Source organism: Geomonas agri (genome assembly GCF_020179605.1).
Lineage (GTDB): Bacteria > Desulfobacterota > Desulfuromonadia > Geobacterales > Geobacteraceae > Geomonas > Geomonas agri.
On record NZ_JAINZO010000001.1, the window covers coordinates 1,306,067 to 1,400,788 of the forward strand.

71 protein-coding genes and 1 pseudogene (1 of these 72 running past the window's edge) are annotated in these 94,722 nt (G+C 61.3%); 28 read left to right on the forward strand and 44 right to left on the reverse strand.

The features are described 5' to 3' along the window. From K7R21_RS05660 to K7R21_RS05675, 4 genes are all read right to left on the reverse strand, one after another. Positions 1-1,052, reverse strand: partial view of an acyl-CoA dehydrogenase family protein gene (locus K7R21_RS05660; protein WP_224982304.1) — the 5' portion only. Its footprint begins 727 nt before the window's first position; 1,052 of the gene's 1,779 nt are visible here — the first part of the coding sequence; its start codon is at positions 1,050-1,052; its stop codon lies off the left edge, out of view. Between the two features lie 40 nt (positions 1,053-1,092). Further along, positions 1,093-2,265, reverse strand: a complete 1,173-nt coding sequence (locus K7R21_RS05665; RefSeq protein ID WP_224982305.1) for a thiolase family protein — start codon at positions 2,263-2,265, stop codon at positions 1,093-1,095. Positions 2,266-2,403: 138 nt separating this feature from the next. After that, positions 2,404-4,773, reverse strand: a complete 2,370-nt coding sequence (locus tag K7R21_RS05670) for a 3-hydroxyacyl-CoA dehydrogenase/enoyl-CoA hydratase family protein (protein WP_224982306.1) — start codon at positions 4,771-4,773, stop codon at positions 2,404-2,406. A gap of 26 nt (positions 4,774-4,799) precedes the next feature. Beyond that, complete coding sequence (locus tag K7R21_RS05675; RefSeq protein ID WP_224982307.1) at positions 4,800-6,608, reverse strand: AMP-dependent synthetase/ligase; 1,809 nt, start codon at positions 6,606-6,608, stop codon at positions 4,800-4,802. Positions 6,609-6,924: 316 nt separating this feature from the next. Between K7R21_RS05675 and K7R21_RS05680 the strand changes: the two genes are divergently transcribed. Next, positions 6,925-7,230 carry a hypothetical protein gene (locus K7R21_RS05680; RefSeq protein ID WP_224982308.1) on the forward strand — a complete coding sequence of 102 codons (306 nt, stop codon included), beginning with the start codon at positions 6,925-6,927 and terminating at the stop codon, positions 7,228-7,230. A 3-nt stretch (positions 7,231-7,233) separates the two neighbouring features. Here the strand turns inward: K7R21_RS05680 and K7R21_RS05685 are convergent, their stop codons facing one another. The 10 genes from K7R21_RS05685 to K7R21_RS05730 all read right to left on the reverse strand — a co-directional run bounded on the left by K7R21_RS05685 (position 7,234) and on the right by K7R21_RS05730 (position 22,365). Next, a complete protein-coding gene (locus K7R21_RS05685; RefSeq protein ID WP_224982309.1) occupies positions 7,234-9,348 on the reverse strand; it encodes an EAL domain-containing protein in 2,115 nt (704 codons plus the stop codon). 3 nt (positions 9,349-9,351) lie between these two features. Next, positions 9,352-12,855 (reverse strand): PAS domain-containing sensor histidine kinase, encoded by a 3,504-nt coding sequence (locus tag K7R21_RS05690; protein ID WP_224982310.1) that lies wholly within the window; start codon positions 12,853-12,855, stop codon positions 9,352-9,354. A gap of 15 nt (positions 12,856-12,870) precedes the next feature. Next, entirely contained in the window at positions 12,871-14,457 is a 1,587-nt protein-coding gene (locus K7R21_RS05695; RefSeq protein ID WP_224982311.1) for a sensor histidine kinase, read from the reverse strand. Further along, complete coding sequence (locus K7R21_RS05700) at positions 14,454-14,852, reverse strand: response regulator (RefSeq protein ID WP_224982312.1); 399 nt, start codon at positions 14,850-14,852, stop codon at positions 14,454-14,456. Before K7R21_RS05700 ends, K7R21_RS05695 begins: the two co-directional genes overlap by 4 nt. Before the next feature lie 167 nt (positions 14,853-15,019). After that, complete coding sequence (locus tag K7R21_RS05705) at positions 15,020-17,272, reverse strand: GAF domain-containing sensor histidine kinase (RefSeq protein ID WP_224982313.1); 2,253 nt, start codon at positions 17,270-17,272, stop codon at positions 15,020-15,022. A 17-nt stretch (positions 17,273-17,289) separates the two neighbouring features. Continuing rightward, the gene (locus K7R21_RS05710; protein WP_224982314.1) at positions 17,290-19,332 is read right to left on the reverse strand and encodes a pilus assembly protein PilZ; all 2,043 of its coding nucleotides are present in this window, start codon (positions 19,330-19,332) and stop codon (positions 17,290-17,292) included. A 63-nt stretch (positions 19,333-19,395) separates the two neighbouring features. Then, entirely contained in the window at positions 19,396-19,881 is a 486-nt protein-coding gene (locus K7R21_RS05715) for a response regulator (RefSeq protein ID WP_224982315.1), read from the reverse strand. Positions 19,882-19,895: 14 nt separating this feature from the next. Beyond that, positions 19,896-21,038: a sensor histidine kinase gene (locus K7R21_RS05720; protein WP_224982316.1), complete on the reverse strand. Its 1,143-nt coding sequence runs from the start codon at positions 21,036-21,038 to the stop codon at positions 19,896-19,898. A 127-nt stretch (positions 21,039-21,165) separates the two neighbouring features. After that, complete coding sequence (locus K7R21_RS05725; protein ID WP_224982317.1) at positions 21,166-21,726, reverse strand: DNA-3-methyladenine glycosylase; 561 nt, start codon at positions 21,724-21,726, stop codon at positions 21,166-21,168. Between the two features lie 9 nt (positions 21,727-21,735). Continuing rightward, a complete protein-coding gene (locus K7R21_RS05730; RefSeq protein WP_224982318.1) occupies positions 21,736-22,365 on the reverse strand; it encodes a DUF4136 domain-containing protein in 630 nt (209 codons plus the stop codon). A 253-nt stretch (positions 22,366-22,618) separates the two neighbouring features. Between K7R21_RS05730 and K7R21_RS05735 the strand changes: the two genes are divergently transcribed. The 13 genes from K7R21_RS05735 (at position 22,619) to K7R21_RS05795 (ending at position 49,823) form a co-directional block, all read left to right on the forward strand. Beyond that, complete coding sequence (locus tag K7R21_RS05735; protein ID WP_224982319.1) at positions 22,619-23,101, forward strand: universal stress protein; 483 nt, start codon at positions 22,619-22,621, stop codon at positions 23,099-23,101. Between the two features lie 26 nt (positions 23,102-23,127). After that, the gene (locus K7R21_RS05740; RefSeq protein WP_224982320.1) at positions 23,128-23,304 is read left to right on the forward strand and encodes a rubredoxin; all 177 of its coding nucleotides are present in this window, start codon (positions 23,128-23,130) and stop codon (positions 23,302-23,304) included. A gap of 436 nt (positions 23,305-23,740) precedes the next feature. Further along, complete coding sequence (locus tag K7R21_RS05745) at positions 23,741-24,421, forward strand: ABC transporter ATP-binding protein (RefSeq protein WP_224982321.1); 681 nt, start codon at positions 23,741-23,743, stop codon at positions 24,419-24,421. Then, on the forward strand, positions 24,414-26,912 hold the full coding sequence (locus K7R21_RS05750) for an ABC transporter permease (protein WP_224982322.1): 2,499 nt from the start codon (positions 24,414-24,416) through the stop codon (positions 26,910-26,912). The genes K7R21_RS05745 and K7R21_RS05750 overlap by 8 nt, the downstream gene beginning before the upstream one ends. A gap of 58 nt (positions 26,913-26,970) precedes the next feature. Then, positions 26,971-27,624 carry an arylesterase gene (locus K7R21_RS05755; protein ID WP_224982323.1) on the forward strand — a complete coding sequence of 218 codons (654 nt, stop codon included), beginning with the start codon at positions 26,971-26,973 and terminating at the stop codon, positions 27,622-27,624. Positions 27,625-27,875: 251 nt separating this feature from the next. After that, on the forward strand, positions 27,876-29,489 hold the full coding sequence (locus tag K7R21_RS05760) for a PfaD family polyunsaturated fatty acid/polyketide biosynthesis protein (RefSeq protein ID WP_404813627.1): 1,614 nt from the start codon (positions 27,876-27,878) through the stop codon (positions 29,487-29,489). Continuing rightward, positions 29,486-36,847 (forward strand): type I polyketide synthase, encoded by a 7,362-nt coding sequence (locus tag K7R21_RS05765; RefSeq protein WP_224982325.1) that lies wholly within the window; start codon positions 29,486-29,488, stop codon positions 36,845-36,847. Before K7R21_RS05760 ends, K7R21_RS05765 begins: the two co-directional genes overlap by 4 nt. Before the next feature lie 2 nt (positions 36,848-36,849). Next, positions 36,850-44,154 (forward strand): beta-ketoacyl synthase N-terminal-like domain-containing protein, encoded by a 7,305-nt coding sequence (locus K7R21_RS05770; protein ID WP_224982326.1) that lies wholly within the window; start codon positions 36,850-36,852, stop codon positions 44,152-44,154. 398 nt (positions 44,155-44,552) lie between these two features. Beyond that, positions 44,553-45,596: a 3-oxoacyl-ACP synthase III gene (locus K7R21_RS05775; RefSeq protein WP_224982327.1), complete on the forward strand. Its 1,044-nt coding sequence runs from the start codon at positions 44,553-44,555 to the stop codon at positions 45,594-45,596. Continuing rightward, a complete protein-coding gene (locus tag K7R21_RS05780; RefSeq protein WP_224982328.1) occupies positions 45,593-46,495 on the forward strand; it encodes an alpha/beta fold hydrolase in 903 nt (300 codons plus the stop codon). The genes K7R21_RS05775 and K7R21_RS05780 overlap by 4 nt, the downstream gene beginning before the upstream one ends. A gap of 3 nt (positions 46,496-46,498) precedes the next feature. Next, the gene (locus tag K7R21_RS05785; protein WP_224982329.1) at positions 46,499-48,148 is read left to right on the forward strand and encodes a fatty acid CoA ligase family protein; all 1,650 of its coding nucleotides are present in this window, start codon (positions 46,499-46,501) and stop codon (positions 48,146-48,148) included. Continuing rightward, positions 48,136-49,128 (forward strand): NAD-dependent epimerase/dehydratase family protein, encoded by a 993-nt coding sequence (locus K7R21_RS05790; RefSeq protein WP_224982330.1) that lies wholly within the window; start codon positions 48,136-48,138, stop codon positions 49,126-49,128. The genes K7R21_RS05785 and K7R21_RS05790 overlap by 13 nt, the downstream gene beginning before the upstream one ends. Then, the gene (locus K7R21_RS05795) at positions 49,125-49,823 is read left to right on the forward strand and encodes a 4'-phosphopantetheinyl transferase family protein (RefSeq protein ID WP_224982331.1); all 699 of its coding nucleotides are present in this window, start codon (positions 49,125-49,127) and stop codon (positions 49,821-49,823) included. Before K7R21_RS05790 ends, K7R21_RS05795 begins: the two co-directional genes overlap by 4 nt. Here the strand turns inward: K7R21_RS05795 and K7R21_RS05800 are convergent. From K7R21_RS05800 to K7R21_RS05815, 4 genes are read right to left on the reverse strand one after another with little or no spacing between them, the layout of a single operon-like run. Beyond that, positions 49,801-50,193 carry a type II toxin-antitoxin system YhaV family toxin gene (locus tag K7R21_RS05800; RefSeq protein ID WP_224982332.1) on the reverse strand — a complete coding sequence of 131 codons (393 nt, stop codon included), beginning with the start codon at positions 50,191-50,193 and terminating at the stop codon, positions 49,801-49,803. The two genes, K7R21_RS05795 and K7R21_RS05800, sit on opposite strands and share 23 nt — an antisense overlap. A 1-nt stretch (position 50,194) precedes the next feature. Then, positions 50,195-51,061 carry a hypothetical protein gene (locus K7R21_RS05805; protein WP_224982333.1) on the reverse strand — a complete coding sequence of 289 codons (867 nt, stop codon included), beginning with the start codon at positions 51,059-51,061 and terminating at the stop codon, positions 50,195-50,197. Between the two features lie 8 nt (positions 51,062-51,069). Beyond that, positions 51,070-51,336, reverse strand: a complete 267-nt coding sequence (locus tag K7R21_RS05810) for a hypothetical protein (protein ID WP_224982334.1) — start codon at positions 51,334-51,336, stop codon at positions 51,070-51,072. A gap of 32 nt (positions 51,337-51,368) precedes the next feature. Beyond that, on the reverse strand, positions 51,369-51,659 hold the full coding sequence (locus tag K7R21_RS05815; RefSeq protein WP_224982335.1) for a hypothetical protein: 291 nt from the start codon (positions 51,657-51,659) through the stop codon (positions 51,369-51,371). A 203-nt stretch (positions 51,660-51,862) separates the two neighbouring features. Here K7R21_RS05815 and K7R21_RS05820 point away from each other — a divergent pair, with 203 nt between their 5' ends. The 4 genes and pseudogenes from K7R21_RS05820 to K7R21_RS05835 all read left to right on the forward strand — a co-directional run bounded on the left by K7R21_RS05820 (position 51,863) and on the right by K7R21_RS05835 (position 56,273). Next, positions 51,863-52,507, forward strand: coding sequence for an OmpH family outer membrane protein (locus tag K7R21_RS05820; protein ID WP_224982336.1), 645 nt, complete (start codon positions 51,863-51,865; stop codon positions 52,505-52,507). Between the two features lie 206 nt (positions 52,508-52,713). Beyond that, positions 52,714-53,184 carry a DUF2844 domain-containing protein gene (locus K7R21_RS05825; RefSeq protein WP_224982337.1) on the forward strand — a complete coding sequence of 157 codons (471 nt, stop codon included), beginning with the start codon at positions 52,714-52,716 and terminating at the stop codon, positions 53,182-53,184. Positions 53,185-53,203: 19 nt separating this feature from the next. After that, a pseudogene (locus K7R21_RS05830) lies at positions 53,204-54,625 on the forward strand (DUF3443 family protein). Positions 54,626-54,740: 115 nt separating this feature from the next. Then, on the forward strand, positions 54,741-56,273 hold the full coding sequence (locus K7R21_RS05835; protein ID WP_224982338.1) for a S10 family peptidase: 1,533 nt from the start codon (positions 54,741-54,743) through the stop codon (positions 56,271-56,273). A 6-nt stretch (positions 56,274-56,279) separates the two neighbouring features. Here the strand turns inward: K7R21_RS05835 and K7R21_RS05840 are convergent, their stop codons facing one another. Next, positions 56,280-57,047 carry a DNA/RNA non-specific endonuclease gene (locus tag K7R21_RS05840; RefSeq protein ID WP_224982339.1) on the reverse strand — a complete coding sequence of 256 codons (768 nt, stop codon included), beginning with the start codon at positions 57,045-57,047 and terminating at the stop codon, positions 56,280-56,282. Positions 57,048-57,136: 89 nt separating this feature from the next. Next, the gene (locus K7R21_RS05845) at positions 57,137-57,331 is read right to left on the reverse strand and encodes a hypothetical protein (protein WP_224982340.1); all 195 of its coding nucleotides are present in this window, start codon (positions 57,329-57,331) and stop codon (positions 57,137-57,139) included. Positions 57,332-57,633: 302 nt separating this feature from the next. On the opposite strand from K7R21_RS05845, the gene K7R21_RS05850 reads away from it, so the two are divergent. Further along, the gene (locus K7R21_RS05850) at positions 57,634-58,470 is read left to right on the forward strand and encodes a hypothetical protein (RefSeq protein ID WP_224982341.1); all 837 of its coding nucleotides are present in this window, start codon (positions 57,634-57,636) and stop codon (positions 58,468-58,470) included. Here K7R21_RS05850 and K7R21_RS05855 read toward each other — a convergent pair. From K7R21_RS05855 to K7R21_RS05875, 5 genes are all read right to left on the reverse strand, one after another. Continuing rightward, on the reverse strand, positions 58,403-60,406 hold the full coding sequence (locus tag K7R21_RS05855) for a (Fe-S)-binding protein (RefSeq protein WP_224982342.1): 2,004 nt from the start codon (positions 60,404-60,406) through the stop codon (positions 58,403-58,405). The genes K7R21_RS05850 and K7R21_RS05855 overlap by 68 nt on opposite strands. 149 nt (positions 60,407-60,555) lie before the next feature. Then, the gene (locus K7R21_RS05860) at positions 60,556-61,869 is read right to left on the reverse strand and encodes an FAD-binding protein (protein WP_224982343.1); all 1,314 of its coding nucleotides are present in this window, start codon (positions 61,867-61,869) and stop codon (positions 60,556-60,558) included. A gap of 40 nt (positions 61,870-61,909) precedes the next feature. Next, a complete protein-coding gene (locus tag K7R21_RS05865; protein WP_224982344.1) occupies positions 61,910-62,722 on the reverse strand; it encodes an electron transfer flavoprotein subunit beta/FixA family protein in 813 nt (270 codons plus the stop codon). Between the two features lie 75 nt (positions 62,723-62,797). Further along, positions 62,798-63,601 carry a GNAT family N-acetyltransferase gene (locus K7R21_RS05870; RefSeq protein WP_224982345.1) on the reverse strand — a complete coding sequence of 268 codons (804 nt, stop codon included), beginning with the start codon at positions 63,599-63,601 and terminating at the stop codon, positions 62,798-62,800. A gap of 1 nt (position 63,602) precedes the next feature. Beyond that, a complete protein-coding gene (locus K7R21_RS05875) occupies positions 63,603-64,460 on the reverse strand; it encodes a radical SAM protein (protein ID WP_224982346.1) in 858 nt (285 codons plus the stop codon). A gap of 490 nt (positions 64,461-64,950) precedes the next feature. On the opposite strand from K7R21_RS05875, the gene draG reads away from it, so the two are divergent. After that, a complete protein-coding gene (gene draG / locus K7R21_RS05880; RefSeq protein WP_224982347.1) occupies positions 64,951-65,937 on the forward strand; it encodes an ADP-ribosyl-[dinitrogen reductase] hydrolase in 987 nt (328 codons plus the stop codon). A 57-nt stretch (positions 65,938-65,994) separates the two neighbouring features. On the opposite strand, the gene K7R21_RS05885 is transcribed toward draG, so the two are convergent. From K7R21_RS05885 to nifV, 9 genes are all read right to left on the reverse strand, one after another. Next, positions 65,995-66,786, reverse strand: a complete 792-nt coding sequence (locus K7R21_RS05885) for an NAD(+)--dinitrogen-reductase ADP-D-ribosyltransferase (RefSeq protein ID WP_224982348.1) — start codon at positions 66,784-66,786, stop codon at positions 65,995-65,997. Positions 66,787-66,859: 73 nt separating this feature from the next. Next, on the reverse strand, positions 66,860-67,189 hold the full coding sequence (locus tag K7R21_RS05890) for a NifB/NifX family molybdenum-iron cluster-binding protein (RefSeq protein WP_224982349.1): 330 nt from the start codon (positions 67,187-67,189) through the stop codon (positions 66,860-66,862). A gap of 88 nt (positions 67,190-67,277) precedes the next feature. Next, positions 67,278-67,541, reverse strand: coding sequence for a ferredoxin III, nif-specific (fdxB, locus tag K7R21_RS05895; RefSeq protein WP_224982350.1), 264 nt, complete (start codon positions 67,539-67,541; stop codon positions 67,278-67,280). Between the two features lie 97 nt (positions 67,542-67,638). Beyond that, on the reverse strand, positions 67,639-68,028 hold the full coding sequence (gene nifX / locus K7R21_RS05900; RefSeq protein WP_224982351.1) for a nitrogen fixation protein NifX: 390 nt from the start codon (positions 68,026-68,028) through the stop codon (positions 67,639-67,641). A 92-nt stretch (positions 68,029-68,120) separates the two neighbouring features. Next, on the reverse strand, positions 68,121-70,877 hold the full coding sequence (locus K7R21_RS05905; RefSeq protein ID WP_224982352.1) for a bifunctional nitrogenase iron-molybdenum cofactor biosynthesis protein NifEN: 2,757 nt from the start codon (positions 70,875-70,877) through the stop codon (positions 68,121-68,123). Between the two features lie 154 nt (positions 70,878-71,031). Then, entirely contained in the window at positions 71,032-72,501 is a 1,470-nt protein-coding gene (gene nifK / locus K7R21_RS05910; protein ID WP_224982353.1) for a nitrogenase molybdenum-iron protein subunit beta, read from the reverse strand. 163 nt (positions 72,502-72,664) lie between these two features. After that, positions 72,665-74,110, reverse strand: a complete 1,446-nt coding sequence (gene nifD / locus K7R21_RS05915) for a nitrogenase molybdenum-iron protein alpha chain (RefSeq protein WP_224982354.1) — start codon at positions 74,108-74,110, stop codon at positions 72,665-72,667. A 198-nt stretch (positions 74,111-74,308) separates the two neighbouring features. Further along, entirely contained in the window at positions 74,309-75,178 is an 870-nt protein-coding gene (gene nifH / locus K7R21_RS05920; RefSeq protein WP_224982355.1) for a nitrogenase iron protein, read from the reverse strand. Between the two features lie 414 nt (positions 75,179-75,592). Then, on the reverse strand, positions 75,593-76,735 hold the full coding sequence (gene nifV / locus K7R21_RS05925; protein ID WP_224982356.1) for a homocitrate synthase: 1,143 nt from the start codon (positions 76,733-76,735) through the stop codon (positions 75,593-75,595). Between the two features lie 338 nt (positions 76,736-77,073). Between nifV and K7R21_RS05930 the strand changes: the two genes are divergently transcribed. Both K7R21_RS05930 and K7R21_RS05935 read left to right on the forward strand, forming a co-directional pair. After that, positions 77,074-77,634: an antibiotic biosynthesis monooxygenase gene (locus K7R21_RS05930; RefSeq protein ID WP_224982357.1), complete on the forward strand. Its 561-nt coding sequence runs from the start codon at positions 77,074-77,076 to the stop codon at positions 77,632-77,634. A 527-nt stretch (positions 77,635-78,161) separates the two neighbouring features. After that, on the forward strand, positions 78,162-78,383 hold the full coding sequence (locus K7R21_RS05935; protein WP_224982358.1) for a hypothetical protein: 222 nt from the start codon (positions 78,162-78,164) through the stop codon (positions 78,381-78,383). A 73-nt stretch (positions 78,384-78,456) separates the two neighbouring features. Here the strand turns inward: K7R21_RS05935 and K7R21_RS05940 are convergent, their stop codons facing one another. The 10 genes from K7R21_RS05940 to K7R21_RS05985 all read right to left on the reverse strand — a co-directional run bounded on the left by K7R21_RS05940 (position 78,457) and on the right by K7R21_RS05985 (position 89,072). Further along, positions 78,457-79,215, reverse strand: a complete 759-nt coding sequence (locus K7R21_RS05940; protein WP_224982359.1) for a DUF1499 domain-containing protein — start codon at positions 79,213-79,215, stop codon at positions 78,457-78,459. Between the two features lie 120 nt (positions 79,216-79,335). Then, entirely contained in the window at positions 79,336-80,337 is a 1,002-nt protein-coding gene (locus tag K7R21_RS05945) for an acetylserotonin O-methyltransferase (RefSeq protein ID WP_224982360.1), read from the reverse strand. Positions 80,338-80,533: 196 nt separating this feature from the next. Beyond that, a complete protein-coding gene (locus K7R21_RS05950; RefSeq protein WP_224982361.1) occupies positions 80,534-82,012 on the reverse strand; it encodes an ammonia-forming cytochrome c nitrite reductase subunit c552 in 1,479 nt (492 codons plus the stop codon). A gap of 187 nt (positions 82,013-82,199) precedes the next feature. Further along, positions 82,200-83,102, reverse strand: coding sequence for a sensor domain-containing diguanylate cyclase (locus K7R21_RS05955; protein ID WP_224982362.1), 903 nt, complete (start codon positions 83,100-83,102; stop codon positions 82,200-82,202). Between the two features lie 147 nt (positions 83,103-83,249). Continuing rightward, complete coding sequence (locus tag K7R21_RS05960) at positions 83,250-84,152, reverse strand: Ppx/GppA phosphatase family protein (protein WP_224982363.1); 903 nt, start codon at positions 84,150-84,152, stop codon at positions 83,250-83,252. Continuing rightward, a complete protein-coding gene (locus tag K7R21_RS05965) occupies positions 84,149-85,819 on the reverse strand; it encodes a Na/Pi cotransporter family protein (protein WP_224982364.1) in 1,671 nt (556 codons plus the stop codon). The genes K7R21_RS05960 and K7R21_RS05965 overlap by 4 nt, the downstream gene beginning before the upstream one ends. Before the next feature lie 133 nt (positions 85,820-85,952). Then, a complete protein-coding gene (locus K7R21_RS05970) occupies positions 85,953-86,228 on the reverse strand; it encodes an HU family DNA-binding protein (RefSeq protein ID WP_183349941.1) in 276 nt (91 codons plus the stop codon). Positions 86,229-86,254: 26 nt separating this feature from the next. Beyond that, positions 86,255-87,346, reverse strand: a complete 1,092-nt coding sequence (locus tag K7R21_RS05975; RefSeq protein WP_224982365.1) for a tetratricopeptide repeat protein — start codon at positions 87,344-87,346, stop codon at positions 86,255-86,257. A gap of 27 nt (positions 87,347-87,373) precedes the next feature. Beyond that, the gene (rlmD, locus tag K7R21_RS05980) at positions 87,374-88,687 is read right to left on the reverse strand and encodes a 23S rRNA (uracil(1939)-C(5))-methyltransferase RlmD (protein WP_224982366.1); all 1,314 of its coding nucleotides are present in this window, start codon (positions 88,685-88,687) and stop codon (positions 87,374-87,376) included. After that, positions 88,680-89,072, reverse strand: a complete 393-nt coding sequence (locus tag K7R21_RS05985; RefSeq protein ID WP_224982367.1) for a hypothetical protein — start codon at positions 89,070-89,072, stop codon at positions 88,680-88,682. Before K7R21_RS05985 ends, rlmD begins: the two co-directional genes overlap by 8 nt. A 180-nt stretch (positions 89,073-89,252) precedes the next feature. On the opposite strand from K7R21_RS05985, the gene infA reads away from it, so the two are divergent. From infA to bioA, 6 genes are all read left to right on the forward strand, one after another. Further along, positions 89,253-89,471 carry a translation initiation factor IF-1 gene (infA, locus tag K7R21_RS05990; RefSeq protein ID WP_012530490.1) on the forward strand — a complete coding sequence of 73 codons (219 nt, stop codon included), beginning with the start codon at positions 89,253-89,255 and terminating at the stop codon, positions 89,469-89,471. Between the two features lie 158 nt (positions 89,472-89,629). Further along, complete coding sequence (efp, locus tag K7R21_RS05995; RefSeq protein ID WP_199395415.1) at positions 89,630-90,193, forward strand: elongation factor P; 564 nt, start codon at positions 89,630-89,632, stop codon at positions 90,191-90,193. Positions 90,194-90,195: 2 nt separating this feature from the next. Next, positions 90,196-91,107 carry an EF-P lysine aminoacylase EpmA gene (gene epmA / locus K7R21_RS06000; RefSeq protein WP_224982368.1) on the forward strand — a complete coding sequence of 304 codons (912 nt, stop codon included), beginning with the start codon at positions 90,196-90,198 and terminating at the stop codon, positions 91,105-91,107. A 172-nt stretch (positions 91,108-91,279) separates the two neighbouring features. Beyond that, entirely contained in the window at positions 91,280-92,266 is a 987-nt protein-coding gene (gene bioB / locus K7R21_RS06005) for a biotin synthase BioB (RefSeq protein ID WP_224982369.1), read from the forward strand. Between the two features lie 24 nt (positions 92,267-92,290). Continuing rightward, positions 92,291-93,010 (forward strand): dethiobiotin synthase, encoded by a 720-nt coding sequence (gene bioD / locus K7R21_RS06010; protein WP_224982370.1) that lies wholly within the window; start codon positions 92,291-92,293, stop codon positions 93,008-93,010. 116 nt (positions 93,011-93,126) lie between these two features. Beyond that, a complete protein-coding gene (bioA, locus tag K7R21_RS06015) occupies positions 93,127-94,488 on the forward strand; it encodes an adenosylmethionine--8-amino-7-oxononanoate transaminase (protein WP_224982371.1) in 1,362 nt (453 codons plus the stop codon). Positions 94,489-94,722 lie beyond the last annotated feature (234 nt).

Consider the following 94,722-nt stretch of genomic DNA (forward strand, 5'->3'; position numbering starts at 1 on the left):
TATTCCTCGATCCCCTTTTGGTAGGCGTCGTAGTAGTTCGGAGTCTCCTTGGGAATGGTGGCGAGCCGGTCGTCGATGAGCCCGGCCAGGCGGTATACCAGTGACTCCGAGGCGAAGATTTCGGCGGCCATGTCGGCCAGCTTTTCCTGGATGGCGCCGAAGGAGGCGATGGTGCGGCCGAACTGCTTTCTCAGCACCGCGTATTTCACACCGTCGGCCAGGGCGAACTTGGCGGATCCGGTGACTGCGGCCCCCAGCTTGAAGCGGCCGATATTGAGCACATTGAAGGCGATCTTGTGCCCCTTGCCGATCTCGCCCAGCACGTTCTCCACCGGCACCTTGACGTTGTCGAGGATGACCTGGGTGGTCGAGGAGCCCTTGATGCCCAGCTTCTTTTCCTCCGGCCCGACGCTCACCCCTTCCATGGTCCGCTCCACCAGGAAGGCAGTGAAATTCTCGCGGTCCACCTTGGCGAAGACGGTGTAGAGGTTGGCGATGGAGCCGTTGGTAGTGAACTGCTTGGTGCCGTTGAGGATGTAGTGGCTGCCGTCGGCTGAGAGCGTAGCGCTTGCCTTGGCGCCCAGGGCGTCGCTCCCGGAGTCTGGCTCGGTGAGGCAGTAGGCCGCGACCCACTCGCCGCTGGTCAGCTTTTCCAGGTAGCGCGCTTTCTGCTCCTCCGTGCCGTAGTAAACCAGGGGCAAGGTGCCGATGCCGCTGTGGGCGGCATAGGCGACCGAGAACGAGCCCGAGCCCGAGATCTTTTCTGCCGCTAGCATGCTGGTCGCCTTGTCCAGTTCCAGCCCGCCGTATTCCTCGGGGACGTCGATCATCAACAGGCCCAGTTCGCCGCAGCGTCGCAGCAACTGAACCACCTTGTCGAAGTTCTGGTGCTCGATCTCTTCGCGCGCCGGGATGACCTCGTTGGCCACGAACTGTTCGGTGGTCGCGCCTATTTGGCGCTGCTCGTCACTGAAATCCTCGGGGACGAACACCTCGTCCTTGCCGGTCTCCGTGATCAGGAACTCCGCTCCTTTGAATATCCTTGCTGCCATGACACACCTCGCTAGTTGTAGTGGAACGCGTTGCCCGGTCTCAGACCAGCTCGAAAATACCCGCCGCGCCCATGCCGCCGCCGATGCACATGGTGACCATGCCGTAGCGCTTACCGCGGCGCCGCATCTCGTGCAACAGGCTGGCGGTCAGCTTGGTACCGGTGCATCCCAGCGGGTGCCCAAGCGCGATGGCGCCGCCGTTGACGTTGACCCGGGCCGGATCGAGCCCCAGTTCGCCAAGGCAGGCAAGCGTCTGCACGGCGAAGGCCTCGTTGAACTCGACCAGTTCGACCTGGTCCTGGGCCAGCCCCGCCATCTTCAGCGCCGCCGGGATGGCCTCCACCGGGCCGATGCCCATGATTTCGGGGGGGACCCCCTTTACCGCGAACGAGACGAAGCGCGCCAGGGGCTTCATGCCGGTTCGCTTCAGGAACTCCTCCGAAACCACCAGCGCCGCTGCGGCGCCGTCAGTCATCTGCGAGGAGTTGCCCGCGGTAACGGTGCCGTCGGCCTTGAAGGCTGGCTTTAGCTTGGCCAGGGCCTCCAACGTGGTATCGCCGCGCACGCCGTCATCGGCATCGACCAGTTCCTCAAGGCACTGCATCTTACCTTTTTGCAGCGCGCAGTGCTGTGCCGGCACCGGTACCGTTTCTTCGGCGAATGTCCCCTGTGCCAGGGCACGTGCGGCTTTTTGGTGGCTCGCCAGTGCGAAAGCGTCTTGGTCCTCACGGGAGATGCCGTACTTCTGCACCAGCCGCTCCGCCGTGATGCCCATGGAGGCGTAGGTCTCGGGCCAGGAACTCACGAGGCCAGGGTTGGCGCTGTATTTGTTACCACCCATGGGGATCATGGACATGCTTTCGGTTCCCCCGGCGATGATGCAGTCGGCAAATCCTGCCATGATGCGGTCTGCCGCCGAGGCGATGGTTTGCAGGCCGGACGAACAGAAGCGGTTCACGGTCATGCAGGGGACCTGGTATGGCAAGCCTGCCTTGAAGGCGGCGATGCGGGCCACGTTCATCCCTTGCTCCCCTTCCGGGAAGGCGCAGCCGATGATGACATCCTCGACAAGAGCCGGGTCCAGGCCGGTCCGCACGATAAGCCCCTTGATGGCTATAGCGGCCAGGTCGTCGGGACGGATGTCCTTGAGTTTCCCCTTGTAGGCCTTGGTGGCCGGTGTGCGTACGGCTTCTACGATATATGCTGCTCGCATAGCGTTGCTCCTTTGCTGTTTTCGCTTCTACAGGCGGCGGGTTACTTCCCCCTCCCCGACCCTCCCCCTCCTGGGGAGGGAGCGTGAACCGCTCACCCTGGCCAGGGGGGGAGCTGATGGCGCTTCCCCTGCCCTGCCCTAATTCCTGAGCGGCTTCCCTTTCTTCAGCATGTGCTGGATGCGCTCCTGGGTCTTCTTCTGGCCGCAGAACTTGAGGAAGGTTTCCCGCTCAAGGTCCAGCAGGTATTCTTCGCTGATGATCGTTCCGGCCGGGACATCCCCGCCGGTAATGACGTCGGCGATCCCTGCGGCGAGGTAGTGATCATAGGCGGAGATGAAGCCCCCCTGCTCCAGGTTCCAGAGCTGGGTCTTGATGCTGGCGGCGATACTGCGTCCCGGCGCCTTGACCGCGGTCTCGGGTCTGCCGGGCCGGTAGTTCGCCGCGAGGGAAATGGCCTTAAGTTTCGCGTCGAAGATGCGGCGGTCCAGGGCAAGGGTGATACCGTCGCCGGGGCGCATGAGCCCCATCGCCATTAGTTCTGTGGCGGAACTGCTCATCTTGGCCATGGCGATGTTCTGGTAGTTCTTCAGCAGAAACGGCGTGACGTCGGCGCCGTTGGCCTCGGCAAGCCGAATGGCACGGAGCGCCATTTCCTTGGTACCGCCGCCGGCCGGAATCAGCCCGACCCCGATTTCCACCAGTCCCATGTAGGTCTCAGCGTGGGCGTTGATGGCATCGGCGTGCAGGCAGGTCTCGCACCCGCCTCCCATTACAAGGTTGTGCGGTGCGGCCACCACCGGGATCCGGGAATACTTGATTGCCATCATGGCGCGCTGGAACGATTTCACGGTGAGGTTCAGGTCGTCCCAGGCGCCTTCGGCGCAGGCCATGGCAATCAGCATCAGGTTGGCTCCGGCCGAGAAGAGGCTTCCCTCGTTGGCGATCACCATCCCGAGGCCGTCGGACTCGCTGCGACGCAGCCCCTTCTGGATCATGGCCAGCGTGTAGCCGCCGATGGTGTTCATCTTGGAATGGAATTCCAGGCAGAAGATGCCGTCGCCGATGTCGATAAGCGAGGCGGCTGCGTTATGTTCCACCACGCCGCCGGCGCTTTTGAGCAGGGTGAGCGAGACCTGTCCGCGGTTGAGTGCCACCTCCCTGAACTTTTTGTCGGTGATGCTGTAGTAGTAGCGTTTCCCCTGCTCCAGGCGATAGAAGCTCTCCACATCGCGCAGCCACTGCGGCAGGGCAACGCCGTCGCGGTCGGCGCGGGCCACGAAGGAGGTGACGCCCAGAGCGTCCAGCAGTTCGAACGGGCCGAGGTCCCAGTTGTAGCCCCACTTCATGGCGTTGTCGACGTTGACCACGTCATCTGCTATCTCCGGAATCCGCTTGGCCGTGTAGATCAGGGTGTCGCGTAATGTCCTCCAGGCGAATTCGGCCGCCTTATCGTTACCTTGCAACAGCGCCTTCACCCGTGCGCCCGGATCGTCGATCTGCTTAACTGCCCCGACCGAAGCGAACTTCGGAGAGACACACTCGCGATAGGCGCCGTTCTCGGGGTCGTAGCAGAACTTGACGCTGTGACCGTCCACCGTTTCTCGCTTGAAGAAGCCCCCCTTCCCTTTCTTGCCGGTAAGTCCCTCGGCGACCATGCGCCGCGTGCTTTCAGGCACCCGGAACAACTCCCGCTCGTCATCGTCGCCGAGCAACTGGTAGCTGTTATCCATGACCCGCACCACCGTGTCGATCCCCACCAGGTCCCACAGGGCGAATGTGCCGGTCTTGGGCCTGGCCATGGCCTGCCCGGTGACAACGTCGACTTCCTCCACGGTAAGTCCCATATCCACCATGTGGCGCCAGGTGGCGGCACCGGCGTAGGTGCCGATGCGGTTGGCGATGAAGTTTGGGGTGTCCTTGGCGAACACCACCCCCTTGCCCAGCCGCTTGTCCATGAAGGCGGCCATGCTGCGCAGCAGGTTGGGATCGGTCTCGCTGCAGGGGACCATCTCCATGAGACGCATGTAGCGCGGCGGATTGAAGAAGTGGGTCACCATGAAGCGGCGCCTGAGCGCGGCAGGAAGCGCCTGCGCCAGTTCGTTGACCGAGAGGCCGCTGGTGTTGGTGGAGAGGATGGCGTCTTCACCGAGGTTGGGAACCACCGTTTCCTGGAAGAGACGCTTCTTCACCTCGAGGTTTTCCAGCACCACCTCGATGACCCAGTCGCACTCCTTGAGGCGGTGACTGTCGTCGTCGAAGTTGCCGGATTCGATCCACGCAGCGTACTCCGATGCATAGAACGCGGCGGGCTTACTCTTGGCCAGGGCTGCCAGCGCCCTATCAGCGATCTGGTTGCGCTGCGCCTTGTCCTCTGCGGCCGCACCCTTGGCCGTTTCCGGCACCACGTCCAGCAGGAGGACTTCTATACCCGCGTTGGCTAGATGCGCCGCGATGGCCGCTCCCATGACGCCCGCACCCAGAACGCCAACCCTCTTTATCTGTTTCATCACAACCTCCGGCTCCGGACGCGGCCTCAGTTCTCCGCGACGGTATACATCCGCTCTATCTTATCCTTATAACGTTCAGAAATCACCCGTCTTTTCACCTTCAAGGTCGGGGTGAGCTCCCCCGCCTCGATGGTGAAGTCGCGCGGCAGCAGCACGAACTGCTTGATGGTCTCGTAGTGGGCCAGTTCGGCGTTGATTGCATCGACTCGCTGCCGGTACAACTCGAGGACAGGCTCGTGCACCACCAGTTCCTCGAGGTCGTTGTACACGATCTTCTTCTCCTGGGTGAACTCCAGAAGTTTCTCAAGAGTCGGCACGAGCAGTGCAGTCAGGTAGGGGCGCTTGTCCCCGTAGACGTAGGCCTGGGAGATGTACTTGTCCCTTTTCAGCAGGTTCTCAATGGGCTGCGGCGCGATGTTCTTGCCGCCGGCGGTGACGATCAGGTCCTTCTTGCGGTCCGTGATCACCACGAAGCCATCATCGAGGCGCCCGATGTCGCCGGTCTTGAGCCAGCCGTCGCTGAAAGCGTCACGGGTCGCGGTTTCGTCGTTGTAGTAGCCGAGCATAACCTGCGGCCCGCGCACCAGCAGTTCGCCGTCCTCGGCCACTCGAAACTCGGTTTCCTCGAGCGGCGTGCCCACGCTGCCGAAGCGCAACTGCTCGAAGGTGTTGTTGCAAAGGACGGGGCTGGTTTCGGTGAGCCCGTATCCCTCTAGGATCGGAACCCCGATGCTCCAGAAGAACTCGTTGATCTCGCTATCGAGCGGAGCACCACCACTGGAGCAGAACTTGAGGTTGTTGCCGAAACGCTGGCGCAGCTTCCTGAACACCAACCGGTCCACGACTGCGTGCTGCAGCGCGAGCCACAGCGGTACCTTTTTCTCGATGTACCGAGCATGGACGTACCTGCGCCCGATGGCCAGCACCGTCCTGAACAGCTTCCTCTTGTACAGGGACAGCTGGTGCACATGTTCGTAGATGCGCGAGTGGATCTTCTCGAACAGCCTGGGGACGCAGACCATGATGGTGGGCTGGATCTCCAGCATATTCTCTGCAATCTTCTCGATGCTGTCGGCGTAGGCGATCATCCCCCCGGTGGCGATGGGGAGGTAGTAGCCGGTGCAGCGCTCCAGCACGTGGCTGAGCGGCAGAAAACTCAGGAAGACTTCTCCCTCCTCGACTGACGCCTTGTCTATGGTGGCGAAGGCGTCAAAGAGAAGGTTGTAGTGCGAGAGCATCACCCCTTTGGGGATACCGGTGGTCCCCGAGGTGTAGATGATGGTCATCAGCGACTCCGGCTCGATGGAGTCGATGACCGCGAACAGCTCCTGACGCTCCTGGTCGGTAATCGGATCGTCGATCTCGGAGAGTTGGTAGAAAGTGGTGAGCGGCAGCGCGGGCTCCCCGAGAAAGCGCTCGAAGGAGACCACCAGCTGCACCATAGGGATGGCGTCCTTGATCTTTAAGAGTTTGCGGTACTGCCATTTGCCGGAGATGAAGACGATGCGGGCATCACTATGGTTCAGGGTGTATTCGACCTGCTCTGGCGAGTTGGTAGCGTACACCGGGACGGTAACCGCGCCGGCGCAGAGGATCCCCATGTCGGCAATGGCCCAGCCGACACGGTTCTCGGAGAGGATGGCCACCTTGTCACCCGGCTTGATGCCGAGCTTGCGCAGGCCGCGCGCCACCATGAGGGCGCGATTGAAGAACTGGGAGTAACTAAGAGTGACCCAGTTGCCCTGCTTTCTGTACTTCACCGCCGACTGCGTGTCCAGCCGGGTCGCTTGGTGCCGTAGCAGGTCTGGTATGGATCGAAATGGCACCTTTTCCACGACAAGCTCCAATCAGGACAGAAGAAAATGTGTCTCTGTACTTAAAAGATAGTGCATGAGACAAATAATACAAGAGTGAGGCAGACTCATTGTCAAAATAGACTACCACTGAGGGAAACTTGGTAATTCAAAGACTGATGTAACCTGTTGCACAGGAATAGTTTGACACGCTACAAACCGATCAATATTATCGCGACGACTGAATAGCCAGGCCTGCTGGGAAAGAAATCGGGCTTTGAACCTGTGTCCTTAAACCTGATTCATCCTTCAGTAGGCGATAAACGGTAAAAATATACTGTCACGCAAGGAGTTAGCTGTGATCGAATCGATGATGTCGGAAATGGAAGCTGCGTTCTGCAAAGGAGTCTTCGATAAGGAAACTGTCTTTCGGTTCTACCTGGAACAGGAAACCGTCACCATCGCGGTCGGTCCCGATGGGTATCGTGCGGTCAGGGGGGCGACGCCGGAGCCGGTCGACTGCGAGTGCAGCACCAGCGCCGAGATGTTCAGAAAGATCTGGTACGACCGTTACCGCCCCGGGATCATGGATTTCCTGGGCGGCGCGATCCGGTGCGACAATCCCTTACTGCTGCCCGGCTTCCTGAAGGCCTTCGGCCGCTAGTTGTTACAGCAGCAATGCTCCCCCGGTCGCCGTCCGGGGCAGCATTCCCTCGAACTCCGCCGCAGGCACCGGCCGGCCGATCAGGTCCCCTTGCACCTCGTCGCAGCCGTAGTTCTGCATGAGCTCCAGTTGTTCCGGCCGTTCCACCCCTACCGCATTCACCCTGAGCTTAAGGCTGTGCGACATGCAGATCATTGCGGTCACCACGTCCAGGTTGTCCGGATTGTGGAGGTCCCTGATAAAACTGCGGTCGATCTTCAGCTTGGCGATGGGAAGCTGCCTGATCCGCTGCAGCGAGGATGACCCGGCGCCGAAGTCGTCTACCGAGAAAGCCACTCCCGCCTCGGTGAGGCGCAGCATGTTCTGCCGCGAACCCCCCCCATTGTCCATGATGGCGCGCTCCGGGATGTCGATCTGCAAGGTACCCGCGCCAACGCCGGTGTCCGACAGGGCGGCGAGCGTCTGCTCGAGAAAATGGGGTTGGTGGAACTCGCGGGTGGAGAGGTTCACCGCCAGCGAGAGATCGTATCCCTTTTGTTGCCAGGTTTTCACCTGCGCCAGGGCCTGGTGGATGACCCACTCCCCGATGGGGACGATGACGCCGCTTTCCTCGGCGACGGTGATGAACTGGTCCGGCAGCAGCAGCCCACGGTCGGGATGGTGCCAGCGCAAGAGCGCCTCCGCCGCGATGATGCGCCCGTTGCCCAGGTTCAAGAGCGGCTGGTAGAGCAGTTCCAGTTCGCCTCTGTCCACGGCCTGGCGCAGTTGCCGCTCCAGGTTCTGGCGGTTCACGGTGCGCGCGTTGATCTCGCTGTTGTAGAACAGGTAGCTGTTGCCCCGGTTCTGCTTCGCAGCGTACATGGCGCCGTCGGCCTTTTGCAGCAACTCCTCCGAACTGTCGCCGTCGGCGGGGAACATGCTGATGCCGACGCTGGTTCCCACCTTCACCTCGACCCCTTCCAGCCGAAACGGCGCCTGGAACACCCCCATGATCTTGGTCACCACGGTAGCGACGTCGTCGGCCTGCGCCAGGTCCGGCATGAGCACGTTGAACTCGTCGCCGCCGATGCGTGCCACGGTGTCCGACTCGCGCACGCAGGCTTTCAGCCTCTGCGCCACTGACTGCAGCAACAGGTCGCCTGCCGCGTGACCCAGCGTGTCGTTGATCTGCTTGAAATGGTCCAAGTCCATGAAGAGCACTGCCAGGTGCTTGCGATTGCGCCGCGCCTGGGCGAGCTCCAGGGCGAGGAAGTCCATGAAGAGCTTGCGGTTAGGGAGGTCGGTCAGTGGGTCGTGCTGGGCCTGGTGCTTGATCACCTGTTCCAGCCGCTTGCGCTCGCTGATGTCCTTGAACAGGGTGAGCAGGAAGGGACTGCCGTCCATCTCGATGCTGTCGGCCGACACCAGCCCCTCCAGCTCCTGCCCCGACTTAGCCCTGATGCGCACCTCGAAATCGCGCACGGCCCCTTTCTGCGCTAACTCGACCAGCAGCGTCCCGGCCTGCGCCGGGTCGAGCCAGAGCCCGAGCTCGTCGCTGCTGCACCCGATCACCTCGTCCCTGTCGTAGCCCAGCACCTTGAGAAACGCCTCGTTCACTTCCACCAGCTTGCCGTTGGCAAGGTTCGCGATGCTCAACAGGTCAGGTGTGGCCTGGAAGATGGTGGAGAAACGCCGCTCCGACGCACGCAGCGCCGCAAGCTGCTGGGCCACCAGCCGCCGCAGCGTGATCTTTTCACCGACCCGGTCCAGTACCCGAAACAGTTCCGGGTAGTTGACCGGCTTCAGGATGTAGTGGTCCATTCCGATTTCAATGGCGTTCATCAGGTAGGCGGTCTCGCTGTGGGCGGTGACTGCGACGATAGTGGCATCGGGGTTGAGCTGCTTGATCTCGCGGGCCATGGCGATGCCGTTCATCTGGGGCATGTTGATGTCGGTCACCACTAGGTCCGGCTGGTACTGGCGGTACAGCTCCAGCCCCGCCCTGCCGTCGTCGGCCGAATAGATCCTGATCCCGGGGTAATTGAGGGAAAGCATCCTGGCGAGCATCTCACGCGACTCGATCTCGTCCTCGACCAAAAGCAGGGAGACGTCGCTGAAACGTAGTCGGGGTTGTTCCATCGGTCACACCTCAATGCAGAAGCGGGCACCCTGTTCCGTGTTGCTGACGGTAAGGGTCCCTTTCATGTTCTTTTCGACGATGGTCTTGGACATGAACAGACCGATGCCGGTCCCCTTGTCGGGCCCCTTGGTGGTGAAATACGGATCGAAAACCTTCTCGATGATGTCGGCGGGTATGCCTCCAGCGTTATCCTCTACGCAGAGCACGGTCTTGCCGTGCTGCCGGCGCAGCCGCACCTCGATCTTCGGTTCTGCCACCTTGCGCTCCAGAAGCACGTCCTTGGCGTTCATCAAGATATTGACCAGCACCTGTGAGTATTCGTTGGGGGAGCCGAAAATCTCCGCCTCGGGGTCGGCTTCCACGTCGAAGGTGATCTTGGCGGCGGTGAAGGCTGCCTGTAGGATGGCGAGGGTCTGTTCCAGGATGGCTGCTGCCAGGAATCGCTGCTTTTCCTTCTCCGGTCCGAAGAAGTTGCGGAAACCGTCAATGGTCTGCGACATGTAGTTGATGACCTGCATGGCACGGGAGACGCTGTTTTCCAGGTACTGCTTGGTTAACAGCCCTTGCTCGCAAAAGCTGGGCAGTTCCTGGACGATGAGCCCCAGGGTGTTCAGCGGCTGGCGCCACTGGTGGGCTATGTTGCCAATCATCTCACCCATGGCCGCCAGCCGCCCCTGGCGGATCAGCAACTGCTCCTGGCGTCGCAGCTCTTCCACGGCGCGTAACCGCTCGGTCATCTCCTCCCTGAGCGCCTCCTGGGCCAGCACGCTGTCGGTGATGTTAAGGCAGGCCCCCACCAGCCTGAGTGGCGTGCCGTGCTCGTCGTAGGAGACGCGGGCGCGCATGCTAAGCCAGTTGACCCTGCCGTCGGGCGGCGTGGTGCGGTACTCGGCGCTGTAGAGCCCGGTGCCGGTGGTGCTCCTGGCATCCTTCACAATCTGCTCCAGCCGTTCCCGGTCTTCGGGGTGCACCATCCGCAGCACGGTTTCGAGGTCTACATCGGTTTCTTGATTCAAGCCGTAGTGCTGTTTGGCTATGGGGGACCAGTCTCCCTTGCCGGTCTGCAGGCTGACATCGAAGATGCCCAATCCGGTGGCCTCGACGGCGAGTTTCAACCTCGCTTCGCTCGCCTTGAGCGCCTGCTCGGCGCGTTTCAGGTCAGTCAGGTCCACCGCAAAACCGATTCCCTCGGCGGTCGAGTCGGCCATCCTCGCCATGGCGGTGAGTGCTGCTACGGGTTCCTTGCTGTTGCGCCTGATGAACACCTTCTGGTAGGTCTTGCTGATGCCGCGGGTGATGGTTTCGTCCATGGCGGCCCGGTCTTTGGCGTGCTCCTCGGGAGGGGTGACGTCGGCCAAGCTCAAGGTCCCGCCTCGACACTCCTGTCCGCTGTAACCGACCAACTCGCAGTAGGCGTCGTTGGCGTCGGTGATGAACCCGTCCCGGTTCCAGAAGAAGATGGCACTCAGGCTCGACTCGTAGAGCCAGCGGAACCTAGTCTCGCTGGCGCGCAGTTTTTCCTGGGTCTCGCGCAAGTCGTTGATGTCGGTCGCCGTGCCGTACCACTTGACCACCCTCCCCTCCTCGTCACGTTGGGGAACGGCGCGGGCCAGGTGCCAGCGGTAATCGTCACCGTGGTGCTTGATGCGCTGCTCTATCTGGTAGATCTCCCCGGTGGCCACAGCATGGCTCCACGCCTGGGCGGTCCTCTCCCGGTCGCCGGGGTAGATGCAGTCGGTTATCAGGCTTGCAGGATTACCCTTGGTCTGCACCAGGATGCAGCGCTTGACGCCGGTGTAGTTCTCGAAGTGGGCATTGAGGTAGTCCAGGTTGCCGTCGGGGTTGGCGGTCCAGACGATCTGCGGCATGGAGTCGGCCAGGTTGCGGAAGCGCTGGGCGGAGCGGCGCAGCTCCTCCTCGTTGGACCTGCGCTTGGTGATGTCGAAGATGACGCCGATAAAGCGGCAGGACGTCTCCTCGCACCAGAACCGCCCCATCACACTCACCCATACCACTGCATGGTCGTCCGCCCTGAAGATGCGATGCTCCGAAGTGAACAGATCGTGCTCCGTGCAAGCGCGATCGAGCTCGGCCATGACCCGGTCCTTGTCCTCGGGATGGATCCGGCCCTGCCACATGGACAGTGTAGCCAGGGCACTTTGCCCTTCGGGTGCGGGGTAGCCGAGCACGACAAAGTGGTGCCTGGACCAGATGCCTTGCCCGCTGGCGGTGTCCATGTCGCAGGAACCCATTTGGGCCGCGTCCAGGGCCAGCTGGAGCCGCTCTTCGCTCTCCCGGAGGGCCTTGGCGGCGCTTCTGCTCTCAGTGATGTCGGTGAGGGCGGCCAGCCCCGAAATGATGTTGCCAGTGATGTCGCGCAGCGGCGTCGCGTTGACCTGCACGAAGCCGCGGGTGCCGTCGCCGCGCAGGATCTGGTATTCTTCGGCCAGAACGGTCTCGCCCTCCTTGATGGCCCGCACCAGCGGGTACTTTTGCGCGGGAAGCGGTGCCCCGTCCGGCGTGTACATCCTCCAGCGGCAGTGATCCGCCGCGTTCTCCACCTCGTCCACGTCGTCGCGGAAGATCGCGCGGTTCAACTCGTTTTGGTACACCACCTTGCCGGACGGTGCCTCGGCGATGATGACCCCTACCGGAAGTTGTTCGACCACCGCCTCGAAGCGCGCCTGCTGAAAGGCAAGTTCCTTCATCATGACTTCACGCTCGGCGTCCGCCGCCTTGCGCTGGGAGACGTCGCGGGCGATGATCTGGACGGCGGGAATGCCCTGGTACTCAATCCGGGTCGAGGAGCTTTCCATGAACAGCTCCTTGCCGTCCAGACGCAGCAACCTGAACTCCAGCGTCGAGGGGTCCTCACCCATCATGACCGCGTCGATGCTCTGCTGCATCGCCTTGCGGTCTCCCGGGTAGATAAGTTCCAGCACGGTATGCTCCTGCAGTTGTGCGAGGTTCCACGCACCGTAGGTGCCAAGCGCCGCGCAGTTGGCGTAGAGGAAGGCGCCGTCGCGGTGCACCAGCACCGCGTCCGGGGCCATCTCGACCAAGGCGCGGTAGTAGCGCTCGCTCTCACGCAGCAGCCGTTCCTTCTGGACCCGTTCCGCGTTTTCGCGTGCGATGATGGATATGCCGGTGAGGATACCTGCGGCGTCGAAGATGGGGGACAGGGTGAGGGAGACCTGGACTTCGCGTCCCCCCTTGGCGAGGCGCACCGTCTCCATGTTGCGGATTTGCCCCCCCGCCAGGACCTTGCGGGTGATCTGTTCCAGCTCATCGAGGCGGTCGGCGGGAACAAGTATGCGGATGTTTTCTCCGACGACCTCCTCAGCTTGGTAGCCGTAGAGATCTTGGGCGGCCTGGTTCCAACTGGTGATGATGCCGTCGGGGGTTTTGCTGAGGATGGCGTCGTTGGAGGAATCAACGATGGCCGCCAGAAGCGCCATGGCGATTTCCTTGTCCTCAGCCTGAATTGCCCCGGGTCTTCCTGTCATGGCGCCTCGCACGGGCTAGGTCTCCTTTAGGTAGCTGCCCGACTCCGGATTCGGCTCCAGGGTGAAGTAGAACGTGGCGCCCTGCCCCACCTCCCCTTCCGCCCACAGGCGTCCGCCGTGCCTGAGCACGATGCTATGGGCGGTGGCGAGCCCGATCCCGGTCCCGGCCCACCCGAATTCCTCGGGGGCGTGGATGGTCTGGAAGGGTTTAAAGAGCTTCTGGGCGTATTTCATGTTGAACCCTACCCCGTTGTCGCGCACGAAATAGGTACGCACCCCCTCCCGGTCGGTCCAACCGAACTCGATGAGGCCTCGCTCGCTCTTCGAAGTGAATTTCCAGGCGTTGCCCAGCAGGTGTCCCAGTGCCTTTCCCAGCAGTTCCGGGTCGCCCTTGACCCGGGCTCCCTCGGCTATTACGAAGTCCACCTTGCGCTCCGGCGCGCTGGCGGCGAGGTCGCGGGCGATGTTGCGAGCCAAAAGGCTCAGGTCGGTGTCGCCTATGGTGAGGGCGCAGCGGGCCAGGTGGGTGAGGCTGTTGAAGGCATCCATGATCTGTTTGATCTGTTGCACCACGTTGGCGCTCCGCTCGGCGTACTGGCGGCAATTGGCGTGGCCGCAGGCGCCGCAGTCCTCCAAAAGCGCGGTGCAAAATCCTTCCATGCGCGCGACCGGCGCCCGGAGATCGTGTGAGACAAAGTAGCTGAAGTTCTCCAACTCGCTCACGGTGGCCTGCAGAAGTGACGTGCGCTGCAGCACGCGCCGCTCCAGTTCCTCGGTGAGAGAGCGGACCTGCTGTTCTGCCTCTTTCAACTCGGTCACGTCGTGGCAGGTGCCGATCACGCCGGCCGTGCTGCCGTTATTGCGCACCCCCTCCACGTCGAGCCGCACCACCCGGTACGATCCGTCCGGCCGCACCACCCGGACGAACTTGTGTTCCGGCTGACGCTCCGGGTCCGCCGCCCCCTGCATCGAGGCGGCCACCTCCGCACGGTCGTCGGGGTGGAAGCGCTCCAAAAAGGAGTGACAGGTGGGCTGGATCCCACCTGGGGCCACCCCGCAGATGCGGTACATCTCGTCGGACCAGTCCATGCTCTCCGCGTCGGGCTCCCGCTGCCAGCTCCCCAGGTGGGCGATGCGCTGCGCCGCGGCGAGTTGACGCTGGCTTTGGGCAAGGCTGCGGTGCTGCGCAGCTACCAGTCGCTTCAGCTCGATCTGTTCCAGTACCTTGTCCAGCACGGTGAAGAGTTCCTGGTAGTTGAGAGGCTTGAGGACGTAGTGGTGCACGCCGATCTCTATGGCGCTCAAAAGGTAGGAGGTGTCGCTGTGGGCGGTGACCGCGATGATGCGGACTTCAGGGTTGAGCGCTTTTATCTCGCGGGACATCCGGATTCCGTCCATGACCGGCATGTTAATGTCGGTCATCACGATTTCCGGCATGCGCTGCCGGTACAACTCCAGGGCCTGCAAACCGTTGTCGGCAGCATAGACGGTGAGGTGCGGGTAGTTTATGGCCAGCATCCGGGTAACCATCTGGCGCGCGTCGGCCTCGTCCTCGACATAGAGCATGCTGACCCCTGCGCCCTCCCGAACCTCGTCTTTCATTGGGCCCCCTGGTTGCGCGACAGGATCCCCTTGAGCCGGTCCACCGTCATAGGTTTGTACACGTAGTCGACCACACCAAGCTCCCAGCACTGTTCCTGGTCCGTTTCGTTGTCTGACGAGGTGAGTATGGCCACCGTGAGCCCCTGCAGCTTGGCGCTGTCGCGGATGCCGCGCAGCAGGTCGAGCCCACTGATCTTGGGAAGTTTAAGGTCCAAAAGGACCAGCTTGATGTGGCGATAGCTATCATCCTGCTCCATGCGTTTGAGCAGGTCGTCCGCCTCTTCCCCGTCCCGGGCGGTAAGGATCTCGTGCTGGCAGGCCTTGCCAATGATGCGGCTGGCCAGGAACAGGTCGTCCGGGTTGTCTTCGACGAGCAGGATATATGATGGCGCCATGGGAACTCCGCGCTGCCGCAGTCGGTTCTCGGCCGAAAAAAAGCCGAGCGTGGTAACGTTGCCGCGTCTGCTCGGCCTGCTGCCGATGTGGCAGTGTTAGAACGTGCGTGTTTTAACATTAACAAACGCTTATTCTAACCACCCCCACCACCTTGTCAATTAAGCCGTCACCCGGATCCTCCCCTCCCCGGCGCTTCGATGCGGAATTCCGCTCCGTTGCTGACGTTGCGCGCCGACAGCCTGCCGGGAATGTTCTTCTCGATGATCACCTTGGACATGTACAGGCCGATGCCCGTGCCTCGCTCCGGTCCCCTAGTAGTGAAGTAGGGATCGAAAATTTTCTCCATGATCGCCTCTGGGATCCCGCCGGCGTTGTCCCGCACGGTAACCACCGAGTTCCCCTGCTCCTCGAAAACGGCCACCCAGATCGCGCGGTCTTCGATCTTGCGGTCCAAAAAGGCGTCGCGGGCGTTGAACAGGATGTTGAGGATCGCCTGGGAGAACTCGTTGGGGTGGCCGGTGATGAAGGTGTCGCCGTTTACCTGCAGGTCCACCGAGATCTGCAAGGTCCGGAAGCTCTCCTGTACCAGGCACAGCGTCTTCTGCACCACTTCCGCGACCCGGAACGGGACCGACTCCTTGTCCGGCTTGAAGAAGTTCCTGAAATCGTCGATTGTCCGCGAGGTGTGGCCCAACACCTTCATGAACCTTGCTACGCTGTCGCGCAGGTACTCCCGGGTCAGGTCGCCCCGGTCGTACATGACCGGCAGTTCCTGGACGATGAGCCCGAGTTCGTTGAGCGGTTGGCGCCACTGGTGCGCGATGTTGCTGATCATCTCGCCCAGGGCTGCCAGGCGGTTTTGCTGCAGCAGCATACGTTCCTTCTCCCCCAGTTCCTCCAGCGCCTCCAGACGCTGCGCGGTCTCTTCCTCCAGTTCGAGGAGGGTCCGGGTCAGCTCTTCGTGTTGCAACTCGACCTTGCGCCGGCTTTGCTCCAGGTCGGCGGTGCGCTCGGCCACGCGCTGCTCCAGGTCCTGCTTGGACTCCTCCAGGGCGCCGATCAGTTCGCAGTTGCGATAGCTGATGCCGATGATGGAGGCCGTGCCCATCAACAGGCTCACGTCCCGTTCCACCAGGGGGCGCTTGGTCTTCACGTTCTCCGCGGTCAGCACCCCCAGGGAGACACCGTCAGAGACGATGGGACAGCAGATGAAGGCGCGGGTGCCGTTTTTGAGAGCGCAGGCAAGGGTGCGCTGGCCGAGCATCTCCTGTTCCTGCTCCAGGTTATTGATCAGGAATGGTCTTTGCTCCTTAAGGCAGGCGACATAGACGTCAGCGATGTGGTCCAGCGGCAGGTCTAGCCGGTTCAGACAGGCCAACTCGCTGGCGCCGTAGCCGTAGCTTGCGTGCAGTTGCAGTCTCCCCTCTTCTGCGTTGACCAGGAAGATAGCGCCGCGGTCGTACTCGAGCCGGCGCTGCATGATGTCGGCCACGTCCATGAGCATCTCTTCGAGCCGCTTGAGGTTGCCCAAGCGCTGCCCGATCTCGTGGGTCAGCATGGCGTTGTTGTAGTTGAGATCAATCTGCTCCAGCAGGTTCTCGATGGAATGGTTGGTGCTGCTAAGCCCTTCTTTTATGGCCCGCTTCTCGCTCATTTCAGCGGACAGCCAGACCAGGAGGAACAGGCACAGCGAGCCAAGCAGGATCTCGACAGCGCCCCTTCCCTGCAGCGCCACCAGGAGTGCAAGGTTGATCGCGACCAGGATCGGCAGTATCAAGTTGCGCGCCTTCTTCATGTAGGTGTAGGCGCTCTTCTCCCAGGTGACGATATAACGGCATACCGGGTCGCCGCGGAACACGCACTCAGGCTGCTGGATGGTGGGGAGACGGCGGATTTCAGGGAAGTACTGCAGGTCGGTGATCTTGTGGTTGAACATGAGCACGATGGCCTCGAAGAAGCCGATGCGGTTCTCGCACTGGTACGGCTTCTCGAGCCCCGCCTCGACGGGGGTAACCGTGATCTCGACCATGTTGGAGGCAAGCGGACGCGAGTGGTACGTCGTGCTCCTGGTGAAGTTGGCGGTGGCCTTGCTGATGATGTCGAAGGTGCTGGAAGCGTCGACAAGCCCCAGGATGTACTGGCGCATGGCCCCCAGCACGTCGGGCGAAGCGGCGTAGCGTCCCGCTTCCCGCGCGATCTTCGGGTTGCCGGTCATCTGCAGCAGCCGCTCGTAGAATCGGTCCACCTGGTCCTGCCGGAACCAGTGCGCCTGGTCGGCGACCTCGTAATCCTTCATCCCGGCGTATTCCAACAGCTCGTTGATGTCGACGTGGCTGTACTTGTGCTTCACCAGCAGGATGAAGGAGTTGATGATCCTGCTGTTGTACAGCGGCATGTCGCGAAGGCGGGATGATTCCATTCAGGCTCCGGTGGGCTTCACTGCCCTTTCGCGTGTCCCTTGAAAAGTCCGTCGCAATACTGCAGAAAGTGGTCGCTGTAGTGCATGTCCAGGGTCCAGAGCAGGTAGTTCTTCTCGTAGGGGAGTCCCTTCTCTTCCACGTAGGCGTGCGGGAAGGTCAGTACCGGCATCCCCTCTCCCTGGTAGTGGCGGCTCACCTGCCTCAGGGAGAGTACGATCAGCTCCGGCGGCGTTTCCTGGTCGAGGACAACGACGGTGACGCAGTTGGTAAGCTCAGCCATGTTGAAGCCGGCGTCGGTGCAGTTGACCAGGAAGAAGGCCTTCAGGCCGCCCCCCTTGCGCAGTGAGTACAGGTAGAGCTCCTTGTGAAAGCCGAGGTTGCGGTAGTCGTCGTTGACCTCGCTGCTCTCTGCGGCGCCCGGGGAGAGGTCGAAGGCATCGATCATCAGCCCTCTGGAGACGTGGCGGTAGAAGCGCCCCAGTTCAGTGAGATCGAAGTCGCTGCTAGGTGCCAGCACCCACGGTTCCGGCCATGGGGGCTCCTCTCCCTCGGGACGGTAGTGGGAGTAGGCGAACAAGTCGAGAGAACAGCTTTTCTGGTCTCCGTGCCTGTCGGCGAAGCCACCGAAGACCCGCGCCGGGAACTTGTTGTCCGGGCGGTAGTAGCAAAAGACGTAGCGCAGGTGAGCAAAGGGGAAGCTTTCAAGCTCGTTCAGGTACTGCCCCACCTGCTCCAAAACGGCCAGGCCAGCCTTTACCGACGCGGATTTGCGTGCGGCGTGGTGGTGGATGAGCCAGGAGTTCTGGTAGAAGCGGACCATGGCCAGGTGCCCCAGGATGCTGCCACGGTCCAGGTAGATGAAGTGTCGGGCGATGTGCGGGTTCTCGTTGTACAGCCGGGCGTAGGTCTCCTTGATGCGCTCTTTGTTGGCCTGGAAAAAAGCGTATTTGCCCGGGTAGATGAATCCGGTCTGGAAGAAGAAGTCCCACAGGTCGTCGAGGTCCACCTCGGTGCTGACGTAGGCGTGGCGGTCCGCTGCCTGGTGCAGAATGGAGAGGAGCTTGACGTGGTCGCGTATTTCCATCTCCAGGATGGCGCAACCGCAGCGGGCATTCCTTTCCTCCCCCTCCCCCCCGGTGACATTGCGTGACAGCACCTGGGCCAGGCACTCCAGGGTCAGCCCCTGGGCGAAGGTGATCTTTACTGCCGGCATCATCATCCCCGGCATCAACACCGATTCCCCTTCGTTCTCCTCCACCGAAAACCCTTTGCCGGAAAGGTCCCCCATCTTCAGGTTGACCCGCTTGCCGATGAGCGGATGGTCGAACACGATGTTCGGCGACGGCACCAGTTCCTTGCGTGCGTTGCGGTAGGCCTTGGGGCGAAAGCGGCGGAAGTTGTCCTGGTGCTGCTTCAAAACGAAGGAGCAGCGCCGGTGGTCGCTGGTAAGGTATAGGATGTCGAAGCTCCCTGAGAAGATAAGGTTGTCGCCGCACGTAAGGTTCAGGTGCACCGGCTCCTCAACGTTGATCCAGTTGAGCGCCTCGGGCCGCTGCCAGGTGCCGGTGACCCGCAGCGTGACGGGAGTGAAATCGACCAGTTCGCAGTCGAAGAGCACGCCGTGCTGCAGCAGCTGCGCCGAGACGTCGGTGGCGGGATGGCGCCTGATCTTCCGGGCCTGGAATTCGCGGCATGCCGCCGGGAGCAGCAGTGACAGCCCCGTGTCGTCGATGGAGAGCAGCTCGGAGTTCACCACCAGGTACTTCCTGCCGTCGGCGATGAGGAGGTAGTCGAAACGGTAGGCCTTCAGAATCTGCTGGATGCTCCCCGGCTCGTCCCAACGGCATTCCAACTGCTCTCCGGCGCATGGCTTGGGACGGGCAGGGAGCATGATGGCGTCGTCGTAGGCCAGGTGTTTTAGGCAGACCAGCACGGTCTGGTCCTGGAAGTTGATGTAATTCAGGCGGTTCACCAGGTGGCTTCGGCTGACGCTCTTGCCGGTCACCGGGCTCTCGGCATCGGATGGGACTGCACGAAGTGTCGTTGCCGCGTCTGCCATGTCTCCCTCTCGGGCGAATGCGGGAATGGTCGGTCGGCGCGTAGGCTGCGCGCACCAAAAGGGCTAGATGGAGGTCCCGCTGTGCTCCTGGGCCTGGTGGTGGGCCGCCAGCTCCGGGGCGACGTTGAGCCCCAGCCAGTACTGCACCAGGTTCTGCATCATCACCAGGAGCGCGTTGAATGAGTTGGGCTTGAACAGGAAGGAATTGCAGCCAAGCTCGTAGGCCCGGTTCAGGTCGACCGGCGGCACCTGCGTGGTCAGCACGACCACCGGAAGCCGTTTCAGGGCCGGCTGTTCCCTAAGCCATGACAGAAGTCCCACCCCCGAGATGTGCGGCAGCTTCAGGTCGAGCAGCATCAAGACCGGCATCGGGTAGCACTCGCGGTCCTGGAACGTCCCGCGGCCGCTCAGGTAGCCGATGGCTTCCTCTCCGTCCCTCGCACTCTGCACCGGGGTTATCACGCCCACCCGCTGCAGGGCGAGCTTGGTGAAGTGGGCCTGGTCCTGGTCGTTGTCGACCACCAGGATGGTGTGGTTCACATAGCTCATGGTTCCCCCCGGCGCTATTCCGCTCTCCTGAGTTCAATCCAGAACCGGCTCCCCTCCCCTTCATTCGACACCAACCCAATGCGCCCCCCCAGGCGCTGCACAGCCTTGCGCACGATGGCGAGCCCCACCCCTGTGCCGGGGTAGCTCTCCATGCTGTGCAGCCGCTCGAAGATCTTGAAGATCCTCTCCTGGTGCTGCGGAGCGATGCCGATGCCGTTGTCCTCCACGTACAGGCGGCAGTACTCCTGCGACTCGTCGGTCCAGATGCGCAGCACGGGGACTGCCCCCTTCGGGACGAACTTTATGCCGTTGGTCATCAAGTTCAGCACCACCTGCACCAGTACCGCGTGGTGCCCGATCACGGTGGGCAGGTTGCTCGCGGTCTCCAGTCGATAGGAGGTGCCCCCTTCCGCCAGTTCCAGCTGCAGGGCCGCGTCGTGCACCACCTGGTCCAGGTGCACCGGTTCTAGGGTGATCTCCTGCCTGCTGACCCGGCTGTAGGCGAGCAGGTCCTGGATGAGCCGGTCCATCCCCTGAGCGGCGTTCTTGATGCGCACCAGGTAAGCGTTGCGCTCGGCTGGTGTCTGCAACTCGTCGTCCAAAAGGATCTCCGCGAAGGCCTGCATGGCGCGGATCGGGGCCCGCAGGTCGTGGGAAACGGAGAAGGCGAAGGTGTCCAGTTCCTCGTTGATTTCCTCGAGTTGGGCGGTGCGTTCGGCGACACGGCGGTCCATGGTGGAGGCCTCTTTTTCCAGCTTCGCGGTGAGGTCCGCTATTTCCGCCTCCTCCTCGCGGTAGCGCGTGCAGTCGCTGATCACCATGCCGATGTGGTTGTCGGTGAGGGCAAAGATGCGGACTCGGTAAAAGAGGTTGTCACGCGACACCTCCCCCAGTTCCAGCGAGCCTCCGAATGCGGCCAGGCGGTGGCAGTAGTCCTTGAACCGGTCAGGATCGAACCATTCGGGGAAGCAGTCCGTTACCACGCAGTTATTGAAGTTGAACGACTTGCAGCGGCACAGCTTGACCGCCGCAGGGTTCATCTCGATCACCTGCGGAGGCACCTCCGGATTGCGCGCCTCCAGGCGCAGGACGGCGAGTGCCTCCCGCATGTTGGTGAACATCAATCGGTAGAGCTGCTCGGCCTGTTCCATGTCCATGGCGGGCTCTCCTTGGCAAATGCAGAAGAGTATAGCGAAGGAGGATTTGTTTGCACTAATGTTTTGTCGGCCAAGCGACAGGGATCGTGTGGCGGAATTGCAGTGGCGGCGCGGATGGGAGATGGGGTTATTTCCGGGAGATGTAAGGATTTCCGTCCAAGTAGAAGCGCAGGGGCTCGGCGGCCCAGATGCCGGAGTAGTCGACGCCGACCCGTGGCCGTGCTACCACCTGGCGCGGCACGCCGGGGTCACGGGGAGCGATGAAGAAATCGGGGCTTTCCAGGTCGTGCCCGTTTTGCCGCAGGTCTATCGCCATGGCACGGCACAAAAGTCCCGGCCACTGGGTCCGGTCACGCAGGTTCGACACCGGTTCGAGGGCGCGCAGCAGCACTGCGCAGGCGTTGCCCTGCCGTTCGGTCACCACGTTCATGCAGCAGTAGATCCCGTAGATGAGGTAGACATAGGCAAAGCCGGGGGGACCGAAGAGGATGCGGGTGCGCGGCGTCAGCCCTTTCGAGGAGTGCGCCGCCAGGTCGGTCTCGCCGAGATACGCCTCCACCTCGACGATCCTTCCCACCCTCACCTCTCCGGCCACGTCGTGGACCAGGAAGGCTCCCAGGAGATCATGCGCGACTGCAACGGTGTCGCGATCGTAGAAGGCACGGGGCACCGGGGCCAACGTAGTCATCGGCGCCTCCTAAATCAACCCTTCCTTCTTGAGGGATTTCACCACCTTGTGCGCCAGGTCTTTGCCAACCTTGGTGACGTTCTCCGGTGCCATGGTCTGCATGGTCCCCGCCCACACGAGTCTGTCCGAGCTGAGGTCAAACAGGTTCACCTGCATGGTAGCCACATCATAGGTGCTCACGTAGGTTGGCCCGTAAAGGGCCATGGAGCGGTAGTAACCGGGGAAGTCCCAATCGGGAAAGGCGGGAGGATACCAGTACCCCGGGTAGGGCGTGGCGACGGCGCCAGGTTGCACCGTTGTCTGTTTTTCCACCTTGATGGTCTGCACGGTGAGCACGCCGTTGGACCCGGTGGAGCGCACGGCCCGGTCCAGTGCGTGCCAGTCAGGCAGCGTCGCCTGCGACAGGATGGTGTAGCTGGCGACTGCCTCCACCCCGTGCTTGTGCAGTTCGCTGACCAGCGTGTCCTCATACACGGCCCGACTCCCCTCTTTCCTGGCGAAGCTCACCACGAGTACCTTGTGCAGCCGGTTGCCGCTCAGCGACGGGTTGCGCCAGGTATCCACCACTGACACCGAAGCACAGGAACAAAGGAGGGTGGTCAAACACAAGACTACGGCGATCCTGATCAGGTTGCGCATGTGTCACCTCCGTTTACGGCTGGAATTTTGGTACTGGCAGGGGTTGGCAGGGGTTGGCAGGGGGCACGGGCGAAGATTGGAAATATTTATACCAAGTTGCTGCATGTTGGCAATCGTATATACTGGGGTGGTCAATAATTAGCGCCTCCCCCTCGCCGGATTCGTTTACAATTTCATAAGAAGCGAAATTCAGGCGGATGCTTTTCAGGGAAACCGGGAACCACAAAGCGACGTTCACTCAGGAGGCAGGGTCATGGAAAATTACAAACGCATTCTCGTGGTTAACAGGATGAGCGAATACTGCAGGGATGCCGTTCAGGCAGGTGTCTCGATCGCCAGGAGATATGGCTCGGAACTGATGGTGCTCCACATCGCCACCAATCCGGAAGGGACCATGAGCATGGCGGGAGGCGCCCTCAACGCACCCAGCGCCATCCCTGACGATGTGAAGAATTACGCCAGTGTCAAAGAGCGGGCCAGGGACGAGCTGGATCAGATGATCGGGCACGAGATCAGGGCCGGGCTCCCCATCAGGGTCATCATCAAGGAAGGGAAGCCCGTGGACGAGATCATGCAGGTGGTCAAGGACGAAAAGATCGACCTCATGGTGTTGCTGGCCCACGAAGAGGGGCGCGTCGAGCACATGCTCTTTGGTCGTGATAACGACGCCATCCTGCGCCGCATGCCGTGCAGCATCCTGCTCATCAAGAGGGAGCCGGATTCCGTTAACTGGTAGCTCGCGCCAGCGAGGGGAGATAGCCCATGCAGCGATGGACCTGCACCATTTGCCGGTACGTTTATGATCCCGACGAGGGTGACCCCGTTAATGATGTCCCCCCCGATATATCCTTCGAGGAATTGCTGCCTGACTGGCACTGTCCGGTGTGCAAGGCCGCCAAAAGTTTCTTCGAACCGTATCCGGAAGAACCAGAGCGCTGACCGATAAGTGATGACGGGATTGGCACCTGCAGGGGCAGGTCACGGGACCTGCCCCTTTCTTTGTCCCGGACGGTAGGCGTGGAATTAAAGGAATGGATGCCCGGTAGGTGTCTCTGCGGCGAACAACTCACAGTCGGGATGCTTGCAGACTATGTCGTAACCAACCGGCAGTGCGTAGCTGCATTCGGCTTAACCCAGTGAGCAGTAGAACAAAAGCTTGCCGGTGCCGGCCATGACGGCACTTACGCTGGTGGTTCTGCAGTCTAAGAAGCAATTTTCAGTCGACAACCGGACTTTCGCATGGCAACCTCTCCATGAATTAGGACGGGGTAAGGGCGGAGAGTCACTCGCCCGAGTCGGAGAGCGTAATAAATATTTTCTAACTGTAAAACTACCGTTGTGGAATTTAGCCATTCAAGATCGGAAACCTGCCCTGATGACCATCCTGCAAGCAGTCGACGTCACCAAGAACTACCGCATCGGCAACCGCGACATCACCGTACTCGACCGGGTCTCCCTGGAAGTGAATGAGGGCGAATTCCTTGTGGTAAAAGGAGAAAGCGGTAGCGGCAAATCAACCCTGCTCACCCTCCTCTCCGGCCTGGACCGCCCGAACCAGGGTCGCGTCTTCATCGAGGGGCGCGACATCACCGACCTCAGCGAAGACGCCCTGGCGCCGCTACGCAACAGCACCTTCGGCTTCGTGTTCCAGTCCTTCCACTTGGTTCCTTCCCTGACTGCCCTGGAGAACGTAACCTTTCCCGCCGAACTGCGGCAGGACCGCGCGGCACGGGCCAAAGCCGAAGCTCTGTTGGAGCGGGTCGGGCTGGCGCACCGGATGGCCAGTTTCCCGCACCAGCTCTCCGGCGGGGAAAAGCAGCGCTGCGCCATCTGCCGCGCCCTTATCAACGAACCGCGCATTATCTTCGCCGACGAACCGACCGGCAACCTCGATTCCGTCAATGGCTCCGCCATACTGCAGCTGCTTCTGGACCTACAGCGCGAACGCGGCACCACGCTGCTCATGGTCACCCACAGTCCGGAGATCGCGCAGAGCGCGGACCGCGTGGTGACGCTCAAGGACGGGCGTGTGGTAACGGACACGGCGCATGGTTAACCTCCGCTTCATCGCCCGACAGATGACGGGGGCAAAGCGGCAGTGTGCCGTGTTCATTCTTTGCGTCGCCCTCTCCATGGTCACGCTGGTGTCGCTGGGGAGCTTCCGGGAGAGCGTGGAAAGCTCGCTGTTGCGGGACGCCCAGTCGCTCCAAGCGGCGGACATCATCGTCAGGTCACACTCACCCCTCCCCTCTTCCATCGAGCAGGAAATCGCCGCGTTGGTGCGCAATGGCCAGGTTAAAAGTTCGAGATTTTGGGACTTTTATTCGGTAGTTCAGAAGGTAACAGGTGAAGGTTCCCTGCTCTGCGATCTGAAGGTGGTCGAGCCGGGCTACCCCTTTTATGGCCGTGTGCTGCTGCGCTCTGGGAAGCCGCTCGCCGAGGTGCTCCGGCCAGGGAGCCTAGTCGTGGAACAGCAGCTTCTCGACCGTTTGCAACTTACGCTCGGCGACTCGCTCAAGGTGGGCAACGCGACGCTGGTGGTGCGCGATGTGGTGCTGCAGGAGCCTGACCGGCCGGTGAATTTCTTCTCTCTCGGGCCGCGGGTTTTCGTAGCCGCAGCGGACAAGGACGCGCTGGGGCTGATCGGCTTGGGGAGCCGCGTCGAGCACGTTACCCTGCTGAAACTCACACACCAGGGCGATCTTGATGCCATCGCCGCGCGCCTCGCCTCCGTCAGCGACGAAACCCGCGTGCGCGTCGCCACTTACAAGAATGCCGGCTCCCGTGTAAAGCGCTTCTTCGACAACCTCTTGTTTTTCCTTAATTTGAGCGGCATCTTCACGCTGCTCCTCTCCGGTTTCGGCATCCAGAGCACGCTCTTCGCCCTGTTGAAGGAACAGGAACGAACCATCGCCGTGCTGAAAGCGCTGGGCGCCAAGAGCCGCTTTATCATCGGCCATTTCCTCACCGTCACCCTGGTTCTCGGTGCCATCGGCACATTGGTCGGCCTCACCGGGAGTTTCCTGCTGCAGCGTTTCCTACCCTCCCTGTTTAGCGGCCTGATACCGGCCCAGGTGACGCTGCAGATCTCCTTCAGTGCCATCTGGCAGGGGGGGCTGATCGGCCTGCTGGTGGTGCTCCTGTTCACCGCCCTCCCCTTGTACCGCCTCAAGGAAGTGAAACCTCGCGCCATCTTCGGTAAGGACGAAGAGGCACGGATCTGGAACCGCTCCACCTGGGTCATCGCGGGATTGGGCGTGCTCTTTTTCCTCTCCATGGTGCTGATCAGGTTGCGCGACCTGAAGACCGGCCTGTACTTCGTGCTCGCGCTGGTGGGGCTGATCCTGGTTTCCTACCTCCTGGCCGCCTCGGTGCTCTGGCTGTTGAGAAAAAGCAGCCCCAGAAACCTCGCCTTCCGGCAAGCCCTCAAGGGGTTGTTTCGTCCGCACAATGCCTCACTCTCCATCATCGTCACCCTTTCGGCCGCGCTGGGTGTCATCTTCTCCCTCACCCTGGTGGAAAAGAACCTCGACGCCAGCTTCATCGAATCGTTCCCTCCGGGCGCCCCCAACGTTTTCCTGATCGACATCCAGCCGGACCAGAAAGATGGCGTGGCGCGGCTCCTAGGGCCTGGCGCGAGCTATTACCCGATCGTCAAGGGCACCGTCAGCGCTGTGAATGAGAAGCCGATCGACCCGGAGCAGGAGCGGAAATCGCGCGGCGACAACCTCGGTCGGGAGATGAACCTTACCTACCGCAATGACCTTCTTTCGGACGAGCGCATTGTTTCCGGCGGCACGTTGTTCAGGAAGGACTGGGGTGATGCCCTGCAGGTATCGGTGCTCGACACGGTGCTCAAGATGCATGACATGAAGGTGGGTGACAGCATCACCTTCAAGATCCAGGGGGTCCCGATGACCGCCCGTATTGCCAGCATACGCACCCGTAACAGCAGCGGCTTTACACCGTTCTTCTACTTTGTCTTCCCGCCGGATGCCCTCGCTGGCGCGCCCCACACCATCTTCGCGGCGGTACGGGTGGATAAAAACCGAATCAGCCCGCTGCAAAACCAGGTAGTCGCCAAGTTTCCAAACGTGAGCGTCATCGATCTCACCGAGACCGTGGTCATCTTCGGCCGTATCATGGGCAAGCTCTCCACCATCGTTCGTTTCTTCACCTCGTTCAGTATCGCTGCCGGGGTACTGATCGTGGTAAGCTCAGTGTTCGCGACGCGCTACGCCCGCATCCAGGAAGCCGTCTACTTCACCATCCTCGGTGCCAGACGCAGGTTCGTGCTTGCTGTTTTTGCCGCCGAAAACCTGCTGCTGGGGCTGGTCAGCGGCGCCATCGCCCTGCTCATGTCCCAGGTGGGGAGCCTGCTCATCTGCCGCAAGGGGCTCGACATGGAGTACCTCCCCTACCCCGTCGACAGCCTGATGTTGCTGGTGGCGACTACGCTCCTGGTGGTCCTGGTCGGTATGGCAGTCACCCTACCCCTGCTGCGCCAAAAGCCGGTGACATTTTTGCGCGAGCAGTCGGACGAGTGAGGCAGGGGCTAGGGGGTAGCAAAATCGGGTCCACCGTGTCCAATCAAAGGAGAACAACATGCGCAACCTCTTCACCATATTCACCCTCGCCCTTTGCGCCATGACCGGGGCCGGTCCGGCGCTCGCGGCGGATGCAGCCAAGCCCGCCGCCCATGGTACCATCGTGGCCTTCGGCGACAGCCTCACTGCCGGTTTGGGCGTGCCTGAGTCGGAAGCGTACCCGGCACAGTTGCAACGCAAATTGCACCAGGGCGGCTATCGGTGGACCGTCATCAACGCAGGCATCAGCGGTGAAACCAGCACCGGCGCCCTGGCCCGCGTCGACTGGGTCATGAAACTCAAGCCCGATATCGTCATCCTTGAAACCGGCGCCAACGACGGCCTGCGCGGCCAGGACCCCGAACTCGCCCACCGCAACATCGACAAGATCGTCTCCACTCTGCAGTCCAAGGGGGTGGTCGTGGTCCTCGCCGGAATGAAGATGTTGAAGAACCTCGGCCCCGCCTTCACGACCAAGTTCGCAGCAATCTACCCCCGCGTCGCCAAGGAGCGCAAAGTGATCCTGGTGCCGTTCTTCCTTGACAAGGTAGCCGGCAAGGAGGGGCTGAACCTCTCCGATGGCGTCCATCCGACCGGCAAGGGGTACGCGATCGTCACCGAGACCGTATACCCATTCGTTGTTAAAGCGATCAAACAAAAGGGAGGAGTGTGACTCACACTGCAGTTTCAGATCTGTAAAGTTGCCTGAACCCGCGTCTTGTCTTGCTTTTTTGCTCGATTTAATGTACAGGTACTCTGTTAAACTGGGCGCCAATACTTACAGCCGAATCCGGCTTTTCGTAGCAGCAATCGACATGATGCGTGGACCTGCCTTCTCCATGACCGAGCCTTGTCTTTCTGCCGATCCAGTTCCATTACGCCACCACAACTCCGCTGCAAATCGTGGCAACAGGAGAATCCCGTTTGGATCTTTTTTCACTTCAGGGTGAGTCAGGTACTCGCTCTACCCAATCCGAGAGTCCCAAACCTGCCGCTATGAGTCTGAGAGACGCGCTCCGCGCCGTGCGCCACCCCCTATACCTGGTGCAACGCGACGGTGCACTGGTCCCCGAGCTAGGCGGCTCCGGAAGTGTCAATTCCTGCGTGGGCTACGCCCCTGCCTGCCTCCCCGAAAACCTGGGCGACCCCTCTTTCTGCCGCGAGATCGGCATCCGTTTCCCGTACCTGGGAGGCTCCATGGCCAAGGGGATTAGTTCCGCTGCCATGGCCGAGGAACTGGGGCGCGCCGGAATGCTCGGTTTCTTCGGTGCCGCCGGCCTGCCCATCTCCACGGTGTCCGATACCGCCGACCGCCTCAAGCAGTCCCTGGGTGACATCCCCTACGGCTTCAACCTGATCCACTCCCCGCACGAGCCGGAATTGGAAAAGGAACTGGCCGAGCTTTATATCCGCAAGGACGTCCGCATCATTGAGGCGTCTGCGTTCCTGGCCCTCACCCTCCCCCTGGTGCGCTACCGCCTGCACGGCATCAAGCGCGCGGCTGACGGCAGCATCGTCACGCCCAACCGGATTATCGCCAAGGTTTCCCGCGAAGAACTGGCCGCTAAATTCTTTGCGCCCGCACCGGAGAAGCTCCTGCGCGCCCTGGTGGAGAACGGCTCCATCACCGCCGAACAGGCTGAACTGGCCGCGCACGTGCCCTTGGCGCAGGACGTCACCGCCGAGGCTGATTCCGGCGGTCACACCGACAACCGCCCGGCCATGGCCCTCTTCCCGACTATTAATTCCCTCGCGGCACGGCTGGAGCGCCAGTACGACTATGACTGCAAGCTTCGCGTCGGCCTCGGCGGCGGCGTTTCCACCCCCGCCTCGGCTGCAGCCGCCTTCGCCATGGGCGCCGCCTACATCATGACCGGGTCGGTGAACCAGGCCTGTGTCGAGTCCGGCACCTCCGACACCGTGCGCAGCATGCTGGCCGGCACCCGCCAGGCCGACGTTACCATGGCTCCCGCCGCCGACATGTTCGAGATGGGCGTCACCGTGCAGGTCTTGAAGCGCGGCACCATGTTCCCGATGCGCGCCGCCAAGCTGTACGAGCTCTACCGCGCCTACGGCAGCATGGACGAGATCCCCGCCCCGGAGCGTGAGAAGCTGGAGAAAACCATGTTCCTCGCGCCCCTGGAAGAGATCTGGCGCGGGACCCGTGAGTACTTCCTCAAGCGCGACCCGTCCCAGGTGGAGCGCAGTGAGCGCGACCCGAAACACAAGATGGCGCTGGTCTTCCGGTGGTACCTCGGCATGGGGGCACACTGGGCCAAGGACGGCATCGAAAACCGGAAAATGGACTACCAGGTATGGTGCGGCCCCGCCATGGGCGCCTTCAACGAATGGGCCGCCGGCTCCTTCCTCGAGGCAGCCGCCGAGCGCAAGATCGTCACTGTCGCGCTCAACATCCTGCAGGGTGCGGCACACCTGACCCGCGCCAACTTCCTGCGCAGCCAGGGCATTGAGCTGCGCCTGGAAGAGATCGCACCGCAACCCCTCGAAATCGCTCAAATCAAGGAGTACCTTTGTTGAAAACTGATGATCTGAAACCTGCCGTCTCCAGCAACGGAACTCAGCTTGCCATCATCGGCATCGGTTGCCTCTTTCCGCAAGCAGCGGATAAAAACGCCTATTGGGCCAACATCAAGGACGGGGTCGACGCCATCACGGAAGTCCCCTCGACCCACTGGCCGCTGGACGCCTACTACGACGAGGATCAGAAGAGCCCGGACCGTACCTACGGTCGCCGCGGCGGCTTCCTCTCCCCCGTCGATTTCAACCCGATGGAATTCAACATCCCGCCCAACGTGCTGGAGGCGATCGACACCTCGCAGCTCTTGGGGCTGGTCGCTGCCGGTCAAGCGCTCAAGGATGCCGGTTACGGCCCGGATCGCGCCTTCGACAAGAGCAACGTCTCGGTTATCCTGGGCGTCACCGGTACGCTGGAGCTCGTGATTCCGCTCGGCGCCCGTCTCGGCCACCCGGTGTGGCGCTCCGCGCTCAAGGATGCCGGCGTCGACGAGGCCACCGCCAAGGACGTGGTCGAGCGCATTTCCGACTCCTACGTTCCCTGGCAGGAGAACTCCTTCCCCGGCCTTCTGGGCAACGTGGTCGCGGGCAGGATCAGCAAACAGTACGACCTCGGCGGCACCAACTGCGTTGTTGACGCCGCCTGCGCCAGCTCCTTCAGCGCGCTGCACCTGGCCTCCATGGAACTCATGTCCGGAAAATCGGACATCGTCGTGAGCGGTGGCATCGACACCTTCAACGACATCTTCATGTACATGTGCTTCAGCAAGACCCCCGCCCTCTCCCCCACCGGCAACGCCAAGCCGTTCGACGTCACGGCCGATGGCACCATTCTGGGCGAAGGCCTCGGCATCGTTGTGCTGAAGCGCCTGGCAGACGCGGAGCGCGACGGCGACAAGATCTACGCGGTGATCCGCGGCATCGGTTCTTCCAGTGACGGCAAAGGGGACGCCATCTACGCGCCCAGTTCGGCCGGGCAGAAAAAGGCGCTCGTGAACGCCTACAAAAATGCGGATGTCACCCCGGAATCGATCGGGATGCTCGAAGCGCATGGCACCGGCACCAAGGTTGGCGACGCCGTCGAAGTGAGCGCGCTGCGCGAGGTGTACGGCAAGGCCGAGAACCCGTGGTGCGCCCTCGGATCGGTGAAGTCCCAGATCGGTCACACCAAGGCCGCTGCAGGTTCCGCAGGCCTGATCAAGGCGGCGCTCGCACTGCACCACAAGGTGATCCCGCCGACCATCAAGGTGCAGACACCGCAGCAAACGGTGATTGGAGACAACTCCCCCTTCTACCTCCCTGCCGGCAAACGTCCCTGGTTCCCCCGTCCCGATGCGCCGCGCCGCGCGGCGGTCAGCGCCTTCGGTTTCGGCGGCTCCAACTTCCACGTGGTCCTCGAGGAATACTCGCCCAAGAAACAGTGCGTGGACTGGGACGGCAACACCCAGATCCTGACCTTCTCCGGCGCTGACGGCGCCGCCTTGGCCGGCAAGCTTGATTCCGTTCCCGCTGATGCCACCTGGGGCGCCCTGCGCGACCTGGCGCTTGCTTCCCGCACCTCCTTTGACGCCAAGGCCCCCTGCCGTCTCGCGCTTGTCGTTGAGCGTGGCAAGACCAACCTTGCTTCGCTGGTGAAGAACGCGCGCGCCATGCTGGACAAGAACTCCAAATCCGCCTGGCAGACCCCGGACGGCGCCTACTTCGCCTGCGGCGGTGCGCCCGGCAAACTCGGCATGCTGTTCCCCGGCCAGGGGTCCCAGTACACCGGGATGCTTAACGATCTCGCCTGCGGTTTCCCGCAGGTGCTGGACGCCGTTGCCGCCGCCAACGAAGGATTTATCAGCGCCGACGGTAAGTTGCTTTCCGACCTGATCTACCCCCCCTCCGCCTACGATGACGCGACCCGCGCCAGGCAGGAGGAGGAACTGCGCGCCACCCAAGCCGCCCAGCCCGCCATCGGCGCCACCAGTCTCGGAGTGCTGCGCGTGCTGCGTGACTTCGGCGTGGACGCTGACGCCGTCGCCGGTCACAGCTACGGCGAGCTCACCGCCCTGTGCGCTGCCGGCAGGCTTGATGAGAACGCGCTGCACGAGCTGTCCCGCCTGCGCGGCGAGCTGATGGGCGCCGGCGCTGGTGACAAGGGGAGCATGCTGGCAGTGTCCGCACCCCTGGAGAAAATCGCCGAAGCCGTCGCCGCTGAGAAGCTTGATCTGGTTATCGCCAATAAGAACGCCCCTACCCAGGCCGTCCTTTCCGGAGCTACCGCCGAGATCAAGCGCGCAGTCACTGTCTTCAAGGGGCTCGGCCTCACCTGCAAGGAACTGCCGGTTGCCGCCGCTTTCCATAGCGCGCTGGTCGCCGACGCCGCCAAGCCATTCCTGGCCGCGCTGGAAAAGATCGACATGCCGCAGGCGAAGATCCCGGTCTACGCCAACACTACCGCTGCCGTCTACCCGGCCGACGCGACCGCTGCCAAGGCACAGCTCGCCGCACAGCTCGCCAAGCCGGTCGAGTTTGTCGCCGAGATCGAGGCGATGTACGCCGCCGGGGTTACCAACTTCGTCGAAGTAGGCCCGGGTAACCGCCTGACCGGCCTCGTCCAGGCTACCCTCGGTAATCGTCCTCACCTCGCTTTCGCCCTCGATGCCTCCTCCGGCAAGCGTGGCGGCGTCGCCGACTTGGCCCGCACCGTGGCGCAGCTTGCCGTGCTCGGCTACGACGTCAACCTTGCTCTTTGGGATGAGGGCCATACGGCCGCCCCGGCACCGACCGGCAAGAAGCCTGCGCTGACCATCCCGTTGTGCGGCGCGAACTACGTGAAGGCCAAGCCTAAGAAGCCGCCGGTCCAGCCGAAACCTGCTATGGTGGCGGCGCCGCAGGCTCCCGCCGCTCCCGCTGCAGCTCCTGCTGCAGCTCCTGCTGCTTCGGTCCAGGCCGCAGCCGTGGCACCGCAAGCTGCCTATCAAAATGCCGTACCCGCAGCGCCTGCCTATCAGCCACAGACTGTCGCTCAGCCGGCTGCTCATGCGACTCTCAACGAGTCCCTGCGCCTGGCCCGCGAAGGCATGGCCGTCCTGCAGAAGATGCAGGAGGACACCGCGCTGCTGCACCGCCGCTTCCTCGAAGGACAGGAAGCCGCGGCTAAGACCTTCCAAACACTTCTCGAGCAGCAGCAACGGCTTATCCTGGGCGCACCCATGGCTCCCGCCACCTACGCGGCTCCGACCGCCGTTGCACCGGCCGCACCCGTTGCCGCCCCGCAGGCTCCCGCTTACGTTGCTCCGGCCGTAGCTGTTGCGGCTCCGGTTGCCGCTCCTGTTGCAGCACCGGCGGTTGCCAAAGCGGCTCCGTCGCCTGTCGTGGTCGCGCCCGCAGCGCCTGCTGCTCCGAAAGGCGCTGACGCCGGTCACATCACCCAGACCCTGTTGACCGTCATCTCCGAAAAGACCGGATATCCCATTGAAATGCTTGAGCTGGACATGGGGATGGATTCGGACCTCGGCATCGACTCCATCAAGCGCGTCGAGATTCTCTCCACCTTGCAGGAGCGCCTCCCCGGCTCCCCCGTGATCGGGCCTGAGCACCTGGGCACCCTGCGCACTCTCGGAGACATCGCCGGACACCTCGCCGCCGGTGCCGTTGCAACCGCTGACGCTGCGCCTGCCGCTGTCAGCGCTGCCGCGCCTGTTGCCGCTCCGCAAGCCGGTGTCGCCGCTAGCCAGGTAACAGAAACTCTCCTCGCCGTTGTCAGCGAGAAGACCGGCTACCCGGTGGAAATGCTTGAGCTTGAGATGGGCATGGATTCCGACCTCGGCATCGACTCCATCAAGCGCGTCGAGATCCTGTCCACGCTGCAGGAGCGCCTCCCCGGCTCCCCCGCTATCGGGCCCGAACATCTCGGTACCCTGCGCACTCTGGGCGATATCGCTGGCCATCTTGCTGCAGGTGCGGTCTCTGTAACCGCTGCGGCGACCGCTGCTATTGCCGTTGCCGCCCCCGTCGCTGGTATTGGCGCCGCACAGGTGACCGAGACTTTGCTGGCGGTTGTAAGCGAGAAGACCGGCTACCCGGTTGAAATGCTCGAACTGGAAATGGGCATGGACTCTGACCTCGGCATCGACTCCATCAAACGGGTCGAGATCTTGTCCACGCTGCAGGAACGCCTTCCCGGTTCTCCCGCCATCGGTCCCGAGCACCTAGGCACCTTGCGTACCCTGGGTGACATCGCCGGGCACCTCGCGGCGGGCGCGGTTTCGGTAGCGTCCGCAGCTCCGGTAGCAGCGCCACAAGCTGCGGTCGTGGCTCCTGCCGGCGCAGACGTCGCCGCCGTCCTGCTGGAGGTAGTCAGCGAGAAGACCGGTTATCCCACCGAAATGCTTGAGCTAACCATGGGCATGGACTCCGACCTCGGCATCGACTCGATCAAGCGCGTCGAGATCCTTTCCACGCTGCAGGAGCGCCTACCGGGCTCGCCGACCATCGGCCCGGAACACTTGGGCACCCTGCGCACCTTGGGTGACATTGCCGGCTTCCTCGGCTCCGGTTCTGCCGCTGCCCCGGTTGCGGCCGTAGCAGCCCCGGCTGCAACCGCTACGCCGGTTGTTTCCCCTGCTGCCGGCGTCGATCACGCCGCCGTCTGCCAGGCTCTCCTCGACGTCGTCAGCGACAAGACCGGCTACCCGGCCGAGATGCTGGAACTGACCATGGGCATGGACTCCGATCTCGGCATCGACTCCATCAAGCGGGTCGAGATCCTTTCCGCCCTGCAGGAGCGCCTCCCGGCCTGCCCGGCCATTGGCCCGGAGCACCTGGGAACCCTGCGTACTTTAGGCGATATCGCCAACTTCCTCGCTGGGCCGGCACAGCCTGCTGCTGCAGCTCAGGCCACCCCGGCCGCCCCCGCTGTCGCCGAGATCGCTGCACCTGTCGCTACCGAGGCAGCCCCTGCCATTGCAGCTGCCGCTCCGGTGGAAAGCCCCGCCCACCCTATCCAGCGCAGTTCAATGATCCCGGTGCTGCTCGGCGACAGCGATGACGATGCCATCACCCTCGCCAATGACGGCGAGATCTGGGTTACCGACGACGGTTCCGCATTTGCCGCAGAACTGTGCGGCATCCTGCTTGAACACGGCTGCTCGGTCCGCAAGGTGAACGCGGCACAGGCACAGCAGATCGCTCCGGCTGGGAAGCTCTCCGGCCTGGTCATCTGCGCGCCGGTGGCCGGTACCGATGACCTCTTCCTGGAGAACGCTTTCCGGCTGCTTAAGAACGCCGCTGCGGCCTTGGGCGAGTCCGGGCGCGCCGACGGCGCTGTCTGCGTCACCGTTTCCCGCCTGGACGGGGCCTTCGGCTTCGGTTCCGGCAAGACCTTGAAGGATCCCCTTTCCGGCGCACTGGCCGGTCTCACCAAGACCGCCGCTTTCGAGTGGCCGGAGGTTTCCTGCAAAGCTATCGACCTGGGCGAGTTCGCCCATCCCGCAGCCGCGGCTGGCGCTGTTGCCATCGAGATGCTGCGTCGCGGCCCGGTCGAGGTCGGCTTAACCCCGGAAGGTCGCTTTGGCCTGCAGACCGCCGTTCTTCCTGACGCCCCCGCTCCGGTCGATCCAGCCCTGGAGAAGGGTGACGTTGTGGTCATCACCGGAGGCGGTCGCGGTGTTACCGCCGTTTCGGCGCTGGCACTCGCCAAGGAATACCATCCGTTCCTGGTGCTCCTGGGACGCAGCCCCGAGCCGCAGGAAGAGCCCGTTTGGCTCACCGGCATCACTGATGAGGCCGAAATCAAGCGCGCCATCATGCAGAACGCCACCGGCAAGCTCCATCCTCGTGAAATCGAGGAGCGTTACCGCTCCGTGGTGGCCGGACGCGAACTGCGTGAGACGCTGACCGCCATCGCCGCCACCGGCGCCGAGGCCATCTACCGTTCCGTCGATATCCGTGACCAGAGCGCGATGGAACTCCTGCTCGGTGAGGTGCGTCGCGCCCACGGCCCGATCCGCGGCGTCGTACACGGCGCCGGCGTCCTGGCTGATCGCCTCATCGTGGACAAGACCCCGGAGCAGTTCGAACAGGTCTACAGCACCAAGGTCCATGGTCTGCGCGCCCTGCTGCACGCGACCCGCAACGACGACCTGAAGTTCGTCGCCCTCTTCTCCTCCTCCACCGGCCGTTTCGGTCGCGTGGGCCAGGTGGATTACGCGGTGGCCAACGAGGTGCTCAACAAGACGGCCCAGGCCGAGGCGCGCCGCCGCACCGGCTGCCGCTGCGTCAGCATCAACTGGGGGCCGTGGGACGGTGGCATGGTCACACCGGCGCTGAAAAAGGTGTTCGCTGCTGAAGGGATCGGTGTCATCGGCCTTGTCGATGGTGGCGAGTTCCTGGCCCGCGAAATCTCCGCTGCCGATGCGCCGGTGGAGATCGTCGCCATCGCCCAGCTCCCCGAGCAGGTAAGCGCCGCCGCGCCCGCAGCCGGTAAGCCGCAGAGCCTATCCGAAGCCTTCTCGCTTACCCTCACCGTGCCGGAATACCCCTTCCTGCGCTCCCACGTCCTGGACGGTAAGGCCGTACTCCCGATGGCGATCATCGTCGAGTGGCTCGCCCACGGCGCGCTGCACGGCAACCCCGGTTTCCGCTTCCACGGCTTCAACGACCTGCGCATCTGCAAGGGCGTGGTCTTCGAGGATAACACCCCGTTCACCCTGAACGTAATGGCGGGCCGTGCGGAAAAACGCGAATCGTTCTGGCTGGTTCCGGTTGAACTGAGCAGCCCGGGCGTCAACGGCAAAACCATCCTGCACGCCCGTGCCGAGATCGTGCTGGCGACCAAGCATCCCGAAGGGATCCGTTCCATCAAGGAAATCCCGAGCACCCCGTACGCCCCGCACGACGGCGTGATCTACAACAACGAGCGCCTGTTCCACGGGCCGGACCTGCACGGCATTGAGCAGGTGGACGGCTGCTCCGCCAAGGGGATCGCCGCGTCCGTCAAGGGTGCACCGGCGCCCGCCAAATGGATCAGGCGCCCCTTGAGGAGCTCCTGGCTCACCGACCCGCTAGTCCTCGACAGTGCTTTCCAGATGATGATCCTCTGGAGCTTCGAGCGCTTCGGCGCCGGTTCGCTCCCCTGCTTCGCCGGCCGCTACCGCCAGTTCCAGGAGTCCTTCCCGCGCGAAGGCGTCCAGGTGGTCATCCGCGTCACCTCCGAGAGCCAGCACGGCGCCAGCGCAGACATGGAGTTCCTCGACCGCAGCAGCGGCAAACTGGTGGCGCGCCTCGAAGGATACGAGTGCGTCATCGACCCGTCCCTGAAACAGGCCTTCCAGCGCAACAAGCTTAGGACCGTAACTGTTGTGGGGGCGGCATAGGCATGAAGCAGCAGTCGCCTTCCGTGGCAATCGTCGGCCTGGGCGGGATCTTTCCCGACGCGCCGGAACTGACAACATTCTGGGAAAACATCCGTAACGCCAAGAGCGCGGCGCGCGAGGTCCCGGCAGGACGCTGGGCCCTCGCGGCTGACGCCGCTTTCCATCCCGAGGCCGGCAAGCCGGACCACGTCTACTCCAAGCGTGGCTGCTTCATCGACAGCCTCCCTCCCCTGTCCTCGCTTTCGGGGCTGCACATCGACTCGAAGCTCGCCGACGGGCTGGATCCCGCTTTCCAGCTGCTGCTGCACGCCGGCAAGCGCGCATTCGACAGCGCGGTAACCGCCAAGCTAGACCGCTCCCGTATCGGCGTCATCATCGGCAACCTAGCCCTCCCCAGCGAAAAATCCGCTGAGCTCTCCCGCGCCCTGCTGGGCCGCACCTTCGAGGAAAAACTCCTGGGGCACGCCGGTAATGATCCGATCCCCAACCCGCTCAATCGCTACGTGGCCGGGCTCCCGGCCGGGCTTCTGGCCGCCGCACTCGGGTTGGGTGGCGGGTGCAGCACGCTGGACGCAGCCTGCGCCTCCTCGCTCTACGCCATCAAGCTCGCCTGCGACGAACTTCTTTCCGGCCGTGCCGATGCCATGCTGACCGGCGGCCTGTCCCGTCCCGATCCGCTCTACACCCAGATGGGTTTCGCCCAACTGCGCGCCCTGTCGCGGCGCGGCATCTGCTCCCCCTTCGACGCCTCCGGCGACGGCTTGGTAGTGGGCGAAGGAGCCGGCATCTTCGTGCTGAAGCGCCTGGATGACGCCATCGCTCAGGGCGACCGGATCTACGGCGTTATCAAGGGAATCGGCCTCTCCAACGACGTGGGCGGCAGCCTCTTGGCACCCATGGCAGACGGGCAGCTGCGCGCCATGCGCTCCGCCTACGAGAAGGCCGGCTGGCAGCCGCAGGACGTGGACCTGATCGAGTGCCACGCCACCGGTACCCCGGTCGGCGACGCCACCGAGGTCGGCAGCCTCAGGGAACTGTGGGGCGACGTCTCCGGCAAGGGATGCGTGATTGGCTCGGTAAAGTCCAACATCGGCCACCTGCTGACCGCCGCCGGCTCCGCTGCTTTGACCAAGGTGCTCCTGGCCATGGCCGAGGAAACCTTGCCGCCTACCGCGAACTTCAAGCAGGCGCCGGAGAATTTCCGGCTGGAAGAGAGTCCGTTTAAGGTACTGCAGGGCGCAACCCCGTGGCAGCGTCGCGCAGACGGCGTGCCCCGCCGTGCTGCCGTTTCCGCGTTCGGTTTTGGCGGCATCAACGCGCACCTGCTGGTCGAGGAATGGCTCCCGTCTGGTGCGAGTGCCGTTGCCGCAGAGCCCCCGAAAAAGGGTGGCCCGGTGGCCGTGGTCGGGCTCGATGCCCGCTTCGGGAAATGGCAGGATTTGAAATCGTTCCAGTCCCGCGCCTTGGGCGGTGACACCGGTGCCAAGACCTCGCAGCCTAAAGACTGGTGGGGTGCTGAACAAAGCGCCTGGTTTGCCACCGAAAAACTGAAGGACACACCCTTCTCCGGCTATTACCTGGACGAGTTTGCCCAACCGACCGACCAGTTCCGTATCCCGCCCAAAGAGTTGGAGGAGATGCTGCCGCAGCAGCTCCTTATGCTGCAGTCCGCCGCAGCCGCCATCAAGGATGCGGGGATGGACCGTGCAGACAACCTGTGCGCCGGGGTCTTTGTCGGCATCGCGCTCGATCTGAACAGCACCAATTTCGCCTTCCGCTGGACTATCGCGGACAAGGCGAAGGCATGGGCGCGGCAGCTTGGCCTGAAACTCTCCCCGGAGCAACTGGAGCAGTGGGTCGAGCAACTGCGCGACCAGGCGGGGCCGGCACTCACCGCGAACCGCACCATGGGTGCTCTTGGTAGCGTGGTCGCCAGCCGCGTGGCACGTGAATTCCGCTGCGGTGGCCCCAGCTTCACCATGTCCAGCGAGGAAAGCTCCGGCCTGCGCGCACTGGAAACCGCGGTGCGCCAGTTGCAGTCCAACGAAATAGACCGCGCCATCGTGGGAGCCGTGGACTTGGCTGGTGACTTCAGGGCCGTGATCGGCCAGCACCTGAACCGCCCCTACTCCGGCTTCGGCAGCGCCACCCCCTTCGACCAGTCCGCCGACGGCACCGTGGTCGGTGAGGGCGCGGCCACCGTGATCCTGAAGCGCCTGGAAGATGCGGAGCGCGATGGCGATCGGATCTACGCCGTCATCGGCGGCGTTGGCAGTGCGAGCGGCGAAGTCATGCTTCCCGGCGTCCCCGCCTATCGTCACGCCCTGGAGCGTGCCTATGGCGAGGCGGAGGTCGCGCCCGCCAGCATCGGGCTCATCGAGGCCCACGGCAGCGGCAACGCGGCTGAAGACCGGATGGAAGCTGCCGCCCTCACCGAGTTCTTCGACGAGCCCGGCCCTGCCGCGCAGTCGAGACGGCTCCCCGTGGCCAGCGTCAAGGCCGACATCGGCCATACCGGCGCTGCATCTGGATTAGCCTCGCTGGTGCGTGGCTGCCTGGCGCTGTACCAGGAGATCATCCCGGGAACCCGTTCCGGCGAACGTCCCGTCAGCCAACTCTCTGGCAACGGCGCCCTCTTCCTCCCCAACGGGTCGCGTTACTGGCTGAGAAACCGCAGCGAAGGCGCGCGCCATGCCGGCGTCAGCGTCTTCGGCGTGGACGGCAGCGTAAGCCATGTCGTGCTACAGGGTTACGAAAACGTGCCGGAGCGCACTGCCGTCGAACGCGTGGCGCCGCTGGCGGGCTGGGACGAGTTCCTGTTCAGCGTCACCGGTGCGGATCGCCAGGAGCTCGCGGACGGTGTGCGGCAGTTGCGGGAAACAGCAGAGAAAAGGCCGGCGCCGGATATGGCCGTTCTTTCCCGGCGCGTTTGCAAGGAAAGCAGCGCTTCCGGCGCACCGCTGGCCGTGTCTATGGTGGCCCGCAGCGCCGATGAGCTTGCTTCCCTCTGCCAACAGGGAGAGCGGATTCTACGCTCCGACGCGGCCTACGCGGAGTCGGTGCTGCACCCGTCCCAGCGCGATCGCCTCTTCTTCACCGCCAACCCGATTGGCAAAAACGGCAAGATTGGCTTTGTCTACCCCGGTTCCGGCAATCATTTCGCCGGCATGGGAATGGAGCTCTCCGCCCGCTGGCCGGAGGTATATCGCCGCCAGGACGCTGAGAACCTCTACCTGCGGGAGCAGTTCCAGCCGGAGCAGTTCTGGAACGGCGCGTCCATCGACAGCGTGCACGAGAACCATCTCGCCGTGATCTTCGGGCAGGTGGCCACCGGATGCGCCGTGACCGACGTGGTGCAGCGCTTCGGGATCAAGCCCAATGCGGTAATCAGTTACAGCTTGGGCGAATCCGCCGGGCTCTTCGCCACCCGCACCTGGACCGAACGCGACCTGATGCTCACCCGCATGAAGGCCTCCACCCTGTTCACCCGAGATCTGGCAGGTGAATGCCGCGCCGCCCGCGAGGCCTGGGGCGAGCCGGACGGGAAGGAGATCAACTGGAGCATCGGCGTCGTGGACGCGCCCGCGCGCGAAGTGCGCCGCGCCCTCAAGAAAACCAGCCGTGTCTACCTTCTCATCGTCAACACGCCGGACGAATGCGTCATTGGCGGCGACGTGAAGTGGGTGAAGCATCTGGTGGCCATGCTCGACTGCCGCTTCTTCCCGCTGCAAGGGGTGACCACCGTGCATTGCGAGGTTGCGCGCCAGGTGTCGACCGCCTACCGCGACCTGCACGTCTTCAATACCAACCCGCCTGCCGGTGTGACCTTCTACAGCGGCGCAGCCGGGAGTGCCTACCAGGTGAATCGCCGCAGTGCGGCCGAGTCGATCCTCGCCCAGGCTGTCGAAGGGATTGATTACCCCAAGGTGATCGAAGCCGCCTACGGCGAAGGGATCCGCTACTTCATCGAGATGGGCCCCGGCGCTTCCTGCAGCCGGATGATCGGGCGCATCCTCAATAACCGTCCCCACGTGGCCCGCTCGGTCTGTCAGCCCGGCACCGACGCCAACTCCGGCTTGTTGCGGCTTCTGGCACAACTCACCTCAGAGCGCGTTCCGGTCGACCTGGATCCGCTCTTCGTTACCACGCCGGATCTTCCGGTGCAGGCATCGGTACTGGCATCCGAGCTTAAAGGGATTCGCTTCTCTACCGGAGGCGCACCCTTCGCGCCGAGCTTGCCGCAGGCCGGACAGGCTGCCCAGGTTACGGTAGTTGCAGCGACGTCTGCAGGGGTCAAAGCTCCTGCGGGACCGCATGTAGCGCAGCAGCCTTCAGGGATTCCTGCTCCGGCTACCACCGGTGCGACGGTAATGCCCGGCGTAAATAATCCGGTAAGTACGACTCAGGAGACAGCGGCTAATGCTGGCTTTACACCCGCTTCTCCGGCTATTGCGACGACAGTTAGCGCTGTTTCTCAATCGGTCTCCCAGCCGACGCAAAGTGCTGCGCAGTTCAAGGCCGCTCCTGCACCGGTCGCACAGGCTCCCGCTGTAGAACCGGTCGTCGATCCGCTGCTGAGCGACTTTGCCCGTGCCCGGGACGCGCACCAGCAGGCCCACGATACTTACCTCCGGGTTGCCAACGACCTGAGCCGGTCCATCGCCGACGCATTGTCGCTGCAGATCTCCATCCAGGAGCAGATGCTGGCTGCGGGGATACCGGTTGATCAGGATCTCTTGAACCAGACTGCTTATACTGGGGCAATGGCCGCGGCTGGGGCCAGCGAAAGGCAAATCCCCTCTGTCTCCCCTTCGCAAAGGGGAGGACGCGAGGCGCGTGCAGCATTTGACGGCGGCAGCGCGGTGGTTCCGACTTCTACTACGGCGTCCGCTCCTGCTACGGCTTTGGTGTCTGCTACTGCTCCGGTGCCCGCCCCCTACCCTGGCGCGCTGCCGGCACTGTACGACTACGACATGTGCCTGGAGTTCGCCATCGGGTCGGTGGCAAAGATGCTCGGACCGGAGTTCGCCGAGGCGGACAGCTACCCGACCAGGGTGAGGCTGCCGGACGTGCCGCTGCAGTTGGTGCACCGCATCGTGGCGCTCGAGGGCGAGCCAAAATCGATGACCAGCGGCCGCGTGGTCACCCAGCACGATGTTCATCCCGGCGCCTGGTATCTGGACGGAAACCGCATCCCGACCTGCATCGCGGTCGAGGCGGGCCAAGCCGACCTGTTCCTGTCCGGCTACCTCGGCATTGACTTCATCACCAAGGGACTCGCCGTGTACCGGCTCCTGGACGCCGTGGTGACCTTCCATCGCGAGCTTCCCGCGCCGGGAGAGACCATCAATTACGACATCCGCATCGAGCGCTTCTTCCGGCAGGGCGAGACCTGCCTGTTCCGCTTCCACTTCGAAGCGACCGTGAACGGGCAACCGCTTCTCTCCATGCGCAACGGCTGCGCCGGCTTCTTCTCCCAAGAGGAACTGGATGCCGGCAAGGGCATCGTCCGCGGCGCCATTGACCTGCGGCCCAAGACAGGTAAGTTGCCGGCTGACTGGCAGTACCTGGTCCCTATGCAACCCGCCTCCTACGATGCGCGGCAGTTGGATGCCCTGCGCTGCGGTGACCTCGCCGGATGCTTCGGCCCCCTCTTCTCGGGACTGCCGATCCAGCGCCCGCTCACAATCCCGGGCGGCAGGATGGAGCTGGTGCATCGCGTCATGGAACTGGTGCCCGACGGCGGCCGCTGCGGACTTGGTTTCATCCGAGCCGAAGCTGACATTCACCCGGACGACTGGTTCATCACCTGTCACTTCGTCGATGACCGCGTCATGCCCGGCACGCTCATGTACGAGTGCTGCATGCACACGCTACGCATCTTCCTGCTGCGTCTGGGCTGGGTCGCCGAGGCCGACGGTGCCGCTTGGCAGCCGGTCCCCGGTGTCGCCAGCCAACTCTGCTGCCGCGGCCAGGTACTGGAGACCACCAAGGTGGTGACCTACGAGGTTACGGTGCGCGAATTGGGCTATCGCCCCGAGCCGTACGCCATCGTCGACGCGCTGATGTACGCCGACGGCAAGCCGATCGTCGAAATCACCAACATGTCCGCGCGCCTGACCGGCACCAACCGTGAAGCATTGCTTCAACTGTGGCAGCGTAACAGGACGCAATCGCACAACGTTACTCCTGCTGTCGTGCAGGTACCCGCCTATGACCAAAAGCCGGCCATCTACACCAAACAGCAGATCCTGGCCTACAGCAACGGCAATCCTTCTGAAGGGTTCGGCGACCGTTACAAGGTCTTCGACAACGAGAGGAAGATCGCCCGCCTCCCCGGACCGCCGTTCCAGTTCATGGACCGCGTCACCGGCATCAAAGGCGAGCCGTGGCAGATGGTGCCGGGCGCCATGGCCGAGGCGCAGTACGACATCCCGGTGGACGAGTGGTATTTTGCCGCCGACCGTCAGCCGCGCATGCCCTTCGCCGTGCTCCTGGAAGCCGCTTTGCAGCCCTGCGGTTGGCTGGCAGCCTACGTCGGTTCTGCGCTTACCAGCCCGACCGACATCTCCTTCCGCAACCTCGGTGGGACCGCGGTCCAGCATCGCCCGGTGACGCCGGACAGCGGCACGCTGACTGCCACGGCTACCCTCACCAAGGCGGCCACCAGCGGCGGCATGATCATCCAGGAGTTCGACTTCTCGGTGGCCGACCGCCACGGTGTGTTGTACGAAGGCGACACCATGTTCGGTTTCTTCGCCAAGGAGGCGCTGGCCAACCAGGTGGGGATCCGTGAAGCGGTTCCGTACATCCCGAGCGCAGAGGAAGCCGGCCGTGGCCGGTCGATCCCCTACCCCGAGCAGCGTCCTTTCCCTGACAAGATGCTGCGCATGATCGACAGGATCGACCTGTATGTTGCTGATGGCGGCCCGGCCGGCCTTGGCTATATCAGGGGAACAAAGACGGTCGTCACTGAGGATTGGTATTTCAAGGCCCATTTCTATGAAGATCCTGTCACGCCGGGGTCGTTGGGGCTCGAATCGTTCCTGCAGTTGATGAAGTTTGCGGCCGTTGAGCGCTGGGGCTGGAACGAAGGTGATACTGTCGCTGCCGTGGCCCTGGAGCGCAAGCACCGCTGGCTCTACCGCGGCCAGGTGGTGCCGACCGACAAGGAAGTCACGGTCATGGCCTGGATCACCGCCGTCGATGACGCCAACCGCGTCCTTACCGCCGCAGGCTTCCTGTACGTTGACGGGCGGGCCATTTACCAGATGAACGACTTCACCGTGCAACTCGGACGAGGCTAACCCATCGTCCGCACTCCCTCTCCCCCCGGGAGAGGGCTGGGGTGAGGGTGCTGCAACCAGCAACCACCTCACTTCGTAGCATCGCCCTCACCCGCCCTCCGGGCACCCTCTCCCAATGGGCGAGGGGATGGGCAATGCAGGTTGAATGGTGGCAGATCATGGCAGCTCTCATGTCCAAACTCCCTCTCCCCCCGGGAGAGGGCTGGGGTGAGGGCGCTGCAAGTAGCAGCCACCTCACTTCGTGGCGTCGCCCTCACCCGCCCTTCGGGCACCCTCTCCCAATGGGCGAGGGAATGGTCAAGGCGTCTAACAATTTTATTCTCTGTGCCCTCTGTGGACCTCAGTGTCCTCTGTGGTCATGCTTTCAGGTTTTACGCATTCAATTCTTAAGGTGCTAGATGAAGTATTCCAAGGTATATATCGAATCTTTCGGTTACGAACTCGCTCCGGTGGTGGTCACCTCGGACGAGCTCGAGGCGCGGCTGGAGCCGCTTTACAAGACGCTGCACTTCACCCCGGGACAACTGCAAGCCCTGACCGGGATCCGCGAGCGCCGCTGGTGGGAGCCGGGCTTCCAGCTCTCCAAGGGCGCCATCGCCGCCGGGAAAAAGGCTCTGGCAACAGCCGGTATCTCCCCCAACGAGATCGGTGCCCTGCTCTACACCGGCGTCTGCCGTGAGCGCTTCGAACCTGCCACCGCCTGCCGCGTCGCCGCCGGCCTTGGCGTCTCGGGCAACGCCGCCGTGTATGATCTTTCCAACGCCTGCCTGGGCGTCCTGAACGGTATCCTCGAAGTCGCCAACCGCATCGAGCTGGGCCAGATCCGCGCCGGCCTTGTGGTCTCCTGTGAGAGCGCACGCGACATCAACGACGTCATGATCGCCAAGATGCTGGAAGACCGCAGCATGGAGAACTTCGCCAGCTCGCTCGCTACCCTCACCGGCGGCTCGGGCGCGGTGGCGGTGCTTCTTACCGACGGCTCCTTCTCCAAGTCCGGCCGCAGGCGGCTGCGCGGCGGCATCGCCCAAGCGGCGCCGGAACACCACGGCCTCTGCCTCTGGGGCATGACTCCGGACGGCAAGGGTGGCTATGAGCAATCGATGAGTACCGACGCGGTGAGCGTCATGAACTACGGCGTGGAACTGGGACGCCGCACCTGGGATGAGTTTCTCCCCGAGGTGGGCTGGCGGGAGACCGATGTTGACCGCGTCATCTGCCACCAGGTGGGGAGCGCGCACCAGAGCGCCATCCTGAAAACTCTCGGCATCTCGCTGCACAAGGACTTCACCAGCTACGAATTTCTGGGCAACATGGGGACCGTCTCCCTGCCCCTTACCGCAGCGCTGGCCGACGAGCGCGAGGTCCTTTCCGCCGGCGACAGGGTGGCCCTTTTGGGTATCGGAAGCGGCCTTAACTGCCTGATGCTTGGAGTGGACTGGTGAGAGACGCAGTGAAAAAATATTACCCCTTCACCGGCCGCACCCTCAACCTCGACGGCCTCGCCTACCACTACCTCGACGAGGGGACCGGCGCGCCGGTGGTCATGGTGCACGGCAACCCGTCCTGGTCCTTCTACTACCGGAACCTGGTGCTGGCGCTGCGCGACAACTACCGCTGCATCGTGCCCGATCACATCGGCTGCGGCTTCTCGGACAAGCCGGGCGACGACCGCTATGACTACACCCTTTCGCGCCGCATCGACGACCTGGAGCGCCTGATCGACTCGCTCGACCTGCAGGGGAAGATCACCCTCGTGGTGCACGACTGGGGCGGAATGATCGGCATGGGGTACGCGAGCCGCCACCCGGAGCGCATCGGCCGTATCGTGGTGCTCAACACCGCAGCCTTCCATCTCCCCAAGGAGAAGACCTTTCCGCTGGGACTGAAAATCTGCCGTGACACCATGCTCGGCACCCTGCTGGTGCGCGGCTTCAACGCCTTCAGCGTCGGCGCCTCCATAGTCGGCTGCAAGAAGAACCCGATGTCGCAGGAGCTGATGCAGGCGTACCGCGCTCCCTACGACTCTTGGCAGAACCGGATCGCGACGCTGCGCTTCGTGCAGGATATCCCGCTTGCTCCCGGCGACCGCGGCTACGACGTGGTGAGCGAGATCGCTGACGGACTCGATCGCTTCCGCGACCTTCCCATGGCCATCTTCTGGGGCGAGCTCGACTTCGTGTTCGACACCACCTTCCTGGCCGAGTGGCTGCGCCGCTTCCCCAAGGCACAGGTGAAGAGCTACCCTGACGCCGGGCATTACATCCTCGAAGACATGAAAGATGAAGTTGTGCCGATGATCGTCCAGTTCCTGCATCAGACCGAGCCCCAGGAGACTGCCTGACCGATGGCCGAGACCGAATTCGTCAACATTGCCGCGCACCTGCCGGAGATGGCCCGGCGTCAGCCGGACACCAGGGCGATCATCTTCCCCAAGGGGAAGCGGAGCCTCACCTTCGGCGAGTTGAACAGCCTGAGCGACAAGATCGCGCGCGGGCTGATCGCCAACGGCATCCGCAGCGGCGTGCGCACCGTGCTCATGGTGACGCCGAGTCCGGAATTCTTCGCCCTCACCTTCGCTCTCTTTAAGGTGGGCGCGGTGCCGGTGCTGATCGACCCGGGCTTGGGGATCAAGAACCTGAAACAGTGCTTCTCCGAGGCGGAGCCGCACGCCTTCATCGGCATTCCCAAGGCGCATATCGCCCGGAAACTCTTCGGCTGGGGCAAGGAGAGCATCCGCACCTGCGTTACCGTGGGCCCGCGCCTGTTCTGGGAAGGGACCACGCTGGCCAGGATCATCGCGGAGCAGCAGGACGACACCCCGTTCACCCTCGCCCCGACCCAAAAGGATGACGTCGCTGCCATACTCTTTACCAGCGGCAGCACCGGCATCCCCAAGGGGGCCATCTACAGCCACGGCAACTTCTCCGCACAGGTGCAGGCGCTCAAAGAGGTCTACGGCATTGAACCGGGTGAGATCGATCTCCCGACCTTCCCGCTGTTCGCCCTGTTCGCTCCCGCGCTGGGCATGACCGCGGTGATCCCGGAGATGGACTTTACCCGTCCCGGTTCGGTCGATCCGCGCAAGATCGTAGGGCCCATCAACGAGTACGGCGTGACCACCATGTTCGGCTCCCCCGCGCTCATCAATCGGGTGGGACGCTACGGCGTGGAGCACGGCGTGAAACTGCCGACCCTGCGCCGCGCCATCTCGGCCGGTGCGCCGGTGCCGGCCTCAGTCCTGGAACGCTTCACCAGCCTCCTCAATCCCGGCGTCCAGGTTTTCACCCCCTACGGCGCCACCGAGGCGCTCCCAGTCTGCTCCATCGGCAGCACCGAAATCCTGCAGGAAACCCGCAAAATCACCGATGCCGGCGGCGGAGTCTGCGTCGGCCGTCCCGTGGAAGGGATCCGCCTGGAGATCATCCAGATCACCGACAACCCCATCTATGGCTGGGACGATCTGCTGCGCGTTCCCACCGGTAAGATCGGCGAGATCGTGGTGCAGGGTGAACAGGTGACCCGCGGCTACTACAACCGCCCTGAATCCGACCACCTCTCCAAGATCATCGATCCGGCCACCGGCTCCTTCTTTCACCGCATGGGCGACCTGGGCGGCAGGGACGAGGATGGACGCGTCTGGTTCTGCGGGCGCAAGTCGCACCGCGTCGAGACCGAGGGAGGTCCCCTCTATACCATTCCCTGCGAGGCCGTCTTCAACACCCACCCCGCCGTGTTCCGTAGCGCCCTCGTGGGCGTCGGCGAGCCGGGTGCCCTCACGCCGGTGATCTGCATCGAACTGGAGAAGAACGTCAAGGTCGACCAGGAACAGATCCGCAAGGAGCTTAAAGCACTGGCGGAGGAGCATATCCACACCCGCTCCATCGAGACCATCCTGTTCCATCCGGCCTTCCCGGTGGACATCCGGCACAACGCCAAGATCTTCCGGGAGAAGCTGGCGGTCTGGGCCGCGGAGAGCCTGAAATGCGCGCGCTAGTCACCGGGGGAGGAGGCTTTCTCGGCTCCGCTATCGTAAGGCAGTTGCGCGCCCGCGGCGACGAGGTCGTCAGTTTCTCGCGTGGTGACTATCCCGAACTTGCCGCGCTTGGTGTCGAGCAGCGTCGCGGTGACCTCTCCGACCTGAACGCCGTGGTCGAGGCGGCACAAGGGTGCGACATTGTCTTTCACATGGCCGCCAAGGCCGGGATTTGGGGCGACTTCCAGGAATATTACTTGGCCAACGTCGTCGGCACCGAGAACGTGATCGCCGGCTGCCGCATCCTCGGCATCAGGCGCCTGGTCTACACCAGTTCACCGAGCGTTGTTTTCGACGGCTCCGACGTCGAGGGCAGCGACGAGTCGCTCCCCTACCCCGCCCACTTCGAGGCGCCCTACCCGCACACCAAGGCGCTCGCCGAAAAGGCGGTGCTCTCCGCCAACTCGCGCACCCTGTCTACCGTGTCTCTGCGGCCTCACCTGATCTGGGGGCCCAATGACAACCACCTGGTGCCGCGCATCGTCGCCAAGGGACGTGCCGGCGCTTTGAAACGCATTGGCACCCGATCCTGCCTGGTGGACACGGTCTACGTGGAGAATGCCGCCGAAGCGCACCTGAACGCGGCCGACCGCCTCAGCGCCGATGCCCCGCTCGCCGGAAAGGCCTACTTCATCTCCAACGGTGAGCCGATAGCCCTGTGGGACATGGTTAACGCCATCCTCGCTGCCGCCGGTGTCCCACCGGTCACCCGCACCATCCCTGCGGGGGTGGCGTACGCCGCCGGGGTCGCCTGTGAAATGGCATGGAAAACGTTGCGGCTGTCCGGCGAACCTCCCATGACCCGTTTCGTTGCCAAGGAGCTCGCCACCTCCCACTGGTTCGACATCTCTGCGGCCCGCAAGGATCTCGGCTACTCACCGCGGATCTCGACACAGGAAGGGCTGCGGCTGCTGCGCGCTTCGTTCGAGGCCGGGGCTTGAACCCGATCCCCGGATTGGAGGCGGTGCGAGCTCACTACCGGCTCGAACCGCTGCAGCGCCCGGAGCACGAGAAGAAGCGCCTTGTCGGATTTTTAAGCGAAAGCGAACTACAACGCGGTGCGAGGCTGCTTGATAGCATCAAGCGCGAAGAGTTCCTGGTTGGACGGGGGCTGCTGCGGGAAATCCTGGCTGGCCTCACCGGCGAGGAACCGGGACGCCTCCAGTTTGCGGAGGGAGAGTTCGGGAAGCCGTATCTAAAGGGCTGCCAAGGCTACGAAAGCTTGCGCTTCAATGTTTCCCATGCTGGCGGGCAGCTGCTGGTAGCGGTGTGTTACGGCGTCGAGATAGGGGTAGACCTGGAAGAAGTGCGGCAGGATCTGGCGTTTCGTCCCATGGCGGAGCGCTATTTTTCTGTGCGTGAGCGTGAAGAGCTGTTCGGGTTGGAGCCGCGGCAGCAACTGGAAGCGTTCTATCGGTGCTGGACTAGGAAGGAAGCCTACATGAAGGCCATCGGGAGCGGCTTCTCCCAACCCTCCACCGGCTTCGACGTGTCGCTGCGGCCGGGCCAACCGGCGATCTTCCTTGGCCATGCCTCCGTCCCCACCGAGGCCAATCGCTGGCGCATTCAGGACCTGGCGGTCCCAGCCGGGTATTGCGCCGCGCTGGCGGTTTTCACCCCTTACCCTTCCCCCTAAACGCCCGGTATGCCTCCATGTGACTTCTATACTTCACCAGGCTCACCTCGCTGTTCAGCCAGGCGTAGATGATGGCATTGGTCTCCTTGTCCCACTTGAAAAAGAGCCGGTGTTCCTTGGTCGGTTTGGCCCGGCGCCATTGCCGGTACGCATGCCCTTCGGCCTCCCCCTGGTAGTAGGCGGCGTGCTGCGGGTCAGCCGGTATCTCGTCCTTGATGGCCCGGTACACGCGCGCCAACAGCTTTGCCTGGGGCGATTCCTTGTACGTCTGCGGATTCCTCTCCTTCTCCTTGGCCACCACGACGATTAGTTCGTCCAGCACTTGTTCGAACGCGGCATGGAAGCGGATACGCGACTCGTTGCTGACCAAGCTAGACCTCCACGCCGCTGATCAGTTCCTCGATCAGCTTCATCTTGTCGGGATCGGGGACCTTGATGGTGTCCGCACTGGAAGCAAGTTCCCGCTCCATGCTGTCGTAAAGTTCATACAATGTGCCGTTCTCGACCGAAAAGGAGAACGCGTCGAAGATGCGGGGATGGCAGGGCATGGTGGCGAGCCGCTCCGAGACACGGTCCTCATAGTAGGTCGCCACCAGGTTGTCCGGGAGTACGAAACGGTAATGGATAAAGGATGAGTCCTTGCCACGCACCAACTCATAGCTGTAGTGCTGCAGCATGGCGTCGGTTTCACTGAAGGCCGTCCCAATGGCGGCGAGTACCGTCTTCAGGTCCTGCTCCGCCAGCCCGTGCCGAGTCAGCGCTTCGGTCACCGCCTCGTAATCGCCCTGGCGCGGGTGACGCACCCCCTCGTGATCCTCCTGCCACTGCGACAGCAATTTCTTCAGTAGCGAAAACCTCCCTGTCAACGGCGCAATGCCGATGGCGGCATTGAGCAGTTTCGGCTCCTGGGGCGCGCGGTCCAGTGCGAGCAGGGCGTACTTGGCAGCATCGTTCCAAAGGCAGGATTTTTCCAGGGCGGAGGCGTAGTACATCAGGGAGAGGTAGGAGTCGGAGTGCTCGATGCCTTGGAGGTACTGGGCGTGCATCGTGGCAATATCGTGTTCAAGGCAGGCGACCAGCCCAAGCAGCACGTGCGCAGAGGCAGGGTCCTTTTTAAGGAGCGTGTGCGCTGTTTTCTTGTATTTGGCCAGCTTCAGCCCCTGGGTAACGTCGCGCCGGGTGAAACTCCCCAGTTCACGTAGGAGTTGGCCGAAATCAGGTTGCTTACGGAAGAACATCGTGTGGCTCAGCTAAGAGCGGTGCCGCAGAACCTGCACGAGGTCTCGCGCCATTTGCTGAATTCGCTGCATTTGGGACATTGCCGGTAGTGGCCCATTACCGGGCGCAGCGGGCGCTGAAAGAGAGTGATCATCACCGTAGGAGCGAAGAGGCCGTTGATCACCAACCACAGCAGCGGGTTGCGTCCCTTGGTGTAGGCGACATAGGCGCCGATGGTTCCCGGCAGGAGGAAAAATACGACGACGAATCCCCATTCCATCATGTTGCTAGGCATGTACGCTCCACAGTTCGGTGTTAAGGGTGGGGTCAGGTTCTCGGTTCGGTCCTGGTGATGGTGCTGCGCACCTCGAGCCCAAGCAGCCCGGCGGCTTCGTGCACCGCGTTCAGGTACCGCTCCTTGAAGTGCGGCAGGGCTTCGGTGGGGTTGCCCTCCTCGTCCCAAGGCAGCGTGGTACGCGACAAAACGATCATGATTTCTTCCAGCGCGTCCCTTTGTTTTCGCAGCTCGCAAATCTCTTGCACAGCTTCGCGCAAAAGCTCAGCAGTGGCCTGGTTATCGGTCGTGGCTGCCTGCAGTTTGTGTAGTATATCGGTCATCGGACGCTCCTCTTGAGTGTTGGCATGGTAGCAGTGAGGCGTATACGAGTCAACAGCCTTTATGGGCTCGATTAGCCGGTACTTTCCATCCCCGTGGTGCCACTGCAGTGCGTTATCGCGGATTTCTTTTAATTGCCAAAGCGCAACAAAGGCTTTATGCTCTCCCCGTTGCAGTCACCATTATTTACACAAAGGATAATCATATGATCAGGTTCGTGACACTGCTTATCGGCTCCGCCCTTACCTCCCTCATTGCTGCCAATGGTTTTGCCGCTGAAACTGCGCCCGCCGCAGTTCCTGCAACGGCACCTGTTGCGGTAGCTGCACCTGTTGCGGCAGCGGTGCCTGTTGCGGTCGCTCCGGTCGCTCCTGCCAAAGACGCTGACGCGTCGGTGGTGAAAATCGCCTACATCGACATGGCCAAGGTCGCGGTAGAATCCCCGGAAGGCAAGGCGGCAGGCGAATCTCTTAAGAAAAAGTCCGAGCATCTGCGCAGCAAGCTGGACGCCAAGACCAAGCAGCTCGAAAAACAGAAGGCCGCCATCGAGGCCAAGCTGCCCACTATGACCCAGAAGGAGCGCGCCGCAAAGGCAGCCGAATTCCAAAAGAAGGTCGAGGAGTACCAGAAACAGGCGCGGGCGAGTGAAATCGAGGTGTCGAAACTGCAGGAGAAGCTGACCAACGAGGTTGGCGGGGTGATCAAGAAGGCGGCCAGCGACTACGCCAAGGCCCACGGGTACCTGTTGGTGGTCGAGGAAAAAGGTGTACTCTTTGCCGACGAAAAAGTGAAGCCCAAGGACATCAGCGAAGAGGTTGCCGCCGAACTCTCCAAGAAAGGCAAGAAGTAGCTATTACTCTTCAGGCCCTGCCACCCTGCCTCTTTACCATTTCGCCGCCTCGGGATTCCCCATGGCGGCGAAACTTTTTCCCGCCTTCCTCCCCGCTTAATCGACGTCAAAAAAATTAACACATTTTAAGACAAATTTACAAATGTTGGTAGACTGTCTCCTTGTTTCTGGGAAGGACCAAATTCCAAGCGGCACAGGGGACAACGATGATGCTACGACTTTGGCATATTTCGCTCAGTCTGGCGCTGGTCATCGCCTGCCGGTACGGGGTTGCGGAAGCGACTCTGGGGGAACCGGCAGACACCATCGCCAGAGACACACGGAAATTTTCCGGCGTACTCCAGAAGTCGACCGCCCGAGCCAAGTATCGGGTCCAATCCATCGCATCGGGAACCACGGCCACCACAGTGCGTGAATACGTCGCGCCTTCCGGCGTTGTCTTCGCGGTAGCATGGAACGGCCTTGTACATCCTGACCTGCATGTGCTGCTGGGGAATTACCACCAGGACTACCGCAAGGCTCTTTCCCGCGCCGTTCGTCAACACGGGCGCCGCGGCGCGAAGGTGACGACGGATAAGTTGGTGGTGGAAACCTGGGGCCACATGCGGAACCTGCAAGGGCGGGCCTATCTTCCCGAACTCCTGCCCGAAGGAGTGAGCGTCGATGAGATACGTTAAGCTATCGGCAGTCCTTACCATGGTGGCAGTGCTCGTTGGGTTGGTGGGGTGCGGCGGCGGAGGGAGCAAGGGACCTGCACTCACCTCGATAACGGTGACCCCTGCCAACACCACGCTCTCCGTCGGTACCACCGAGCGGTTTACCGCCACTGGCACCTATTCCGACAACAGTACGCGGGACATCACCGACCAGGTTACCTGGAACTCCTCCACTGCCGGGATCGCGACGATAAGCAACACAGCCGGGACCAAGGGGACGGTTACCGTTGTGTCAGTAGGTACGACGACGGTAACGGCTACCCTAGGCACTCTGACTGCCAGCACCGCCCTCACCACCACGTCGGAATCGATCACCGCCGCCAATGTCATGCCCGTCACCGTTGATGGGGCGCTCTGCTCGCCGGGAAGCTATCTCAACAAGGCCTGCGTCAGCGTCACCGTCTGCAACCCCGATCTCTCCGTCTGCCAGACCGTGAACGACATCCTGCTCGATACCGGCAGCTATGGTTTGCGCGTGTTCCAGTAGGCGATCCCCAACCTGACCCTGCCGCCAGTAGCCAGCGGCGCCGGCTCACTTACCGGTTGCGTCCAGTTTGCCGACGGAAGTTCGTTATGGGGACCCATCCGTACCGCCAAGGTCAAACTGGGCAACGAACCGTACGTCTCGGTGCCTATCCAGGTCATAAATTCTACCTTCGGCTCGCTCCCCACTTCCTGCGCCAACGCCGATCCTACTCCCGTCTCTTCCGGCTTCGCCGGGATCCTGGGTGTGGGCGTGTCCAAGGAGGATTGCGGACCTGCCTGCACCTTCACCTTGGCCAACGGCGTGTATTTCAGCTGCAGCGGCAGCACCTGCGTTGATACCACTGTCCCGCTTACCGACCAGGTGCAGAACCCGGTTGCGGCGCTCCCAGTGGACAACAACGGTCTCATCGTCAGCCTGCCCCCGGTACCCGTCGGCGGGGTGCCGTCGATCGCAGGATCCGTGATCCTGGGGATCGGCACCAGCACCAACAACACACTGTCGAATCCGGTGGTACTAAAGACTGATGCCGACGGTGACTTCACCACCGTCTTCAACGGCATCTCTGCCAACGGTTTTGCAGACACCGGGTCCAACGGCCTGTTCTTCCCCAACGCCGACCCCAGCATCCTTCCGGCATGCGCCTCACCCAATGCGGAGTGGTACTGCCCTCCGGTGACCAGGACATTGCTGGCGACCAACGTGGGCTCCGGTGGGTCGCCTTCCTCCACGGTGAGCTTCCAGATCTCCAACTTCAACACCCTGGTCAACAGTTCCAACAGCGTTTTCAGCGATGTCGGAGGACAGTCCGGCTTCGGGTTCGACTGGGGGCTCACGTTCTTCATGGGGCGCAGCGTCGCCTTCGGCATCGAAACCGCAACTTCCCCCCTCGGGACTGGTCCCTACGTCGCCTATTGAGCCCACTAGCAGGATTTCGGCATAAAAAAGCACCTTGCTGAATGGCAGGGTGCTTTTTTTTGTGACATAGTATCGACTGTGTTGATTGGAATCAGCATCAACGGGAGGGAGATACTTGTTCAGATCACTACTGCTAGTTGCAACTTTGCTCTTTGCCTCGGCACACGTGCCGTCTTATGCCGCTGCCGCGGCCCACGAGAGTAAGCAGCAAAACGTCGAACATCAGGAAACGCAGAACAAGCTGGCGCCAAGCAGCGGAGCCATGGTAACCAGCCACAAGGCGCGCATCGGCGGCAAGGAACTGTCGTACCAGGCCTGCGCCGGAACGCTGCCGGTGCAAAACGATGCGGGAGAGACCGAAGCAGACATCTTTTACGTCTCCTATGCCGTGCCGCAACCTGCCGCGGCGAAGCCCCGCCCCCTGCTCTTCGTATTCAACGGCGGCCCCGGCGCTGCCTCGGTCTGGCTGCACCTGGGTGCGCTGGGCCCAAGGCGTGTACAGATGATGCCTGACGGGAGCATGCCGCCGCCCCCCTTCCACCTGGTCGATAATGCCTCCAGTTGGCTCGACATGGCAGATCTCGTCTTCGTCGATCCTGTCGGTACCGGCTTCAGCCGCGCCGCGAAGCCTGACCTCGCTAAGAAATTCGCCGCCGTTCAACCCGACATCGATTCGCTAGGGCGTTTCGTCAGGCTCTACCTTACCCGCAACGGGCGCTGGGACGCCCCTGTCTTCCTGGTCGGCGAGAGTTACGGCACCTTCCGCTGCGCCGGCCTCGCTGAGCACCTGGTGGAACACGGCGTGGCACTGAACGGCCTGGTCTTGATCTCCAGCGTTCTCAACATGCAGACCATAACCTTCGATATCGGTAACGACCTCCCCTTCCAGCTTTTCCTGCCCAGTTACACTGCGACGGCCTGGTACCATAAAAAACTCGCACCCGACTTGCAGGCGAATCTCGACCGGACCTTGGCACAGGCGGAACAATGGGCGGCAACGGAATACCTCTGGGCACTCAACCAGGGCGATCGACTGACTGCAGAGCAGCGCAAGAACATAGCTGCAAAAATGGCTGCGTTCACCGGGCTCAGCGCCGAACTGATCGAAAACCGAAACCTCAGGGTGGATAACCGTGATTTCGCAAGGGAGTTGTTGCGCCGCGAAGGGCGCATAGTCGGTTTGATGGACAGCAGGTTCAACGCGGAAAATCCGGAACCGGGCAAACATCTCGGCTTCGATGCGACGGTGACCAACATTCGTCCACCTTTCACCAGCACCGTCAACGCCTACCTGAGAGAGGAACTCGGTTACCAATCCGACCAGGAATATTTCGTGCTCGGAGGCGGTATCGGCCGCTGGGACTGGGAGGCCAAGAACAGTTATGCTGACACCAGCGAGAACCTGCGTGACGCGATGGTCAAGAATCCGTACCTGAAGGTGATGGTTGCCTCGGGCCTCTTCGACCTGGCCACTCCGCATTTCGCTTCGGATCACACTTTGGCGCACCTGGGGCTGGGACCGCAGTTGCGGAGCAACATCTCCTCGAAACGGTACCGTTCCGGGCACATGATGTACTTGGAGGCTGACTCGCTGACCCAGTTAAAGGAAGATGCTGCTGCGTTTATAGGGCAAAGCCTGAAGCATTAGTTTAACTTACTGCCACAGCGCAGTTGCCGCCGGCATCTCGATCCGGTCCTGCTCATCTTTGGGGAGAGTGGCAAAGAAATCAAGCCCTGTCTGCCTTTCCACCTCGCGGACCGGCACCAGGTACTTCGGCATGTCCTCGCTCTCAAGCGCCTGGTTGGGCATGATAAGCGCCAGCGCCTCGTGTCGTACCGGGTCGAGGATGACCTTGTACAGGGCCGACGGCACCGCTACATGGTTGTTGCCGATGGTCTTCAGCGAGCCTTTCGCGTAGATCGGTCCGCTGTAGATGAAAAGTTCCCCGCGCTGCTCCACCCACCTGCGCACCTTCCCTTCCAGTTCCGACCAGATGCCACGGTTCATCCCTTGGCCAGCCTGCGGCACCATGTTGGAAAGGTAGAAACTCTCCGACATTGCCTGTTCGTTCCACGCCATGTCAGCGGCCGGGGCCATGTGTCCCCGGTCATAACCGGATCCACGGTAGTCGGAAAGCTCGGCGCGCTGTCCCTTGGGAAGGTCGAGATCCGGTCGGAAATTGTCCGAGCGCTTCAACTTTGCCTGCAGCCGCTCCCTGGTCAGCCTCTCGACGACCCAAACCGGGGTCTTTTTTTGGGCATCGTGGCTCAGCAGGAATCCCTTGCGGCAGAGCAGGTCACCGGCTTGCCCTGGGACCCCATAGGTGGTGAATTCCTGACACTCTTCGAGAGCGCCGCCAAAGGCGGAGGTCGACGATATGAGGATAAGAAATACGAACTGGAGGAAGTAGCTACGAGGCATGGCACCGCCGCAATGTCCCCGCTTGGGGGAAGGTTGATTTGGCGGCAGTTTAGCAGGAGCACGCGGCCCGGTGCAACGGTCTTCATTACTTAAAGCAGGTCCCGCTCCGTCTCAACGTTGTTAAGGTCCAACTTGGTGTTCAGTTCGCGCACATACTGCGGCTCATCCTGTACCGTGCTGTCGTCCTTGAATTCCAGCAGAAGTTTCAAGAGATAGCAGAATAGCCCAAGTCCCAGGCAAGGAAGCACCCCTCCCAGCACCAGCATAAACCCTGAATATTCCACGCTGACCTCCTTCGCCAGGATCTTCAGATTTCAGCGGGAACAAATATATATTAGTGTAAATTAATGTCAAGCGAGTGAATCATTAATGTACTGCATATACGGTGGCATGAGTTGCAGGTGGGGAGAATTGCGCAATGTGTGAAAAAAAAGTAAGCGTGCTGTTTACAGGATGCAATTGTCGTTTATTATAGACATGATGAAGACGTTCTAATGCCTTGGACGAGGTACGACTGACAATGCACGAGGGATTCCACTCAGAACACAGCCTACGAGCTGCAGCAGAGACTTTCCATCGGACCGGCATGATCGAGCAAATTGCAGAGGTTAAGGCAAAGCTGATTCACAATGTCAGGCGCAATTCCAAGAGATATGGCGCACTGACATCCTCCCGCATCCTTACTGTACTGGCCCAAGGGCTGCCAGGCGAACTGCAACATGGAGTGCTGGAAGCAATCTCAACAGGTGCGCTGGCCAGTGACATACGGACTTTGGTGATCCCGTCCGGCCAGTTGTTTCTCTATTCCCAGGACTACATGAGCAGTGAAGACGCCGCCGCTAAGGGCAAACTCGAAGAAGTGAAGCACGCCATGGCGGAAAAGATTCGCAGAGATTCCAGGGTGCTGACCGCCCTCACCCCGCTCAACAGCATGTTCGCACTGCTCCCCGAGATCAAGCCGGTCAAGATCTGCTCCCTGCTCAACGAGATGCAGACCCAGGTCCAATACCGGGACATCAAGACTGTCTCCGCCTTCAGCGGTGAACTGTATCTCTATTGTGACGCCCACATCACCGAGAAATACGCCGGGCTGCTGGTCCGCTCAGCCGTTACCGATGCCTGCAGCACCATCGTGGACACGGTACGGGAAGAATCACGCATCTATCCGAGGCCGACCAGGGTGAGCCTTTTCACCAGCCATGTTTACGGCATCCCTGCCGCAACCCTGCACCCCTGCATTGTCAGGGTGCTCAACTCGCCGCAATACGCGGACATCCGCAAGCTGGTCCACCCGGAAACCGAGGCCGAATACCTCTATTCGACGCTGCACATGAACGAGGAACACGCCTATTCGCTTATGAAGTGGATAGAGGAAGAAAGGCCGGTTGGAGGGAGAGCGCTACCACTTCCGCAATGTCCCTGACCTGGGTGGTACTCCCGGGTACCTCCTTTATGCCGTCCTCAAACATGGTCATGCAGAAGGGGCAGCTGACGCAGACCGTCTCAGGTTGTTGCGCCAGCGCCTCCTGTACCCGGTTACAGTTGATTGGTGTCCCTTCGTGCTCCTCGAGCCACATGCGCCCTCCTCCGGCCCCGCAGCAGAATGCGTTTTCCCTGGTGCGCCCCATCTCCAGAACCTCCCGGCCGGTAGCCGCCCTCAAAACATCGCGCGGGGCCTCATAGACCTCGTTATGCCGGCCCAGGTAGCAGGAATCGTGAAAGACTACCCGCCCAAACTTGGCGCTTGCGGCTGGTTGAAGCTTGCCTGCCTTGATGAGATCATTGATCAGTTCGCTGTGGTGTGTCACCTCCAGTTCCAGCCCGTACTGTCGGTAGTCGTTCTTCAGCGTCGTGAAGCAGTGCGGACACTGGGTAATCACCTTGGTGACCCCTTTGGACAGGAACTGCTGCACGGTCTCCTTGGCCATCTTGTCAAAGAGGTACTCATTCCCCAGGCGCCGCACGCTATCTCCACAGCACTTTTCCTCCTTGCCCAGCACCCCATAGGAGACCCCCGCGGCGTCCAGCACGCGGGTCAGCGCCACTGAAACCTGTTTGTTACGCGCATCGAAGGCACCGGAACAGCCCACGAAGAGCAGGTATTCGGTGCTCCCGACCTCAAAAAGGCGCAGGTCCAGCTGAGAACTCCACTTGCTCCGTTCCGACGGCGCCATGCCCCAGGGATTGGAGCGTTGCTCCATGTTCTCGAAGAGGTTCAGGAGCTCGTCCGGGAACCGGGCGTCCATCTGCACCAAGTGCCGTCGCATCTTGACGATCTTGGGGAGGTGCTCGATGAATACTGGGCAGACTTCCATGCAGGCGCCGCACGAGGTGCAGCTCCACAGGGCGGCTTCCTTCATCTTTCCCCTGTTCCCGCTGCCGATCAGGGAGGTATGGCCCTCCGCCTCGATGTCCCCGGAAAGCTTTTTCATCACCGCGCCATTTTCGAGCAGGTTTTCCTTGATGGCATGGATCATTTCGCGCGGGTTAAGCAGCTTTCCGGTGCTGGCAGCGGGACAAGACTGCTGACAGCGACCACACTCGGTGCAGGAAAAGGAATCGAGCAGGTCTTTCCATGAAAGACGCTCTACCGTGGCGACCCCAAAGCTGTTACCTTCCAGGAAGGTCTCGCGCTCCTGCGTATTGCACTTGTCCATGTTGCGCAAGAAGACGTTAGGTGTAGCGGTAAGTATGTGCATATGCTTGCTGTAGGGGAGGAAGTTCATGAATCCCAGCAGCACCACGGCGTGAGCCCACCAGAAGACGCTGCCCGCCGTCTCCAGTTTCGCTGTTGGGAGTATGGTTTTGATGAAAGCAGCGACAAGGTTAGACAGTGGTGTGGCTGATGTCGCCGGCAACATCCCCTGCGCGATACGCACTCCGTTCAACCCGAAGTACGCCAACATCAGGGTCGCGATCACAGCGAGGATACAATAAGCCTCAAAGGAGCGGGCCCCATTGAAAGGCGGGTTCACCGTGCGACGCAATGCTGCGATTGCTACCGCCATAAGAGTTGCCAGGGAGCAGATGTCGAACAGAAAGAGCAGCGCGTCGTGCAAGGGGGCCGGGAGCAGCGTGAAAGAAACCGCCGGAAAGATCCCGGAGACCAGGAACTCCAGGTTGGCCAGGGACAGCACGAGGAAGGCCCAGAAGATGATGCCGTGGTTCAGGCCAAAAGGACGGCTTACCACCCTCTTCTGCCCGACGGCGTAGATGAGCATCTCCTTGAGCCGGTCCAGTGGGCGGTCGAAGCGGTACTCGCCTCTGCCTACGCTGACCAGTGACAGCCTGCGGTAGCAGCTGAAGGCAAATCCAGCAAGGGAGATGGTCAGTATGGCAATGAAAAATGTCTGTTCCATGTAAGCTCCATTAACGCGGCGAGGCGGACAGAGTCCCTGGCTTTGAAGTCCCCCTTTGCAAAGGGGGAAACTCTGGTTCGCGAATAGCGCTTCGTTGGCGGTATACGTCGTGGCGCGTAACTTGTTTGAAGATCGGAGAAGGTCTTTCTTTAGGTAGTTCCGCGGGCCTTCATCTCACGCACCTGCGCGGTGAGTGCCGGTACGACCTGGAACAGGTCACCGACGATGCCGAAGGTCGCTACCTCGAAGATGGGTGCCTCGGGGTCGCGGTTGATGGCAATGATGACGTCGGAGTCCTGCATTCCCACCAAATGCTGGATCGCGCCGGATATGCCGCAGGCGATGTAGATCTTGGGACGCACCGTCTTTCCGGTCTGCCCGACTTGCCGGTCCTGTGGCAGCCACCCCGCGTCAACCGCGCTGCGCGACCCGCCCACTACAGCTCCCAACTCCTCGGCCAGCTCCTCCAGCATGGCAAAGTTTTCCTTTGCCAGTAGCCCGCGCCCACCAGAGACGATGAACTCGGCACCGGCGACGTCCACCTTGTCCTTGGCGCTCTTGTCGGTGATCACCTCGAGCACGCGCGTGAAGATGGATGCTTCGGGAATGGGACAGCTTTCGTGGATGACGGTGCCGGTCCTGCCACTTTTCTGCTGCGGCATGGGCATCACGTGCGGGCGCACCGTCGCCATCTGTGGACGGAACCGGTCGCACATGATGGTGGCCATGATGTTGCCGCCAAATGCGGGTCGCGTCTGCATGAGGTTCCCCTTGGCGTCAATACCCAGACCGGTGCAGTCCGCAGTGAGGCCCGTCTTGACCCGGGTCGCGACGGCGCCGGCCAAGTCGCGACCCATGCCCGACGCGCCCATCAGCACCACCTCCGGCTTGTGCTGGTTGATCAGTTGGCACATCGCTTCGAGGAAAGGCTCGGTTCGATACTGGCGGAATACCGGGTCGTTGACCAGGTACGCCTGGTCGGCGCCGTAGCTGAACGCAAGGTCGGCGAGGTGTTCAACACCACTACCGATGATCACCGCCGACAGAGGCACCCCGAGCTGGTCGGCAAGTTCGCGGCCCGCACCGGTCAGTTCCCAGGAAACCTTGGCTGCATCGCCGTCATTCTGTTCAATGAATACCCAGACGCCTTTATATGCAGCTATCTTGCGGCGGCGTTCGAGATCTTCCTCGTCCACCTCTTCGCAGCCGTGTTTCTCAAAACTCGCAATGATGGTTAGTTTCTCAGGGGTGTAGAACATCTCAAGAGCGCCAGCCGGACAGGCTTTGACGCACTTATCGCAGCCAATGCATTTTTCCGCCTCGATGATCGGTTCGCCCTGCTCGCTCATCTCCACGCCGTTAACCGGGCAGACGCTTTGGCAGCGCGCTCCGCAGGCGATGCATTTGCCTGCTATGATCCGCGCCTTGCCGCGGGGTTTCTTTTGCTTCACTGGTTCAGTCACGAAGGCACCTGTTTTTTTGGGGGGGGGAAGAGTTGATTGGCTAAACTGCCAGCATGTCGCCGTCGATCAACCGGTCGAGCAATTGCCGCGCAGCACCCAGCGGGTCAGTGATGCCGTCGCCGATGATTTCGCCTTCCTTGCGTTCCGGGGAGAATATCCGGCTCACCCATGTCGGTGACCCTTTCAACCCGATGCTGTTCACATCCAACTGCAAGTGCTCATTGCTCCAGCATTCCACCTGTGCCTTGGCAGAGGATAGCCGCATGGGCACCGTCGGGTACCGAGGGCGGTTCAACTCGCGCACCACGGTGATCATCGCCGGCAGCCGCGCCTCGACAATCTCGTAGCGTCCCTCCAGCTTGCGGCGCACTATGATGGTCTTTTGCGCAATGTCGATCTTTTCGATCCGGTCTACCAGCGTTAACTGGGAAAACCCCAGGCGAACAGCGATTCCTGGTCCCACCTGGGCGGTGTCGCCGTCTATGGTCTGCTTGCCGCAGAAAACGATGCCTACCTGCTCCTGCTCGCCAAGTTTTTGGATAGCTGCTGCAAGCACATTACTGGTGGACAGCGTGTCGGCACCGCCGAAAACACGATCGGAAAGGAGGATGCTGCGGTCCACCCCCAAGGCCAGCGCCTTCCTCAACGTCGCCTCCGCATTAGGTGGGCCCATGGAGAGGGCAACCGCCGTGAAGCCATGACTGTCCTTAAGGCGCAGGCTTTCCTCCAGTGCGTGGCTGTCATAGGGATTTATGATGAACGGTATGCCATCCCTGATGAGAGTATTTGTGACGGGATCTATTTGCACCTGGGTGGTGTCCGGAACCTGCTTTATGCAGGCGACGACTAACATGCGCCCTCCTTGTAGGGACAACCAGAAGCTACTTACCGGCGTATCGCTTTACTGTTTTACCTGCTGACGGTTGCGTCATCCCATGCTGCCCATGCTTGCCAGTGCAAATACCTTCTGCGGCACATATTTTGGCTTGGCGCCAAGGTACATGAGGGTGTTACCCCCCCTTATCGAAAATCCATTGCGGGTGAGTAAAGCTGCTGCTGTCACGTTGCCAGCAGGAACATCGAGGAACACCGATTTGCCAGCTGCAGCCAAGGCAAGACCGAGAAGCGGTGCAGCCTGTCCTTCCAAGAGAGCCCCCCACGGTCCGAGTTGCGTCCCCTGTGGCCAATGTTGAATGCAGACGAACGAGTAATTGCCGCAGATGACGTGCCCGCGGCCGCTGGTGATGGTCAAAAGGGAGTCTCTGCTGTCGCCCCACCCGGCGCTGTCCACGTGACGTAACATTTCCGGGTCCCACCTTGGAGAAGTACGCCAGCCAGACCTGCCACCCCCCTCCCCTACCCAACGGTTGATGTTGTCGATAGCGATGAAGCCGAGCTTCTTGTACAATTCCACTCCTTTTTCCGAAGCCGTCAGCCAGACAGTCTTGACACCGCCATCGAGCAGCGCATGCAAGGCACCTTGCATCAACTCGGTGCCGATGCCACCTCTACGCGCCTGTGGCGCGACAAGCAGGTTGCCGACCCAGCCGCTTTTGTCATGGCGTAGCGAGGTGATGTAGCCCACGGTCTCATTGCCGTCGCGCTTTACCAGGCAGCCTTGTGGGAAGGTCTGCAGCAGGAATTCCAGTTCCCATTTCCCGCACACCCACCCTTCAGCCTTGGCCAACCGGAGGAACGGCTCAATATCTGAGCGGAGGAACCAGCTGGCCATGTCAGTCTTTCGTTGCCACGGCCAGCTGCAAGTTCTCACCGATCAAGCCAACCGCGTCAGCGCGGCACTGCTTGCAATGCTTGAACTGCCCTATCGTCTTCTCGTTGTCGCGACGCAAGGCATCCAGTCGCTCCGTGGAAGGCGGCGCGATGTGGGCGAAGTCCGCCTGCGGGATGAGCGGCATTATGTTCATCACGAAAGCGCCTAGCTCCTTCACCTGCTTAGAGATAAGCGGAATCTGTGCATCGTTGACTCCGGGGATCAGCACCGTGTTGATCTTGATGGTCATGCCCAGCTCCGCTGCCTGGCGGATCCCCTCGAGCTGGTTGCGCACCAGGATCTCGCCTGCTTCGCTGCCGCTGTACGTCGTGCCATGGTAGTGCACGTACGAGTAGATCTTGCCACCGATGACCGGGTCCAACGTGTTCAAGGTGACCGTGAGGCTGTGCAGCCCCAGCGCCTTGAGGATCGGCATCTTGTCCGGCAGCAGGAGGCCGTTGGTGCTCATGCACTTGATCAGTTCCGGAAACTCACGGTCAACCAGATGGAAGGTCTCGAAGGTCTCGTCGTTGAAAAGAGGATCACCTGGGCCGGCAATGCCGATGACCTTGATAATGGGGCCGGTGACGGGGCTCACCATCACCTCCCGCACCCTGACGATCGCCTCCTCGGGCGAGAGCAGGCGGCTGGTAACGCCGGGCCGTGATTCGTTGGCGCAATCGTGGCGCCTGGTGCAGTAGCCGCACTTGATGTTGCACTTCGGTGCCACGGCAAGATGCATCCTGCCGTTTTTGTGGTGATTGCCACCGAAGCAGGGATGCCCCTGGATCTTCTTCATCTTTTCGCACGAGGTTGCCATGGTATCCTCCTTGACCCGTTCAGGCCTGGCCTGAAAAAGGAAATGCCCGGTCGGAGTTCTATCCGCCGGGCATCGTTGCCGTCATTGTCAGATACATCATTGTACCTTTGCCTCCTATCAGCATTTAGCGTGCCACAGACAAGGTACAGAGCTGTTTACGATGTTGTGGGGAGGGGGCGGGCTGGTACTGGCAGGTGTGACGATCCGAAGCGTAACGTTTATAAATAGGGAGTTTAGCTCATCTGTTGTATCCGTCCTGTGCACAGCAGCGGCAACGCCAGGTGCGTTGCCGATCCCCCTTTTACTTTTCAGGATCTCTCTACCTCGAACTACCCGCGCTCGTCTAATTTTTGGGCATTGCCTAAGGTCGCGGCAGCAACCCCCACCCTCTCGCACTTCGCCCGCAGCAGGAAAATAGGCGAATCACGAGGCTCTGCAAGGCCTTCGAGTATTTCTGTGACTACGGAGTGGATATTGCAGCATTACGCTTATGACCGCTTCCTCCGCACATAGCGAAGTTATCAGCCGGGCGCGCGGTGCGTTCCTTGGCCTTGCGGTTGGTGATGCGCTGGGAGCCCCGGTTGAGTTCATGACTCGCGGTGAGATACAACAGAAGTACGGGGTTCTGAAGGAAATGGTAGGTGGTGGCTGGCTCCGGTTGAAACCCGGGCAAGTTACCGATGACACCGAAATGTCTCTTTGCCTGGCCCGGGCAACCGTCAAAGCTGGAGAGTGGAACTTGCAGGCGGCGGCTGAGCACCTCGCGGGCTGGCTAAAATCCAAACCAATCGACGTCGGTGATACCTGCCGGCGCGGCATCAGGAATTACATGCTGCGCGGGATGCTGGAGACCCAGCCCAACGAATGGGACGGCGGCAACGGCGCGGCCATGCGTACGCTCCCTGTGGCCCTTTGCACCGTCGGCAGCGATCTCTTGCTTGAGCGTCTGACCCTCGAGCAGGCCCATCTAACCCACAACCATCCCTACTCCGATGCTGCCTCCATATACCTTGGACGGTTGCTGCACCTGGCACTTACCGGGCGCTCCATGCTGCAACTGCGCCGGGAGGCGGACCAACTCATCTCCACGCACCCTTCCTTCACTTTTGATCCTTACAAAGGGTTGGCTACCGGCTACGTGGTCGACACCATGCAAACGGTCTTCCACTGTTTCTTCCGGTCGCGCTCGTTCGAAGGATGCGTCATCGAGACCGTCAACCAGGGCGGCGACGCGGACACGACCGGTGCCATAGCCGGTGCCCTTGCAGGTGCTTATTATGGAGAAGAGGGAGTTCCTGCGCGGTGGAGGAAGAGGCTTGGCAGGGAAATGATAGGCGAGATCTCAGCTCTGGCCGAACAGCTAGTTCGCTTGTCACCTCTGTTGCGAGAAGGCGGAGACCACAGAAAGCCGGCGATTCCGCTCGATGACTGGTGCATTGCGATTGATGACTCATCTATCGCGAATGATGAGTCGTGAATCGCTGTCGATGACTCATTTACCGAAACAGACGAGATGTCTGCCGATTTCAGGGAGCTAGACCGTGCACATGAGTCGCCTGACGCGGTATTCTCCGCCGATTACCAGGCATTCTCCTTCGCCCTTAAGGATCGAGGTGGGTAACAGTTCGCTGTAGAAGAATACCTTCGCCAGCGGGACCTGCACCTGCCACACGACAAAACCAAATTCCCAGGCGCGCTCCTCGTCGGTGGTGAAGGAATTGAGGTTGTTAAGGCGGACGATCTCTTCCCGCTTTGATATGGTCTCCAGGGTATCATATTCAGACCGGTCGAAGGTACCGCGGTACAGGATAAGGTGCTTGCTGGCTGGGTGTCTCTTGGCAAGCTCGTACTGGGAGTATTCGTAAAGGAGGTCGAGTTGTGAGTTGATTGCGGAAGTGCGCGCGCTTCCCTTGGTGCGGTCTACTGCGTACTGCAGGTAATTCTCGTCGTGAATTCCGGATATGCGCACGTTATGGAAGGTTGGCGCAAGTCCCATTCGGCTCTCCACCCACCCCTTCAGCACCGCCCCCTCCACCGAGTTGGAGTCCATCATCCATCCCCGTAGAAAGCGAAGGTAGCTATTTTTGAGGCTCTTGCGGGCGGTTGCTGTCTCCTGCTGCCACTGGTGCAACTGGAACTTCACCGACATGTAGTCGTTGAAGACCAAGGCGCGCTCTTCATGCGACGCGATGCTGTCCAGTTTGTCGAACAGAAAGCGGTTGACGGCACGCACTCCCTGGATTTCCAAAGGCTGCGGATTGTCGTTGAAATGGCGGGAAGCAATGACCCAGGGCGGGAGGTTGCAGTGGTTGAATGAATTCTCCATTGAATCACCACTAAAAGACAGATTGAGATTAAGACTAAGATTGAGGTGGTAACCTATTCTATACGAGCAGCATCTACAGCACCTTGGCGAGATCCTTAAGGATCGGTTCTATGTCTCCTTCGACGACGTAGGGCTCTACGCCCAGGCGTTCGAGTTCTTCCTTCGGGGCCTCACCTATCATGGAGCAGACCACTGCCCGGCAGCCCTTTAGCGCATCGGCGGTGTCTTTGAGTGTGTGGGCGCGCAACGGATGCTCGGGGTCGAAGCGGCAGTATTTTTCGACGGGCCGCTCCTCGAGAAACGTGATCGAATCGTCTTCCACCTGGTAGATAAGGAAGCGCTCGATATGCCCAAAGTGCTGATTGATCTCCTTGCCATCTTTGGATGCAACAGCGAAAAGCATAAATCCTCCTAGGGGCAGATTAAGACTAAGACTAAGGAGGGAGGGGTTAGCTCAACCTTAATCTTAATCTTAACCTTTATCTGTTTTACTACGCCTCTACCGGGGCGAAGGTGAAGCACTTCTTGGAGCAGGTCCGGCCGCAGGCACCGCAGCCAATGCAGTTGCCGGGATTCTCGACTTTCATGAACATCTTTGCCGAATCGTCCTCGTCCAACTCTTCAAAGGTTAGTACGTCGTGTGCACACACCTTGTAACAGCGGCCACAGCCGATGCAGGTCTCGTCGTCGATCGATACGATGAATTCGGGTGTCCACTCTTTCTTGCTCTTGGTCAAACCGGTGATGTACGCCATGGTTATTCTCCTTTTCTGGTTGATTACGGTTTATGTTTAAAGCGTTGCCTAAACTATTGATCATGTTTACCCTCGCCCTCCGGGAGAGGGTATTGAATTAGTCCTCGTCGAGGAACGATGCCGCCTGGTCCTTATTCATCGCCTTACGCAGCCAGGGGGGCGGGTTTCCCCTTAACACCTCTTGCATTTTCTCGATCGATTCCTTGAGCCCCACCTCGACGTTGGTCTTCATAGGGTGGATACGTTTGGCCACTAGTTTCGCCGCCGCCGGGCCACCGATCTGCATGGTATAAACGATGGCGCAATCGGATAGCAGGTTGGCGCGGGCGGCGATGCGATCTTCTTCATCGCTGCCGTGCTCGCTTACGGTGACAGTCTGGACGAAATGTGCTTCATCCGGGCCGACCTCCCAAATGTGGAAGGATTCAGCCTGGCCGAAGTGCATGTCGATGGTCTCACCGGTCCTTGTCGTAAAAGCGATCTTCATAGCAATCTCCTTCATAAATGCAGATTAAGATCGAGATTAAGAGAAAGTAGAAGCAGCTCCCCTTAGTCTTAATCTTAGTCTTAATCTGTCACTCAGTTGTGCGCCAGTTTCTGCGCTTCCTTGGCGTTGGCCTGGAAGATGTTGGCCAGTTCAAAAACCAGGTTCAGGGTTCCCTGGTAGCCCACCCACATCTTGTGATGCGCCCCGAGCCGGTCGAAGACCGGCATCCCCGTCCGCAGATGGGCGCCAATCCCAAGCTTCTTCGCGGCTTGCCGTCCGTTGGAATTGGCCACCAGCAGGTCGGCTCCCGCTGCTGTCTGCTCCAGATCCTCAAGATCCCCAACAAAAAGGTTCTCTACCGGCAACTGGTCCAATCCACGGGTCCTGGTGGCCGCGATGGCGACCTGTATGTCGCAGCCGAGGCTGTCGAGGAACGTGGTCATTCCCTTCAGGTGGTCCGCCTCGAGCGCGAGCGCGATCTTCTTGCGACCGAACTGGTAGTGGCAGTCCACCATCGCATCCATGAGGCGGCTTCTCCAGCGCCGGAACTTATCCGGGACCTGGTTGCCGGAAATCGCTGCGAGCGAGGTCATCAAGAGATCAGACTCGACGAGACCCGTTATCGAGGTGAACCCGTAGCTCGGAATACCGAACCTGTCCTTGAGAATTGTGGCGGCGTCAGCCAGCGAATCACCGAAGTACAGGGTGGCTACGCTCCTGCCGGCTGACTTGATTTGCTCGATGCTTGCCCCTCCCGTGGAAAGGGCAGAAACAGTAGCATCGATGTGGCCGTCCAAGGCATTGGAGATGTCCGGAACAACCACTGGATCGAGCCCGAAAGACCGGCATATCTCCGCTATTTCCTCGACTTCGGCAGGAGTTAGCTGGCACCCCGGCAGGATATTTACCTGTCCAGGTACAGAGATGCCACCTTCGGGCACGGTTGTGACGATCGCTTCGACAGCAGCGGCATACCCCTCTTGCATCGACCCGCAGTAATCCGGGGTCGACGCGTGGATCACGGGAATGTCGTCGTGCTCGGGATGCGCTTCTCTGAACTGCACGATGGCGCTTCTCACATCGTCGCCCATGGTTTCTGTCAGCCCGGTGGTCATGACACCGACCACGGCCGGCTTGAATTTCTCCATGACGCGGTTCAAACCGATCTTCAGGTTCTCCCAGCCGCCGAAGATGGCGGCGTCCTCGCTCATACTGGTCGAGTTTAGGGCGATGGACTCCTTGAAGTGCCGGGAAAGTTGCAGCCTGATGAAGGTGGAACATCCCTGGGCACCGTGTAACAGCCCCAGCAGCCCGTCTATGCCGAGATAGGCCAGCGTCGCGCCCAGCGCCGGTGAATTCTTTTGCGGGTTCACTGTTGCGTTTTTCGTCGGCACCTTGACCCGCGATCCCTTCTTCTCGATGGCTGCCAAAGCTGTCGCGTGCCCCGCGGTTGCCGCAAGATCTGTTTCCAGCGCAGCGGCGTCCTTCTCCCAAGGGGCTTTCCCGTTGAGAGCCGGCCAGATCGGGTTATTCACCGTCAAGTCCAACTGCTTCGCGAAAGTGACCATACCGGCGTACCCGGCGTAGGGATGTGAGCGACCATGGTTGATATCAAGAAACGGGGTCTTGGTTTTCAGTGCCAGGTACTTGGTTTTGCCACCCGCCACGATCAGGTCCGGGAGCTTGTCGTACATGACCGAAAGCAGACCTGCCGTACTGGTGTCGGCGATGATGGAGGCATCCTCGTGCATCAGCGCCTTCATCCGGTAGAAGTCCTCGAGGGTGGAGTTCTGGGTTCCTGCAGCGAGGATATCCACGCCCAACTCGGCAAGGGCATTTACCATGGACCAGGTCTTTACCCCGCCGGTGAAGAGCACCGCCCTCTTCCCTTCCAGGCGTGCCCGGTAGGGAGCAAGTTCGGCGCGGCAGGCTGTCTCGCATTCGTCGATAAGTTGCTCGACCCGGTCCTGCATCACCCGCTTCTCCAGGTCGTTCACCCTGCCGTCCAACTCGCGCGCGATGTCCCGCAGAGCTTTGGCGACGTCTGTCATCCCGTAGAAGGATTCCTCGAGGTACGGGATCCCGTAATTTTTCTGCATCTTCTTGGCGAGGTTGGTAAGGCTCTTGGAGCAGACGATGACGTTGAGCTTGGCACGGTGCGCGTACCGCAGGTCTTCGAACTTGGCATCACCGCTGATGCAGGAGAGCACGCGGATCCCCAGTCGATCGAAAAGCGGTAGCATGCCCCACAGGTCACCCGCGATGTTGTATTCGCCGATGAGGTTGATGTCGTAGTCGGTGGTGTACTCGGGTTCGGCCGTACCGATGACGTATTTGAAAAGGGTCTCGCCCGCTAAGCGGTTACCGATGTTCTTGTCGCCGATAAAGCCCGGTGTGTTGACCGGGATAACCGGGACGCTCACTTTCTCCGCGGCGGCCTTGCAGACCGCCTCGATATCGTCGCCGGTCATGGAGGTCACGCAGGTGGCGTAGACGAAGATAGCCTTTGCCTCCGGGTAGCGCGCGGCCAGTTCCTGGATGGCACGGTACAGCTTCTTCTCACCGCCAAAGATCACGTCGTTTTGCAGCATCTCCGTGGTGAAGCCGCGGCGGTAGATCTGGGAGTCCGAGGAGCGTGCCCCGCGGTTGTCCCAGGAGTTCCCGGCGCAGGCGATGGGGCCGTGCACCAGGTGGATGACGTCGGTGATGGGCATGAGGACCACGCGCGCGCCGTCGTAAGCGCAGCTTCGTTCCGTCCCCTCGCCCGGTTCGGATTTCTTGCAGAACTTGGGAGCCCCAGCGTCGTGCGTGTCGCAGTCTGTCGTGTCGTACCAATCCGGCTTCGCCATTGGAGCCTCCTTTCTTGTTGTGGGGCTGAAGGGGAAACCGTTAGCCACTGAGAAAATCTGAGAACTTCTGAGAAAACCGAAAGAATATTTAGGACCTGAAGCTGTTGCCTCTCTCAGTTTTTTCTCCGTGTCTCCGTGGCTAACGGTTTTGGTTTTACCTCATCATCTCGAACTGCCGTTCCTCGCAGGTTTCATCGATGACGTCGATGAACTTGTTGCAGATGGTGGACATCATGTTCATGACGCCCTGGTAGCCGATCAGGGGCTCGCGGTGCAGGTTGACCCGGTCAAAGATCGGGAAGCCGAAGCGGAACAGCGGGACCTTGGCGTCGCGCGCGGCAAACTTACCGTGGGTGTCGCCGATGATGGCGTCCACCGGCTCGGTCATCACCAAGCTGCGCAGGTGCCACAGGTCCTTGTTCACGTAGACCTTGCCTTCCTTGCCAAACGGCGAGGAGTCAAGCAGCGCCTGCAGCTCCTTCTCCAGCTTTTTGGTCCCCTTGGAGCAGAGTACGTGGGTCGGTTTGGCGCCCACTTCGAGCAGGAAGGAGACCAGGCCGAGCAGGTAGTCAGGGTCACCGTACACCGCGAATTTCTTGCCGTGGATGTACTGGTGCGCGTCGGTCATGAGGTCGACGGCGCGCCCGCGCTCTTCTTTCAGCGATGCCGGGATCGGCTTGCCGGTGAGCTCGGAGAGCTTCATCAGGAAGGCGTCGGTCTTGGCGATACCAAATGGCATGGGGATGCTGGCGAGCTTGCCGGAGTAGTTGTCCTTGATCCAGGCGTAGGTCTTGGCTGTGGAGTAGGTCCCCAGGGCCAACGTTACCTTGCCGTTGATTGAGTCGGCGGCATCCTCGAGCTTGGTTCCGCCTGGGTAGGGACGGTAAGTGCCGTCGTTGGGAGAGTCAAAGACCTCGGAGATGTCGGCCAGAACGGTGTAGGGGATGCCAAAGGCTTCAAGGATCCTCTTGTATTCCCTGATGTTGCCGGTGTTGGCGTCAAATCCGGGGAGCAGGTTCAGCTTCCCAGTACAGCGCCCTTCCACCTTTTTGCCAGCGGTCAGTGTCTGCAGGATGGCGAGCAGCATGGCATCGTAACCGTGGATATGCGAGCCGTTGAAGCTCGGCGTATTGGCGTACGGGATCGGGAGCCCCTCGGGGACGAACCCTTTCATGCGGGCGTTCTTGATGAATGCGGTTAGGTCGTCGCCGATGATCTCCGGCATGCACGACGTGAAGACTGAGATCATTTTCGGCTTGTAAAGCTTGTAGGCGTTCTCAAGACCCTCGTGCAGGTTGTTCTGCCCGCCGAACACCGCGCCGTCCTCGGTCATTGCGTCGGAGACCGCCGGAGCCGGCTCGCGGAAGTGACGGTTCAGTGTGGAGCGATAATAGGACGCGCACCCCTGGGAGCCGTGCACGAAGGGAAGGCTCCCCTCAAAGCCGTGTGCCGCCAGTTCCGCACCCAGCGGCTGGCAGGCGTGGGCCGGGTTGATCACCAGGGCCTGCCGCGCGAAGTTCTTCTCCTTGTACTCCTCCGTATTGATCCAGGCCGCCACCCTTTCCACCTCGGCTACAGGGGTCTCGGTGACTGGCTTGACTTTAAGTCCAAGATTGTTTGCCATTGCATATCTCCTTTGGCGGGAGACTCATCCGTCACACCGCCATCTATGGTTATCTACCTCTGCCGGAACTCTACTCACACTGGTGTGTGGAGGTCGGGAGAGGGGGAGTCCAGCGTCCCCCACCCTACCCCTCCCCTTCCCGGGAGGGAACTCGACCTTGTCCTTAGAACGGCGCGTCGACCAGTTTCCACGTCGGGCTGTTGACCGCCATGTCGATGTCGCGGGCGAAGATGGGGAACCCTTTGTAGCCGTGGTAAGGACCGGAGTAGTCCCAACTGTGCATCTGGCGGAACGGGATGGCCATCTTCTGGAACAGGTACTTCTCCTTGATGCCGGAGCCGATCAGGTCGGGTTTCAGGATGTGGGCGAAGTGCTCCATCTCGATCTCGGAGGCGTCGTCGTACACCACCGTAGCGTCCGGCATCTCCGATGCAGTCCGGTCGTAGTCGTCGGTGTGGGCGAACTCGTAGCCGGAGCCGACGCAGGTCATGCCCAAGTCCTCATAGGCATTGATGGTGTGCCGGGGGCGAAGGCCACCGACGTAGAGCATTACCTTCTTGCCGTCCAGGCGCGGCTTGTACTCCTCGATGATCGCCTGCATCTGGGGATCGTACTTGGCAATCACCGCCTCAACCTTCTCCTTGATGCTATCGTCGAAGAGTTCCGCCAGTTTCCTCAGACTCTCCCTGATCTTGGTCGGACCGAAGAAATTCAGCTCGATCCACGGGATGCCGTACTTCTCTTCCATGACCTTGCACATGTAGTTCATGGAGCGGTAGCAGTGGATCACGTTCAGCTTCACCTGGTGGGTGGCCGCAATGCGGTCCATCTCGCCGTCGCCGGTCCAGACTGCCTTGACGTTGAACCCACACTCTTCGAGGAGCGGCTTGGTGGACCAAGCGTCGCCGCCGATGTTGTACTCGCCAATCAGCGCGATGTCGTAGGGGCCGATGGGCTCCGGGAATTCGCGGGTCTCGATGATGTAGTCGCGGATGGTGTCGTTGGAAATGTGGTGCCCCAGGGACTGGGACACGCCGCGGAAGCCCTCGCAGTTGCAGGGGATGACCGGGATGTCCAGCTCCTTGGCGGCCACCTTGGCGACCTGGTTGATGTCGTCGCCGATCAGTCCGACCGGGCATTCCGAAAGAACGGAGATACCCTTGGCCAGCGGAAAGAGGTCCTTAGCTTCCTTAAGCAAGGTGGCAAGCTTCTTGTCGCCGCCATAGACGACGTCCTTCTCCTGGAAATCCGAGGTGAACTGCATCGGAAAACTGTTGACGCCGGTGATGCCGCTCATGAGGTTGCGGCGGGTACCCCAGGAGTACCAACCGCAACCGACCGGGCCGTGCGAGACGTGCACCATGTCGCGGATCGGCCCCCAGACTACCCCTTTGGCGCCTGCATAGGCGCAGCCGCGGGCGCTCATCACGCCGGGGACGGTTTTCTTGTTGGACTTCACGCAGGCCGAACCTGATGCCTGGTCATTGGGCGCGAGGTGTGCTGCACGCTTTTTCTTGCCCTTCTCGGGATAGAGTTCCAGGACTTCGTCGATCATCGCCTGGGTCGACTCCTTGGTGATTCCTTCTACGGTCTTTATTTCAGTGGACATAAATTTCCTCCGGCTCCGGTTGCCCGTGCTCGCGGTTCATTGATGATCCCCCTCCCCTTTGTTCCACATCCCCTCGCCCTCCGGGAGAGGGTGGCCGAAGGCCGGGTGAGGGGACTTAGGTGATAGATCTTGCCTGTTGCATCGCCCTCACCCCGGCCCTCTCCCAAGGGGAGAGGGGGAAAGCAGGATCAGTATCGGCTACTTGGATGCCGCCTCAGCCACCCCGACCACGGACTCGTCGTCGGCTTCCATGATGCCGAACTCCATGAGCAGTTCCTCGAGCTCGTCCATGGTGAGCGGGGTCGGCACCACCAGCATCTTATTTTCGTAGATCTTGCGGGCCAGTTCGCGGTACTCTTCGGCCTGCTTGTGCTCCGGGGAGTACTCGATGACCGTCATTCTTCTCAGTTCGGCGCGCTGCACCTGGTTGTCGCGGGGAACGAAGTGAATCATCTGGGTGCCGAGCTTGGCGGCGAGTGCCTCGATCAGTTCGTCCTCGCGGTCGGTGTTGCGCGAGTTGCAGATCAAGCCGCCGAGGCGGACCTTGCCGGAAGAGGCGTACTTGAGGATGCCCTTGGCGATGTTGTTGGCGGCGTACATGGCCATCATCTCGCCGGAACAGACGATGTAGATCTCTTCCGCCTTGTTCTCGCGGATCGGCATGGCGAACCCGCCGCAGACGACGTCGCCCAGGACGTCGTAGAAGACGAAGTCGAGGTCGCTGGTATAGGCGCCGTTCTCCTCCAGAAAGTTGATGGCGGTGATGACGCCGCGGCCGGCACAACCGACACCCGGCTCCGGACCGCCGGACTCGACACATTTAACGTCGCCGTAACCGACCTTGAGCACGTCCTCGAGTTCGAGGTCCTCTACGGTGCCGAGTTCTCGGACCAGATCCATGACGGTTGACTGGGCCTTGGCGTGCAGGATGAGACGGGTGGAGTCAGCCTTCGGGTCGCAGCCTACGATCATGACCTTCTTGCCGAGAGATGCCAGACCTGCCACTGTGTTCTGGGTGGTGGTGGATTTGCCGATGCCGCCTTTGCCGTAGATCGCGATCTGTCTCATGTTCCTTCTCCTTTTTGTGTGCCCCGCTGTCGCAGCCGTCTACCGGTAACCGCTGGACCGACATCGTCAGCCATTCTGACGAACCCGCCGGTCTGGTCCGATCACCTCAGATGCGGAGGCGACGCGAAGCTCTTTTAGTTTTCGAGGCCAATTCCAAATAAAAAGGGCGCTCCGTACTGCTACGGTGGCGCCCTTGCCTTGTTACTCTGGTTGGAATACCTCGCTGTATCCCCTATTCGGTTTTGTTGTTACTCTTAGCAGCTACCGTGCCAACTGGTAAGTAGCAGTTTTTGCATCACTATACCGTTTACGCAATCTTCATTCTCTGCTGTCCGGGGCTTTGCGTCGAGGCAGGTGCCTAACATTTGTGCACCGCCCCTGCTGTGATCGGCGGGCGGCGCCCCCCCGCACCGTCTATGCCGCCAACGAGACGGCCCTAGCCTGGCGCAGCTTGAGCAGGTCTTTCGCCGCGAGCGGTCCCTTGATGCGCTGCGCGGTGCTCCTGACTTGCTCCATCAACTCCTGCGCCTCGTCCCGGGAAATGGGAATGCCGATCTGGCGGTAGCTTTCCACGATGCCGTTGGTGCCGGAGTGCTTGCCGGCCACGATGTGCCGGGTCAGCCCAACATCTTCCGGCGGGAAGACCTCGTAGTTGCGCGGGTCCTTCAATACTCCGTCCGCGTGCAGCCCGGACTCGTGCGAAAATACTTTCTCCCCCACTACAGCTTTCCAGGCCGGTACCTCGCGGTTGGAGGCGCGTCCTACTAACCTGGAGACGGCGCGAAAGCGCCTGGTGTCGATCCCGACGTCGATGCCGCAGGCGACCTTGAGGGCCATGACCACCTCTTCCAAGGCCGCGTTCCCGGCACGCTCCCCCAAGCCGTTTACCGTGGTGCTGATGTAGCGCGCCCCTCCCCTCACCCCGGCAAGAGCATTGGCGGTGGCCAGTCCCAGGTCGTTGTGGGTGTGCACTTCGAGCTCCATTTCCGGGACTGCGTTTTTCAGGCGCGCTACCTTCTCGTACATGGCGAAAGGATCGAGGATGCCGAGCGTGTCACAGAAACGGAAGCGGTCAGCGCCGTTCTCGCAGGCGATCCGCAGCAACTCGGCCAGGAAGTCTCCGTCGGCGCGGCTGGCGTCCTCGCCCCCGACACAGACGTAGAGCCCCCTTTCCTTGGCAAATCCAAGCGCGCGCTTCAACTGTTCCTTCACCCAGTGCCTGCTCTTGTTGATCTTATGTTCGATCATGATATCCGAGACGCTCAGCGAGATGTCGACGGCCTCTATGCCGCAGGCAAGGCTCGCCTCGATGTCCGCTACCAAGGCACGGTTCCAGGTGATGAGGCGGGCCGACAGCCCGAGATCAACCAGGGCCCGGATCGATGCACGTTCCTCCTCGCCCATGGCCGGGATGCCGCACTCCAGTTCGTGCACGCCCATGTCGTCGAGGTGCCTGGCGATAGCGATCTTTTCGCGGGCACTGAAAACGACCCCTGCCGTCTGTTCGCCGTCGCGCAGAGTCGTGTCGCCGATGAATACCTTGGTTTGCTCACCCATAGCGCCTCCTTCCGAAGCCGTAGCTCCGTATCCATAGCGTGGCGGGCGCCGTTGCCCTCAAACTGCCGTGAAGCATTGACCTTGTAGAGCAGAAGCTGTGCCAGTGGCAGAAAATAGTAGGTATACGCAAACGCTAACTGCGCAAGTGGTCGAATTGAGTCGAAAAATAATGAATTTAGAACTTCATTTAGGTGGGTGGTGTTGAAAGGGAGCATGTCACGACTACCAGCAGCGCGCTTAAATTAACAGCAGAAGCCGCCTTGGGAAACTCATGCACGACACCTTTTTGTCTTATATTGCTGGTAGACTGTATGCGATAGAGAAACAAAGGAGTCTTTATGCCAGATTTAGCTGATCAGGGCGCGACGGTCGTCATCACGCACCGGGTAAAAGACGGGCACCAGGACGGCTACAACGAGTGGTTGGAGGAGATTGGCCCTTTATGCAGAGCCTCTCGTGGCCATCTCGACTGGCATATCGTCCGCCCCCTTCCCGGCCTATCCGAGACCTATACCGTAATCATCCGATTCGATACCGTGGAGAACCTACAGGCGTGGATGAATTCGGATTCACGCCGGTACCTGATAGAGAAAGTGCGCCCTTTGCTCGCAGGCGACGACGACTTTTTTGTTCGTAGCGGACTCGACTTCTGGTTTACCCCCCAAGGTGCGAAAGCAAAAGTGCCGGTCCGCTGGAAGCAGTTCCTGGTTACGTGGTCGGCAATCTTTCCGCTGGCTTCCTGCGTACCCCTTGCCGTGCTGCCACTGCTGCGCTGGCTTGGCGTGCCGCATCTCTCCTACTTCGACACCCTCTTCATTTCGGGCGTGATCGTTTTCCTCATGGTCTACCTGGTCATGCCGCGTTATACCCGATTGGTGCAGCGCTGGCTTTTTCGCTAATCAACTCCTGCCCCCATATTCCATCATATTTGAGGCGCCTTTCTTTGCTGCAATAGTAACGATGCCTGCCGCTAATCCTACCGACGCTCCAAAAAGCGGCGCAGCCCAGCAGGCTGCCGGTTAAACCTGCCGTTAAGAAGACAGTAGCCAAGACTCCCGGTAACAAGCTCACCTATGCGGGGGCGGTGCTGGATCTCGAAGTTCAGGACGAGCGGTTCGAGAAATACTTGCCACAGCCCCGTCCCTATCAGCTACAGGCATGCCCGGCTGACGGCGCGGGCATGCCTTTCCTGCCAGCCGTGCCAATACCTTCCTGTTGATCACTATGCGCCTGCCGTACAGCAGTTCATTCCCGTAATTCGTGAATCTCGGTTCAGTCGAGTCACGATATTCAAAGAAAATTCGTTAACTGTGATCCAAGTTACATCTAAATACTACGTTTTACTCCAATCTTCCTTTACACAGTGGATGCTCTCAGTCTCGTAGTATGGCGAAAACAACGTCATTAGCTGTAAAAGGAGGACGTGGTGGCTTCCAGAGATCGTAGTGGCGGTGCAAAGCTCGATTCAGCAGAATATTGTGTCCTGCAGGTGCAGCTCTCCCGAAAAGGGGCGGTGGCCACTTCCCCGCCCCAGACGCATTTCGTGACGGTCGACAACCGGATGGAGACCCTCGACTTCGTCCACAACAACCTGGACCTTTGCGCTAAGAACATCATCAAGCTGCTCCGAGGCAAAGTGGATAAATAAAAAATCCCCGGAGAAAATTCCCCGGGGATGAAAAGTTACCGGCGAAGCTAGCCCTGGCGGCTGCCCTCTCGCCTTACTGGTGGCCCGGCGCCATCTTCGCAATGAAGGTACGCACCCTTTTCGCGTTGGTGCCGATATCCGAAATGCCGACGCGCGATACGGAGCGGATGTCGAGCAGTGATCGATTACCCGCCGGGACGACGCGGATCACGATGTCGTCCTTGAATCCGAACCACCTTGTCATATCGGAAGCCTCGATAATTCCCTCTGCCGGGCGCTCAGCCACGATGTCCCACCCCAGCTCTCTTGCCGTCAGCAGCGCCATCTTGTAGGTCTCGTTGGCCGGAAGTGCCATAACAATCGTCTTCAGGTCAGGATACGCCTTCATCTGCTGGGTAGCGACCTCGACCCCACCATACCTGACACCGGCATGGCGCGCGGTGCTGATCGCCACGAAGTGCGGTGGGTTGTTGAGGTCCGTGCTGATGTCGTGGATGCGCGGATAGCTTTGGGCCTGGATCTTCCAGTACAACGGAATGCTGAACGACACCAAGGCGAGGATCAGGGCGATCAGCGATACGAAGATGCCCCTGAAGTGCCTTTTCCTTGCCGAGATCACGCTGGAAGCAAGCGCCACTACGGCGCAACCCAACCCGATGTAGCCGGCCGACTTGATCATGGCGAAGCCGGTCCTGAAGTCCCAGGCGTGGAGCCTGGCTCCGGGGCCGGAACAGAAGAGCAGTAAAAACGCAAAAGCGGCGCAGGCAACTGCGAAAAGCGGCAGCACCATCGCTGTGCTGCGGACGGAAGTAGTTCTCTCATCCTGTTCCATATCGCCTCCCTTCCAGAGTAATGCTCTCCGGATGACTACCCGCACCCCACCCTTCCCCCTCCTGGGGAGGGAGACGCACCACCCTTGACGTCATCGACGTCCTGCACGCTCAGTGATGGTTCAGGGCACAACCCCGGCGATGACACCGGCGCCGTTGGGCAACTCGATGGGGAGCCGGCGCACCCCGGTCGCACCTGCTTTTTCCAGCATCTCGAAAAGCTCACCCTGGCTGTACGCCTGTCCATCCGGTGTCCCAAGCAGCATGTTCAGCGAGAAAAGCGCCGGGAACACCGGTGCGTCCTTCTTGTCGTTAAGTATGAACTCCTGGATAAGGATCATGCCGCCGGGTTCGAGGGCTGTCACGGCTTTTTTCAGCACGGAAGCGCAGGTGCCCGGACCGATACCGTGCAGCACGTGCGACAGCCAAGCCACGTCGAACCCCTCTGGCAGGTCGTCCTGCTCGAAGTCAGTGGGCACGAACCCGATGCGGTCGGAGAGCTCGAAGCGCGCCACGGTCTGTTCGGCGAAACTCCTGGTGGTCGGCAGATCGCAGATAACGGCATCGAGTTGAGGGTTGTGCAGGCAGAAATGGATGGCGTAGGTACCGGGACCGCCGCCAAGATCGAGCAAACGCCTGCGTCCCTGCAGGTCGATCTGGGGGACTATCTTCGGAGCCAGAATCATGGCGAGGTTGAACATCCCCATCAGGAAGCTCTCGCGAGAGCTTTCGACGTCTTCGTGGGAAACCCGTTCCCGGACCGGTTGCCCGGTTTTCACAGCTTCGTCAAGCCGGCTCCAACCGGCTACCAGGTGATGGTGATGCATGATGATGTGGCCGAGATAGTCCGGTGAGGTGCGGCTGAGGAACTTGGCGGAAAACGGGGTGGCGGCGTAGAGGCGGTCTTCCTTTTTCAGCAGTCCCAGCGCGGTCAAGGCGTCCAGCAGCATGGCCATCCCGCGCGCGTCGGAAGCGGTCGCGCCTGCCAGTTCCACCGCCGTCATCGAACTCGTGGCTAGCGGCGTGAAAACGTTCAGTTTCACCCCGGCGTGCAGGGTGCAGGTGCTCCAGTACGAGCCGGATAGTTCAAGAAGTGATGCCGGCGTCCATTCTTTCAATTCCACGTTCTCCTCCCTCGACGGTATTCCCGGTGGCACCGGATTCACATGAAATAGAGCAATGCTCCTGAAATCATTAAAACGGGGCAAGTTTACCTGCACGTGACTAGGGCGTCAAGCTCGGGACGCGTGTAACTGGCAAAAGAAGAGGGTGCGCCTGTCGGCCCACCCTCCCCTCACTACCTTATCCCGCGGCTTGTGCCTACTTGACCAGCGTCGGCGGCAGGATCTCGTGCTCCTTCCTGAACTGCAGCTTCTTGGTACCGCGGTTGTTGGTGTACTTGGCAAGCTCCAGGTCGACCTTTTCCGGAACCCGCTCGCCGGCTTTGGCCAACAACTGGCGCAGGTGCATGTCGGCACCGGCAGCGTGGCTTGCGGCATCATCGATGACACGCATTGCCTCGGCCGGGTTATGGAAGCCGGTGGAATTCTCAGCCCCGAGGAAGATCAGGCGGTAGAAGGCCTGCTCGTAGTGTTCCCTGGCCATGCCGTACAGCTCCTTATCGACGGGTTTGCCGGCGGCCGCGGCCTTGTTGGCCATCTCGAAGAGCTTGGCATCGGCGGCGACGGCGTACCCGGTTTTCAGGTAGCGGTCGATGAAGCGGTCCTGGATGCCGATCACCTTTTGCCGCAGTTGCGCCGGCGTCTCGCTGTGACAGGCGGCGCAGGCGGACATGCTCCCCTTAAGCGGGCTCATGATCCTGTGATCGGTCAACTCTTCGTTGTTCGAGGTCATCATCGGCATGTGGCAGTCTGCGCAGGTCACCCCGGCCAGGTAGTGGGGGCTCTGGTTGGAGTAGAACTCGTACTCGGGGTGGCGTATGAAGGCCAGCTTGAACCCGGTGACCGCCTGGACCCATTCCCCGTGTGAGGGCGAGCTCTTGATCTGCTTGATAATGTTCTCGATGGTGATGTGCCCTTCGTTGCTGCCTGCCCAGGGGAAGACCACGTCGGTAGAATGCATGTCCTTGTCCTTGGGGATCATGTAGGTGACGTGGCACTGGGCGCAGACGAAGGTGCGCTTCTGCTCTCGCGTCAGCCGGTCCTGATCTAGCCCAATCTCTTTCAGGGCCTTGCCCAAGGTGAAGCCGCGCGAGATCCTGAGCGCCATCCCCCTGTTGTCGTGGCAGTCGATACAGGCGACACCGAGGGTCTGGTTGGCCTTGGGAAGGCGCGCCAGTACTTCCTTGTACGGAGTCGAGAAGTAGGCCTGTCCCATCTCCTTGGCGAGCTTGGGCGCGTAGGGAGTCTTGCAGGTGAGACAGGCGCCGCCGGCCTTGATTCTTCCGGGATCGACCTCGAGCTGGTCCTGCACCATGTAATAGTGCCCTCGCGGCTCGTTGTATTCAGCTCCGAAGCCCCAACCGTTGTACAAAAGCGCCAGGAAAGGGTATTCGTCGAGCTTGTCTCTTCTTTCCTCGCCGACGTCGTACCCCCGCTTGTACTTGCTGAGCCCGGCAGGCGTGGGCTCGCTGGTGAGCTTCCACTGCTGGTAATGGACCGGGTACAGTTTTCCCCATCGCGCCGGATCAATGGCCGCATCGGCCGGGTCCAGCGGCGCTTCTGTCACTTGTGTTGGTTGAACCTCGGCAGCGCGGTGGCTGCAACCGGCCCAGATTGCGGTGGCCGCCAGCGTGGCAAGGACGGCGACAGTGCATTTCGTGGCGATCTTCACACCCATCTTTGGTTCCTCCCTTTTCGTGATGGTGGACAGCTACTTAGGAAACCAGACTAGATGAGTCTATCATCTATTTTTCCAATGGCTGTCGGAGAAGGGTATGAAGTGTAAGAAAAAACGAGACGCAGACGCAGGGGGGGGACTGTTCAGGGCGGAGCATAGGGGGATGGTGGCGACTTTTGCCGACAGCTCAACCGATGGTGAGGCGGTTCTTGCCGGCGGCCTTGCTCTGATACATCAGGGCATCGGCGCGCGCCAGGAGGGTCTGCACGGTATCGTTCTCGACGGCCATGGTGGCCCCGATAGAAATGGTGACACGAAGGGCTTCCCCCTCCACCAGCACGAAGGATTTCTCCACCAGGCGGCGCAAACGCTGCCCCATATGCTTCAGGTTGGCGGCCGTCACGTTGCGGATGATGCCGACGAATTCCTCCCCTCCCCAGCGGCCGTAGAGGTCGAAGGGACGGGAATTGGCACTCAGCGTGCCGGCGACGAACTGCAGCACGCGGTCTCCGGTCTCGTGCCCGTAACAGTCGTTGATGGTCTTGAAGTCGTCGAGGTCCATGAAGAGGATGCCGAAGGGGATATCGTAGCGGTTCAGCTCCTCCAGGCGGGACTCCAGCTCACGGTCCAGGTAGCGGCGATTGGCCAACTGGGTCAGGCCGTCCAAAAGGGCGAGCTTTTCCAGCTCCTGGAGCCGTTGGTCGTTGTCGACCTGGCCGCTGTTGTCGGAGAACATCTCCACGCCGCCTATCACCGTGCCGTTTTCGTCGGTGAGCGGCATGACGCGAACCAGCACCGGGATCCGGTGGCCGCTCTTGTGGTGTAGAAACACCTGCGCGTCGTGGGGAGTACCGGAGCCGATGGTCGAGGCGAGGGGGCATTCGCTGCAACAGAGGTTAAGGCCTACGTCGTCGACATGACACAGGATGTTGTCAGCGCACGGCTTGCCGATCACCTCTTCGGCGCTGTACCCGGAGATCCTTTCGGCGGCATGGTTCCAAAAGATAATCTTCCTGTCGGTGTCGACGATATAGAGGCCGTCACGCAGGTCTTCTATGATCTTTTTGTACGCATCACGACTGAGGTACATCGCCAGGAGGCTCCTTCGGAGAGAAAGGGAGGCCGAACCGCTACCCGAAGGAAGGACGGAGGCAACCGGTGCATTAAACATGTGTCGTCGAACGGTTAATGAGTATAGCGTCCATCACCGTGTTGTCAAAAGAAAAGCCCGAAGCGGTCACACTCCCAGGATCAATCCTTCCAGCAGTCCCGAGTCGCTAACCTTGAAGGTGCGGAAACCGAATTCGCGCATGGTGGTGAGCACCACCAGGATGCCCGCGATGATCAGGTCTTCCCGCCCCGGTTCCAGGCCCGGCACCTGCAGGCGCTGCTGCGGCGTGAGGGGGAGCAGTCGCTCGAACATCGCCTCGACCTTGGCCAGGGGCAAGGTGTGGTTGTTGACCTTTTTGTAGTCGTAGTCGGTCATGCCAAGGTCGATGGCGGCCAGGGTGGTCGCAGTTCCGGCCGTTCCCACCAGGGTCGCCCCACTGAAGCGCTCGTCAAGCCCCTCCCCCGCCAGTTCGCTGGCAAACTTGCGCAGTTCGCGCCGGATCTTGTCTTCCATTTCGGCCGCCCCAGCTTTCCCCTCGGTGAGGCGCACCACCCCTATGGGGAGGCTGCGGGAAAACAGCGGTTTTTGCGCCGCGGCCAGGGTGTACTCGGTGCTCCCCCCGCCCACGTCGAACACAGCCAGGTCGTCATCCTTGTTGTCCAGGATCGAGGCGACGCCCCGCAAGGTGAGCATAGCCTCCTCGTTGCCGTCGATGACCTCGAGGGCAATACCGGTCTCTTCCAGGACGCGGTTGCAGAACTCGGCGCCGTTTTTGGCGTCGCGCACCGCAGAGGTCGCTACCGCCCTGAGTCGCACTACGCCGTGGCTGGCCATGTCGGCCGCGAACTCCTTAAGCGCGGCCAGGGATCGCTCCTGCGCCTCCGGTGAGAGCCCGGTCTCGCGGGTGAAACCGCCCCCCAGCCTGGTAATGATGCGTTTCAAAAGCACCTGGTGGTACGGGTTGCGGGTGGCGATCTGAAGCCGCGCGGTGTTGGTGCCGAGGTCGATGGCGGCTACTTTTCCGGTCATGGATTAAGTCCTTTCCTTTGGGCGATGATGGAGAAGCAGAGTTGCGAGATCTTGGAAAAACTGACGATGATGTCGCTGAACAAGAGCCCCGCAACGATGTTGCATTTACCGCTTTTGAGCCGGCGCAGGTGGCTTGCCTGCAGTTCGCTCTCCAGCGAGGCGATCTCGAGCTTGAGAGCGGTCAGGTCCGGGACCTCGTCCCCCTTCACGGCAGCTTCGCACAGGGTTACCACCTCACCCACCTTGGTCGCGACCCGTTTCAACTCTTCCATGGCGCTGGCCGAGAACCTGAGCCGCTCTTCTTTCTTGCGCATCAGGTAGTTAAGGATCGCCTCGGCCTGGTCGCCGACCTGCTCGATTTCGTTCACCAGTTCCAGCATGGTCGGTATTTCGACAGCCCGCTCCAGGGAGAGCGTCTCACGGGAAAGTGCCACCAGGAACTGGGACATGTCGCGGTGCAACACGTCGAGTACCACCTCCTTGTCACGCACGGCGGCGGCGACCTTGGGGTTGAAGCCGTCAAACTGCGACACCAGTTCCGTGTACATGGCCGCCGCGATCTCCCCCATCCTGGCCAGTTCGTTCCAGGCCTGCACCAGTGCGATGGTCGGGGTCTTGATGACGCGGACGTCGATGAAGCGGGGACGTGGCTCGCTCTCGGAGCGCCTGGTGGGGAGCAGGGCTTCGGCGGAACGGGCGAAAAAGCCGATAGTGGGAAGGAAGATGAACAGCGACGCCACCGTGAAAACGGTATGGGCATTGGCCAGGTGCCGCGCGATGTGGGGGCGCAGGGCCTGCACCACCGCTTCCGGTGGGGCGCCGCGATGCAGCAGGGAGAGGTCCCCCGGAGACACCAATGCCACGGCCTTCAGGAACAACGGGAAGAAGATGAGCGCCAGCGAGATGGCCACCAGGCTGATGCCGAGGTAGATGACCACGGCGCGCTTGGCGGTCTGGCTGCCGCCGATGGAGGCTATGAGCGGGATCAGGGCCGCCCCGGCCACCTCGCCGATCACCATGGCAATGGCGGCATCGTACGAGAGGACCCCCGCCGACGCAAGTGCGATGGCAATACCCAGCGTGGCGCTCCCCGACTGCACCAGGAAGGTTAACAGTGCGCCGAGCAGCACCGCGACAAGACGCAGCGAGGGGAGTCCCTGGTGCAACCCTGCGATGATGGCGCTTTCGCTGAGCGGCAGACAGGCCCCTTCCAGGATGGAGAGGCCGAAGAACACTAGGCCGATCCCTAAAAGCATCCCCCCCGCTTCGGCGAGCTTGCGCCTGCGGGAGAAGAAGTTGAGGAAGACGCCGATGGTAATGGCGGGGAGTGCCAGCGTGGTGACGCGGAAGGCGATGAACTGTATGGCGAGGGTGGTGCCGATGCCGGTACCAAGCAGCACGCCCAGTGCCTGGTACAAGGACAGGAGCCCGGCGTTCACGAAACCGACCACGAGCACGGAGGCCGCGGAACCAGATTGCAGGATGGAGGCGAGGCAGCTGCCGATCAGGGGGGCGGCGAGGCGGTTTCCGGTGGTCCGCTCCAGCAAGCGGCGCAGACGCTCACCGGTTACCTTTTGCAGTCCCTCCGACATGGTGCGCATGCCGAGTATGAACAGCGCCAGGCCGCCGAGAGCCTCGACGATATAGGACCAAGAGGTGGGGAACATGGTAAGGCCAGTCCAGCAAGGTTAAGGCTAAAGACGCTCCGAGAATAATGGGCGCCCGTCGGCCGTGGCGGCCGGCGGGCGCAGTGGTGGTGTCGAAATTCCGTTTATCCCCTGACGGTAAGGGCGGAAAGGGCTAGCCGGAGACCTTCTCCTTGAGCTCTTTACCGACCTTGAAGAAGGGTAATTTCTTGGCCTTGACGGAGATGGATTCGCCCGTCTTGGGATTCCTGCCGGTATAGGCGTCGTACTCCTTCACGACGAAGCTGCCAAAGCCCCTGATCTCGATCCGGTCACCGGAAAGAAGGGCCTCGGTCATCGAGGCGAAGACGGCGTTGACAACTTCCTCTGCCTTCTTGAAGGAGAGCGTCTTTTTAGCTGCGAGAGATTCAATGAGTTCCGATTTGTTCATTGTCCACCTCCGGAAACCAGCTTCTTTTAACAACATCCCTTTAAATATTTTTTGGATAGGTACTTCACGTCGTCTCTGCGGCCCTGGCGGTTGAGGATCGGGATGAGCCGCTCGGCGGCAGCCTTGGCCATGCTGGGAGATTCCAGCGACTTGGTCCACAATTCCATGGCGCGATCTATATCGCCTATGGTCTCGTGCAACTCGCCCAGCATGAACTGGGCCTGGTCCGGGAGAATATCCAGTTCCAGCATTTTCTGCACCGTGGCTATCGCCTGCGGGTAGCGCCCGCCACCGGCAAACAATTGAACCAGCGCCATGTAGACGGCTGCGTTTTGCGGATTCAGTGCCAGTGCGCGATTTAGCAGCGTTTCGCTCTCATGAATTTGCCCCGCACGGAACATTATAAGTGCCACTTCGTATAATACAATGTCATTTTCACAAGATAACAACATTTCTTGCAAAATGGGGAAGGCATCGCGGTCGTTGCCATCATGAATCATGAGGTACGCCTTGGCGAAGTTGGGGCCGAGTTCTGCGTAGCGGCCGGGGAGGTCGCCCGGGAGCGGCTGGATCATGAGGAAGAACTGGTCCTCCTCCGACATGCTCATTTCCATGGGCGCGGGTTCCTCGTGATGGTGATCGCCGTGCCCCTTGCAGGTGGTGCAGGACCCGCCGCCGTGGGGCTTGTAGTTGCCAGCCCCTGCCGGTGCTGCGGCCGGCTTGGCGGCAGCGGCAGGGCTTTCGGGCTGCTCCAGCTTGGCGGCAGCGGCCTGGCTTTCAGGCTGTTCTAGTTTGGCGGCAGCGGTATGGGCGCGCGTCTTGATGGCGGGATCGGTTGCGAGGTCGGCGGCAAGGCAGAAATGGTCGTAGGCCTTCTGAGCTTCACCGGCGCGCAGGGCGTGTTCCCCTTCTTCCAGGTTCAACTCGCCCAGCTTGTTGCCGGCCTGATCCAAGCCCTGCCGGATGGCAGCCGCGTCGTGGGAGGCTTCAGCGGGACACAGCCTGAGCGCTTCCTGGAAATCGACGCGCGCGTCGGCGTAACGCTCAGCGGCGAGGTGCTTGGCCCCTTGGTTTTGGTAGTGACGAAAATCTTTCTTGCCGAACAGTCCGAAAAACATGCAGCCTCCAATAAGTGGATTGATATTTTATAGGCGTACCAGTTCGGTGACGCTCTCGAGGTGGTAGGTCTGGGGGAACATGTCCACCGGTTGAGAGCGGGTCACCTGGTACCCATTGTTGCAAAGTGAAGCGAGATCGCGGGCCAGCGTGGCCGGATCGCACGATACATAGATGATCTTTTGCGGCGCCAGGCCGGTCAGTTCGGCAGCCGCTTCGGCGCCTCCCCGCGGTGGATCGAGCACCACCAGGTCGAAGCACTCCTTGCGCTTTACCAGCCGCCTGACGGCCTGGGCCGCGTCGCCAACCTGGAAATCAACGTTTTCGATGCCGTTCGCCTCTGCGTTGGCGGTCGCGTCGACGATGGACGGCCCGTACCCCTCGATGCCGAGCACCCGGGCCGCGCTCTGCGCCAGCGGCAGCGAAATATTGCCGTTGCCGCAGTAAAGGTCGAGCACCCGCTCCTGTCCGGTCAGCCCGGCCCACGCGCATGCAGTACTTATAAGTGCCAGGTTCTGCCGGTAGTTGACCTGTGAAAAACCGCCCCGCCCGAAACGAAGCCGCAGTTCCTTGGACCCGGGAGTGATCCCGGCGGGGACCCGGTAGGTCAGCGCTTCGATGCCGAAGGCCCGCTCCAGTTCCCCCTTGCGCCCGGCCGACACGAAGGCACCGCCAACAGAGGGGAGTTGAGACCGGTCCCGGGCCAGGCGCTCGACCAGGGCGCTGCCCCCTCCCCTACTGTGCACGATGGCGATCCCCTCACCGTTGTCGCCGATGGAGAGGTCGATCTGGTGTATCCATTCGAGCTGAGGCAACGTCGGCAGCAGTTCGCGGAATTCCGCCGCCATGCGGTTCAACTGGGAGTGGGCCAGCGGACAGCCGGCGCCGAAGTCGACGACGTCATGGGAACCGGTGCGGAAAAAGCCAAGTTGCACCCGGCCTGCACGCTCCGTGACCTTCACCTGCACCCGCGAGCGATAGCCAAAGTCGGCGGGTGACGCCAGGACCGGCAGCACCTTGTCCCTGGGCACCTTGCCGATGCGCGCCAGGGTGTCCGCGAAAATGGCGCCCTTTTGCTGCACCTGCTCCGGATAGGGCAGGAACTGCCAGTCGCAGCCACCGCACTGGCCAAAGACCGGGCAGGTAGGGGGGACGCGCAGCGGGGATGACTCGACCAGTTCTAGCAGTTCCCCTTCGATAAAGGAGCGCTTGTCCTTCACCACCTTGATCCGGGCACGGTCACCGGGAGCGGTGAACGGGACGAAACACGCCTTGCCGTCCATCCTGCCAAAACCGGCACCGCCGTAACAAAGACTCTCGATAGCGACGACCGGATCAGCCATTGATACCGCGCGGCACGAAGCCGGTCCTGCGCCCACTGGCGCGGCTCAGTTCGGACTGAACCAGTTTCCTGGGAAAGGTCGGTGTATTGAAGTAACCAAGGGAATGGGCGGCGAAGTCGGCAATGACCCGCTCCACGGTCTGATCGATGGCGAGTGTGGGCACCCCCTGGTGCTCGATCTCTTTCTTGTAAACCACGCTGGCGCCAAGCAGTTTGCAGGCGGCCTGGTGGGAATCGTCGTCGGGGAAGAGATCAGGCGTGAGCGGAACTTCGCAGCATATCTGTATGCGGACCTGGTGGTAATCGCCGAAGTAGCGGCGCGTGGCATCGAAGAAGCGAACGGTGAGCCCGTTGGACAGCGGGATCTCCCTGATCAGTTTTTGCATGTAAAGTCGGTGCTCCTTGGAAAATTCTGGTCCTTTTTTTAGCATGTTATGGGAGTTCTGTAAATAGCGATGATATCGAAGGGAAAAAGGTAGTAGCGGTGAAATGCAGCTTGCTTTTTGCAGGAAAAATTTGTAGACTCACAGATTGTTAAAAGATGCCACAAACTCTCAGGAGCAAAAATGAGCAAGGAAGAAGCAATTGAAGTAGAAGGGACGGTCATCGAGCCGCTTCCCAACGCGATGTTCAAGGTGAAGCTGGAAAACGACCACATGGTGCTGGCGCACATCTCCGGCAAGATGAGGAAGTTTTTCATCAAGATCCTGCCTGGCGACAAGGTCACCGTGGAGCTCTCTCCCTACGACCTCAGCCGCGGCCGCATCACCTATCGCGCCAAATAATCCCTTCCCCGTACGTCACCGGCGTCTGTCCCTGCCACTCTCAGCATCGCTGCAAGGCACATACGGATAACATAGGACCCAATACCGGTTTAGCTGCGTGCCCCGCGCGCAGCACACTGAACCTTTATTCAATCTCACAGTAACAAGAGGAAGAACCAATGTACACTGCAGCCGATTTGAGAAAAGGCCTGAAGATCACCATCGACAACGAGCCTTACATCATCACCCACTTCGACTTCGCCAAGCCGGGCAAAGGGCAGGCTCTTTACCGCACCAAGATGAAGAACATGATCACCGGCTCCACCCTGGACCGCACCTACCGCTCCGGCGAGACCTTCGAGCCCGCCAGCCTGGAAGACCGCGTGATGCAGTACCTCTACAAGGAAGACGATCACTACTGCTTCATGGACAACACCACCTTCGAACAGATCCACATCAGCGAAGACGCCATGGGTGACGCCAAGAACTACCTGATCGACAACCTCCAGGTGGACGTGCTCCTGTTCAGGGAGAAGGCAATCGGCGTGGACGTGCCGAACTTCGTCAACCTGCGCGTTGTTCAGACCGACCCCTGGGTCAAGGGCGACACCTCCGGCAGCGATTCCAAGCCTGCAACCGTCGAAACCGGCTACGTCCTGCGCGTGCCGCCGTTCATCGAAGAAGGCGAGCTCATCACCATTGACACCCGTACCGGCGAGTACTCCACCAGGGTCAAGGGGTAGCCATGACGGGAAGTTGGCCACTGGCCAGGCGCTCACAGGCCCTGGCCCAGCGTGGCGCGATCTTCACCAGGATCAGGATGTTTTTCCAGGGAAAGGGGTATCTCGAAGTCGAGACCCCTTTTCGTATACCTGCTCCCGCCCCGGAGGCGCAGATCGACGCCATTCCCAGTGACGGCTGGTTCCTGCAGACCTCCCCTGAGCTGTGCATGAAGCGACTGCTGGCCGCCGGCTATTCCCGTATCTTCCAGATATGCCGCTGCTGGCGCGCCGGCGAACGCGGCACCCGCCACCTGAGCGAGTTCACCATGCTCGAGTGGTACCGCGCCCAGGCCGACTACCGCGTATTGATGGACGAGACCGAGGAACTGGTCCGGGCGGCAGCCGGCATCGACAGCATCACCTATCGCGGCGCCAAGATCGACCTCTCCCTTCCCTGGGAGCGGATCACCGTGCGCGACGCGTTCCTGCGCTACACCGGCACGAGCGCTGAAACGGCGCTGGCCGCTGGAACCTTCGACGAGCTCATGGTCGAACAAATTGAACCGCGACTCGGCATCGGCCGCCCCACCTTCATCTACGATTACCCTGCCAGTTGTTCCGCCCTGGCCCGCCTGAACGCCAAGGATCCTTCCGTGGCCGAGCGTTTCGAGCTCTACCTCGGTGGGCTGGAAATCGCCAACGCTTTTTCGGAGCTGATCGACCCGGTGGAGCAGCGCGCGCGCTTCGAGACGGAAGCCGCTGAACGGGCCAGCAACGGCAAACACGGCTATCCCATGCCCGAGAAGTTTCTCGCCGCCCTCGCCGATATGCCGGAAGCTGCGGGGATTGCGCTGGGCTTGGATCGACTGGTGATGGTACTGCTCGATGCCGACAGCATCGACGACGTAGTCGCATTTACGACCGAGGAGCTTTAGCTCTTCCTGCCCAGTTCCAACCGCTACGCATCTGCCGGCGCCCTCACCCTGCCTCTCTCCCGGAGGGCGAGGGAAACCAGTACACCCCTCCTTTGCATATTCGTCAACCACGTTGCCTGAATTGGTTGACAAGCACCTCTCGCGCGTGCTAAATCACCCGCTGGAGGATCTCATGGAAAAAATCATCGCTGAAATAGCAGAAAGAATCATCGCGGGCGGCTCCGTTACCCAGGAGGAGGCGGTACGCCTCTCGGACGCGCAGGGCTCCGAGCTCTACGACCTGTTCCGCGCCGCTAGCCGCGTCAAGGAACACTTCGTAGGCAACGAGGTGCACCTCTGCTCTATCATCAACGCCAAGTCCGGCCGCTGCGCCGAGAACTGCGCCTTCTGCGCTCAATCCGCAAATCACAGCACCGACGCGCCGGTGTACCCCCTGGTCCAGGAAGAGCAGATGGTCGAATGCGCCAAGACGGCCGAGACCAACGGCTCCGCCTGCTTCGGCATCATCACCAGCGGCACCACGGTCAAAGGCCAGGAACTGGAGCAGATCCTCGCCGCCCTGCGCCGTATCCGCAAGGAAACCACCATCCTCCCGTCCTGCTCGCTCGGCATCATCGACGAGGAGACCGCGTTGAAACTTAAGGAAGCGGGGATGGATACCTACCACCATAACCTTGAGACCGCAGAGAGCTTCTTCCCCAACATCTGCACCACCCACGAGTACCGGGAAGACGTGGAAACCGTCCGCGCGGTGAAGAAGGCAGGCGTCAAGGTCTGCTCCGGCGGCATCTTCGGCATGGGCGAGAGTGCGGCACAGCGTGTGGAGATGGCCTTCACGCTCAAGGAACTCGACGTCGACTCGGTGCCGATGAACTTCCTGAACCCGATCGAGGGGACCAGGCTCGAGGGTGCCCGCAACATCACCGCACAGGAGTGCCTGAAAACCATCGCTATCTATCGCCTCATCCTGCCCCAGAAACGGATCACCATCTGCGGCGGCCGCGAAAAGAACCTGCGCGACCTGCAATCATGGATCTTCTTCGCCGGCGCCAACGGCACCATGATCGGCAACTACCTCACCACCGCCGGGCGCAACGTCGACACCGACCTGACCATGTTCAGCGACCTCGGCCTCACCACGGTGATGTGCGCGCACTAGAGTAAATTCCGAAAGGACACAGATATGCCTGCCAAAAGCATCTTCATCACCGGTACCGACACCGGTGTGGGAAAAACGATTGCGTCTGCAACCATCGCCATGCTGCTGCGCCGGATGGGCCACAGCGTCGCCGTAATGAAGCCGGTAACCAGCGGCTGCATCGAACGCGACGGGGCCCTGGTCTCGGAAGACGCCGAACTGCTCGCCTTCGCCGCCGGCATCCCGGTGACGCAGGACGTCGCTCCCTACCTGCTCCGGGCGCCCCTGGCGCCTTCGGTTTCGGCCAGCCAGGACGGCGTGCGCATCAGCTTCGACGTCATCAAGGAGGCCTACCAGAGGCTTGCCGCGCAGTACGATTTCGTCATCGTTGAAGGGGCCGGCGGGTTGATGGTCCCCCTCGCGGGGGGGCTGCTGGTGGCCGACCTCGCCCTGCACCTGGGGCTTCCTATCGCCGTCGTTGCCCGTCCCAACCTGGGCACCATCAACCACACCCTGCTCACCACTTTCACGGCGCGTACGCTGGGGCTTAAGGTGAAAGGGGTCATCGTGAACCGCTACCCGGATACCCCGGACCAGGCTGAGTCCTACGCGCCGCACATGATCGATTCCCTGTCCGGCTCGCAACTCCTCGGGCTCTTCCCTGATCTCCAGGCCGAGAACGAGCGCGAATTGGTCACGAGCCTCGCCGACCGGCTGCTGCAGATGCCGGCCACCGGAATCATGCTCAGGGAGATGTTTGAATAACCAGCCGTTCGATGTTCTACGTTGACGGCACTACCTGACTGACAGAAACTTCATCGCGACTTGGACCACCGCTTGACGCCCCAGTGCGCGGCGGTGGCTCTTTTTTGGAGGACGATATGGTCGAACTGGATACCGAGACGCTGAGACGCTACGACAGCGAATACCTCTGGCACCCCTTCACCCAGATGAGCGAATGGGAAAACGCCGAGAACCTGATCATCACCAAGGGGGAAGGCTCCTACATCATCGACTCGGACGGGAACCGCTACCTGGACGGGGTGGCCGCCATATGGACCAACGTGCACGGCCACTGCCGCAAGGAAATCAACGAAGCGGTCAAGGAACAGGTAGACCGACTGGAACATTCCACCCTGCTCGGTCTTTCCAACGACCGCGCCGCGTTGCTGGCCAAGCGCCTGATCGACATCGCCCCTCCGGGACTTGCCAAGGTCTTCTACTCCGACAACGGCTCGACCGCCGTCGAGATCGCGGTCAAGATGGCCTTCCAGTACCAGCAGCAAACCGGCAACACGCAGAAGCAGAAGTTCATCCGCTTCGACAACGCCTACCACGGCGACACGGTCGGCTCCATGAGCGTGGGCGGCATCGCCATCTACCACGAGGTGTACGCCCCGCTGCTCTTCCCGACCATCAAGGCCCCCTCCCCTTACTGTTACCGCTGCGCCCTCTCCCCGGAGGGGGACTGCCACAGCTGCGGACTGTTGTGCCTCCAGGAACTGGAGCGGCTCATGCAGGAGCACGCGCACGAACTCGCGGGCCTGGTGATCGAACCGTCGGTGCAGGGAGCCGGCGGCATGATCGTACAGCCTCCGGGCTTCGTTAAGGGGGTGCGCGAACTCTGTGACCGCTACGACGTCCTCATGATCGCCGACGAGGTCGCGGTCGGTTTCGGTCGTACCGGTGCCATGTTTGCCTGCGGCAAGGAAGGGGTGACCCCGGACATCATGGCAATCTCCAAGGGGATCTCGGCCGGGTACCTGCCGCTCGCGGCGACCCTCACCACCCGCAAGGTCTACGACGCCTTCTGGGGCGCCTACAGTGAACTTAAGACCTTCTTCCACGGCCACACCTTCACCGGCAACCCGATCGCCTGCGCCGCCGCGCTGGCCAGCCTCGACCTTTTCGAGCAGGACCGCCTGCTGGAACAACTCCCCGATAAGATCGACTACCTCCAGGACCGCCTGCAGCGTCTCATGGAACTGCCCCACGTGGGCGACGTGCGCCAGGAAGGGATGATCGCCGGCATCGAGCTGGTGCGCGACCGCCACAGCCGTGAGCCGTACCACTGGGAAGAGCGCGTCGGGGTCAGGGTCTGCCTGGAAGCACGCAAGCACGGCCTCTTCATTCGCCCTCTAGGCAACGTGATCGTAGTGTTCCCTCCCCTTTCCATCTCGCTGGATGAGCTCGCCATCCTCATGGATGGCATAGAGACATCCATCCGCAGCGTCACCGAGTAAAGCTGCCATCGCACCGCACCTGCCGCAGAAAGATCTGGCATCCGGCAAATTCATCCAGTAATATAATGAACTTCGCCTCTGCCTCTCTCTCCCCCGTGGGAGAGGAGGCAGCGGTGATGGCGCACGAGCTAAGCAGCAGCCCCCCCCTCGCCCACCGGGGGGGGGGGGGGGGGGGGGGGGGGGCCCGGGGGGCCAACGGTACCGACAACAATACCACACCCCCCCAGCAAGGAC

Coding starts and splice junctions, on each gene's coding strand:
- K7R21_RS05665 (WP_224982305.1), bottom strand. CDS start 2,265: ATGCGAGCAGCATATATCGTAGAAGCCGTACGCACACCGGCCACCAAG.
- K7R21_RS05755 (WP_224982323.1), top strand. CDS start 26,971: ATGCGCAACCTCTTCACCATATTCACCCTCGCCCTTTGCGCCATGACC.
- K7R21_RS05820 (WP_224982336.1), top strand. CDS start 51,863: ATGATCAGGTTCGTGACACTGCTTATCGGCTCCGCCCTTACCTCCCTC.
- K7R21_RS05815 (WP_224982335.1), bottom strand. CDS start 51,659: ATGACCGATATACTACACAAACTGCAGGCAGCCACGACCGATAACCAG.
- K7R21_RS05770 (WP_224982326.1), top strand. CDS start 36,850: ATGAAGCAGCAGTCGCCTTCCGTGGCAATCGTCGGCCTGGGCGGGATC.
- K7R21_RS05940 (WP_224982359.1), bottom strand. CDS start 79,215: ATGGAACAGGATGAGAGAACTACTTCCGTCCGCAGCACAGCGATGGTG.
- nifX (WP_224982351.1), bottom strand. CDS start 68,028: ATGAAGATCGCTTTTACGACAAGGACCGGTGAGACCATCGACATGCAC.
- K7R21_RS05930 (WP_224982357.1), top strand. CDS start 77,074: ATGCCAGATTTAGCTGATCAGGGCGCGACGGTCGTCATCACGCACCGG.
- K7R21_RS05790 (WP_224982330.1), top strand. CDS start 48,136: ATGCGCGCGCTAGTCACCGGGGGAGGAGGCTTTCTCGGCTCCGCTATC.
- efp (WP_199395415.1), top strand. CDS start 89,630: ATGTACACTGCAGCCGATTTGAGAAAAGGCCTGAAGATCACCATCGAC.
- K7R21_RS05810 (WP_224982334.1), bottom strand. CDS start 51,336: ATGCCTAGCAACATGATGGAATGGGGATTCGTCGTCGTATTTTTCCTC.
- K7R21_RS05740 (WP_224982320.1), top strand. CDS start 23,128: ATGCAGCGATGGACCTGCACCATTTGCCGGTACGTTTATGATCCCGAC.
- rlmD (WP_224982366.1), bottom strand. CDS start 88,687: ATGGCTGATCCGGTCGTCGCTATCGAGAGTCTTTGTTACGGCGGTGCC.
- bioD (WP_224982370.1), top strand. CDS start 92,291: ATGCCTGCCAAAAGCATCTTCATCACCGGTACCGACACCGGTGTGGGA.
- nifH (WP_224982355.1), bottom strand. CDS start 75,178: ATGAGACAGATCGCGATCTACGGCAAAGGCGGCATCGGCAAATCCACC.
- K7R21_RS05670 (WP_224982306.1), bottom strand. CDS start 4,773: ATGAAACAGATAAAGAGGGTTGGCGTTCTGGGTGCGGGCGTCATGGGA.
- K7R21_RS05750 (WP_224982322.1), top strand. CDS start 24,414: ATGGTTAACCTCCGCTTCATCGCCCGACAGATGACGGGGGCAAAGCGG.
- K7R21_RS05775 (WP_224982327.1), top strand. CDS start 44,553: ATGAAGTATTCCAAGGTATATATCGAATCTTTCGGTTACGAACTCGCT.
- fdxB (WP_224982350.1), bottom strand. CDS start 67,541: ATGGCGTACATCACCGGTTTGACCAAGAGCAAGAAAGAGTGGACACCC.
- K7R21_RS05735 (WP_224982319.1), top strand. CDS start 22,619: ATGGAAAATTACAAACGCATTCTCGTGGTTAACAGGATGAGCGAATAC.
- K7R21_RS05975 (WP_224982365.1), bottom strand. CDS start 87,346: ATGTTTTTCGGACTGTTCGGCAAGAAAGATTTTCGTCACTACCAAAAC.
- K7R21_RS05965 (WP_224982364.1), bottom strand. CDS start 85,819: ATGTTCCCCACCTCTTGGTCCTATATCGTCGAGGCTCTCGGCGGCCTG.
- infA (WP_012530490.1), top strand. CDS start 89,253: ATGAGCAAGGAAGAAGCAATTGAAGTAGAAGGGACGGTCATCGAGCCG.
- K7R21_RS05970 (WP_183349941.1), bottom strand. CDS start 86,228: ATGAACAAATCGGAACTCATTGAATCTCTCGCAGCTAAAAAGACGCTC.
- K7R21_RS05720 (WP_224982316.1), bottom strand. CDS start 21,038: ATGGACATGGAACAGGCCGAGCAGCTCTACCGATTGATGTTCACCAAC.
- nifK (WP_224982353.1), bottom strand. CDS start 72,501: ATGGCAAACAATCTTGGACTTAAAGTCAAGCCAGTCACCGAGACCCCT.
- K7R21_RS05885 (WP_224982348.1), bottom strand. CDS start 66,786: ATGGAGAATTCATTCAACCACTGCAACCTCCCGCCCTGGGTCATTGCT.
- K7R21_RS05730 (WP_224982318.1), bottom strand. CDS start 22,365: ATGCGCAACCTGATCAGGATCGCCGTAGTCTTGTGTTTGACCACCCTC.
- epmA (WP_224982368.1), top strand. CDS start 90,196: ATGACGGGAAGTTGGCCACTGGCCAGGCGCTCACAGGCCCTGGCCCAG.
- K7R21_RS05725 (WP_224982317.1), bottom strand. CDS start 21,726: ATGACTACGTTGGCCCCGGTGCCCCGTGCCTTCTACGATCGCGACACC.
- K7R21_RS05840 (WP_224982339.1), bottom strand. CDS start 57,047: ATGCCTCGTAGCTACTTCCTCCAGTTCGTATTTCTTATCCTCATATCG.
- K7R21_RS05955 (WP_224982362.1), bottom strand. CDS start 83,102: ATGTACCTCAGTCGTGATGCGTACAAAAAGATCATAGAAGACCTGCGT.
- K7R21_RS05805 (WP_224982333.1), bottom strand. CDS start 51,061: ATGTTCTTCCGTAAGCAACCTGATTTCGGCCAACTCCTACGTGAACTG.
- K7R21_RS05700 (WP_224982312.1), bottom strand. CDS start 14,852: ATGGCGCCATCATATATCCTGCTCGTCGAAGACAACCCGGACGACCTG.
- K7R21_RS05705 (WP_224982313.1), bottom strand. CDS start 17,272: ATGGAATCATCCCGCCTTCGCGACATGCCGCTGTACAACAGCAGGATC.
- K7R21_RS05825 (WP_224982337.1), top strand. CDS start 52,714: ATGATGCTACGACTTTGGCATATTTCGCTCAGTCTGGCGCTGGTCATC.
- K7R21_RS05745 (WP_224982321.1), top strand. CDS start 23,741: ATGACCATCCTGCAAGCAGTCGACGTCACCAAGAACTACCGCATCGGC.
- nifD (WP_224982354.1), bottom strand. CDS start 74,110: ATGTCCACTGAAATAAAGACCGTAGAAGGAATCACCAAGGAGTCGACC.
- bioA (WP_224982371.1), top strand. CDS start 93,127: ATGGTCGAACTGGATACCGAGACGCTGAGACGCTACGACAGCGAATAC.
- K7R21_RS05870 (WP_224982345.1), bottom strand. CDS start 63,601: ATGGCCAGCTGGTTCCTCCGCTCAGATATTGAGCCGTTCCTCCGGTTG.
- draG (WP_224982347.1), top strand. CDS start 64,951: ATGACCGCTTCCTCCGCACATAGCGAAGTTATCAGCCGGGCGCGCGGT.
- nifV (WP_224982356.1), bottom strand. CDS start 76,735: ATGGGTGAGCAAACCAAGGTATTCATCGGCGACACGACTCTGCGCGAC.
- K7R21_RS05695 (WP_224982311.1), bottom strand. CDS start 14,457: ATGAAAGACGAGGTTCGGGAGGGCGCAGGGGTCAGCATGCTCTATGTC.
- K7R21_RS05685 (WP_224982309.1), bottom strand. CDS start 9,348: ATGGAACAACCCCGACTACGTTTCAGCGACGTCTCCCTGCTTTTGGTC.
- K7R21_RS05960 (WP_224982363.1), bottom strand. CDS start 84,152: ATGACCGGAAAAGTAGCCGCCATCGACCTCGGCACCAACACCGCGCGG.
- K7R21_RS05950 (WP_224982361.1), bottom strand. CDS start 82,012: ATGGGTGTGAAGATCGCCACGAAATGCACTGTCGCCGTCCTTGCCACG.
- K7R21_RS05855 (WP_224982342.1), bottom strand. CDS start 60,406: ATGGAACAGACATTTTTCATTGCCATACTGACCATCTCCCTTGCTGGA.
- K7R21_RS05985 (WP_224982367.1), bottom strand. CDS start 89,072: ATGCAAAAACTGATCAGGGAGATCCCGCTGTCCAACGGGCTCACCGTT.
- K7R21_RS05890 (WP_224982349.1), bottom strand. CDS start 67,189: ATGCTTTTCGCTGTTGCATCCAAAGATGGCAAGGAGATCAATCAGCAC.
- K7R21_RS05715 (WP_224982315.1), bottom strand. CDS start 19,881: ATGAGCTATGTGAACCACACCATCCTGGTGGTCGACAACGACCAGGAC.
- K7R21_RS05850 (WP_224982341.1), top strand. CDS start 57,634: ATGATCGAGCAAATTGCAGAGGTTAAGGCAAAGCTGATTCACAATGTC.
- K7R21_RS05785 (WP_224982329.1), top strand. CDS start 46,499: ATGGCCGAGACCGAATTCGTCAACATTGCCGCGCACCTGCCGGAGATG.
- K7R21_RS05865 (WP_224982344.1), bottom strand. CDS start 62,722: ATGTTAGTCGTCGCCTGCATAAAGCAGGTTCCGGACACCACCCAGGTG.
- K7R21_RS05905 (WP_224982352.1), bottom strand. CDS start 70,877: ATGGCGAAGCCGGATTGGTACGACACGACAGACTGCGACACGCACGAC.
- bioB (WP_224982369.1), top strand. CDS start 91,280: ATGGAAAAAATCATCGCTGAAATAGCAGAAAGAATCATCGCGGGCGGC.
- K7R21_RS05690 (WP_224982310.1), bottom strand. CDS start 12,855: ATGACAGGAAGACCCGGGGCAATTCAGGCTGAGGACAAGGAAATCGCC.
- K7R21_RS05710 (WP_224982314.1), bottom strand. CDS start 19,332: ATGGCAGACGCGGCAACGACACTTCGTGCAGTCCCATCCGATGCCGAG.
- K7R21_RS05875 (WP_224982346.1), bottom strand. CDS start 64,460: ATGGCAACCTCGTGCGAAAAGATGAAGAAGATCCAGGGGCATCCCTGC.